Source organism: Catelliglobosispora koreensis DSM 44566, assembly GCF_000379685.1.
GTDB lineage: Bacteria > Actinomycetota > Actinomycetes > Mycobacteriales > Micromonosporaceae > Catelliglobosispora > Catelliglobosispora koreensis.
Genome location: NZ_KB903272.1, coordinates 230687 through 343157 on the forward strand (window position 1 = coordinate 230687; position 112471 = coordinate 343157).

General features: G+C 64.6%; 115 protein-coding genes, 2 tRNA genes, 1 other RNA gene, 1 pseudogene and 1 riboswitch (2 of these 120 cut by a window edge). Of the genes and pseudogenes, 78 read left to right on the forward strand and 41 right to left on the reverse strand.

Annotated features, from left to right (window positions below):
- Together A3E1_RS41755 and A3E1_RS0123715 are read right to left on the reverse strand one after the other, a co-directional pair.
- Positions 1-102, reverse strand: partial view of a metallophosphoesterase family protein gene (locus A3E1_RS41755; RefSeq protein WP_020523276.1) — the beginning only. 1335 nt of this gene lie to the left of the window's left edge; the window shows 102 of its 1437 coding nt (coding positions 1-102); it begins with the start codon at positions 100-102; the stop codon falls past the left edge of the window.
- Positions 102-1271 carry a PQQ-dependent sugar dehydrogenase gene (locus tag A3E1_RS0123715; RefSeq protein WP_026208763.1) on the reverse strand — a complete coding sequence of 390 codons (1170 nt, stop codon included), beginning with the start codon at positions 1269-1271 and terminating at the stop codon, positions 102-104. The genes A3E1_RS41755 and A3E1_RS0123715 overlap by 1 nt, the downstream gene beginning before the upstream one ends.
- Before the next feature lie 39 nt (positions 1272-1310).
- Between A3E1_RS0123715 and A3E1_RS45030 the strand changes: the two genes are divergently transcribed.
- The 4 genes and pseudogenes from A3E1_RS45030 to A3E1_RS41765 form a co-directional block, all read left to right on the forward strand.
- Positions 1311-3194 carry an ArnT family glycosyltransferase gene (locus A3E1_RS45030; protein ID WP_157631707.1) on the forward strand — a complete coding sequence of 628 codons (1884 nt, stop codon included), beginning with the start codon at positions 1311-1313 and terminating at the stop codon, positions 3192-3194.
- Positions 3172-4095 carry a 2-hydroxyacid dehydrogenase gene (locus A3E1_RS0123725; protein WP_026208764.1) on the forward strand — a complete coding sequence of 308 codons (924 nt, stop codon included), beginning with the start codon at positions 3172-3174 and terminating at the stop codon, positions 4093-4095. The genes A3E1_RS45030 and A3E1_RS0123725 overlap by 23 nt, the downstream gene beginning before the upstream one ends.
- A 30-nt stretch (positions 4096-4125) precedes the next feature.
- A complete protein-coding gene (locus tag A3E1_RS0123730) occupies positions 4126-4812 on the forward strand; it encodes an LppX_LprAFG lipoprotein (protein ID WP_020523280.1) in 687 nt (228 codons plus the stop codon).
- Positions 4802-6028, forward strand: a pseudogene (locus A3E1_RS41765) (MFS transporter); the annotation flags it as partial. The gene A3E1_RS0123730 and the pseudogene A3E1_RS41765, both read left to right, overlap by 11 nt.
- A 210-nt stretch (positions 6029-6238) precedes the next feature.
- Here A3E1_RS41765 and A3E1_RS49205 read toward each other — a convergent pair.
- Entirely contained in the window at positions 6239-6601 is a 363-nt protein-coding gene (locus A3E1_RS49205) for a PH domain-containing protein (protein ID WP_407637385.1), read from the reverse strand.
- Between the two features lie 58 nt (positions 6602-6659).
- Here A3E1_RS49205 and A3E1_RS0123740 point away from each other — a divergent pair, with 58 nt between their 5' ends.
- The 3 genes from A3E1_RS0123740 to A3E1_RS0123750 are packed head-to-tail and all read left to right on the forward strand — an operon-like array spanning position 6660 to position 8831.
- On the forward strand, positions 6660-7751 hold the full coding sequence (locus A3E1_RS0123740; protein ID WP_026208766.1) for a WD40/YVTN/BNR-like repeat-containing protein: 1092 nt from the start codon (positions 6660-6662) through the stop codon (positions 7749-7751).
- Positions 7748-8416: a hotdog domain-containing protein gene (locus tag A3E1_RS48510; RefSeq protein WP_020523283.1), complete on the forward strand. Its 669-nt coding sequence runs from the start codon at positions 7748-7750 to the stop codon at positions 8414-8416. Before A3E1_RS0123740 ends, A3E1_RS48510 begins: the two co-directional genes overlap by 4 nt.
- A 19-nt stretch (positions 8417-8435) precedes the next feature.
- Positions 8436-8831, forward strand: a complete 396-nt coding sequence (locus tag A3E1_RS0123750) for a hypothetical protein (RefSeq protein ID WP_020523284.1) — start codon at positions 8436-8438, stop codon at positions 8829-8831.
- On the opposite strand, the gene A3E1_RS0123755 is transcribed toward A3E1_RS0123750, so the two are convergent.
- From A3E1_RS0123755 to A3E1_RS0123765, 3 genes are all read right to left on the reverse strand, one after another.
- Positions 8808-9368: a hypothetical protein gene (locus A3E1_RS0123755; RefSeq protein WP_157631708.1), complete on the reverse strand. Its 561-nt coding sequence runs from the start codon at positions 9366-9368 to the stop codon at positions 8808-8810. The genes A3E1_RS0123750 and A3E1_RS0123755 overlap by 24 nt on opposite strands.
- A gap of 428 nt (positions 9369-9796) precedes the next feature.
- A complete protein-coding gene (locus A3E1_RS0123760) occupies positions 9797-10489 on the reverse strand; it encodes a DUF998 domain-containing protein (RefSeq protein ID WP_020523286.1) in 693 nt (230 codons plus the stop codon).
- 51 nt (positions 10490-10540) lie between these two features.
- Positions 10541-11389 (reverse strand): helix-turn-helix transcriptional regulator, encoded by an 849-nt coding sequence (locus tag A3E1_RS0123765; RefSeq protein ID WP_020523287.1) that lies wholly within the window; start codon positions 11387-11389, stop codon positions 10541-10543.
- Between the two features lie 101 nt (positions 11390-11490).
- On the opposite strand from A3E1_RS0123765, the gene A3E1_RS0123770 reads away from it, so the two are divergent.
- Positions 11491-12579 (forward strand): FAD-dependent oxidoreductase, encoded by a 1089-nt coding sequence (locus A3E1_RS0123770; protein ID WP_026208768.1) that lies wholly within the window; start codon positions 11491-11493, stop codon positions 12577-12579.
- A gap of 48 nt (positions 12580-12627) precedes the next feature.
- Here A3E1_RS0123770 and A3E1_RS0123775 read toward each other — a convergent pair whose 3' ends face one another.
- Positions 12628-13893: a serine hydroxymethyltransferase gene (locus A3E1_RS0123775; protein ID WP_085952256.1), complete on the reverse strand. Its 1266-nt coding sequence runs from the start codon at positions 13891-13893 to the stop codon at positions 12628-12630.
- Between the two features lie 33 nt (positions 13894-13926).
- Positions 13927-14009: riboswitch (ZMP/ZTP riboswitch) on the reverse strand.
- Positions 14010-14044: 35 nt separating this feature from the next.
- Between A3E1_RS0123775 and A3E1_RS0123780 the strand changes: the two genes are divergently transcribed.
- On the forward strand, positions 14045-14605 hold the full coding sequence (locus tag A3E1_RS0123780; RefSeq protein ID WP_020523290.1) for a thioredoxin family protein: 561 nt from the start codon (positions 14045-14047) through the stop codon (positions 14603-14605).
- Positions 14606-15124: 519 nt separating this feature from the next.
- On the opposite strand, the gene ilvD is transcribed toward A3E1_RS0123780, so the two are convergent.
- Positions 15125-16948: a dihydroxy-acid dehydratase gene (gene ilvD, locus A3E1_RS0123785; RefSeq protein WP_026208770.1), complete on the reverse strand. Its 1824-nt coding sequence runs from the start codon at positions 16946-16948 to the stop codon at positions 15125-15127.
- Positions 16949-17082: 134 nt separating this feature from the next.
- On the opposite strand from ilvD, the gene A3E1_RS41770 reads away from it, so the two are divergent.
- From A3E1_RS41770 to A3E1_RS0123830, 9 genes are all read left to right on the forward strand, one after another.
- Complete coding sequence (locus A3E1_RS41770; RefSeq protein ID WP_020523292.1) at positions 17083-19278, forward strand: putative bifunctional diguanylate cyclase/phosphodiesterase; 2196 nt, start codon at positions 17083-17085, stop codon at positions 19276-19278.
- A 165-nt stretch (positions 19279-19443) separates the two neighbouring features.
- Positions 19444-21267 carry an acetolactate synthase large subunit gene (locus tag A3E1_RS0123795; protein ID WP_020523293.1) on the forward strand — a complete coding sequence of 608 codons (1824 nt, stop codon included), beginning with the start codon at positions 19444-19446 and terminating at the stop codon, positions 21265-21267.
- Positions 21268-21269: 2 nt separating this feature from the next.
- Complete coding sequence (ilvN, locus tag A3E1_RS0123800; RefSeq protein ID WP_020523294.1) at positions 21270-21791, forward strand: acetolactate synthase small subunit; 522 nt, start codon at positions 21270-21272, stop codon at positions 21789-21791.
- 21 nt (positions 21792-21812) lie between these two features.
- The gene (ilvC, locus tag A3E1_RS0123805; RefSeq protein WP_020523295.1) at positions 21813-22823 is read left to right on the forward strand and encodes a ketol-acid reductoisomerase; all 1011 of its coding nucleotides are present in this window, start codon (positions 21813-21815) and stop codon (positions 22821-22823) included.
- A gap of 135 nt (positions 22824-22958) precedes the next feature.
- The gene (gene mpgS / locus A3E1_RS0123810; protein ID WP_020523296.1) at positions 22959-24173 is read left to right on the forward strand and encodes a mannosyl-3-phosphoglycerate synthase; all 1215 of its coding nucleotides are present in this window, start codon (positions 22959-22961) and stop codon (positions 24171-24173) included.
- A 78-nt stretch (positions 24174-24251) separates the two neighbouring features.
- Positions 24252-25850 (forward strand): phosphoglycerate dehydrogenase, encoded by a 1599-nt coding sequence (gene serA, locus A3E1_RS0123815; protein ID WP_020523297.1) that lies wholly within the window; start codon positions 24252-24254, stop codon positions 25848-25850.
- A gap of 84 nt (positions 25851-25934) precedes the next feature.
- The gene (locus A3E1_RS0123820; protein ID WP_020523298.1) at positions 25935-26468 is read left to right on the forward strand and encodes a GNAT family N-acetyltransferase; all 534 of its coding nucleotides are present in this window, start codon (positions 25935-25937) and stop codon (positions 26466-26468) included.
- A gap of 61 nt (positions 26469-26529) precedes the next feature.
- The gene (locus tag A3E1_RS0123825) at positions 26530-27558 is read left to right on the forward strand and encodes a 3-isopropylmalate dehydrogenase (RefSeq protein ID WP_020523299.1); all 1029 of its coding nucleotides are present in this window, start codon (positions 26530-26532) and stop codon (positions 27556-27558) included.
- 115 nt (positions 27559-27673) lie between these two features.
- Entirely contained in the window at positions 27674-28768 is a 1095-nt protein-coding gene (locus A3E1_RS0123830; RefSeq protein WP_020523300.1) for a branched-chain amino acid aminotransferase, read from the forward strand.
- A 214-nt stretch (positions 28769-28982) separates the two neighbouring features.
- Here the strand turns inward: A3E1_RS0123830 and A3E1_RS41775 are convergent, their stop codons facing one another.
- Positions 28983-29591 carry a bifunctional DNA primase/polymerase gene (locus A3E1_RS41775; RefSeq protein ID WP_157631709.1) on the reverse strand — a complete coding sequence of 203 codons (609 nt, stop codon included), beginning with the start codon at positions 29589-29591 and terminating at the stop codon, positions 28983-28985.
- A 191-nt stretch (positions 29592-29782) separates the two neighbouring features.
- Here A3E1_RS41775 and A3E1_RS0123840 point away from each other — a divergent pair, with 191 nt between their 5' ends.
- The 6 genes from A3E1_RS0123840 to A3E1_RS0123865 are packed head-to-tail and all read left to right on the forward strand — an operon-like array spanning position 29783 to position 34428.
- Entirely contained in the window at positions 29783-31012 is a 1230-nt protein-coding gene (locus A3E1_RS0123840) for a helix-turn-helix domain-containing protein (protein ID WP_020523302.1), read from the forward strand.
- Positions 31009-31548 (forward strand): flavoprotein, encoded by a 540-nt coding sequence (locus tag A3E1_RS41780; protein WP_083929612.1) that lies wholly within the window; start codon positions 31009-31011, stop codon positions 31546-31548. The genes A3E1_RS0123840 and A3E1_RS41780 overlap by 4 nt, the downstream gene beginning before the upstream one ends.
- A complete protein-coding gene (locus A3E1_RS0123850; protein WP_026208772.1) occupies positions 31545-32330 on the forward strand; it encodes a Nif3-like dinuclear metal center hexameric protein in 786 nt (261 codons plus the stop codon). The genes A3E1_RS41780 and A3E1_RS0123850 overlap by 4 nt, the downstream gene beginning before the upstream one ends.
- Positions 32331-32382: 52 nt before the next feature.
- Positions 32383-33123 (forward strand): zinc ribbon domain-containing protein, encoded by a 741-nt coding sequence (locus A3E1_RS0123855; protein ID WP_020523305.1) that lies wholly within the window; start codon positions 32383-32385, stop codon positions 33121-33123.
- Positions 33120-34172 (forward strand): bifunctional RNase H/acid phosphatase, encoded by a 1053-nt coding sequence (locus A3E1_RS0123860; RefSeq protein WP_020523306.1) that lies wholly within the window; start codon positions 33120-33122, stop codon positions 34170-34172. The genes A3E1_RS0123855 and A3E1_RS0123860 overlap by 4 nt, the downstream gene beginning before the upstream one ends.
- Positions 34150-34428, forward strand: coding sequence for a DUF5522 domain-containing protein (locus tag A3E1_RS0123865; RefSeq protein ID WP_026208773.1), 279 nt, complete (start codon positions 34150-34152; stop codon positions 34426-34428). Before A3E1_RS0123860 ends, A3E1_RS0123865 begins: the two co-directional genes overlap by 23 nt.
- Here the strand turns inward: A3E1_RS0123865 and A3E1_RS0123870 are convergent.
- Positions 34379-35395: a C39 family peptidase gene (locus tag A3E1_RS0123870; protein ID WP_020523307.1), complete on the reverse strand. Its 1017-nt coding sequence runs from the start codon at positions 35393-35395 to the stop codon at positions 34379-34381. The two genes, A3E1_RS0123865 and A3E1_RS0123870, sit on opposite strands and share 50 nt — an antisense overlap.
- 10 nt (positions 35396-35405) lie before the next feature.
- Positions 35406-36914, reverse strand: a complete 1509-nt coding sequence (locus tag A3E1_RS0123875; protein ID WP_026208774.1) for an ATP-dependent DNA ligase — start codon at positions 36912-36914, stop codon at positions 35406-35408.
- Positions 36915-37166: 252 nt separating this feature from the next.
- Between A3E1_RS0123875 and A3E1_RS46310 the strand changes: the two genes are divergently transcribed.
- The 6 genes from A3E1_RS46310 to A3E1_RS41790 are packed head-to-tail and all read left to right on the forward strand — an operon-like array spanning position 37167 to position 42396.
- Positions 37167-37736 (forward strand): histone H1-like repetitive region-containing protein, encoded by a 570-nt coding sequence (locus A3E1_RS46310; protein WP_083929613.1) that lies wholly within the window; start codon positions 37167-37169, stop codon positions 37734-37736.
- Positions 37737-37741: 5 nt separating this feature from the next.
- Positions 37742-39169 carry an RNB domain-containing ribonuclease gene (locus tag A3E1_RS0123885; protein WP_020523310.1) on the forward strand — a complete coding sequence of 476 codons (1428 nt, stop codon included), beginning with the start codon at positions 37742-37744 and terminating at the stop codon, positions 39167-39169.
- Positions 39170-39179: 10 nt separating this feature from the next.
- Positions 39180-40025, forward strand: a complete 846-nt coding sequence (locus A3E1_RS0123890) for an alpha/beta fold hydrolase (protein ID WP_020523311.1) — start codon at positions 39180-39182, stop codon at positions 40023-40025.
- 2 nt (positions 40026-40027) lie between these two features.
- A complete protein-coding gene (locus tag A3E1_RS0123895; protein WP_040391598.1) occupies positions 40028-40531 on the forward strand; it encodes an NUDIX domain-containing protein in 504 nt (167 codons plus the stop codon).
- A 16-nt stretch (positions 40532-40547) separates the two neighbouring features.
- Positions 40548-41021 (forward strand): peroxiredoxin, encoded by a 474-nt coding sequence (locus A3E1_RS0123900; RefSeq protein ID WP_020523313.1) that lies wholly within the window; start codon positions 40548-40550, stop codon positions 41019-41021.
- A 22-nt stretch (positions 41022-41043) separates the two neighbouring features.
- On the forward strand, positions 41044-42396 hold the full coding sequence (locus A3E1_RS41790) for an exonuclease domain-containing protein (protein ID WP_020523314.1): 1353 nt from the start codon (positions 41044-41046) through the stop codon (positions 42394-42396).
- On the opposite strand, the gene A3E1_RS47765 is transcribed toward A3E1_RS41790, so the two are convergent.
- A complete protein-coding gene (locus A3E1_RS47765) occupies positions 42384-42560 on the reverse strand; it encodes a hypothetical protein (protein WP_020523315.1) in 177 nt (58 codons plus the stop codon). The two genes, A3E1_RS41790 and A3E1_RS47765, sit on opposite strands and share 13 nt — an antisense overlap.
- Before the next feature lie 10 nt (positions 42561-42570).
- Positions 42571-42834, reverse strand: a complete 264-nt coding sequence (locus A3E1_RS41795) for a GNAT family N-acetyltransferase (RefSeq protein ID WP_020523316.1) — start codon at positions 42832-42834, stop codon at positions 42571-42573.
- 109 nt (positions 42835-42943) lie between these two features.
- Here A3E1_RS41795 and A3E1_RS0123920 point away from each other — a divergent pair, with 109 nt between their 5' ends.
- Positions 42944-43387, forward strand: coding sequence for an HNH endonuclease (locus tag A3E1_RS0123920; protein WP_020523317.1), 444 nt, complete (start codon positions 42944-42946; stop codon positions 43385-43387).
- 46 nt (positions 43388-43433) lie between these two features.
- Here A3E1_RS0123920 and A3E1_RS0123925 read toward each other — a convergent pair whose 3' ends face one another.
- Positions 43434-44747, reverse strand: a complete 1314-nt coding sequence (locus A3E1_RS0123925) for an FAD-binding oxidoreductase (protein ID WP_020523318.1) — start codon at positions 44745-44747, stop codon at positions 43434-43436.
- A 23-nt stretch (positions 44748-44770) separates the two neighbouring features.
- Positions 44771-45259 carry a protein-tyrosine phosphatase family protein gene (locus tag A3E1_RS0123930; protein WP_026208776.1) on the reverse strand — a complete coding sequence of 163 codons (489 nt, stop codon included), beginning with the start codon at positions 45257-45259 and terminating at the stop codon, positions 44771-44773.
- 35 nt (positions 45260-45294) lie between these two features.
- On the opposite strand from A3E1_RS0123930, the gene A3E1_RS0123935 reads away from it, so the two are divergent.
- Positions 45295-45744, forward strand: a complete 450-nt coding sequence (locus A3E1_RS0123935) for a VOC family protein (protein WP_020523320.1) — start codon at positions 45295-45297, stop codon at positions 45742-45744.
- 225 nt (positions 45745-45969) lie between these two features.
- Here A3E1_RS0123935 and rnpB read toward each other — a convergent pair.
- An RNA gene (gene rnpB / locus A3E1_RS45070) (RNase P RNA component class A) lies at positions 45970-46358 on the reverse strand.
- A 33-nt stretch (positions 46359-46391) separates the two neighbouring features.
- Here rnpB and A3E1_RS0123940 point away from each other — a divergent pair.
- The gene (locus A3E1_RS0123940; protein WP_020523321.1) at positions 46392-47138 is read left to right on the forward strand and encodes a sulfite exporter TauE/SafE family protein; all 747 of its coding nucleotides are present in this window, start codon (positions 46392-46394) and stop codon (positions 47136-47138) included.
- A 12-nt stretch (positions 47139-47150) separates the two neighbouring features.
- Positions 47151-47837: an NADPH-dependent F420 reductase gene (npdG, locus tag A3E1_RS0123945; protein WP_020523322.1), complete on the forward strand. Its 687-nt coding sequence runs from the start codon at positions 47151-47153 to the stop codon at positions 47835-47837.
- 221 nt (positions 47838-48058) lie between these two features.
- Here the strand turns inward: npdG and panB are convergent, their stop codons facing one another.
- The 3 genes from panB to A3E1_RS0123960 form a co-directional block, all read right to left on the reverse strand.
- Complete coding sequence (panB, locus tag A3E1_RS0123950) at positions 48059-48892, reverse strand: 3-methyl-2-oxobutanoate hydroxymethyltransferase (RefSeq protein ID WP_020523323.1); 834 nt, start codon at positions 48890-48892, stop codon at positions 48059-48061.
- Between the two features lie 88 nt (positions 48893-48980).
- Complete coding sequence (locus A3E1_RS0123955) at positions 48981-50729, reverse strand: NAD+ synthase (RefSeq protein ID WP_020523324.1); 1749 nt, start codon at positions 50727-50729, stop codon at positions 48981-48983.
- A 10-nt stretch (positions 50730-50739) separates the two neighbouring features.
- A complete protein-coding gene (locus tag A3E1_RS0123960; protein WP_157631710.1) occupies positions 50740-51441 on the reverse strand; it encodes a hypothetical protein in 702 nt (233 codons plus the stop codon).
- A gap of 72 nt (positions 51442-51513) precedes the next feature.
- Here A3E1_RS0123960 and glnA point away from each other — a divergent pair, with 72 nt between their 5' ends.
- Positions 51514-52866: a type I glutamate--ammonia ligase gene (glnA, locus tag A3E1_RS0123965; protein ID WP_020523326.1), complete on the forward strand. Its 1353-nt coding sequence runs from the start codon at positions 51514-51516 to the stop codon at positions 52864-52866.
- Between the two features lie 27 nt (positions 52867-52893).
- A complete protein-coding gene (locus A3E1_RS0123970; RefSeq protein WP_020523327.1) occupies positions 52894-53322 on the forward strand; it encodes a DUF350 domain-containing protein in 429 nt (142 codons plus the stop codon).
- 41 nt (positions 53323-53363) lie between these two features.
- Here the strand turns inward: A3E1_RS0123970 and A3E1_RS0123975 are convergent, their stop codons facing one another.
- Positions 53364-53606: a DUF6458 family protein gene (locus A3E1_RS0123975; RefSeq protein ID WP_020523328.1), complete on the reverse strand. Its 243-nt coding sequence runs from the start codon at positions 53604-53606 to the stop codon at positions 53364-53366.
- A 128-nt stretch (positions 53607-53734) separates the two neighbouring features.
- Here A3E1_RS0123975 and A3E1_RS0123980 point away from each other — a divergent pair, with 128 nt between their 5' ends.
- A complete protein-coding gene (locus tag A3E1_RS0123980) occupies positions 53735-54007 on the forward strand; it encodes a GlsB/YeaQ/YmgE family stress response membrane protein (RefSeq protein ID WP_020523329.1) in 273 nt (90 codons plus the stop codon).
- On the opposite strand, the gene A3E1_RS0123985 is transcribed toward A3E1_RS0123980, so the two are convergent.
- The gene (locus tag A3E1_RS0123985; protein WP_026208778.1) at positions 54008-55579 is read right to left on the reverse strand and encodes a RecQ family ATP-dependent DNA helicase; all 1572 of its coding nucleotides are present in this window, start codon (positions 55577-55579) and stop codon (positions 54008-54010) included.
- Positions 55580-55632: 53 nt separating this feature from the next.
- Here A3E1_RS0123985 and A3E1_RS0123990 point away from each other — a divergent pair, with 53 nt between their 5' ends.
- Positions 55633-56115, forward strand: coding sequence for a gluconokinase (locus tag A3E1_RS0123990; protein WP_020523331.1), 483 nt, complete (start codon positions 55633-55635; stop codon positions 56113-56115).
- Here A3E1_RS0123990 and A3E1_RS0123995 read toward each other — a convergent pair.
- A complete protein-coding gene (locus A3E1_RS0123995; RefSeq protein ID WP_020523332.1) occupies positions 56084-56461 on the reverse strand; it encodes a GntR family transcriptional regulator in 378 nt (125 codons plus the stop codon). The genes A3E1_RS0123990 and A3E1_RS0123995 overlap by 32 nt on opposite strands.
- A gap of 37 nt (positions 56462-56498) precedes the next feature.
- On the opposite strand from A3E1_RS0123995, the gene A3E1_RS0124000 reads away from it, so the two are divergent.
- Positions 56499-56756, forward strand: a complete 258-nt coding sequence (locus tag A3E1_RS0124000) for a hypothetical protein (RefSeq protein ID WP_020523333.1) — start codon at positions 56499-56501, stop codon at positions 56754-56756.
- A gap of 52 nt (positions 56757-56808) precedes the next feature.
- Complete coding sequence (locus tag A3E1_RS0124005) at positions 56809-57036, forward strand: hypothetical protein (RefSeq protein WP_020523334.1); 228 nt, start codon at positions 56809-56811, stop codon at positions 57034-57036.
- Here A3E1_RS0124005 and A3E1_RS0124010 read toward each other — a convergent pair.
- Positions 57000-57839, reverse strand: coding sequence for a hypothetical protein (locus A3E1_RS0124010; RefSeq protein WP_020523335.1), 840 nt, complete (start codon positions 57837-57839; stop codon positions 57000-57002). The genes A3E1_RS0124005 and A3E1_RS0124010 overlap by 37 nt on opposite strands.
- A gap of 67 nt (positions 57840-57906) precedes the next feature.
- On the opposite strand from A3E1_RS0124010, the gene A3E1_RS0124015 reads away from it, so the two are divergent.
- The 4 genes from A3E1_RS0124015 (at position 57907) to A3E1_RS0124030 (ending at position 59473) form a co-directional block, all read left to right on the forward strand.
- On the forward strand, positions 57907-58413 hold the full coding sequence (locus A3E1_RS0124015) for a hypothetical protein (RefSeq protein WP_020523336.1): 507 nt from the start codon (positions 57907-57909) through the stop codon (positions 58411-58413).
- Positions 58414-58431: 18 nt separating this feature from the next.
- Complete coding sequence (locus A3E1_RS0124020) at positions 58432-59193, forward strand: fumarylacetoacetate hydrolase family protein (protein ID WP_083929614.1); 762 nt, start codon at positions 58432-58434, stop codon at positions 59191-59193.
- 73 nt (positions 59194-59266) lie between these two features.
- Positions 59267-59338: transfer RNA gene (locus tag A3E1_RS0124025), tRNA-Gln, on the forward strand.
- 62 nt (positions 59339-59400) lie between these two features.
- A tRNA-Glu gene (locus A3E1_RS0124030) sits at positions 59401-59473 on the forward strand.
- Positions 59474-59529: 56 nt separating this feature from the next.
- Here the strand turns inward: A3E1_RS0124030 and A3E1_RS0124035 are convergent.
- Both A3E1_RS0124035 and A3E1_RS0124040 read right to left on the reverse strand, forming a co-directional pair.
- Entirely contained in the window at positions 59530-61143 is a 1614-nt protein-coding gene (locus tag A3E1_RS0124035; RefSeq protein WP_020523338.1) for a hypothetical protein, read from the reverse strand.
- Positions 61144-61182: 39 nt separating this feature from the next.
- On the reverse strand, positions 61183-61869 hold the full coding sequence (locus A3E1_RS0124040; protein WP_020523339.1) for an IclR family transcriptional regulator: 687 nt from the start codon (positions 61867-61869) through the stop codon (positions 61183-61185).
- 41 nt (positions 61870-61910) lie between these two features.
- On the opposite strand from A3E1_RS0124040, the gene leuC reads away from it, so the two are divergent.
- The 3 genes from leuC to A3E1_RS0124055 all read left to right on the forward strand — a co-directional run bounded on the left by leuC (position 61911) and on the right by A3E1_RS0124055 (position 64643).
- Positions 61911-63332: a 3-isopropylmalate dehydratase large subunit gene (leuC, locus tag A3E1_RS0124045; protein WP_040391599.1), complete on the forward strand. Its 1422-nt coding sequence runs from the start codon at positions 61911-61913 to the stop codon at positions 63330-63332.
- A gap of 11 nt (positions 63333-63343) precedes the next feature.
- Positions 63344-63931, forward strand: a complete 588-nt coding sequence (gene leuD, locus A3E1_RS0124050; protein ID WP_020523341.1) for a 3-isopropylmalate dehydratase small subunit — start codon at positions 63344-63346, stop codon at positions 63929-63931.
- Between the two features lie 121 nt (positions 63932-64052).
- Entirely contained in the window at positions 64053-64643 is a 591-nt protein-coding gene (locus A3E1_RS0124055) for an HU family DNA-binding protein (RefSeq protein ID WP_281167400.1), read from the forward strand.
- A 41-nt stretch (positions 64644-64684) separates the two neighbouring features.
- Here the strand turns inward: A3E1_RS0124055 and A3E1_RS41800 are convergent, their stop codons facing one another.
- Positions 64685-65302, reverse strand: coding sequence for a TetR/AcrR family transcriptional regulator (locus A3E1_RS41800; RefSeq protein WP_020523343.1), 618 nt, complete (start codon positions 65300-65302; stop codon positions 64685-64687).
- A gap of 105 nt (positions 65303-65407) precedes the next feature.
- Here A3E1_RS41800 and A3E1_RS0124065 point away from each other — a divergent pair, with 105 nt between their 5' ends.
- Positions 65408-65764, forward strand: coding sequence for a DoxX family protein (locus A3E1_RS0124065; RefSeq protein WP_020523344.1), 357 nt, complete (start codon positions 65408-65410; stop codon positions 65762-65764).
- Here the strand turns inward: A3E1_RS0124065 and A3E1_RS0124070 are convergent.
- From A3E1_RS0124070 to cofC, 4 genes are read right to left on the reverse strand one after another with little or no spacing between them, the layout of a single operon-like run.
- The gene (locus tag A3E1_RS0124070) at positions 65750-67159 is read right to left on the reverse strand and encodes a CYTH and CHAD domain-containing protein (protein WP_020523345.1); all 1410 of its coding nucleotides are present in this window, start codon (positions 67157-67159) and stop codon (positions 65750-65752) included. The two genes, A3E1_RS0124065 and A3E1_RS0124070, sit on opposite strands and share 15 nt — an antisense overlap.
- A 9-nt stretch (positions 67160-67168) precedes the next feature.
- Entirely contained in the window at positions 67169-69277 is a 2109-nt protein-coding gene (locus A3E1_RS0124075; RefSeq protein WP_020523346.1) for an RNA degradosome polyphosphate kinase, read from the reverse strand.
- Positions 69278-69317: 40 nt separating this feature from the next.
- Positions 69318-69512 (reverse strand): hypothetical protein, encoded by a 195-nt coding sequence (locus tag A3E1_RS48515; RefSeq protein WP_020523347.1) that lies wholly within the window; start codon positions 69510-69512, stop codon positions 69318-69320.
- Complete coding sequence (cofC, locus tag A3E1_RS0124085; RefSeq protein WP_020523348.1) at positions 69487-70062, reverse strand: 2-phospho-L-lactate guanylyltransferase; 576 nt, start codon at positions 70060-70062, stop codon at positions 69487-69489. The genes A3E1_RS48515 and cofC overlap by 26 nt, the downstream gene beginning before the upstream one ends.
- A 68-nt stretch (positions 70063-70130) precedes the next feature.
- On the opposite strand from cofC, the gene A3E1_RS0124090 reads away from it, so the two are divergent.
- From A3E1_RS0124090 to A3E1_RS41805, 4 genes are all read left to right on the forward strand, one after another.
- Positions 70131-70853 (forward strand): lysophospholipid acyltransferase family protein, encoded by a 723-nt coding sequence (locus A3E1_RS0124090; RefSeq protein ID WP_020523349.1) that lies wholly within the window; start codon positions 70131-70133, stop codon positions 70851-70853.
- Entirely contained in the window at positions 70850-71842 is a 993-nt protein-coding gene (locus A3E1_RS0124095; RefSeq protein ID WP_020523350.1) for an NAD(P)H-dependent glycerol-3-phosphate dehydrogenase, read from the forward strand. The genes A3E1_RS0124090 and A3E1_RS0124095 overlap by 4 nt, the downstream gene beginning before the upstream one ends.
- The gene (locus tag A3E1_RS0124100; RefSeq protein WP_020523351.1) at positions 71839-72909 is read left to right on the forward strand and encodes a cystathionine gamma-lyase; all 1071 of its coding nucleotides are present in this window, start codon (positions 71839-71841) and stop codon (positions 72907-72909) included. Before A3E1_RS0124095 ends, A3E1_RS0124100 begins: the two co-directional genes overlap by 4 nt.
- Positions 72910-72981: 72 nt before the next feature.
- The gene (locus A3E1_RS41805; RefSeq protein ID WP_040391601.1) at positions 72982-75465 is read left to right on the forward strand and encodes a glycoside hydrolase family 9 protein; all 2484 of its coding nucleotides are present in this window, start codon (positions 72982-72984) and stop codon (positions 75463-75465) included.
- Between the two features lie 103 nt (positions 75466-75568).
- On the opposite strand, the gene A3E1_RS41810 is transcribed toward A3E1_RS41805, so the two are convergent.
- Positions 75569-76090 (reverse strand): hypothetical protein, encoded by a 522-nt coding sequence (locus A3E1_RS41810; RefSeq protein WP_051105149.1) that lies wholly within the window; start codon positions 76088-76090, stop codon positions 75569-75571.
- Positions 76091-76172: 82 nt separating this feature from the next.
- On the opposite strand from A3E1_RS41810, the gene A3E1_RS0124115 reads away from it, so the two are divergent.
- Positions 76173-77270 (forward strand): D-alanine--D-alanine ligase family protein, encoded by a 1098-nt coding sequence (locus tag A3E1_RS0124115; RefSeq protein WP_020523354.1) that lies wholly within the window; start codon positions 76173-76175, stop codon positions 77268-77270.
- A 5-nt stretch (positions 77271-77275) separates the two neighbouring features.
- On the opposite strand, the gene A3E1_RS41815 is transcribed toward A3E1_RS0124115, so the two are convergent.
- Positions 77276-77818 (reverse strand): DUF3515 domain-containing protein, encoded by a 543-nt coding sequence (locus tag A3E1_RS41815; protein ID WP_020523355.1) that lies wholly within the window; start codon positions 77816-77818, stop codon positions 77276-77278.
- Positions 77815-78048, reverse strand: coding sequence for an Lrp/AsnC family transcriptional regulator (locus tag A3E1_RS0124125; RefSeq protein ID WP_020523356.1), 234 nt, complete (start codon positions 78046-78048; stop codon positions 77815-77817). The genes A3E1_RS41815 and A3E1_RS0124125 overlap by 4 nt, the downstream gene beginning before the upstream one ends.
- Before the next feature lie 35 nt (positions 78049-78083).
- On the opposite strand from A3E1_RS0124125, the gene A3E1_RS0124130 reads away from it, so the two are divergent.
- Both A3E1_RS0124130 and A3E1_RS0124135 read left to right on the forward strand, forming a co-directional pair.
- Complete coding sequence (locus A3E1_RS0124130) at positions 78084-79043, forward strand: thiamine-phosphate kinase (protein ID WP_020523357.1); 960 nt, start codon at positions 78084-78086, stop codon at positions 79041-79043.
- A 24-nt stretch (positions 79044-79067) separates the two neighbouring features.
- The gene (locus A3E1_RS0124135; RefSeq protein WP_020523358.1) at positions 79068-79529 is read left to right on the forward strand and encodes a GNAT family N-acetyltransferase; all 462 of its coding nucleotides are present in this window, start codon (positions 79068-79070) and stop codon (positions 79527-79529) included.
- A gap of 42 nt (positions 79530-79571) precedes the next feature.
- Here A3E1_RS0124135 and rpmB read toward each other — a convergent pair whose 3' ends face one another.
- Complete coding sequence (rpmB, locus tag A3E1_RS0124140; protein ID WP_020523359.1) at positions 79572-79760, reverse strand: 50S ribosomal protein L28; 189 nt, start codon at positions 79758-79760, stop codon at positions 79572-79574.
- A 120-nt stretch (positions 79761-79880) separates the two neighbouring features.
- On the opposite strand from rpmB, the gene A3E1_RS0124145 reads away from it, so the two are divergent.
- Positions 79881-81401, forward strand: coding sequence for a DAK2 domain-containing protein (locus A3E1_RS0124145; protein WP_026208780.1), 1521 nt, complete (start codon positions 79881-79883; stop codon positions 81399-81401).
- Positions 81402-81404: 3 nt separating this feature from the next.
- Positions 81405-83522, forward strand: a complete 2118-nt coding sequence (gene recG, locus A3E1_RS0124150; protein ID WP_020523361.1) for an ATP-dependent DNA helicase RecG — start codon at positions 81405-81407, stop codon at positions 83520-83522.
- A gap of 59 nt (positions 83523-83581) precedes the next feature.
- Here the strand turns inward: recG and A3E1_RS0124155 are convergent, their stop codons facing one another.
- Positions 83582-84655 (reverse strand): hypothetical protein, encoded by a 1074-nt coding sequence (locus A3E1_RS0124155; RefSeq protein WP_020523362.1) that lies wholly within the window; start codon positions 84653-84655, stop codon positions 83582-83584.
- 126 nt (positions 84656-84781) lie between these two features.
- On the opposite strand from A3E1_RS0124155, the gene rsmD reads away from it, so the two are divergent.
- From rsmD to mutM, 8 genes are all read left to right on the forward strand, one after another.
- Positions 84782-85372: a 16S rRNA (guanine(966)-N(2))-methyltransferase RsmD gene (gene rsmD, locus A3E1_RS0124160; protein WP_026208781.1), complete on the forward strand. Its 591-nt coding sequence runs from the start codon at positions 84782-84784 to the stop codon at positions 85370-85372.
- Entirely contained in the window at positions 85369-85857 is a 489-nt protein-coding gene (gene coaD / locus A3E1_RS0124165) for a pantetheine-phosphate adenylyltransferase (RefSeq protein WP_020523364.1), read from the forward strand. Before rsmD ends, coaD begins: the two co-directional genes overlap by 4 nt.
- A 123-nt stretch (positions 85858-85980) precedes the next feature.
- The gene (locus A3E1_RS0124170) at positions 85981-86478 is read left to right on the forward strand and encodes an ATP synthase subunit B family protein (RefSeq protein ID WP_020523365.1); all 498 of its coding nucleotides are present in this window, start codon (positions 85981-85983) and stop codon (positions 86476-86478) included.
- Positions 86479-86554: 76 nt separating this feature from the next.
- The gene (locus A3E1_RS0124175; protein ID WP_020523366.1) at positions 86555-87124 is read left to right on the forward strand and encodes a YceD family protein; all 570 of its coding nucleotides are present in this window, start codon (positions 86555-86557) and stop codon (positions 87122-87124) included.
- Between the two features lie 4 nt (positions 87125-87128).
- Positions 87129-87302 (forward strand): 50S ribosomal protein L32, encoded by a 174-nt coding sequence (gene rpmF / locus A3E1_RS0124180; protein WP_026208782.1) that lies wholly within the window; start codon positions 87129-87131, stop codon positions 87300-87302.
- A 60-nt stretch (positions 87303-87362) separates the two neighbouring features.
- Positions 87363-88088, forward strand: coding sequence for a ribonuclease III (rnc, locus tag A3E1_RS0124185; protein WP_020523368.1), 726 nt, complete (start codon positions 87363-87365; stop codon positions 88086-88088).
- Positions 88085-89311: a hypothetical protein gene (locus A3E1_RS0124190; RefSeq protein ID WP_051105134.1), complete on the forward strand. Its 1227-nt coding sequence runs from the start codon at positions 88085-88087 to the stop codon at positions 89309-89311. Before rnc ends, A3E1_RS0124190 begins: the two co-directional genes overlap by 4 nt.
- A 9-nt stretch (positions 89312-89320) precedes the next feature.
- Complete coding sequence (gene mutM, locus A3E1_RS0124195; RefSeq protein WP_020523370.1) at positions 89321-90163, forward strand: bifunctional DNA-formamidopyrimidine glycosylase/DNA-(apurinic or apyrimidinic site) lyase; 843 nt, start codon at positions 89321-89323, stop codon at positions 90161-90163.
- On the opposite strand, the gene A3E1_RS0124200 is transcribed toward mutM, so the two are convergent.
- Positions 90111-90455 (reverse strand): hypothetical protein, encoded by a 345-nt coding sequence (locus A3E1_RS0124200; RefSeq protein ID WP_020523371.1) that lies wholly within the window; start codon positions 90453-90455, stop codon positions 90111-90113. The two genes, mutM and A3E1_RS0124200, sit on opposite strands and share 53 nt — an antisense overlap.
- Positions 90452-91129: a spherulation-specific family 4 protein gene (locus tag A3E1_RS45035; RefSeq protein WP_020523372.1), complete on the reverse strand. Its 678-nt coding sequence runs from the start codon at positions 91127-91129 to the stop codon at positions 90452-90454. The genes A3E1_RS0124200 and A3E1_RS45035 overlap by 4 nt, the downstream gene beginning before the upstream one ends.
- Before the next feature lie 86 nt (positions 91130-91215).
- Between A3E1_RS45035 and A3E1_RS0124210 the strand changes: the two genes are divergently transcribed.
- Both A3E1_RS0124210 and A3E1_RS0124215 read left to right on the forward strand, forming a co-directional pair.
- Positions 91216-91995, forward strand: a complete 780-nt coding sequence (locus A3E1_RS0124210; RefSeq protein WP_020523373.1) for a hypothetical protein — start codon at positions 91216-91218, stop codon at positions 91993-91995.
- Positions 91992-92303 carry a winged helix-turn-helix domain-containing protein gene (locus tag A3E1_RS0124215; RefSeq protein ID WP_020523374.1) on the forward strand — a complete coding sequence of 104 codons (312 nt, stop codon included), beginning with the start codon at positions 91992-91994 and terminating at the stop codon, positions 92301-92303. The genes A3E1_RS0124210 and A3E1_RS0124215 overlap by 4 nt, the downstream gene beginning before the upstream one ends.
- On the opposite strand, the gene A3E1_RS0124220 is transcribed toward A3E1_RS0124215, so the two are convergent.
- Positions 92300-92677, reverse strand: a complete 378-nt coding sequence (locus tag A3E1_RS0124220) for a CAP domain-containing protein (RefSeq protein ID WP_020523375.1) — start codon at positions 92675-92677, stop codon at positions 92300-92302. The two genes, A3E1_RS0124215 and A3E1_RS0124220, sit on opposite strands and share 4 nt — an antisense overlap.
- Before the next feature lie 479 nt (positions 92678-93156).
- Between A3E1_RS0124220 and A3E1_RS0124225 the strand changes: the two genes are divergently transcribed.
- The 3 genes from A3E1_RS0124225 to A3E1_RS0124235 all read left to right on the forward strand — a co-directional run bounded on the left by A3E1_RS0124225 (position 93157) and on the right by A3E1_RS0124235 (position 97605).
- Complete coding sequence (locus A3E1_RS0124225; protein WP_020523376.1) at positions 93157-93351, forward strand: hypothetical protein; 195 nt, start codon at positions 93157-93159, stop codon at positions 93349-93351.
- 152 nt (positions 93352-93503) lie between these two features.
- On the forward strand, positions 93504-97037 hold the full coding sequence (gene smc / locus A3E1_RS0124230; protein WP_020523377.1) for a chromosome segregation protein SMC: 3534 nt from the start codon (positions 93504-93506) through the stop codon (positions 97035-97037).
- Positions 97027-97605, forward strand: a complete 579-nt coding sequence (locus A3E1_RS0124235) for an HAD-IA family hydrolase (RefSeq protein ID WP_020523378.1) — start codon at positions 97027-97029, stop codon at positions 97603-97605. The genes smc and A3E1_RS0124235 overlap by 11 nt, the downstream gene beginning before the upstream one ends.
- On the opposite strand, the gene A3E1_RS41825 is transcribed toward A3E1_RS0124235, so the two are convergent.
- Positions 97602-98969 carry an alkaline phosphatase D family protein gene (locus A3E1_RS41825; RefSeq protein ID WP_020523379.1) on the reverse strand — a complete coding sequence of 456 codons (1368 nt, stop codon included), beginning with the start codon at positions 98967-98969 and terminating at the stop codon, positions 97602-97604. The two genes, A3E1_RS0124235 and A3E1_RS41825, sit on opposite strands and share 4 nt — an antisense overlap.
- A gap of 65 nt (positions 98970-99034) precedes the next feature.
- Here A3E1_RS41825 and ftsY point away from each other — a divergent pair, with 65 nt between their 5' ends.
- Both ftsY and A3E1_RS0124250 read left to right on the forward strand, forming a co-directional pair.
- Positions 99035-100273 (forward strand): signal recognition particle-docking protein FtsY, encoded by a 1239-nt coding sequence (gene ftsY, locus A3E1_RS0124245; RefSeq protein ID WP_020523380.1) that lies wholly within the window; start codon positions 99035-99037, stop codon positions 100271-100273.
- Positions 100255-101061 (forward strand): aminoglycoside phosphotransferase family protein, encoded by an 807-nt coding sequence (locus A3E1_RS0124250; protein ID WP_051105136.1) that lies wholly within the window; start codon positions 100255-100257, stop codon positions 101059-101061. Before ftsY ends, A3E1_RS0124250 begins: the two co-directional genes overlap by 19 nt.
- 42 nt (positions 101062-101103) lie before the next feature.
- Here A3E1_RS0124250 and A3E1_RS0124255 read toward each other — a convergent pair whose 3' ends face one another.
- Positions 101104-102639, reverse strand: a complete 1536-nt coding sequence (locus tag A3E1_RS0124255; RefSeq protein WP_020523382.1) for a S8 family serine peptidase — start codon at positions 102637-102639, stop codon at positions 101104-101106.
- A gap of 219 nt (positions 102640-102858) precedes the next feature.
- On the opposite strand from A3E1_RS0124255, the gene A3E1_RS0124260 reads away from it, so the two are divergent.
- The 5 genes from A3E1_RS0124260 to A3E1_RS0124280 all read left to right on the forward strand — a co-directional run bounded on the left by A3E1_RS0124260 (position 102859) and on the right by A3E1_RS0124280 (position 110385).
- Complete coding sequence (locus A3E1_RS0124260) at positions 102859-104259, forward strand: ammonium transporter (RefSeq protein WP_026208786.1); 1401 nt, start codon at positions 102859-102861, stop codon at positions 104257-104259.
- A 25-nt stretch (positions 104260-104284) separates the two neighbouring features.
- Positions 104285-104623: a P-II family nitrogen regulator gene (locus A3E1_RS0124265; protein ID WP_063825157.1), complete on the forward strand. Its 339-nt coding sequence runs from the start codon at positions 104285-104287 to the stop codon at positions 104621-104623.
- A complete protein-coding gene (locus A3E1_RS0124270) occupies positions 104586-106778 on the forward strand; it encodes a [protein-PII] uridylyltransferase (RefSeq protein ID WP_020523385.1) in 2193 nt (730 codons plus the stop codon). The genes A3E1_RS0124265 and A3E1_RS0124270 overlap by 38 nt, the downstream gene beginning before the upstream one ends.
- A 972-nt stretch (positions 106779-107750) precedes the next feature.
- A complete protein-coding gene (gene ffh / locus A3E1_RS0124275; protein WP_020523386.1) occupies positions 107751-109274 on the forward strand; it encodes a signal recognition particle protein in 1524 nt (507 codons plus the stop codon).
- Between the two features lie 52 nt (positions 109275-109326).
- Positions 109327-110385, forward strand: coding sequence for an amidohydrolase family protein (locus tag A3E1_RS0124280; protein ID WP_020523387.1), 1059 nt, complete (start codon positions 109327-109329; stop codon positions 110383-110385).
- Here the strand turns inward: A3E1_RS0124280 and A3E1_RS48940 are convergent.
- Positions 110382-112241 carry a sigma-70 family RNA polymerase sigma factor gene (locus A3E1_RS48940; protein WP_020523388.1) on the reverse strand — a complete coding sequence of 620 codons (1860 nt, stop codon included), beginning with the start codon at positions 112239-112241 and terminating at the stop codon, positions 110382-110384. The two genes, A3E1_RS0124280 and A3E1_RS48940, sit on opposite strands and share 4 nt — an antisense overlap.
- Here A3E1_RS48940 and proS point away from each other — a divergent pair.
- Positions 112240-112471: the 5' portion of a proline--tRNA ligase gene (gene proS / locus A3E1_RS0124290; RefSeq protein ID WP_020523389.1), read on the forward strand. 1169 nt of this gene lie beyond the right edge of the window; 232 of the gene's 1401 nt are visible here — the first part of the coding sequence; it begins with the start codon at positions 112240-112242; its stop codon lies beyond the right edge, outside the window. The two genes, A3E1_RS48940 and proS, sit on opposite strands and share 2 nt — an antisense overlap.

The window sequence follows — 112471 nt, forward strand, 5'->3', positions numbered from 1 at the left end:
GGTGGGCCCTGCCAGCTGTAAGCCAAGCAGGGCCCCAGCCATGACGACAACGGCGAAGATCAGTGCCTTCCCCGCTTGCCGCCAGCCGAACGTGCGTGTCATTACCCGACAGAGATCCTTAGGATGCGGTCATCGTCGGGGTGGACCTTGCACTCGCCGCTGCAGCGGCCGTCTTGGTTGTGGGTCAGGACCCAGAGCGACTTGTCGGGCGCGGCGATGACGGCACGCAACCGGCCGTATTCCTTGACCAGTTGCGGGTTGGGCTGGGTCACCGGGCCATCCGGGCCCATCTGGATCATGAAGAGTCGCTGCCCGCGCAGGCAGGCGACGGCGAGCACGTCACCGGCTGAGACCGCTACCCCGGAACACGAGGATTCACTGGTCTTGAAGGCGAACACGGGATCGGTGAACCGCTTGTCGCCAGCCGCCCCCTCAACGTCGGGCCAGCCGTAGTTCTTGCCCTTCTCGATCAGGTTGATCTCGTCCCAGGTGTTCTGCCCGAACTCGCTGGCCCACAGGCGGCCTTTGGAATCCCAGGCGATGCCTTGCACGTTGCGGTGACCGAACGTCCAAACCAAAGTGTTGTAAGGGTTTCCGGGTGCGGGCTTGCCGTCGGTCGTCATGCGCAGGATCTTGCCGCCGAGGCTGTTGAGATCCTGGGACAGACCGCGGCTTCCGGCGTCGCCCGTGGTCGCATAGAGGAAGCCGTCAGGCCCAAAGGCGATGCGCCCTCCATTGTGGATGCCCGAAATCGGAATGCCGGTCACGATCGGCTGTGGCTTCTCGCCGACCTTGTAACGCGCGACCCGGTTGTCTGATTCCGTCGTGTAGTAGAGGTAGAGCGTCTGGTCCTGTGCGTAATTTGGCGACGCGGCGATGCCCATCAGGCCGCCCTCGCCATGCGAGTCAGCTTCTTCGATCACATCGACCTGGGTCGCGGTGTAGGGCGAGTCGTGCCCAGCGCCTTTGCTGATCTTCATGACCTTACGGCTGTCGCGTTCAGTCACCAGGGCGCTGCCGTCAGGCAGGAAGGTGATGCCCCATGGCGCTTCTAGCCCCTTGACCAAGACGTCCTTGGTCGCCGCGAACGGCGTCGAACTCGGGGCGACGGCAGGAGTGGGCACGGGCGGCGGCGCGGTGGCCGCCACGTTCGGCTGATTCCCGGCCGAGCACGCGGTCAGGCCGAGGGACACTATCGCAACAGCAACGGCAGCTCTCATGATCGTGCAGAGCCCTGATCGGGAGGCGTGGTTCCACGGCACCGCAGACATGCGCCCAAGCCTATCCCCACGCAGCGTCGTTACGTGTGAGTGGCAGCTTTTGTCGCGCTAGCGTTAGGCGCAGCGGGAATGGCCTTGCGGCTGTGGCTGCTCACACAGGGTTTCCCCGCGCCAAACACGGATGAGGCGACAGCGGGACTGGCCGCGTGGCATATCGCTCAGGGCAGCGCATTTCCGGTGTTCTTCTACGGTCAGTCTTACCTCGGCGCGATCTACTCGTATGTGGCGGCTCCGTTCTTCGTGCTCTTTGAGCCGTCCGTGTTCGTGTTGCGGCTGCCCGCGCTGATGCTTTACGCCGGGTTCCTCGTTGTCATGTATCACCTCGTCAAGCGCCTGTGCTCACCTTGGTTCGCCGTGTTCACCGTCGGGCTGCTCAGCCTCGGCGCCGACCGGGTCCTGCGCAACCAACTAATTGGCGGAGGTCAATACCCAGAATCGCTCTTCTGCGTGGCCCTGCTCTTTCTTTTAACCCTTTATGGGGGTACGCGTAGAGCACTCCACTTTGGAGCCTGGGGCCTGCTAGCCGGACTCATGTTGTGGAACTCCTGGAACACGTTGCCCTGTCTGGCGGTGGCCGGTCTGCTCCTGCTGGTGCGCTGCCGTTCCTATGGCTGGCGCTTTGCCGTGCTCGGCGTGGGCGTTGTCGTGGGCGCGTTGCCGTTGCTCTGGCACAACGTCGTGGCGTTACCAGAAGACCGTTCCCTGCACGTGCTGCAGATCCTCACGTCCGCTGGCACCGACGCCCCCTTAACGGACCGCTTCCACGGTGGCGCCGTGCTCGGTCTCCCGCTCGCGCTCGGCCTCTGCGAACCAGGCGTCTGCCACCCCTGGCAACTCACCCTCGTCCCCACTGTCCTGACCGCCGCCCTGCTCACCGTGCTGACCGCCCTCCTACTCGCCTTGTCCCGCTCCGCCTTGTCCCGCTTCCCCTTGCGTCCCGCCCGCGCCGATGCGTCCCGCTCCGCCTTGTCCCGCTCCGCCTTGTCCCGCTCCGCCTTGTCCCGCTCCGCCTTGTCCCGCTTCCCCTTGCGTCCCGCCCGCGCCGATGCGTCCCGCTCCGCCTTGTCCCGCTTCCCCTTGCGCCCCGCCCGCGCCGATGCGTCCCGCTCCCGCGGCCGCTTAGTCGTGATCCACATCCACAATGCTGATCCACATCCATTAGGACGTGATCAAACCGCCCGTGGATCACGTCTCAGGGGATGTGGATCGCATCAGCGGATGTGGATCACGATGGAGTCTTACGCGGTGGCAGTACGAAGAATTGCCACGGGCACAAAGGCCGTGATCGCGCGATATCGCAGCGGCCTGACGCGCTCGTGTTCTGGCGGCGATGGCTGGGTGCGGGGTGGGCTGGTGGCCGCGGGAGTCGTGACCACGGTGCTTTATGTGCGCAGTCCAGCGTCGGCTGACACGCCTATCGAGAGTGCGAGGTATTTGCACTTGCTGCTGGTGTCGTGGCCGTTCGTGCTGTGGCCACTGTGGCAACGGCGTGTCGCGGGACGCGCCGTGCTCGCGGGGCTGGCGGCCGGGATGTGCTGGGCCACGATCCACATCACTCCGGTCGACCGGGCGAAGACCCAAGCACAGCAACGGGTTCTGGCGGTGCTGGAGGAGCGGGGCATCACGGAGTATTACGGCGACTATTGGGCTTGTGGGTGGGGCTCACTGAGTACCAGCGAGAAAAGGGTTTGTGGGGTCTTGAATGACGAATTGCGGAAGGGATTCAACCGCTATGAGCCCCACTGGCAACGGGTCGCCAACGCGAACCCAAAGGTTTTCGTAGCGTCAGCGGATTCGTCTTTCGATAGGGCCGTCCGGGCGAAGCTGACCGGTTATGAAGTGATTGAGCTAGGTGCGTATCGGGTCTATGACGGCCGCTACGGTAGGGGACGTGAAGGTCTGGATAGCTCATGAAAGCGGCCTGAAGACGATGGGCGCGATCCCGGCGGGGTTCGAGATCGGCCTCCTGCCCCGAGGCGACGCGGCGTTGCCCGGTGATCCAGAGGCGGTTGAGTTCTGGGCGCCGCCGTTTCTGGGCCAGGGCGATGTCGTGGGACTGGCGGCGTCGATGCCGAATCTCAAGGTGGTCCAGCTTCTGTCGGCCGGAGCTGACGCGTGGATCGGCCAGCTCGCTGACGGCGTGACATTGTGCGACGCGCGCGGGGTGCATGATTCGTCCACAGCGGAGTGGACGGTCGGGGCGATCCTCGGATCGTTGCGGCGCTTTGACTTTTTCGCTCAGGCCCAGGCGGCTGGCCGGTGGGCTTACGCCGAAGCGGCGCCGACCGACGAATTAGCGGGCAAGAGCGTGCTCATCGTCGGGGCTGGCTCGATCGGTTCCGCGATCGCGCGCCGGCTGGAGCCGTTTGAGGTTGAGCTGACCTATGTGGCCCGCACGGCTCGTGACGGCGTGCATGGCATCGATGAGCTGCCCCGGCTTCTGCCGCAGGCCGACGTCGTCGTGATGATCGTTCCGTTGACGCCCGAGACCCGTGGGCTCGCCGACGCGGGGTTCTTCGCCTCGCTCAAGGACGGTGCGCTGTTCGTGAACGCGGCTCGCGGTCCAGTTGCCGACACGGCGGCGATGACCAAGGAACTCGCGACGGGGCGGATCTTCGCGGCGCTCGACGTCACCGATCCGGAACCGCTGCCGGCCGGGCATCCTTTGTGGACCATGTCTAACGTCCTGCTCACCCCGCATGTCGCCGGATCGGTGAAGGGCTTCATCCCCCGGTCCTACCGTCTCGTTGGCGACCAGTTGCGCCGGTTCGCCCAAGGTGAATCGTTACTGAACGTGGTCAGGGACGGCTATTGATCCGTGCACGGGCTAACTAGCATCGCCTGTATGTCACGAACCCTCCGCGCGCTAGCCGCGCTTTCGATATTCGCGGTCGCCCTGAGCGGTTGCACCAAGAAGAACGAATCTCCCGCGCCTAGTGAGCTGCCTGCGGGTGCGACGCTCATGGCCGAGGGCGACAAGGCGATGAGTGACGTCAAGAGTGCTCACTTCACGCTCACCGTTGACGGGACCATCGACGGACTAACGGTCAGCAAGGCTGAAGGCGACCTGACACGAGAAGGAAACGCTAAAGGTAAGGCCACCATCACGCAGAGTGGGGTCAAGGTCGAGGCCGAGTTCGTGATCGTCGGCCAGACCGCCTACATCAAGGGCGCGACGGGCGGCTTCACGCCGTTGCCACTGGCCTTCGCGGCGAGCGTCTACGACCCGTCAGCGATCCTCGACCCCCAGCGGGGTGCCGCCAAGCTGCTGCGCACAGCCAAGAACCCGCAGACAGCCGGGCTGGAAAAGGTTGACGGCAAGGACACGTACAAGGTGACCTTCGAGCCGGACACGACCGCGATGGCGGCCGTCATCCCGACCAAGGCCGCCGGAGTCACGGCGGAAGTCTGGCTCGACAAGGACACCAAGAAGATCGCCAAGGCCGCGTTCAAGATCCCTGGATCCCCGGGCGGCACGATCACGGTGACCTTCTCCAACTACGACGTCCCGGTGACCATCAGTGCGCCCTAGGCTCACCATCGGAGCGGGTGGGCTGGCTGTCCTCTTAGGAGCGCTCGACGCCTATGTGCTGGTCTCCCTGCTGATCGAAGTCATTACCGATCTCGATATTCCGGTCAACCACCTGGAGCGGGCTACCCCGATCATCACGGGGTACCTGCTCGGGTACATCGCTGGCATGCCCCTGCTCGGGCGGCTGTCTGACCGCTACGGCCGCCGTGCCGTCATCATCGCCTGCCTGGCCGGGTTCGCCGCGGGTTCGGTGATCACCGCGATGGCGACGGACCTTGGCGTGCTCGTGGGCGGCCGTGCGCTGCAAGGTCTCGCCGGCGGTGCGCTGCTTCCGGTCACCATGGCGCTCGTCGCCGACGTGTTCTCGGCCGAGCGCCGTGCTCCGGCCCTCGGCTGGGTCGGTGCGGCGCAGGAGCTCGGTGCCGTGCTCGGGCCGCTGTTCGGTGCCGCGGTCGCGGTGTGGATCGGGTGGCGGGGGATCTTCTGGCTCAACGTTCCGCTCGCGGCTGTCTGCGCGATCGCGGTCTGGGTCGCTCTGCCCCGTGCCTTGGTGGCCGAGCGGCGGGAAAAGGTTGATGTCATTGGTGGTCTGCTGCTGGCCATCGCGTTAGGACTGTTCGTTGGCGGGCTCTACAACCCCGATCCGGAGAATGCCGTCCTCCCGTCGTGGGGCCTGCCCCTGCTTGGCGGCGGAGCGTTTGCCCTGCTGCTGTTTGTGCTGTGGGAGTGGCGTGCCCGCACCAAGCTGATGGACACCTCCGGCGTCAGGATGGTTCCGTTCCTGGGTTCGCTGGCCGCGAGCCTCGCCACGGGAGCCGCCCTCATGGTGACGCTCGTGGACGTTCAGCTGCTCGCGCAGACCGTGCTCGGCATGACGCCCATCGACGCGACGTGGCTGCTCGTCCGGTTCCTTATCGCGCTGCCCATCGGCGCTGTCCTTGGTGGACTGTTGATTCGCTACCTAGGCGAGCGGTTGCTGACCGTCCTCGGGTTGCTTGTCAGCGCGGGGGCCTATCTCCTGATCGCGAACTGGCCGGCGGATCTGCTTGCGGCGCAATACTTTTCCGGCCTGCCGCGGATCGACACCGATCTCGTCATCGCCGGGCTAGGTCTCGGCTTGGTCATCGCCCCGCTTTCAGCGGTCGTGCTGCGGGTCGTCCCCTCGGCGCAGCACGGCATCGCGTCAGCGGCGGTGGTCGTCGCCCGCATGATGGGCATGCTCGTTGGCGTGGCCGCCTTGTCAGCGTGGGGATTCCACCGTTTCCGTGAGCTGACCGCCACCCTGAACACGCCGTTGCCGTTCGGCATCAGCGAGTCAGAGTTCGTCAAGCAGATGGCGATCTACGAGGCGGCGCTGAAAACCGCGCTGCGCACGGAATATCGCGAGATCTTCCTGGCGACCGCGGTCATCTGTGTGCTGGGTGCGTTAGCTGGGCTGTTGCTCGGCGGGCGTCATGCCGCTCGCGCTCATGAGCCGGGGGAGGTCCCGGGACCGCACGGCCAGCAGGGAAACCTTGCCGCCGTTGGTGAGAGCCGCGACGCCACGGCCCCGCTGATCGCTGGTAAGCGCGGCGACCTCCGGCCACAGCACAACGACCTTGCCAAACAGGGACTTGACCCGCAAACCGGCAGAGTTGACGTCCGTGCCGACGCGGAGCAAGAACAAGATCGCTAGCGCGGGGATCAGGGCCACGTACCAGTAGCCATCAGGACCGAAGGCGAAGATCGCCACGAAGAGGGCGAGAAAGGCGGTCAGCAGCAGCGGAGTGGGGTATCTGAACCTGGTCACGGCCCCTAGTCTGGCATGCTCGCTGGTGTGTGTCGTAGGTCACCGGCATACTGTGGCGGTGACCGTCCTTCTGCTGATTGGTACCGCTAAGGGCCTATTTCTGGCCCGCCGGGAACGTGTGGGAGACGCCTGGCAAGTCAGCGTCCCCCACTTCCCGATGACCGGGATTTACGCCGTGGGCATCGACAACCGCGGCGCTAAGCCACGTCTGCTCGCCAGTGTCGAAAGCTCCCACTTCGGCCCGAGCGTCGCCGTGAGCGATGACCTTGGGGCCTCGTGGCGTGAGCCGGAGGAGGCTCCCGTCTCCTTCCCGAAAGAAACGGAAACGTCTCTAGAGCGCGTCTGGGCATTCGCCCCTGGAGCCGCTAGCTCTCCTGAAGTCGTCTGGGCTGGCTCGCAGCCCTCGGCCCTGTTCAAGTCCGAAAACGGCGGCGTGAGCTATGAGCTGGTGCGCAGCCTGTGGGATCACCCGCACCGGCCCAACTGGGGTGCCGGGTTCGGCGGCCAGGCCATCCACTCGATCCTGCCGCACCCGGCCGACGCGCAGCGCGTCGTCGTGGCGATGTCGACCGGTGGCGTCTACCGCACTGTCGATGGCGGACAGACCTGGGCTCCGGGCAACGTTGGCATCCAGGCCACCTTCATGCCCGAGCCGGAGCGCTTCCCCGAATATGGCCAGTGTGTGCACAAGATCGCGCGCGACGCCGAGAACCCTGAGCGGCTCTACGCGCAAAACCACCACGGTGTCTACCGTTCCGATGACGATGGCCAAACGTGGGTGTCCATTGCCGACGGTCTGCCCAGCGATTTCGGCTTCCCGATCGTGGCGCACCCCAGCAAGGGCAACACTTTGTGGAATTTCCCGCTCGTGGCCGACGCGTCCCGGTTCCCGGTCGAGAACAAATGCCAGGTGTTCCGCTCGTCAGACGCGGGCGAGACCTGGCAGGCGCAATCTCACGGGCTGCCGCACGCGCCGTTCTACGCCACGGTTTTGCGTGACGCGATGTGCACCGATAACGGATCTCCGGCCGGCGTCTACTTCGGCGCCCGCACCGGGGAAGTCTTCGCCAGTGCCGACGAAGGGGAGAGCTGGTCCCTCGTCGCCTCGCACCTGCCTGACGTCCTGTGCGTCCGGGCGATCACGCTATGACAACGGTTCTCATCCCAGGAGCGCTCCGGTCCGAAGTGGACGGAGCCTCCCGGGTCACCGTTGACGCTCACGGCACTTTGCGTGCCGTGCTCGATGAGGTGGATTCCCGCTGGCCCCGGCTCGGCCGGCGGATCCGTGATGAGCAGGGCGAGCTGCGCCGTTACGTCAACGTTTATGTCGATGGAGAGGACTGCCGCGTGCTTTCTGGTCAGGAGACTGAGGTGGCGGCCAACGCCGAAGTGCAAGTCATCCCCTCGGTCGCGGGCGGTGCTGACTTCGACGGTGACGCGATCCTCGCCGCTAACTTCGCGCCCTGGGTGCAGGAACTTGGGCTGACCGTTGAGGAAGCCGGGCCCGACTTCGCGACCCTGCGGTTGCCTTGGTCGGACAAGCTCGCCCGCGAAGGCGGCGCGATGTCGGGGCAAGCGCTCATGGCGGCGGCTGACACGGCGACCGTGATCGCCATCAGCTCGGCCAAGGGTGGCTTCGGTCCGATGACGACAGTGCAACTGTCGACGACCTTTCAGCGGCCCGTTATCGGCAAGGATGTCCTGGTGACGTCCCGTCTGACGAAGCTTGGCCGCAGCCTGGCCTTCGCCGAGATCACGATGACGGCTGGCGATGCGTTGGTAGCACAAGCCACGACTGTGTACGCCATACTCTGACAATCTATGATCCATCACCATGACTACTCCTCAGAGCGGCCAGCTGCGCATCACCACCAAGTACCACTGGCTCGCGTTCACCCTGGCGATGTTCGCGCCTCGTGCGGTCATCAATGGCCACGAAGTCAGGCTCGCCTGGGGTGAGAACGTTCTTCCGGCACCCGCCGGGATTCACCAGATCACCATCTTCATTCAGTACCTGTGGAAGTTCGGCGAGGCGACGATCACCGTCGACAACACTCAAGTCGTGCCGACGGTTTACTACTCGGCGCCCGTCATCAACTTCATCAAGGGCGCCATCGGTTTTGAGCCGCAGAAGTTCCCGGGACTAGTGGCCTCGCTCATCATCTCGGGCGCGTTCCTGCTGATCGCCCTGTTCTGCTGCTGCGGATCAGTGCTCTTCAACGGCAACTAGATCGCTCCAGAACGGCACCCTGTCCGCAGGCGTGAGTTTGGCTTCCATGTCTTCGGAGCCAAACTCACGCCTTAGATATTCTTCGATCGTGCTGCCGTAGACGATCACATCCGTTTGCACCACCGAAAAAACCGGCAGGTTCGGCTGCGGCAACGCCGGGCTATATCTATGACCATATATGGGTACTAGCAACGGCGCGCTCTGCACCTTCGACTTAGCCAGGCGCAGCGCCTCTTTCAGTTCCGCGGGTCGGCGCCCCCACGAGCGGTGCCAGAATCCGTTCTCCTCAACGTCAAACAGCACACCTTCGACCGGTTCGGCTAGCCGTTGCTTGAGTTCTTCAGGCTCCGCGCCCCGCCAGTCAGGCCACCTCCCGCCGCGCGGAAGTCCACTGGCCAGCAGCACGCGATGGTCGGCGTTGAACGAGAACTTCAGCCCTCCCTCAATGCGGCGGAATTCCGTCTGCGACAGACCGTCATCGACCGCGATCCGCAGCTCCGACCACAGCTTTTTCGCCTGCCCCAGCGTCAGTCCCATGGCCGTCATTGTCCCCTGGCCTTCCCTGTCGCGCGGCGATTCCCTTGGCGTGTGCTTGCGTGCCGCTTTGCTCTGCACCGATAGGGGCAGTTTTATGCGTTCCGTGCGCCATCTTCGGGAGTTCCGTGTGCGCGGGTCGGGGTGTGTGCGCTGCGTTGCTTTGCTCTGCACCCATAGGGGCGGTTTTATGCGTTCCGTGCGCCATCTTCGGGAGTTCCGTGTGCGCAGGTCGGAGTGTGTGCGCCGCGTTGCTTTGCTCTGCACCGATAGGGGCAGTTTTATGCGTTCCATGCGTCGCCTTCGGGAGTTCCGTGTGCGCAGGTCGGGGTGTGTGCACCGCGTCGCTTTGCTCTGCACCGATAGGGGCAGTTTTATGCGCGGGATCTTCGCCTCTATAGGTGCAGAGCAAAGGCGCGGGAAAGGCGACGTCAGCGGCCAGCAAGGACAGGCTGGCGGACCTCGCGCACGCTGGCGCCGGCCGGAGGTTCGCGACGTAGCAGGAGTAGCGACACGGCTGTTATCCACGTGAAGCCGATCGTGACGGTGATTCGCTGGATAAGCCCGGCGACGTCCACGAGACCTTTGGCTTGGGTGAAGCCTACGCTGCACACGAAGAACAGGGTGAGGAACAGCGCTCCACTCAGGACGGAGTAAAGCGCCCAGCCCTTCTGCCCAGCCTTGGCGAACCGTCGCGTTAGCACCCAGCAAGCCAAAGGAACCGAGAGAAAGCCCAAGAGCGAGAACAGGTCGTGCAGGGTTCCTGCTGTGGTCATCGGATCGGGCATTGGCGGCGTGCCCGGGGGATAGCCGCTGACTGGATCGGCCTCGAACACGCCAGCCCCGATGAGCCCGATGCCCCAGAGGCCGACGAAGAGCGGCCCGAAGACGGAACCTCGTTTGCCGGGTTTCAGGGCGATCCGCCAGCCGAATGCGGCCATCGTCACAAGCACGCCCGTGACGAGGAAGTTGACCGTCTGGGTCCAGCCGAAGGGCCCGTTCGCCAGCGAGCTGACCGCATGCCGCATCGGGTTGTAGCTGTCGCGAGTCGCGCCCTCAATCAAAAACGCGAGGACGAACAGGGGTCCTGCGAGCGCGCCGCATATCAACAGGAGTCGCTTCATGTTTGTCAACTTTAGTTGACGATCTGTGGTGCGTCAACTAAAGTTGACGAATCAGCTCACTAAGCGCAGAGGTGCCCGCTGCCAATTCAAGTCATCGAGCGCTGCGGTGGTCGCGGCGTCAGCCGGCACATAGATGAGTAGACGCTGGTCGTCGTCGGCGGGAAGCTCCAGCGTTTCGTAAGCGAGCCGAAGTGGGCCCACGTCTGGGTGCTGAAACCGAATCACGCCACTGGGTTTGGGCAGTCCCGGCAGGCTAGCCACCCGCGCGGTGAACGCCTCGCCCGCGGTGACGGTCAGCTCATCGGCCAGCCCGGCCACGTGGCGGTCGATCCGGAACGGTCCCTGCTTCAGTGTCGCGACCTGATCGTCGGCCACGTGATCCCAGTCGGGAAAGACCTCCCGCGCCCTGGCGTCCGTAAACACGAACCGGGCGAAGTTGGGGCGCTCGCCGTCGAGCAGACCGGCCGGGCGAGCGAGACGGCCGAAACCGTCTGTGTACGCCACCATGTCGTTGAGACGGTTGAGAAGAACCGCAGGCGTTGGTTCGAGCCGGTCCAGAATCGCTTGCACCGCAGGGCGAATCGTCTCGGCCGGCGCTGACTCGCCACGGCAGTTGAAGCCCGGGCCGGGCGCCTTCGTCAACCGGTGCAAATGAATGCGCTCGTGCCCGGACAGTCGCAACGCGCCCGCGAGCGCCGACAACACTTGCGGCGACGGGTGGCGATCGCGACCCTGCTCCAGTCGCGTGACGTATTCGACGCTCACGCCGGCGAGCGTCGCGACTTCGGAGCGGCGCAAGCCGGTGGTGCGCCTGCGGCTCCCAGGCGGCAATCCGGCCTCGGCGGGCGTCAAGGCTTCCCGTCTTGTGCGCAGGAACAGACCCAGCTCGTTATCGCTCACCGTTTGAACCTAGCGCGCCTGTGGCCGACGATGGTGGCCCTGTCACTACCACCATAAGCACGGCCTTCCTAGTACCGGCTGGGCGAACGACAGTCGATCGCATGACTCAAACAGTTGTTGTGGTGGGCGGCGGATACGGTGGGATCGCGGTAGCGAAGGCGCTCGATGAGGTGGCCGACGTGATATTGGTCGAACCACGGGACTCCTTCGTGCACAATGTCGCCGCGTTGCGGGCTGTTGTTGATCCACAATGGACAGAGCGCATGTTCGTTCCGTATGACGGATTGCTCGCGCGCGGCCAGATTCGCCAGGACAAAGCGGTCCGGGTGAGTGCCTCAAGCGTTGAACTGGCGTCGGGTGAAGTCATCAACGCTGACTACATCGTGCTGGCTACCGGCTCGACCGTGCCGTTTCCGGCGAAGATGCACACCCTCGCAAGTGAAACAGCGGCGGCTCAATTGCACGCCCTGCGCGGTGAAATGACCAAGGCATCCCACGTGTTGCTGCTCGGCGCTGGCCCGGTCGGGCTGGAGTTCGCTGGGGAGATCAAAGCCGCGTGGCCAGACAAGGCGGTGACGATCGTCGACCCCATGCCAGAACTGATCTCGGGACGGTTCCCCGAGGCGTTTCGTGCCGAGCTCACGGAACAGTTGCGTGCACTGGACGTCTCGCTGGTGCTAGGGACGTCGCTAAAAACACTGCCGTCCTCAGAGCCGGGGCAGGCTCAAGCGTTCACGGTCACGACAGCGTCCGGAGTGGACATCGCGGCGGACATGTGGTTCCCGTGTTACGGCGCGGTTGTCGACTCCGGTTACCTCGACGCGGAGTTGGCGAAAGCCAGGCAGGCCAACGGTCAGCTCACGGTGACACCTTCGCTTCACGTTGACGGTCAGTCCACCGTGTTCGCCGTTGGCGACCTCACCGCGGTGCCGGAGATGAAGATGGCGCGCCATGCCGGGTACCATGCCGAAGTCGTCGCGGCGAACATCTGTGCCCTGATCGAGGGCACTGGTGACCTGAAGACCTATGAACCGCACGCGGACGAGATCGTGCTGCCCCTTGGCCCTAACGGTGGCGTGAGCTATGCCGAGGAGTTCGGTGTGCTCGGGGCGGAGACGACCGCCGGGATCAAGAGCACCTTCTTCATCGAGCAGTTTCGCGAGACCCTCGGCATACCTGTTGCGGCATAAGCGAAAGGCGGCACACCACGAGGGTGCGCCGCCTTAACACTGGTCGTCTTAGGACGTGTAACCCGGCATCGGGAAGCCCTGCAGCAACTCCTTGACCTCGCCAGAGACGCGGTCGAGAGCGGCGGTGTCCTCCTTGATGGCGGCGTTGATCGCCTGGTCCATCCACGCGGCGACCTGTGGCATGTGCTGCTCGGTCAGGCCGCGGGTGGTCAGCGCGGCCGTGCCGAGCCGGATGCCCGACGGGTCGAGCGGACGGCGGGTGTCGAACGGGACACCGTTGAAGTTCAGCTCGATGCCCGCGACGTCAAGCGCCTTAGCGGCCGGCTTGCCACCGATGCCCTTGCCGGTCAGATCAGCCAGGATCAGGTGGTTGTCCGTGCCACCGGACACGAGATCAAAGCCCAGCTCGTTCAACGCTGTGGCGAGCGCCTTGGCGTTGGCCACGATCTGGTGCGCGTAGTCCTTAAAGGACGCCTGCGAGGCCTCGTGCAGGGCGACGGCGATGCCGGCCGTGGTGTGGTTGTGCGGTCCGCCCTGAAGACCGGGGAAGACGGCCTTGTCCACAGCGGTCGCGTGCTCCGCCTTGGCCATGATCATGGCGCCACGCGGGCCACGAAGCGTCTTGTGCGTCGTGGTCGTGATCACGTCAGCGAAACCGACCGGCGATGGATGTGCGCCACCGGCGATCAGGCCGGCGATGTGCGCGATGTCAGCCATCAGGATCGCGCCCACCTCCTGGGCGATCTCAGCGAAGGCAGGGAAGTCAACGGTCCTCGGGATGGCCGTTCCACCACAGATGATGAGCTTGGGGCGTTCCGCCAGGGCGAGCTCGCGCACCTTGCTCATGTCCACCCGGCCGGTCTCGCGCTCCACTCCATAGTGGACAGGGCGGAACCACTTGCCGGTGATGCTCACGGGCGAACCGTGCGTCAGGTGACCGCCGTGCGCGAGGGACATCGTCATCACGGTGTCGCCCGGCTGCAGGAACGCCAGATAGATCGCGAGGTTGGCCGGCGAGCCCGAGTAGGTCTGAACGTTCGCGTGCTCCGTGCCGAAGAGCGCCTTCGCCCGGTCGATCGCCAGCGTTTCGATCTGATCAATGAACTGCTGGCCCTCGTAGTAACGCTTTCCGGCGTACCCCTCGGAATATTTGTTGTTGAGAACGGTGCCGGAGGCTTCCAAGACCGCGGTCGAAACGTAGTTTTCCGACGCGATCATCCGCAGCTTGTCGTGCTGGCGCTGAGTTTCGCCCTCGATCAGGGCAGCGAGCGCCGGGTCGGCTTGGGCGAGATGGGTGAGCTTGGGTTCGTGCATGATCATGCTCCTCGCTTATACGTAAATTCCAGCCCGGAGCACCCAGGCGCGCGGTGCTCTCTACTTCGCTCCCCGGTGGTTATCCCCACCTGTGTGCGCCAGTCGCGGTCACGGCGATCCTATCTTTCTTTGCGAAGGGCAGAATGTGGGCATGGCTGTTGACTCCAACATGGTTGAGCTGGGCACACCGGCACCCGATTTCGCCCTTCCCGCGGTGACCACGGGATCGACCGTGTCCCTTAAAGACTTCAGTGACGCGCCAGTGCTGCTTGTCGCGTTTCTGTCAAACCACTGCCCATACGTGAAACACGTCGAAACCAAGCTGGCGTCCGTGATCTCGGAACTGGGCATCGCCGCTGTGGGAATCAGCTCGAACGATGTGATCAACTACCCCGAGGATGCACCGGAGCGCCTGGTAGACCAGATCAAACGGGCCGGATTTAGCTTTCCCTACCTCTACGACGAGTCTCAGGCAGTCGCCCGCGCTTACGGAGCGGCGTGCACGCCCGACTTCTTCCTCTACGGCCCCGACCGCCTGCTCGCCTATCGCGGACAGTTCGACGACTCGCGTCCCAAATCCGACGTTCCGCTCACCGGCTCGTCCTTGATCGCGGCCGTATCCGCCCTGCGCGTCGGCCAACCCGTTTCCGAGCCGCAGTACCCCTCGATCGGATGCTCCATCAAGTGGCGCCCTGGCAACGAACCCTCCTGATCGCGCCGCACCACCACCCACCTCCGTGATCCACATCCCTTGGGGCGTGATCAAAAGCCGATTCGATCACGTCCCAACGGCTGTGGATCTCACCTCCGGCTGTGGATCAAAACCAAGTCAACTCTTTCCGCAGGCAACCGAAAGCCATAGCGAAGCCGGAGCCAAACGCGGAGGTGGGGGCCTAGGAAGCGCGGAGTGGTGCGCAGCACGAAGGCGGAACCGCGGCGAAGCGGGAGCCGCGGTGAAGGGCGGGCAAGCGCGGCGGTGGCGGGCTAGGGGAGCGCGGACCTGGAGGGCCTCGCGGGAGGGACGGTCTGGGCCACGACGGACATCGGACCCGCCCTGAAGGAAGCCCCGGCAAGGCCTGCCAGGCGCGCGCACGGACCGGGTCAAGCGACGGCATCGCGGAAATCAAGGCCAAGGATCGCGGCCGGTCAGGGTGCAGGCATAAACCAAAGCCGGCACCGCGACGAGAAAGAGTCGCAGTGCCGGACCAGAGCCACTCGCATGAAGGCGGAATCACGGCACCTTGCGGTAAGCGCCATCTGAAGCGGAAGTCGCCATGCTGGCGTAGGCGCGCAGGGCGGCGCTTACGGGACGCTGGCGGTTGATTGGCGTGTAGGGCTTTTCGCGCTTGTCCTGCGCGACGCGGCGTTCGTCCAATGTGGACTCTGGCACGTCGAGTGAGATGGTGCGCGACGGGATGTCGATGGTGATGATGTCGCCCGGTTCGACGAGGGCGATGAGGCCGCCGCCGGCTGCTTCGGGGGAGACGTGGCCGATGGACAGGCCGCTCGTGCCGCCGGAGAAGCGGCCGTCGGTGATCAGGGCACAGGCGCGGCCAAGGCCACGGCCTTTGAGGAAGGACGTGGGGTAGAGCATTTCCTGCATGCCGGGGCCGCCCTTGGGGCCTTCGTAGCGGATGACCACGACGTCGCCCTCGACGACTTCTTTGCCGAGGATGGCGGTGACGGCGTCGTCCTGTGATTCGTAGACCTTCGCCGGGCCACTGAACGTCAAGCATTCCTCAGGCACACCAGCGGTCTTGACGACACAGCCCTCGGGTGCCAGGTTGCCGAACAGGATCGCGAGACCACCGTCTTGGGAGTAGGCGTGCTCACGTGAGCGGATGCAGCCCTCTGCCGCGTCAGTGTCCAAAGTGGACCACGTCGACGACTGGCTGAACGCCTGAGTCGTCCTGACGCCACCGGGGGCCGCGCGCCACAGCTCTTGATCAACCGCACCGCCACGGATGTCCCACGTGGACAGCCAGTCATCGAGGTTCGGCGAGTGGATCGAGTGGACGTTGCGCTTGAGCAGGCCAGCGCGGTCGAGTTCACCGAGGATGGCCGGGATGCCGCCAGCGCGGTGGACGTCTTCCATGTGGTACTTCTGGCTGTTCGGGGCGACCTTGGCCAGGCACGGGACGCGGCGGGAGATGGCGTCGATGTCGGAGACGCCGAAGTCGAGCTCGGCTTCGCGCGCGGCGGCGAGCAGGTGCAGCACCGTGTTCGTCGAGCCGCCCATCGCGACGTCGAGGGCGACGGCGTTTTCGAAGGCGTCACGGGTCGCGATAGCGCGCGGCAGAACGGATTCGTCATCGCCGTCGTAGTAACGGCGGCACAGGTCGACGATCAGCGAACCGGCGCGGGTGAACAGGTCCTTGCGGTACGCATGCGTGGCGAGCGTAGAACCGTTGCCCGGCAGGGAAAGCCCGATCGCTTCGGTCAGGCAGTTCATCGAGTTGGCCGTGAACATGCCCGAGCACGAACCGCACGTCGGGCAGGCCGCCTTCTCGATCTCGCTCAGCTCTTCATCGGAGACGCTGTCGGTCGAGGCGGCGATCATGGCGTCGATGAGGTCAAGTTTGCGGTTGTCTCCAACGACCTTGCCTGATTCCATCGGCCCACCGGACACGAACACGGTCGGGATGTTCAGGCGCAGCGCGGCTAGCAGCATGCCGGGCGTGATCTTGTCGCAGTTGGAGATGCAGACCAGAGCGTCCGCGCAGTGGGCGTTGACCATGTACTCAACAGCGTCGGCGATCAGCTCACGAGACGGCAGGGAATAGAGCATCCCGCCGTGACCCATGGCGATCCCGTCGTCGACCGCGATCGTGTTGAACTCCCTGCCTACGCCGCCGGCTTCTTTGATCGCTCCGGAGACTAGGTCACCTAGGTCTTTAAGGTGCACGTGTCCGGGCACGAACTGCGTGTAGCTGTTAGCGATCGCGACGATGGGCTTGCCGAAATCGCTATCCGTCATCCCGGTGGCGCGCCACAGGGCACGGGCACCGGCCATGGTGCGGCCATGGGTCGAAGTGCGGGAGCGCAAGGCTGGCATGTTGGCAAGTGTGTCACTCTTCAGACGCTGATCCCAGCTCAGGCGCTTGAGGTCCATTAGATGAGACCGCTGGCGGAGGTGAAGTCGCACAATCAGTCTCGCTTTGTGTATTGACATACGCCACAGTTAGTGGCGTGGACCTCCAACTGGGGCTCGCTCTATCCGCGGTGATCGGTGGGATCACCGCTGTTCCGTCAGCGTGGACGCTCGCCGTCAGACGCCGATTCGCCCTATGCAGCGGCGTATTCGTGGTCTGGGGCATCGGCAGCATCGTCGGTTACTTCATCACGCGGACGTGGCCACTGCACGAAATGAATGCACGCATGAAGGCGGGCATGGTTTTCGGGCTTCCGGCCTCGATCGCCTCGCTGATGCTCGTCGCCGTGCTGCTGGATTTCTGCGACCGCGTCGTCGGGCCGGGAGCGCGACTGCGCCTCACCCTCGAATCGCTGACCGTCGCGTCCGGCATCTTCATCCCGTTGTGGGTGCTGATATTGCGCCCCGACAAGCCCGTGTTCTCGTGGATCCCGGGCAGCTGTGTGCCAGTGATGGTGGCTTCCGCCTTAGCCTCGATCGTGGTCGGGCTGGCCGCTGTCGTGACTGTACGGTCGCAAGTGGACCGCCGTCTCGTCGCGCGCCGCTGCACCGCCGCCGGGCTGGTCGCCGTGGGCACGACCCTGGTCGCCGCTGGCGCGTGCTATCACACGGTCGTCGTCGCGCTGCTCGGTTCCCTTCTGCTGCCCTTGGCCGGCTGGCTCTGGGCCTCTGGTGAAGCCGTGCCCGTGGCGGCCGCCGCCGCGCGCACGGACGGCTCACCGAGCTCCGGCCTGGCCACAGCGCTCGCTCCGGTTCTCGCCCTTTCCGTGGTCGCCATCTACGGCTTCACGTATGAGGACGGGATCGACGCGGTGACCGCGATCGTGGGTGTCGCCAACGGGTTCTTCCTCGTGGGGCGGCAGTACATCGCGTTCATCGACTTGCGCAAGGTGCACACCCGATTGGCTGACAGCGAGTCGCACTACCGGGAACTAGCGCACACCGATCCGCTGACAGGGCTGGCTAACCGGCGCGGTCTGCTCAGGTCGCTATACGTCGAGGCAACGAGCGGCGCCTCCTGTGTGCTGCTGACGCTGGACCTTGACGGGTTTAAGAACGTCAATGACCTGCGTGGGCATGACGCTGGTGACGCGGTGCTGATCGAAGTCGGCCAGCGCCTGCGGATGAACCTGCGTCCCGGTGACCTCGCCGCACGCCTGGGCGGGGACGAATTCGCCGTGCTCATGGCGGGACGTCCCGCTGATGCCGTCAAGGTGGCCGAGCGTCTCCTAGGCGTGCTGCGGCGGCCCTATCACGCCGCTGGCGGCCCGATCTACCTGTCCGCGAGCATGGGCCTGGCCGGCTGCGCCACAGCCGACAGCATCCACTCCTTGCTGCGCAACGCCGACCTTGCTCAGCGGGCCGCCAAGATGCACGGCAAGAACCGTGTCGAGCTTTACGACGAAACGTTCGACCGCACCCTGCGCCGCCGCAGCGCCATCGAGCACGAGATGCGCGACGCGATCGACAAACAGCAGCTGGTACTCGTCTTTCAGCCCGTGGTCGCCCTGCCTTCAGTGCGCCCGGTTGGCGCCGAAGCGCTGTTGCGCTGGAACCACCCCGAGCTAGGAGCGGTGTCGCCGCTGGAGTTCATCCCGATCGCCGAGGAGACCGGGCACATCGAAGTCCTGGGCGCGTGGGTGCTGCACGAGGCGTGCCGGCAACTGAGCCGCTGGCTCAGCGACGGGCACGACGTGTGGGTCTCGGTCAACGTCTCGCCACGGGAGCTGCACTCGGCGGAGTATCTGGATCGCGTCCGGGATGTGTTGCGGGCTCACCGCGTACCCCCCTCTAGGTTGGTTTTGGAGGTCACCGAACACGCCGTCGCTGTCGATGTGGATGAGTTCCGGCGGGTCTTGGCTTCTCTTCGCTCGCTTGGGGTGCGGATCGCGCTCGATGACTTCGGCGCGGGCTATTCCAACCTTGGGGCGCTGCGCGAGATCCCGGTGGATATCCTGAAGATCGACCAGGGTCTGGTCTCCGACGTCGATCTCGTCGACGTCGCGGTCCGCATCGGCCAGCGGCTCGGGCTTCAGGTCATCGCCGAGGGAATAGCGGATATGTCACATCACAAGCTCGTCGCCTCAACCAGCTGCCCCTACGGACAGGGCTTCCTGTTCGGCCGGGGCGTGCCTGGAGAGCACTTGGAGGCGATGCTCGTGTCGATGCCACCGCTGCCGGCTCCCGCGATGAGCAGGAAAGACACGACTGTCCCAACATCCGGGAGCAGTTGACTCATCCGCTGAGATGCGTCAAGCTGGGCAGCATGTCGAGGCGTCCAGCCCCACGAGTACTTATTTGAGCGCGCTCTCCCAGTAATGGAGAGCGCGCCAGCCCCGTGCCATTTGGCACGAGGGCTTTTTTGTTGGCTGGGATTCTCTTAGAGGGTGTGAAGACAGATGACAAAACCGAGTCCCGAGACACTCGCGCATGCCATTGAGAAAAACCGGGCGACCGCGGCGGCGGTCAAGCCCGCGGCAGCCGCCGCTCCAGTAACCGTCACCGGAGCCCAGAGCCTCGTCAAATCGCTCGAAGCACTCGACGTTGAAGTCATCTTCGGCATCCCAGGCGGGGCGATCCTCCCGGCCTATGACCCGCTGTTCGACTCGAAGGTGCGCCACATCCTGGTGCGCCACGAGCAAGGGGCCGGCCACGCCGCGACGGGCTATGCCCAGGCGAGCGGAAAGGTTGGCGTCTGTATGGCCACCTCCGGCCCGGGCGCGACCAACCTAGTGACCCCGATCGCCGACGCCTACATGGATTCGGTGCCGCTCGTCGCCATCACCGGGCAGGTTCCCAGCGCCTCGATCGGCTCGGATGCCTTCCAGGAAGCCGATATTCAGGGCATCACGTTGCCGATCACGAAGCACAACTTCTTGGTGCGCACGGGAGCCGACATCCCGCGCGTGCTAGCCGAAGCGTTCCACCTCGCCTCCACCGGCCGCCCCGGCCCGGTGCTCGTCGACATCCCCAAAGACGTGCTCGCCGGGCAGACCACGTTTAGCTGGCCGCCCGTGCTCGACCTGCCGGGCTACCGGCCGACGATGCACCCACACGGCAAGCAGATCCGCGAAGCGGCACGCTTGATTCAAGCCGCCAAGCGGCCCGTGCTCTACGTGGGCGGCGGTGTGCTGAAGGCTCAGGCGACCTCCGCTTTGCTGGAACTGGCTGAGCTGACCGGGATTCCCGTGGTGACAACCCTGATGGCCCGCGGCGCCTTCCCCGATTCACACCAGCAGCACCTGGGCATGCCAGGCATGCACGGGACGGTCCCCGCCGTGTATGCCTTGCAGCGCAGCGATTTGCTGATCGCCCTGGGCGCCCGGTTCGATGACCGCGTGACGGGCAAGCTCGACTCGTTCGCCCCTGACGCACAAGTCATCCACGCCGACATCGACCCGGCCGAGATCGGCAAGAACCGTCACGCCGACGTGCCGATCGTGGGCGACGCCAAGCACGTGATCGAAGAACTCATCACCGCTTTGAAAGCCGTGCCACAACTGTCCTATACGGAGTGGTGGGCCGCGCTAAACGATCTGCTGACGCGCTATCCGATGGGTTATGAGGAGCCGTCCGACGGCACCCTCGCCCCGCAATACGTCATCTCCAGGCTCGGCGCGATCGCCGGACCAGACGCGATCTACTGCGCCGGCGTGGGCCAGCATCAGATGTGGGCCAGCCAGTTCATCAAATACGAGAAGCCGGCCACCTGGCTTAACTCTGGGGGCCTAGGCACCATGGGGTACGCGGTGCCCGCCGCCATGGGCGCCAAAGTGGCCAAGCCCGACACGGTCGTGTGGGCCATCGATGGCGACGGCTGCTTCCAGATGACCAACCAGGAGCTCGCGACGTGTGCGCTGGAAGGCATTCCGATCAAGGTGGCCGTCATCAACAACGGCAATCTGGGCATGGTGCGCCAGTGGCAGACGCTGTTCTACAACGAGCGTTACTCCAACACCGACCTCGGCACGCACAAACACCGCATCCCTGACTTCGTCAAGCTCGCCGAAGCCTTGGGCTGCATAGGTTTGCGCTGCGAGTCAGCGTCCGATGTGGACGCCACCATCAAGGCGGCGATGGAAATCAATGACGCCCCGGTGGTTATCGATTTCGTTGTGGGCAAGGACGCGATGGTGTGGCCCATGGTCGCGGCCGGCACGAGCAACGATGAGATCATGTTCGCCCGGGGCGTGCGCCCCGTCTTCGACGAGGACGACCTGTAGCCATGGCTAAGCACACACTTTCTGTTCTGGTGGAAAACAAGCCCGGTGTGCTGGCCCGGGTGGCCGGGTTGTTCTCCCGGCGCGGGTTCAACATCGACTCGCTGGCGGTGGGGGAGACGGAGCACCCCGAGGTCTCCCGGATCACCGTCGTCGTCAACGCTGAGGACCAGCCGCTGGAGCAGGTCACCAAGCAGCTCAATAAGCTCGTCAACGTGCTGAAGATCGTTGAGCTGGAACCCGCCAGCTCAGTGCAGCGGGAACTGCTGCTGGTCAAGGTGCGGGCGGACCGTCCCGTGCGCTCGCAGGTCCTGGAGACGGTCCAGCTGTTCCGCGCCCGGGTGGTCGATGTCGCTCCCGACGCGCTGACGATCGAAGCCACGGGCACGGCTGAGAAACTCGACGCGCTTCTGCGCGATCTAGAACCGTATGGAATCAAGGAAATGGTGCAGTCCGGCCTGGTCGCTATCGGCCGGGGTTCGCGGGCCATCACCGCAAGTCCCGCTCTGCGTGTTGCAGCTGCTTAAAACACAAAGGAAGTAACCAAAGTGGTTGAGATCTTCTACGACGACGATGCCGACCTGTCGATAATCCAGGGCCGCAAGGTGGCGGTTATTGGCTATGGCAGCCAGGGTCACGCGCACGCGCTGTCGTTGCGGGATTCCGGGGTGGACGTCCGCGTTGGGCTGCGCGCCGGCTCTAAGAGCTGGGACAAGGCCGTCGAGGCCGGTCTTCGTGTCGTCACGCCTTTTGAGGCCGCGGCCGAGGCCGACGTCATCATGATCCTCGCGCCGGACACCGCGCAGCGGTTCATCTACGCCGAGTCGATCGCGCCGAACCTGACCGCCGGCAAGGCGCTGTTCTTCGGTCATGGGCTCAACATCCGCTTCGGCCTGATCACGCCTCCGTCCGATGTGGACGTCGCGATGGTCGCGCCGAAGGGACCGGGCCACCTCGTGCGCCGGCAATACGTTGACGGCAAGGGTGTGCCGTGTCTCATCGCGGTCGAGCAGGACGCGACCGGCGGCGCCCAGGCGCTCGCGCTGTCCTACGCCAAGGCGATCGGTGGTGCCCGCGCTGGCGTCATCAAGACCACGTTCAAGGAAGAGACCGAGACGGACCTCTTCGGCGAGCAGGCTGTCCTTTGTGGAGGCGCCGCGGCGCTGGTGCAGACCGGGTTCGAGGTGCTGACCGAAGCTGGCTACACGCCCGAGGTCGCCTATTTCGAGTGTCTGCACGAGCTCAAGCTGATCGTGGACCTCATGTACGAGGGTGGAATCGCCCGAATGCGTTACAGCGTCTCGGACACCGCCGAATACGGCGACGTGACGCGTGGCCCACGGGTCATCGACGCGCGCGTCAAGGATGAGATGCGCAAGATCCTGGCCGAGATCCAAAGTGGCGAGTTCGCCCGCGAATGGGTGGCTGAGGACGACGCTGGCCGCCCGAACTTCACCAAGCTGCAGGAACAGGGTGCCGAGCACCCGATCGAGGCGGTCGGGGCGAAGCTGCGCGGCATGATGAGCTGGGTCGATCGCCCGATCACAGAGACTGCCTAAAAACCGAATAGGTAGAAAGAAGAAGCCGTGTCTAAGGTGACCCCTTAGGCACGGCTTCACTACTTTGAGTAGTTAACAGAGATTTCTCAGCTTTAGGGGCGAACAGATACTCAACCTTTCGGGTACCTTCCAGCCATGCGTCTGGAGTATCCGTACCGCACCGAACGATTCGGCGCCGTTCGTATTCACGAACTACAGCGCGTAATCGAAATCGACTGTGGCACGCAGACCTACGATGATCAACTTGGCCCGTCGCGGATCATTTCCCGCGACACGATCCGGGATATCGAAAAGGATCTAGTCATCGTAGTGCCGTGCATGAACGAGCCACGCCGCGTCATCGAGGGCGTGCTCTCCGGAATTCCCCACGACTGCCTGATCGTCCTGGTGTCCAATAGCGACCGATCGCCCGTCGACCGCTATGACATGGAGATCGGTGCCCTGGAGCAGTTCTGCCGGTTAGCCGACCGCGCGGCGTTGGCCGTGCATCAACGCGACCCCGGCCTGGCGTCATCCCTCAAAGCGGCCGGAATGCCCGAGCTGCTTGACGAAGAGGGCCTGGTGCACAACGGCAAAGGTGAGGCGATGCTCGTCGGCATGGCTCTGGCGGCCATGACCGGGCGCAAGTACGTCGGCTACATAGACGCCGACAATTACATTCCCGGTGCCGTGCACGAATACTGCAAGGTGTACGCCGCCGGCCTGGCCATGGTGAACAGTCCATACCGGATGGTCCGGATCAGCTGGCACTCCAAGCCAAAGGTGCGCGACAGCAGACTGTTCTTCAGCCGACGGGGCCGCAGCTCCGAGATCACCAATGAATACCTCAACCGGCTGCTCGCCGAATACTCCGGTTTCGGCACCGAGGCTGTGGTCACCGGCAACGCGGGCGAACACGCTCTAAGCCTGGAGTTAGGCCTGAAAATGCGTATGGCCGGCGGCTTCGCCATCGAGCCATTCCAGTTTGTCGAGCTGTTCGAACAGTTCGGCGGGGTGCTGCCAGCGCCCGACACCGACGTCATGACTTCGGGGGTCGAAGTCCTGCAAGTTGAGAGCCGCAACCCGCATTTCCACGACAACAAGGGCGACGATCACGTCGTGTCGATGCGCACACAGGCGCTCAATGTGATCTACCACTCCAGTATTTGCCCGCCGTCGCTGCGCGAGGAGATTATGGAATTCCTGTCCGCCAAGGAGCCTCCGCGAGAGCGGGTCTACCCGGCGGTGGGAACGCTAGCCTTCGATCGGCTATATGACGGCATCACGTCCGAAGCGGAGACCTTCCGCCAGGTCGTGCAACGTTTGCCGGCTCGCGTGCGCACCGTCACACCGATGCATCGCGCGACTTGAGCAGCGCGTTCGCTACGATCCCCAGAATAGGGCGCGGCGCGGCGCTTTCATTCAGCACCTTCTACGTGAGGCAAGACTGTGACTCCCGTTGTGCTCATTACTGAAGAACTGGCCCCGGCAGCACTCGACGTGCTGGCAAACGACTTTGACGTGCGTCACGTCGACGGCACCGACCGGGTTGCGCTCTTGTCCGCCCTGTCCGAAGCCGACGCGGTGATCGTGCGCAGTGCCACCCAGATCGACGCTGAGGCGATCGCGGCCGCCCCGCGGCTCAAGGTCGTCGCCCGGGCCGGAGTCGGGCTCGACAACGTCGCGGTCCCCGCCGCGACCGCTCGTGGTGTCATGGTCGTGAACGCGCCCACCTCCAACATCGTTTCAGCTGCCGAGCAGGCCCTCGCCCTGCTGCTCGCCGTCGCCCGCAACACCGCTTCGGCCAGCAGCGCGCTCAAGAACGGCGAGTGGAAGCGGTCTAAGTACACCGGTGTCGAGATCCAGGGCAAAACCGTTGGTGTCATTGGCCTTGGCCGCATCGGCATCCTGTTCGCGCAGCGGATCGCCGCCTTTGGCACCCGCCTGATCGCTTACGACCCCTACATTCAGCCCGCTCGGGCGGCACAGCTCGGGGTGCGGCTCGTCGGCCTCGAAGAACTGCTCCGCGAGAGTGACTTCATCTCGATCCACCTGCCGAAGACGGCTGAGACCGCGGGCCTCATCGGCACCAAGGAACTTCAGCTCGTCAAGCCGGAAGTCCGGATCATCAACGCCGCACGGGGCGGTCTGATCGACGAGGCCGCACTGGCCGAGGCGCTAGCCGAAGGCCGGGTAGCAGGCGTAGGCGTCGACGTTTACGCCAAAGAACCCTGCGTCGACTCCCCGCTGTTCAAATTCGACAATGTCGTGGCCACGCCCCACCTCGGAGCGTCCACAAACGAGGCTCAGGACAAGGCCGGCCTCGCTGTCGCCAAGAGCGTGAAGCTCGCGCTGCAAGGCGAGTTCGTGCCCGACGCGGTCAACGTCCAGGCCGGTGGCGTTGTCGCCGAAGAGGTGCGGCCGCTGCTGCCGCTGGCCGAGAAGCTAGGCAAGGTCTTCACGGCCGTCGCGGGTGGCGTCGCCGCCAGCGTCACGGTCGACGTGCGCGGTGTGCCGCAGGACGTTTCCGTGCTGAAACTGGCTGCCACCAAGGGACTGTTCGCCTCGATCGTCGAGGAGCAGGTGACCTACGTCAACGCACCGCTGCTCGCCGCCGACCGTGGCGTTGAGGTTGACCTCGTCGTCACCAAGGAGGGCGAGGACAGCAAGACCAGCCTGGTGACGATCCGGGGCGCGCTGCCCGACGGCCGCACGGTTTCGGTCTCCGGTTCCGTGGTCACGCACGGCATCCGTGAGCAGCTCAAGCTCACCGAGATCGATGGTTTCGACCTCGAGCTCGACGCTGAGGGCGTGCTGCTGTTCTTCCGCTACACGGACCGTCCGGGTGTGGTTGGCGCGGTCGGAACGATCCTTGGTGAGGCTGGTGTCAACATCGGCGCCATGACCGTGGCTCGCCGGGAAGCCGGTGGTGAGGCTCTGATGACGCTCACCGTCGACTCGCCGGTGCAGGCCGACCTGCTGGCCGTCGCGGCCACGGGCATCGGCGCGACCGCGGCCACCACCGTGGACCTGACCGACGACATCTGATCCATTTGCTCCACAACGGCGCCCGGCTTGCTTAAGCCAGGGCGCCGTTTCCATGCGGCGCCGCTGTCCGCAGTGGACAATGACATGGTGAGCATCGAGATCACCCCGTTAGGGTTCGAGCACCTCAGGCAGGTGCTTGATCTCGGCTACCGGGTTTTTGACGTCACCGCCAAGCCGTACACGTCGTGGTCGCTGACGACGATCGCCGAACATCTGGACACACGCGACAGTTCTTGCTGGGTCGCGCTTTCCGAGGGCACGGTCGTCGGATTCGTGCTCGGCTCGATGGAGTTCGAGCTGCGCGACGACTGGGCCTATCTGGAGTGGATCGCGGTTGACCCGGATCATCAGGGCAAGGGGATCGCGCGCCGCCTCGTGGATGTCTGCTGCGATGGGCTTTTCAGCGCTGGGGCGAGCCGTGTCGTGACCGACGTTGAGGGTTCCAATACGGCCAGCGCGACATTGATGACGCGCAGCGGGTTCGCTCCCGCCGTGACGGTCACGCTTTTCGTACGCCCGAATCCCTCGCACGTCGACACCGTGAAGTCCATGGCGGCGCTGCCCAAACGCCCGTTAATCCGGTCAGGTCGCCTGGTCGGGGACAATCGCCAGCCGTAAGCGTGTCCACTATGTGGGCCAAACTTACCGCTTACTAAGACGGCCGCTTAAGGTTGTCCGCGTGACAAGTATCGCGGTGGTTGGCGGAGACGGAATCGGCACCGAAGTCGTGGCCGAGGGCTTGAAGGTCCTTAACGCGGTTTCCGAGGGTGTTGAGCTGACTCACTACGATCTTGGGGCGGCCCGCTACAACCGCACGGGTGAAATCCTTCCCGATTCTGTGCGCGATGAACTCGCGAGGCACGACGCGATTCTGCTCGGCGCGGTGGGCGACCCGAGCGTCCCGCCGGGCGTGCTCGAGCGCGGCCTCCTGCTGAAACTAAGATTCGACTTCGACCAATACGTCAACCTGCGCCCCTCGCGGCTGTGGCCCGGAACCAGTGGCCCGCTGGCCAACGTGAAGCCGGGCGAGATCGACTTCGTGGTCGTGCGTGAGGGCACTGAAGGGCTCTACACCGGCGCCGGCGGCAGCCTGCACAAGGGCACGGCCGCTGAGATCGCGACCGAGGAGAGCCTCAACACGCGTTATGGCGTGGAGCGGGTCATCCGCGACGCCTTCGCGCGAGCACGGCAAAGAGAGCGCCGCAAGGTCACGATGGTCCACAAGACCAACGTGCTGACGCACGCCGGTGGGCTCTGGGCACGCACCTTCACCGAGGTGGCCGCCGAGTTCGCCGATGTCGCGACCGAATACCAGCATGTCGACGCGGCGGCGATGTTCATGGTGACCAACCCGCAGCGCTACGACGTGATCGTGACGGACAACCTGTTCGGCGACATCCTGACCGACATCGCGGCCGCGGTGACCGGTGGCATTGGCCTGGCGGCCAGCGGATGCATCAACCCGAGCGGTGACTTCCCGTCGATGTTCGAGCCGGTGCACGGTTCCGCGCCGGACATCGCGGGCCAGGGCAAGGCTGACCCCATCGCGGCGATCCTGTCGGTCGCCCTGTGCCTTGACCACCTCAACCAGCCTGAAGCCGCTCACAAGGTGCGTGAGGCTGTCGCTACCGAGCTTTCCAGCCGGAACCCGGGTGACCCGGTTCGCACGGCTGAGGTAGGCGATCGCGTAGCCGTACTCGTCAGTTAGTCAACCCCGTGGACCCAGCCACGTGGGGTGGCTGGGCAATCATGCGCAGTACACCCTCGGCGGGTTTAGGGGTAAGTTTTTCCCAGCCAATGAGATACCCGGGAGGGCAGCGCGCATGAGCGGCGGTGGCATGATCGACTTTGAGATCCACAGGAGTGAGCAGCCGGTAACGGCCACGGAGCGCGAAGCGCTGCTGGCCAACCCAGGTTTTGGCCGGGTATTTACCGACCACATGGTGACGATCCGTTATGCCGAGGGCAAGGGCTGGTACGACGCCCGCGTCGAGGCACGTGCGCCGATCCCCATGGACCCGGCGACGGCGGTGCTGCACTATGGCCAGGAGATCTTCGAGGGCTTAAAGGCCTACCACCGGGCCGACGGCAAGACGGGCCTGTTCCGGGCCGACGCCAACGCGAGACGGTTCGCCGAGTCGGCCCGCCGCATGGCGATGGCTCCGCTGCCCGAAGACCTGTTCCTCAGCTCGATCGAGAAGCTTGTCGATGTGGATCGCGACTGGGTGCCGACGTCTGAGGGCGGCAGTCTTTACTTGCGCCCTTTCCAGTACGCCAATGAGGTGTTTCTGGGTGTCCGCCCTTCGCATGAATATCTCTATGTCCTGATCGCCTCGCCGGTGGGGTCCTACTTCTCCGGTGGGCTCAAGCCCGTGTCCATCTGGGTCTCGCAGGACTACACGCGCGCGGCGCCCGGGGGCACCGGCGCGGCCAAGTGCGGCGGAAACTACGCCGCTTCACTGATCGCTCAGGCTCAGGCCGCCGAGCACGGCTGCGATCAGGTCGTGTTCCTCGACGCGGTGCACCGCAGCTACATCGACGAGCTCGGTGGCATGAACATCTTCTTCGTCCGCAAGGACGGATCGCTGATCACGCCGGAACTCAACGGATCGATTCTTCCGGGCATCACGCGGGAGTCCGTGATCAAGCTGGCCCAGGCCGAGGGACGGACTGTCGAGCAGCGGCAAATTTCCCTACACGAGTGGCGCGAGGGAGCGAAGTCGGGCGAGATCGTGGAGACGTTCGCCTGCGGGACGGCGGCGGTGCTCACTCCGATTGGGACGGTCCGCGCCAATGACGGGGAGTTCCTCCTCGGGACGGGCGAGACCGGTCCGGTCACGTCAGCGCTGCGCCAGTCGCTTGTGGACATCCAGTACGGCCGCGCCGAAGATATCTATGGATGGACAACTATTATCTGATCGGACGTGTTCCAGCTGGGCGGGGTGAGCCGCCTGGCCGAGAACCTGTTGGGCGGGCTCCCGTTGGCCGGGTGCCCGCCCACTTGTATTCAGACGATCGTATGACCCCAAATTGGGACTCGACGCAGCGTGTGCGGAGTTCTACGTTGTCTATCATGTCGGAGCTCCCTTCACCCCGACTAACGAACCCCACTGGCGATGAGCAGCGGGTTAGTTACCCGGCACGACGTAAAGCGGCCTCCATTGTGGAGGGACGCGCGACAGTCGACGGCCGGCGGACCGTCAAAGGGAGATCGAGAAAGCTCGCATCGAGGTGCACCAAAGCGCTGAGGAGCGCCTTCTGTGCATACGGGGCTTCGGGCAGGTTCCACTTGACCTGTGCGGGCGTGAGATGCCAGCGCACTTGGCCCTCGGGCAACACCGTCGGCGGCGCTGGCACCCAGGAGCCAGCGGCATGCAGCACGATATCGGTGCGGTGGGCGAGTTCGGCCCGCAACGGGGAACCAGCTTGCACAAGGAACACCCAGCGGTCGGTTGGCAGAATTATCACCGGGCCGATGGACCCCCGGACGGCTGAACCGAGCAACCCCGGAACCTCGATCGCATCGAAGTTCTGGCCGGTTGGCAGCAGCACCGAGTGGGGACGTTCACGCCACCAGTCCGCCTCGTCCACTCCGGACGACAGGTCGGGCAGCAGAGGATGGCAACTGGACGCCCAGCAGGTCGGGCGGTCGCAAGCCATGCGGGAACCATTGAAATACGAGCCCGGGGTGACGGCCCATCCGTGGTTGGCGAAACGGCTAGCAGCCCGGCGCAGCCTCATCCTCAAGAGCATGAAATTCATCCCCTTTCATCGATGGGTCGCGCGTTACTTTCACCTTCATGTTTCGTTGACCGCTTCAACGATCCGTAAACGCAATCGCCCATATGCAATACCCAACTTGCAAGTTGCATTTGAAGGTACGCATCCTCACTGAAAAACAGCGCACAACCTGTGCGATCGGAGGGCGGGAGATGGACGAGCTGCCGATAGGCCGGCGGGTCGCCTACTGGCGCAACCGGCGAAAAATGTCCCAGCAGGTCTTCGCTGACCGGCTAGGCAAGTCCAAGAGCTGGGTAGACAAGGTTGAGCGCGGGGTGCGCCGGCTCGACAAGTTCTCCGTCACCTCAGAGATCGCTGAAGTGTTGCAAGTGGACGTTCAACTGCTCCTCGGCCGCGAACCGGAGCGACGTCCCGACAGCATGAACTGCATCGATCAGATTGAGGTCACCGAAATACGGTCCGCTTTAGAGCGATACGACCAGATCAGCGCCTTTTTCTACGCACCGCCTGAGCCGCCGCCCATCGCGGAAATGCAGAAGGCGACGGCGCACGCCTGGCAAACCCTCCTTCACGCGAAGTGGGGAGTGCTGACCCGGGCGTTGCCCAAGCTGCTGCGTGAGGCACAGGCGGCCGACGCCGCTTACGCCGGCACGGATCACGCGGTCGACGCGGCGCACCTGCTCGGTCAGGTTTACCAAATCACGTCCAGTGCCATGCGGCGCCTAGGTGAACTCGACTTGGGCTGGCTCGCGGCTGACAGAAGCATCGCCGTTAGTCAGCGCGCGGGCGATCAGCTGTTAGCTGGCGTCGCGACCATGCGCGTGGCGAACGCCCTTCGCGCACTAGGGCGTCACCGGTCCGCATTGGAAGTCAACGTCAACATCGCGAACAGGCTGAGCCCGAACGCGGTGGACCCGAGCAGTCCTGAGCGGATCTCCGTCTATGGCATCTTGCTGTTGCAAGGGGCGATGGCGGCATCGTGCATTGGCGACAGTGCCACGATGGAGGATCTGCTCGCCGCCGCCGATGACGCGGCACAAGGACTGGGCAAGGACCTCAACCACTACTGGACCAACTTCGGTCCCACGAATGTGTTGCTGCACCGGGCAGCAGCGGCGGTCGAGCTGGGCGACGGAGGGGTCGCTGTCGCCATTAACGACGCCATTAGCCCGGAGTCCTTCCGTGGGCTCATGCCCGAACGGCGGGCGCACCACTATATAGACATGTCACGCGCGTTCGCCCAGGTCGGTGATGTGGGCAAGGCGGGGGAGATGTTGCTCGAGTGTGATCAGCTCGCGCCAGCCGAGGTACGCTGCCGTCCCATAGCGCATGAAGTCATGGGAGACATCCTGCGCCGGACAAAGGGAAGCCCGCCAATCGCGATCGCGGATTTGGCCGAGCAGATGGGCGTCGGAGTTTGATCGTCTATTTGATTTGCTGTGGTTCTCCAGTCGCCCGCGATGTCGGGCGACTGGTTTCTTTAGTGCAGGAACGTGGGCACACCGCATGCGTGGTGCCCACTCCGGATGGCCGCAAGTTCCTCGACCTATACGCGCTCGCGGAGCAGTCAGGCTTCCCGGTGCGGTCTTTCTACAAGAATCCCGGCGAGCCCGATCTGCTGCCGCCGGCGGATGGGTTCATCGTCGCGCCCGCCACCGTGAACACCATCAATAAGTGGGCGGCCGGAATCACCGACACCCTCCCTTTAGGACTGCTCAATGAGGCCTACGGGCTGGGCAAGCCGATCGTGGCGATTCCTTACACCAACCACCTCATCGCGCGGCATCCGCTCTTCAATGACAACATCGCCAGACTCAGAAGCTGGGGGGTGAATGTGCTCTATGGTGACGAGGTAGTCAAGCTACAGCCGCCCGGCGAAGCGGAGAATGTCCGCGAGACGTTCCCGTGGCAGCTGAGCCTCGACGAACTGGAGCGGATGTGCAACTCCAGCAACTGATCGCTGGCCTGGAAGCGCGCTATCCCCTGGAGTGGGCCGAGCCGTGGGACCGGGTTGGCTTAGTGACCGGAAAGCCGGCCCAGGACATCCGCCGTGTTCTTTGTGTTGTGGACGTGACGCCCGAGACCGTGGCCGAGGCCATCGAGATGCGGGCTGACTTGATCCTGGCGCATCACCCGCTGCTGTTTGAGAAGGTCTCCTCGATCGCTGCCACCACGCCGCAGGGCCGGATGATTCACGACTTGATCGCGCACGGCATCGCCCTCTACACCGCGCACACCAACGCCGATGTGGCCAGTCCGGGCGTGAGTGACGCGCTTGCTGACGCTCTGGGCATCGTGGGGCGGATGCCGTTGCTGCCCACCGCCGACGGGCGGGGTCATGGCCGCGTCGGCCGGTTGCCCATGGTTTTGCCTCTGCGGGAATTCGCGCAACTCGCGGCCCGTGTCCTCAATGCAGGAGACGTGGGGGTACGCGTCGCGGGTGACCTCGCGAAAAGGATCACCCTGGTCGCCGTGTGCGGTGGTTCCGGAGGCGATTTCCTGCCCCAGGCGCGCGAGCTCAAAGTCGATGTCTACGTGACTGGTGATCTTAAGCACCACCAGGTCAGCGAACATCTCGCGTTGGGCGGCCCAGCCCTGGTCGACGCCGGTCACTGGGCCACCGAGCAGCCCTGGCTCACCGAAGTCGCGGGCTGGCTGGCTAAGGAAACCGGCCTCGAAGCGATCGTGTCGGGCCTGAGCACCGATCCCTGGACGGCTCAGTTGCGTGGCCGGCCGTAATGGCCTGCTCGCCGCGGAAGGCGTCACCGGGTTGCGGGCATAATCGTGGACTATGAGGGCAGACCCGAAAGACCAGCAGCGCTTGCTCGACGTGCAAGCGATCGACACGGCGCTGCAGCAGCTCGCACACCGCAAGAAGAACCTGCCCGAGTTTGCTGAGGTGGCGGGGCTCACCAAGGTGATCAGCGCCCTTGAAGACGAGCGCGCCCGCGCTGAGGTTGAGGTCGATGACCTCGATCGCGACATCAGCAAACTGGAAAAAGAGGTCGAATCAGTACGTCAGCGCGCCCAGCGTGATCAGGACCGGCTGACTGACGGCAGGCTCCCGGCGCGTGAGCTGACCGCCCTTGAGCACGAGATGGTCTCCCTGAAACGGCGTCAGGCAGAGCTTGAAGACGCCGAGCTGGAGTTGATGGAAAAGCGCGAGACGGCACAGGCCGCCCTCGACGCGGTAGACGAGAAGATCGCCTCGGCGCGCGAGCGGCGCGAGGGCACCGAGGCCAAGCGGGACGCCGCGCTTGGCGAACTGTCCAAAGAGGAGGAATGGAAGGCCAGCGCGCGCAAGCCGCTTGTTGCCGACCTCCCAGCGGACTTGGTGACGCTCTACGACAAAATCCGGGCCGACTCTGGCGGCCTCGGAGCGGCGTTGGTCCGGCATGGACAGTGCGGCGGTTGCCGTCTTGAGCTTTATGGTGCCGACCGGGCGCGGGTGAAAGCCGCACCGGCCGACGAGGTCCTGCGGTGCGAAGAGTGCCGTCGCATCATGGTGCGCACTTCGGAGTCTGGCTTGTGAGAGTCGTGATCGAGGCCGACGGCGGAGCCCGGGGAAACCCTGGCCCCGCCGGCTACGGTGCCGTGGTTCGCGATGCCGAGACCGGAGCCGTGCTCGCTGAGCGGGGCGAAGCGATCGGCATCGCCACGAACAACATCGCTGAATACTCAGGTCTCGTCGCCGGGCTGGAAGCCGCGGCCGAGCTAGGGGCCACGGCGGCCGATGTCTACATGGATTCCAAGCTCGTCATCGAGCAGATGTCGGGCCGCTGGCAGATCAAGCATCCCGGCTTGCGGCCGCTCGCGGCGAAAGCGGCCGCGCTGAGCAAGCAGATCGGAACCGTTGGCTACCACTGGATTCCGCGCGAGAAGAACCAGCACGCCGACGCGATCGCCAACCGCGCCATGGACGGGCTGCCCGCCGAGTCGGCGCCGCAACAAGCACCGCTGGGCACGTGGGAGCCGCGAACGATGGCGGCCACGCGGCTCATCTTGGTGCGCCATGGCTCCACCGCGATGACCGCCGAGAAGCGTTACTCGGGCCGGGGCGACGTGCCACTGTCCGAAGTGGGCAGAGTGCAGGCCGAAGCGGTCGCCCGGCGCGTGGCCGCGCTCGATCCCGCCGCGGTCTACTCCTCGCCGCTGAGCCGGTGCCTGGAAACGGCGGAGCTGACAGGACTTCCCGTCTATCCCGACGCCGACCTCATCGAGTGCGACTTCGGTGTGTGGGAAGGCTTGACCTTTACTCAGGTGCGCGCTGACTACGGCAAGGAACTCAACCGCTGGCTCGCCTCCGCGTCGGCGGCTCCTCCCGGTGGCGAATCGTTTCATCAAGTCGCCAAGCGAGTCAGTGAAGCCGTCGCCCGGATCAGGAAGGCGCACCCGGGGCAGACCGTCGCGATCGTGTCCCACGTTTCGCCCATCAAACTGATTCTGCGCGACGCGCTGGGCGCGACTGACGCGATCCTGCACCGGCTCTTCCTTGATCCGGCCGGGATGTCCATTGTGGACTATTACCCCGACGACGCTATCGCCGTACGGACCGTCAATGACATCGCACACCTTGGATGAGTCGCGCGGGCTGAACGATCCGCACGCGCAACGGCTTTCGCCAGACCACCCGCGACGGTCAGAGATTCTGGCCGCTCACGCGAAGGCGCTCGAGGGCGGCGACCTCGGCTATGCCGACCCGGACACGGGACTTTTCGTGCTCACGGCGGGCTACTTGGCCGAGCGTGGCTACTGCTGCACCAACGGGTGCCGGCACTGTCCCTATGTCACCAGTTCCCCGGCGACGGCGGAAGCGGGTGCGACGCCGGGTGAATGACGTAGACGACGCCGCCCGAGGTGTTCAGCCACGCTGATTCCCACTCGCGGCGGCCGACCGGTTTACACACCTCAGCGTTGCTGTCCGAGGCGGGGTCGTGCAGGATCGGATCGCCCTCGTCAGTGAAGCCGGAAAGCACCATCAGGTGGCCATTCGTCCCGTAGTTCAACCCGGGCACCTGTCCCGCTTGATACGTCGCTGACGCGATGAGTGGAATGCCCGCCTCGATGAACAGAGCGGCTTCGTTGAGGGAACGCAGCCGCGTGACGAAAGCTTCCAAGCCGAAGGTGCCGGCGTAAGCGGTGTTGAACGGCCAGTTGCCGCAACCACCGTAGGCGGTGTCGTAGGTGCTGCGGGCCGCGTGGATGACCCAAGGGTCCACATAGGACGGATCAACCCAGGCGTAATCGACAGGCTTGGGTCCCGTGCCCCAGTAGGCGAGGATCATCGACGTGGACGTGGGGCTGCACCACGATTGCCCGCCACCATCCCACTGCGGGTAAAGGCCACGATGCAACCGCTGAGCAAACGACGGTACTGATAAAGCCCGCCCCGAGCCCAACGGCTCGGATGCCGCGAGCCGCCCCGGCAGTGCCGAAGCCATGAGATGCGCCGAGTGCAGCACCGCCCCGCCCACGCACGTGATGCGCAATTGCCAGCTGGCCAGGGCATGCCCCGGCTGCGCGCGGAACGTGTCGGCGTTGACGGTGCCGTGCTCGTCGCCTTGCCCTGGCACCGACGTGCGCGTGAAGTGCTCATCGGTGGCGGCCCACTCGCCGAGGCTGAACCATTTCGTCAGGGCCCCGGACACGGTGGTGCCACGCACTTGCGCACGGATATAGCTGGCACCCGGAGTGGAGGCTGTCCACGACGCGATGAGTTCGGTAGCGGCGAAGTCAGCGCTCAGTTGCGGGCTCGTCCACTGGGGCGCGTCGAAGCCCTCTTTGAACCGGTGCAGCGCGATCACGACCGCAACGTTAGCCGAGCAGTGCCTGCACCGTCTCTATCGTGTCGGCTTCGTTCGCGCGCTTGTCTTCGCGATAGCGCAGCACGCGGGCGAATCGCAACGTGACCCCGCCGGGGTATCTCGTGCTGCGCTGGACGCCGTCAAAGGCAATCTCTACCACGAGTTCGGGCCGGACCTTGACGACCCAGTCTCCGCGCTCTGAGGCCAGCGAAAGCAGCTTTTCTGTTTGCCAGCTGAGCATTTTATCGGTGAGGCCCTTGAACGTCTTGCCCAGCATGACGAATCCGTCTTTGCCGCGAGCGCCTAAATGCAGGTTGGAAAGCCAGCCCTGACGGCGGCCGTGTCCCCATTCCGCCGCGAGGATGACGAGATCCAGTGTGTGGCGCGGCTTCACCTTGACCCACGCTGAGCCACGGCGCCCGACGTCGTAAGCGGCTGACGCGGCCTTGACCACCACGCCTTCCTGTCCTGCGGCCAGGGCGGCGTTATAGGCCTCGGCGGCGTCGGCACCGTCCTCGACCATCGTGCGCCGCACGCGCATTTCCGATGGCAAGTGCGCGTCCAGTGCGGCCCAGCGAGCCGATCCTGGTTCGTCAACGAGATCTGTCCCGTCAACGTGCAGCAGGTCGAAGAAGTACGGCCGCAGCGCACCCGCGGCACGCCTTGACGCTCTGCTCGCTGTCTCCTGAAACAACAGTGGGCGTCCCGTCGCGTCCAGCGCTAGTGCTTCGCCGTCGAGCACGAGTCGCCGGATCGGCAACTCCCGCACGGCGGTCACGATTTCCGGCATACGCGCGGTGAGGTCGTCGAGGCTGCGGCTGAACACGGCGATGTCGTCACCGTCGCGATGCACCTGTATGCGTACGCCATCGAGTTTGGCGTCAACCGCGGCGGGAACACCGGTCGCGTCGAGCGCGGCGGCAACGTCCGGTGCGGACTGCGCGAGCATTGGTGCGATGGGGCGGCCGATCGTCAGCGCGAATTCCCCAAGCGCCGCTTCGCCTCCCATCAGCGCGGCAGCCGCGACTTTTTTGAGGTCACCGCTGAGCAACAGCGCACGGCGCACCGCTGTGGACGGAACATGCGCGGCTTCGGCGATCGCGTCAGCGAGCAGTCCCGCTTGCGCGCCCTGCCGCAATTCGCCGCCGATGATGCCAATGAGGAACTGTTGTTCGGCAGCGGTCGCGCGGCCAAACAAGTCGTGCACGAGCGCTTTGCGTTTCGCTTGGGAGCCAACACCGGCTACCGCGCCGATGGCCGAAAAGGCCGTGTCCACTTCAGGAACGGCGAGCGTCGCGGTCGCGGCTGGTGCGGGCAAATCGCGCAGCCCCGCGTAACCTACGCCGATTTGGCGCTGTCTCATCTCTCCACTGAGGTACGCCGCGCCGGCTTGGATCTCGTTTGGGTCGCCTCGTTCCCCCAATTGGCGCAACGAACCGGCGAGCAGCGAAATTTTTGCCTTGCGCCCCGAGGTTGCGGTGACGGCGGCCGAAGTGGCGGCGAGGTCGGCGAACAGCACGTTTCCATCTTGGCAGAAGCCGTTGGCAGGCAATCCTTTTCCGCCAGAGTTGTCCATAGTGGACGTAAAAGATGTAGGTTCTTCGCGACAGTCCCTTGAGGACGACTCAGCCACAAATTTGGATTTTTTTGCCGAATAAGCTGCATTTAGGCTATTTAGCGTGCACAGTGATGTCTGGAGTATCTAAGTGGATGTTCCACGGTCCAGCCGGAAAAGGTGACCGGCCGGACGTATCCGAAGGAGGAACGTGCGATGGCCGTAGCCAAGGCCGCTGCCAAGAAGACCACAGCCAAGCGGGCTGTGAAGAAGACGGTTGCCGCGAAGAAGACGACCGCGAAGAAGACAACTGCGAAGAAGGCGGCAGCTAAGAAGACGGTCGCCAAGAAGGCTTCGACGCGTCCCGCAGCCAAGAAGACCACGGCGAAGAAGACCGCTCCCGCGAAGAAGACCACCGCCAAGCGGGTGACGGCGAAGAAGACGACCGCTGCCAAGAAGACGGCTGCGAAGAAGACGACGGCGAAGAAAGCCACCGCCAAGAAGACGACGGCGGCCAAGAAGACAACCGCGAAAAAGGCCGTCACTAAGGCCGTGAAGAAGACAGCCGCCAAGAAGGCGACGGCGAAGAAGACCACCGCTAAGAAGGCAGTGAAGAAAGCTTCGACGCGTCCGGCAGCCAAGAAGACCACGGCGAAAAAGACCGCTCCCGCAAAGAAAGCGACGGCCAAGCGGACCACCGCTAAGCGGACCACGGCGGCCAAGAAGACGACCGCAAGAAAGACGACAGCCAAGCGTGCCCCAGCCAAGAAGGCAATGGCCCGCTAGGTGGTATGAAGGGTGGCGTGGCTCAACGTCTTGCACACCGCGTCATCCATGCCAAGTCGATAGATTTCGCCGCCCTGCGCCGCGAGCTGGAGCTGCCTGAGCAGTTTCCGCTCGCGGCGCAGGCGCAAGCGGAGCAGGCCGCCAAGCAGGTCAAGCTGCCCGCCACCGATCTGACTGAGCTTGCCTTCGTCACGATCGACCCACCCACCTCCATGGATTTGGATCAGGCCGTCTGCCTGTTGCGCCGCGGCACCGGATATCGCGTGCACTACGCCATCGCCGACGTCGCCGCCTATGTCACGCCGGGCAGCCCCCTTGAGGCCGAGACCTGGGTGCGTGGTCAGACCATCTACCTGCCTGACGGCAAAGTGCCTTTGCATCCGCAGGTGCTCAGCGAAGGTGCGGCCAGCCTGCTCCCCGATACTGAGCGTGCCGCGATGGTGTGGACGATCGACCTCGCCGCTGACGGTTCCGTTGAGGCGACGCGGCTTGAGCGGGCGCGGGTGCGCAGCCGGGCGAAGCTCAATTACGCGGGCGTTCAGGCCGATGCTGACAAGGGCACGCTCGCCGAACCCATTAGCTTGCTGCCCGAGATTGGCAAACTGCTGATCGCACGCGGTCTCGACCGGGGTGCGGTGAATCTGCCGATGCCCGATCAGGAGATTGAGCGCGACGGCGACGGCTGGCGGCTCGTGCTCAAACCGCTGACACCGTCAGAAGACTGGAACGCGCAAATCTCGCTGCTCACCGGCTGCGCCGCGGCGCAAATCATGCTCGCGGGGCGCATCGGCATGCTGCGCACGATGCCCGCCGCGCCGCCGACCGCCGTCGACATGTTGCGCAAAGCCGCGACAGGGCTTGGTGTCCCGTGGCCCGCGGGCGCGACGATCGGGCAAGTGCTCGCGTCCATCGACCCAGGCGAGCCAAAGTCAGCCGCGTTCATTGACGAGTCAGCCGAGTTGATGCGCGGCGCCGGTTACACCGCGTTCAACGGTGAGATTCCCGCCGATCCAGAGCACAGCGCGGTCGCCGCGGCCTACGCGCACGTGACCGCACCGTTGCGGCGCTTGGCCGATCGCTACGTCACCGAGACTTGCCTGGCGCTTTTCGAAGGACGGTCCGTTCCCGAGTGGGCCGCCGAGGCGTTGCCGAAACTGCCTGACGTCATGTCGTCAACGGACCGGCTGGCTTCAGCCGCCGAACGCGGAGCGGTCGACCTCGTCGAATCCACCGTGCTCTCCGATCGCGTCGGCGAAGTGTTCCCGGCCGTCGTGATCGAGGCCGATGACAAAAAGCCGTTGGGCACCATCGCCATCACCGACCCCGTGGTCCGCGCGCGTTGCGATGGAAAACTCGTCGCTGGTACGCGGATAGACGCACGATTGACGACCGCCGACACCGTGAAACGCCAGGTCAGGTTCGAAGCGGTGTAGGCTGTCGCGCATGCCCTCCTTCCCCTCTTACGACTCCACCGTGCTCTCTTACCGTGTCGTGGGCTCGGGTCCGGTGCTGGTGTGTCTTCCCGGCGGCCCGGCCCGCGACAGTGTCTACCTTGGAGACTTGGGCGGGCTGTCGGCTCACCGCACTTTGGTGCTGCTGGACAACCGTGGCAGCGGGCGGTCCGCTGACGCGTCCGATGTGGACAGTTACCGCGTTGACCGGCTCGCTCTCGACGTCGAAGCCCTGCGTCAGCATCTTGGGCTGGAGCAGATGAACCTGCTCGGTCACTCCGGCGGAGCTCAGATCGCCGTGCTTTACGCGGCAACGCATCCGCAGCGGCTCTCTTCCCTTGTGCTGCTTAATGGTGGCCAGCGCGTCATGGGTTGCGTGATCGACAGCTTGATGGGAGAGGCCATCAAGTTGCGTAGCGACGAGCCGTGGTTCGAGGATGCCTTGGCTGCCATCAACGAACGCATCGCGGGCCAGGGCAGCGCTTCGCCAGAAGTGATGCGCCGCCAGGACATGTTCTTCTACGGCCGCCCGTGGACGCCGGAGAAAGCGGCGCACGCGGCCGCTGACGAAACCGAGAAGCGCACTCCTGAGGCCATCAAGAACTTCGCCTTCGAACCAGACCTCGACGCTGTTTACGCGGGTCTGGCACAGGTAACCGCGCCGGTGCTCATCTACACCGGCGAGGTCGACCCCGCGCCACGGCCAGCCGAAGCCGTCTTGATGGCAAAGCGTTTCCCCAACGCCACCGTCGTGACCCAGCCTGATGCCGGGCACATGCCGTGGCTGGACGACCCGGCGTTCTTCGTGTCCACGGTCACCGCACACCCAGCGCCGTAATGATGAACACGGGGCATGTCCGAACGTCAGCCAGGGTGATTCTGGCTGACGGCCAGCAGCGCGTGCTGCTGTTCAAGGCGCACAAGAACGTTCACGACCACGGTCAAGGATCGCTGTGGTTCACGCCCGGCGGTGGTGTCGAAGAGGGCGAGGAGCTGCACGTCGCTGCCGCCCGCGAGTTGTTCGAGGAGACGGGGGTCACGGTAGACCCGGCAGCGCTGGGGCCGATGGTCGCCTACAGCGAGGGTTTCGCCGAAGTTCCGGGGCTCGCCGCCGGGCATTACTTGGACACTTACTTCTTCCATCGGGTCGAACAGCATGAGATTGATCGCAGTGGACACACCGACTGGGAGCTTCAGCAGCTCTTTGACGCCCGGTGGTGGACGCTCACGGAACTAAGGGAAACGCGGGAAGAGATCGTTCCGCGCCCGCTAGCCGACCTGGCTGAGCGATTTTTCACAGGGCGCATTCCCAGCGAACCGATAGTGATTCCGTGGCATCTGTGAAGCTACTGTTGCCGCCATGGCATCAAAAATTGACGTCGGCGACGAGGCCCCTGACTTCGAGTTGCCGAACCAGAAGGGCGAGACGGTCCGGCTAGCCAAGTTCCGTGGGCAGAAGCCGGTCGTTCTGTTCTTCTACCCTCGCGACGATTCAGCGGGCTGCACGGCCGAGGTCTGCTCGTTTCGGGACAGCTATGAGGACTTCAGCGAGGCCGGTGCCGAAGTGATCGGCATCAGTTCCGATTCCGTCGAGTCGCACGAGAAGTTCGCCGGCAAGTACCGCCTGCCGTTCACGCTGGTCAGTGACCGGGGCGGGGCGGTCCGCACCGAATACGGCGTGCCGAGCACCATGGGCAAACTGCTTCCCGGCCGGGTCACTTACGTGATCGATGTCGAGGGCATCGTGCGGCACGTGTTCAATTCTCAGGTCAACGTCTTCGGTCACGTGAAGAGCGCGCTCAAGGTGTTGCGCGACCTCCAGAACGGACAGTGACCGCCGGGTTACCATCATTGCCATGAACGTGAGCGAGCTATTTGGATACGGGCAGCTCGCCTTCCCAGAAGGGCACGCCCTAGACGGTGTGCCCTTTGTGGTTATCGACCTGGAAACGACGGGCCTCGAGCCTGCCGAGGATCGCATCATCGAGATAGCGATGGGCCGCGTCGAGAATGGACAGCTCGTTGACGAATGGGCGACCCTGCTGTCCGCTGACCGCGATCCCGGTCCCGTGTTCCTGCATCACATCAGTGAGCGGATGCTCGACGGCGCACCAACGTTTCGCGACATGGCCGGAGAGATTCTGTCCCGTCTCGACGGTGCCGTCGTGGTGGCGCACCACGCCCCGTTTGAGGAAAGTTTTCTAGTCGCCGAGCTCAACCGGATAGGGGTCACCCCCGCGCCGCTGCCCGCGATCTGCACCCGGCAGCTGGCCAAAGCCGTGCTCGCGAGCCCGAACTACAAGCTGGCGACCTGTTGCGAGATCTGTGGCATCACCATCACCGACGCGCACACCGCGCTCGGCGATGTTCGTGCGACCGCCTTGCTGCTGACTAAACTGCTGCACCTAGCGCCGGACTTGAGATACCCCGTGCCGCTCACAGGACTGCCGCGCGTGGCGAAACGAGCGACGCCCCGCACCCGCGTGACCAATCTGCGCAAGGGAACCGACGGCTGGATGCGCTCGCTGCTCAGCAAACTCCCGTTCTCGATGGCCGATCACGACCCCGTGGGTGCGGCGCCTTACCTGGACGCGCTGACCGAAGCCCTTGCCGACGGGGCGACGTTGACGAAACAGAAGACCCGGCACTTGGGACGGCTCGCGGGGCGAGCGGGAATGGGCGCGCGGCAGGTGGCCGAACTGCATCGCCGGTTCCTTGACGGGCTAAGGGATGTCGCGCTCGCCGACGACGTCGTGACCCTCGACGAGCTCGCGCAAATGTCAAACGTGGCCATGCTTTTGGAGCACCCGGGCTACTTCGCCGACATCACTCCACATGAGACGGTCCGTTACAAGACGGGTCCTCGGGTCTGGTGCGGGCCAGCCGTGCCCGACGCGGTGAAGCGGCGGTTTGAGGGGGCGGGCTACCAAGTGGTCGCCAACATCAGCCGGGGGCTTACGGCGTGCGTTACCGAGTACCCAGATGATGGTTTGAAAGCTCGTAAGGCGCGCGAACTGGGAGTGAAGCTGCTAGATCTAGCCGACGTGGATGCCTTTCTGGCGTCGGCGAAGCTGCCTGCTCCGGTTGCCCCGGCCGGGTGGTATGCCGACCCGACCGGGCGCTATACGTACCGGTTCTGGACTGGGGAGCTGTGGACCGAGCACGCTAGCCCCGGCGACGGCTCCACGGTCGTTGACTACCTGCGGTAGCGGCGGCGAGTCCAGTTCGTGCCGATCCCACCGAGGTGCAGGGCTACGAAGATCAACCCGGCTAGCATCATCGTCGTTACCGTGATGACGTTTCCGGCGCTGAAACTAATGATCTGAAACAAAAGCGCTAGTCCAAACAGGACGGCGGCGATCCGGGCATACATGACCTCGGTATTACCCCTTTTCGCGCGTGGCAATCCAGTGCTGAGCGTAGGGGCAGACCGGGACGATGCGGATGCCTTCGGCCTCAAACGCCGTCACGGCGGTCTCGGTCAGGTGACCGGCGATGCCCCGCCCGCGGGCACCCGGGTCGACCTCCACGTGGTCGATCACCACGGCGTCAGGCTGCCGGTGATATTCGAGCACGCCGATGAGATGACCCGAGGAACGCACCTCGTAGCGGTTGAGCGAAGGCACGTTACTGATGGTGATATCCACCTGCCGACCCTATCTCGAAAACCGGTTGTCGCCAGATCCACGCTCCTCGTACGCTTTGCGGGCGCTAGGCGTTGTGCGACAACAGTTTTGCTGGAGATGAGGTGACCCGATGACCGGAGTACTGGTAATTAACGCCGACCTTGGCCCGCTGCACCGGGTCAGCCTCCGCCATGCCATCAGGATGCTCTGGCGGCAGGTAGCGGTGGTTCACGAGGCTGAGCCTGAGCAGCGAGTCGGTGTCTACCCGATGCCCCGGGTGGTGCGCCTGGTGTCCTATGTGGTCACTCGCTGGCGGCACACCAAAGGCCCCGCGTGGTCACGTTCGGGGGTGCTGGAGCGCGACGGGCGCCGGTGCGTCTACTGCGGTGGTGTTGCCAGCACGATCGACCACATCCTGCCCCGCTCACGCGGCGGCGCTAACACATGGCTTAACACGGCAGCTGCTTGTTACAGCTGCAACCAGCGCAAGGGGGACAACACCCCGGCCGAAGCAGGGATGGTGCTCCGGTTCAAGCCACTGGCCCCGTCTTGGGCCAGCTGGGGCAAGCGCTGAGTAAGTGGCCAGCGGGTTTTCGCTACACCCGCTGGCCGCTTGTCGTCTATTCCGGGCTGATGTTGTGGTTGAGGTGAAAGACGTTCCGCGGGTCGAATTCCCGTTTGACCGCCTTCAGCCGCTCGTAGTTCGCCGCGCCGAAGCCTGACTCCACGCGTGCTTGCCCTTCGTTTCCAATGAAGTTCAAATACACACTGCCCATCGACCACGGCTTGACGGCGGCACATGACTCGCGCACCCAGGCTTTGCCGCGCTCGTCATCGCTGGCCTTATCCCACAGCCCGAACGGATGCACCACCCAGGGTGCTGCCCGCCAGGGCACGGGGTAATCGGCTGTCTCACGGCCCGCGGCGCCTCCCGCTGGGAACAGCACGCCCTGTGACGCCGACGGGACGATCATCGTGTTCGTCGTGTCGCAGAAGGCACGCACCGCTTCGTCGGGCAGTGAGGCGAGATGCTCGGCCGACCAGTAATTGCGGTGTCCCGGTGGGTCGTCGACCATGCATTGCAAGTCAGCGTAAGGCAGCTCCATTTGCATGCCGCCCTCGTGCCCAAGCTGTGTCATGGGTTCGATCTCGGCCGGGTCACCGGCGCTCATCACCAACACAGCAAGCGTCTTCTTGCCTTGCATATGCGCTGGGACGAACTCCTCGGGCGGGCCGGTCATGTAAATCACGGCACCGTTGACATCGTCGGAGCCAGCCTCGATGAAATCGCGGAACTTAGCGACCATTTCCGGGCCGCGCTCAGGCTGAAACAACAGCATCGCCATCGCGACTGTCGAAAGTGGATGAAGGCGGAACGTCAATTCCGTTGCTACGCCGAAGTTTCCGCCACCACCGTGCAAAGCCCAAAACAGTTCAGGATTCTCCTTCGGACTCGCCTTGACGAACCGTCCATCGGCGGTCACGAGTTCGGCTTCGAGCAGGTTGTCACAAGCGAGCCCAAACTTTCGGTCCAGCCAGCCGGTTCCGCCACCGAGGGAGAATCCGCCCACGCCCGTCGTCGACACGCGGCCACCGGTCGTCGCGAGTCCGAACGGTTCCGTTGCCCGGTCAAGGTTGCTCATCGTGGCACCACCTTGAACCTTGGCCGTGCGTGCCTTGGGATCGACCTCGACGTGGTTCAGGTGGCGCAAATCAATGACCAGTCCACCTTCCGTGAGCGCCATCCCGGCCACACTGTGCCCGCCACCGCGAACGGCGATCTCCAGCCCGTGCTCACGCGCGTAGCGAATCGCTTCAGCCACCTCGTCTTTGGTCCGGCAAAGCGCGATAACGGACGGTTTCCGGTCGATCATCGCATTGAAGATCGTGCGGTTATCGTCATAACCCGGGTCGCCCACCTGAATCAGCTCCATGGGGCTCACCTCCCGGATTCAGGCTATGCCCGGCCCCCGAGCTTGCGGAGCAGATCGCGCTGAGCATCCGTCTCGGGAGCGCTAAAACCGCGTGCGGTGGTCATGATTTCCATCGCCTGATCGGCCGTCGCCCCGAGCTGAATCAGCGTGGCGCCCGCGATCGTGCCAGATCTGCCAATGCCACCAAAACAATGCGCAACGACGAATCGCCCTTCGCTGACTTCTTGCGCCAGCCGCCGGCTCAGCTCCAAAAGTTCTTCCCCATCTGGTACTCCGAAGTCCGCGACCGGAAACGACAGGAAACTAATTCCGGCCCGTTCCGCCTCCTCCTGCTCACGCAACAGTCCCAGCCGCTCCTGCTCGGGCCGGGTGAGCGCGCACACCAACGTGTCGACGCCTTTACCGCGCAGGGAAGCCATGCTGTCGGCCAGCCAGTCGAAGCCAGCCGGCCTGGGCATCATCGCTAGCCGTCCCGCGCCTGGCCAGTCGAGCACGAAGGGGGTTGTTTTCACTATGAGCCCCTAGAAATTCGCGTAGGAAGAGAGGTATGCAAAAGATTAGTACGTGGCTGTGGTTTGACACTCAAGCCGAAGAAGCGGCCCGTTTCTATGCCTCAGTGTTCCCCAACGGCAAAGTGCTTGGCACACAAGGACCCGTTACCTCGTTTGAACTTGAGGGCATCGAGTTTTACGCCCTCAACGGAGGCAAAGCGGATTTCGGTTTCACGCCTGCGGTTTCGCTCTACGTCGACTGCCGCGACCAATCCGAAGTGGATACGTTGTGGGACAAACTGACCGCTGACGGCGGCTCTCCCGGCCAGTGCGGCTGGCTGACCGACAAATACGGTGTCTCCTGGCAGATCATCCCCCGTGACCTGCCCGAGCTGCTCGCCGACCCCGATCCCGTCAAGGCTGAGCGCGTCATGACCGCCATGCTCGGCATGCAGAAGATCGACGTCGACGCCTTAAAACAAGCCGCGATCGTCGAGGGCGCTTAGCTTTTCGGGTGGCTCCGCACAGATCGCTGAGCCACCCTAATCTTTCCCCGGGCGCCCCGGCGGCGATCGGGTCCAGTCGCTCTCTGCTGTCAAACCCGGTGCTAATCGCCCTTGCCCGCGACTCGGCCGTAACGCACCCGCACCCCCAGTTTAGTTAGCCTCACCGGGCCGGGTGCCCACTTCGCCAATCGGCCGAGCTTTCGTTCGTCCAAGGTGGAGCGGTGACGGGTGAGACGACCTGTACGCCGGATTCTGTGACGCCTTGCGGCGCCGGCGGCCATCCATCTCGCATCTGCAGTCGCCTGCAGGCTTAAGCGGCCTACCCGCGAGCTCGGGCGGGCAGCCCTCGAACGCTCGCGCAGGTTCTGCCCGTGGGCGGAACCCTTCTTGGCCTTGCTCCGGGTGGGGTTTACCTAGCCGCGACGGTCACCCGCCGCGCTGGTGAGCTCTTACCTCACCGTTTCACCCTTACCCAGCCGAGGCTGGGCGGTCTGTTTTCTGTGGCACTATCCCGCAGGTCACCCTGGGTTGCCGTTAGCAACCACCCTGCCCTTTGGAGTCCGGACGTTCCTCGGCGGAAGCTCTGCCTCCGACGCGGCCGCCCGGTCGTCTCGCCCGTCGACTGTCCATGCTACAAACCCAGGGATATGGAACTGGGACAGGCGCTCCTCCTCGCGGGTGCGGGTGTCATCACAGGGACGGTGAACGCCGTCGCCGGGGGAGGGTCGCTCATGACCTTTCCCGCTCTGCTGTGGGCAGGGCTGCCTCCCGTTCAGGCCAGCGTGACCAACTCAGTCTCAGTGCCCTTCGGGTACATCGGGGGAGTTCTCGGCACACGGCGGGACATCAAGGGGCAGACCGTGCTGCGGCAGCTCGTGCCCGCCGCCGTCGCCGGGACGGTTCTCGGAGCGGTGCTTCTGCTCAGCACGCCGGAGAAGCTGTTCGACTGGATCGCGCCGATCCTCGTGCTGATCGCCGCGCTGGCGATGGCGTTTCAGGATCAGCTGGCAGCCCGGCTCAAGGATCCGCACAACCAGCCCACGTGGGTGAAGGCCGCCGCCATCTTCGGCATCGGGCTCTACGGCGGGTACTTCATCGCCGCCATCGGCGTCATCATCATGGCCGTGTTGGGGCTCGTGCTGAAGGACAACATCAGGCGGCTCGTGGGCACGAAGAACGTCATCCAGCTCGCCATCGGCACGACAGCCGCGGTGTCCTTCGCGCTCTTCGGTGATGTGGCGTGGTGGGCCGTGGCCGCCCTCGTCCCGGGAACGCTCGTGGGCGGGTTCATCGGCGGGCATTACGGCAGGCGTCTCAACGCGAAAGCCGTTAAGTGGATCGTGGTGGGATTCGGGTTTGTGGTGTCGGCCCTACTTTTCGCCAGGGCCATCTGACAGTATCGCCCAATGCGTTTCGACCAGAGCACTTTGCCGGACGTCAGCGGCCACGTCGTCGGCATCCTTGGCGGCACCGGTGACCAGGGCAGGGGCCTCGCGATCCGGCTGGCACAAGCGGGTCAGCGGGTGCTGATCGGCTCCCGTAATGCCGAGCGGGCCGAAGCTTCCGCTCAGGAGATCGCCGCTATCGCGGGCGGCGACGTGCGTGGCGCCGAAAACGCAAGTGTGGCAAGGGATTCCGACCTGATCATTATCGCGGTGCCATTCGACGGGCACGCGTCCACTTTGGAATCGCTCAAGGCCGACCTCGCGGGCAAAATCGTCATCGACTGTGTGAACCCGCTGGGCTTCGGCAAGCAGGGCCCGTTCGCGCTGAAGGTTGAGGAAGGCAGTGCCGCCGAGCAGGCTGCCGCGATCCTCACCGAGTCGACGGTCACCGCCGCGTTCCACCACGTGTCAGCCGAGCTGCTCGCTGATCTGACGGTCGAGGCGATGGAACTCGACGTGCTCGTCCTCGGCGACGACCGGGAAGCGGTCGCCCAGGTGCAGGCGCTAGCGGGCCGCATCAAGGGGATGCGCGGCGTGCACGCGGGGCGGCTGCGTAATGCGGGACAGGTGGAGGCACTGACCGCCAACTTGATCGCCATCAACAAGCGCTACAAGGCACACGCCGGCATCCGCGTCACGGACGTCTAGCGAGCGGGTGCATAAACCTGCGGCTGAATTTTGCGCGTTTCCGGGGGCGTGAGCATGTGTTTTTCACGCCTTTGCTCTGCACCCATAGAGGCAGAGGTGTCTGCATATTTGTGCCTGTATAGGTGCAGAGCAAAGGCGGTTCGCGCACTACAGTCCTGCCTGGTCGCGGCCCCGCGTGAGACGAAGCCGGCCGGGATTCTGATGCATAAACGGCGGCGAAGTTAGAACGAGTGGTCCTGGGTGGGGAAGACGCCATCGCGGACTTCGGCGGCGTAGGTTTTGGCCGCGTCGGACAAAGTCGTTGCCAGGTCGGCGTATTTCTTGACGAACCGGGGAACCGGGCCGCCGCCAACGCGCAGTCCGGCCATGTCCTGCCAGACGAGGACTTGAGCGTCACAGTCCGGTCCGGCGCCGATGCCGATGGTGGGGATGCCTAACTCTGAAGTGATCTGGGCGGCGACGGCGGCGGGGACCATCTCCAGCACGATCGCGAAGGCTCCGGCTTCTTGGCAGCTGTGCGCTGCCTCGATCAAGTGCTTGGCGTCTTCGCCGCGGCCCTGCACCCGGTACCCACCGATTTGGTGTTCTGATTGGGGGGTGAAGCCGATGTGCGCCATGACGGGGATGCCCGTGGACACGATGGCTTCGATGAGCAGCGGCCGGGCGCCTTCGAGCTTGACGGCGTGGACTTGGGCTTCCTTCATGAAGCGCACCGACGTGCGGATCGCCTGTGCCGGACCCTCCTCATAGGAGCCGAAGGCCAGGTCACCGACCACTAGCGCACGGGAAGTAGCGCGCACGACAGCGCGCGCCATGGGGATGAGTTCGTCGGTCGTGACCGGAAGCGTGGTCTCGTAACCGAAGACGTTGTTGGCGGCCGAGTCGCCGACGAGCAGCACCGGAATGCCCGCTTCGTCGAACAGGCGAGCCGTGTACTGGTCGTAGGAAGTGAGCATCGCCCACTTCTCGCCACGGTCCTTGAGCTGCTGCAAGTGCCGTGTGCGAATGCGCTGGCCTACCGGGGCGCCATAGAGGGAGCCCACTGCATCTGACATCGTCGTCTCCTCTCACCTCGAGGCCGCGCTTTACGGTCCCCGGGCTCTAAAGAGATGCTTGCACCCCGAGGGCGCCCGCCGTCAGCTTTCAGTGCGAAATTTCACGCCACCGGTTGGTGATCGGCATGCGGCGGTCGCGGCCGAAGGACTTGAACGAGATTTTGGTACCAGGCGCGGACTGGCGGCGCTTGTACTCAGCCGTGTCGACCATCCGCAGCACCTTGTCCACGAGCGCCGCGTCGTGTCCCGCCCCCACCAGGTCATCGCGGCCCATGTCGCCATCGATGTAGCCCACCAGGATCGCGTCGAGCACGTCGTAGTCGGGCAGGGAGTCGGTGTCGAGCTGACCCGGGCGAAGCTCCGCGCTGGGCGGTTTGGTGATGGAGTTCTCCGGGATGACTGGGCTGACCGTGTTGCGGTAGCGCGCGAGCCGCCACACCATCGTCTTCGGCACGTCCTTGAGCGGATTGAAGGCGCCGACCGAGTCGCCGTAAAGCGTCGAATAGCCCACGGCCAGCTCACTCTTGTTGCCCGTCGTGAGCACGAGGTGTCCCTCCTGATTGGACACTGCCATCAGGATGACGCCACGAACCCGGGCCTGAAGGTTTTCCACAGCGAGGCCACTCAAGTTCAGGTTCGACAGGAACGCGTCAACCATGTGCTGAATCGGTTCCGTGCGGTAGTCAATGCCAAGGTTGTGCGCCAGCGCTTCGGCGTCGTCGCGCGAGTGCTGCGAGGAGTGCCCGCTTGGCATTGAAATCCCGACGACGTTGGTTCCGCCCAGGGCATCGGCCGCGATAGCCGTGACCACGGCTGAGTCGATGCCGCCGGACACCGCGATGACCGCCGACTTGGCGCCGTTTTTGTGGATGTAGTCGCGCAGTCCTAGTACCAGTGCTGACCAAACCTCGGCCTCGTCGGCCAGGCGCTCGGCGACTCCAGCGTTGGCGATCCCGGTGGGAGGGACCGTCCAGGCGGTGGGGACGTCCACGCGGCGGATCGTCATCGGCAGGTCGTCGGGATAGGCCGTTGAAGCCGCGGTCGGCAGTTCCAAGTCGTGCACGAGCAACGCCTCGCTGAACTGCGGCCCGCGCGCGAGCAGGTCGCCAAAAGCCGAGACAATGAGCGAATCGCCGTCGAAGACCAGCTCATCCTGACCGCCGACCATATTGACGTAAGCGACTGTCGCCTTCGCCTCGGCGGCACGCCGCTGCACGAGCGGGAGCCGGACGTCGTCTTTGTTCAGCTCGTAAGGCGAGCCATTGATGTTGACGACGAGCCCGACGTTGGCGGCGGCCGCGACCGCGAACGGGCCACCCGCTTGCCAGATGTCCTCGCAGATCGTCAAAGCGACGTCGGCCGGACCGTCCGGAGTGGACAGCCGCAGCACCGTCAGCGCGTCGCCGGGCACGAAATAACGGTCCTCGTCGAAGACGCCGTAGTTAGGCAGATGGTGTTTGAAATACGTCGCGATCACCTGACCGCGGTGCAGCACGGCCATCGTGTTGCGTGGCCCATGGGTCGCTGTGGTGTCAGAGCCGAGCTTCGCCGGGCCGTCGGCGTCGAGGTAACCCACCAGCACCACGAGCTCGCCGAAACCGTCGGTCGCGAGTTCGGCGGCCAGCCGCCGCACCGCACGCTGCGAAGCCGCCACAAAGGACTCGCGAAAAACCAGATCCTCCACTGGGTACCCAGTGAGCATCATCTCTGGAAAGGCAATGAGCTCGGCGCCCTTGGCCGCTGCCCGTGCTGTCCATTCGCGAACGAGCAGGGTGTTGCCCGTGAGGTCGCCTACCGTGGGGTTTACCTGAGCTAATGCCAGCCGCAGCTTCGCCATATCCCCCAATTTACCGGGGCTGGGTGAGCCTGCTCAGGGTCAGGTCCACCAGCTTGACCGGATCGATGGCGGCCACGGCGTCTACCGAGCCGATTTCGCGGAGCACCGATAGCACCTGCCCGACCCGGCCCAGCGTGACGTAGCCCGAGGTGATGCGCCCGCCGCCGGTCAGTGTCAGTTTGATCGTGTATCCGTTCACGTCATCGCGCACAGGAGCCGCTGACACTTGAACGGGAGTCCCGTCGTCGAGCACCGCACCAAACTGCTTGCAGGTCTTGCCGACTTCGCGCAGCTCGCGCAAGGCGGCTTCGGCTCCGTTGCCGGCGAAAGTGGTGAGCAGCTGGGTCAGCTGGGCTGGTCCATCGAGGTGAGTCGACGCCTGATCGGTCGCTTCCACTTGTGGCATCTTCTGCGCGGCTTGCCGCACCAGCGATGTGGGATCAAGCAACGCGGCGCAACTTTCCGCTGGGGGAAGGCGGCGAATCGTGGCTTTGGAGGCCGACGCGAACGGCTTGGGCAAGTCAGCCGGCCGGATCAGGGCCTGCTCCAACTCGGCTTGAGTGGCCGCCATCGTGCCGTTGTCTTTGGCTGGCTTGACGGGTGTGGGCTGCCTTGGGCTGCTGACCGCGCCCATGATCCCCGCTATCGTCAAGGCCCCGAACAGGGTGACCCCCAGAACCGCTCCGCCGACCAGGGTCTTTCGCCTTATCACGTCCCGTCCAACGAACGTCTTCTTCTGAGGTGGCGTAACGTTCGCGTAACAGGAACTTGGAAGGATGTCCTCGTGGACCGTCAGCAAGAGTTTGTGCTTCGCACGCTTGAAGAGCGTGACATCCGTTTTGTCCGTCTCTGGTTCACTGATGTGCTGGGAACGCTCAAGTCGGTCAGTGTCGCTCCGGCGGAACTCGAAGCCGCGTTTGACGAGGGCATCGGCTTCGACGGCTCGGCCATCGAGGGCTTCGCTCGCATCTATGAATCCGACATGATCGCTATGCCGGATCCCACGACATTCCAAGTCTTCCCCTTTGAGGGCGGATCGTCTGGCGAGAGCGCCCGGATGTTCTGCGACATCCTGATGCCCGATGGCACCCCGTCTTGGGCCGATCCGCGGCACGTGCTGCGCCGCGCACTGTCCAAAGCGGCCGATAAGGGCTTCACCTTCTACACGCACCCCGAAATCGAGTTCTTCCTGCTGGAGAACGGGCCGGTCGACGGCTCAGTTCCGGTGCCGGTCGACGCCGGTGGCTACTTCGACCACACGACACATGCCGTCGCCCGCGACTTCCGCCGCCAGGCCGTGCTCGCCCTGGAACGCATCGGCATCTCCGTGGAATTCAGCCATCACGAGGTCGCGCCAGGCCAGCAAGAGATCGATTTGCGGTACGCCGATGCGCTGACCACGGCCGACAACATCATGACGTTCCGCCATGTCATGCGGGAGGTCGCGCTGACCCACGGGGTGCGCGCGACGTTCATGCCCAAGCCGTTCACCGATCAGCCCGGCAGCGGCATGCACACGCACCTGTCGCTGTTCGAAGGCGAGCGCAACGCCTTCCACGATCCAGCCGACCCGCACAAGCTGTCCAAGACGGCCAAGGCGTTCATCGCCGGCGTGCTTACGCATGCCCGCGAGTTCACAGCGGTCACGAACCAGTGGGTGAACTCCTACAAACGGCTTTTCCCGCAAGCGATCCCCGACCGCATCACGGAGGCTCCGGCTTATGTTTGCTGGGGGCACCTGAACAGGTCGGCACTCGTTCGGGTACCAGCGTATGGAAAGCCCAATTCGGCCCGGGTAGAAGTCCGCTCCCTGGATTCGGCCTGCAACCCCTACCTCGCCTTCGCGGTGCTGCTTGGCGCCGGTCTCAAGGGCATCGAGGAGGGCTACGAGCTGCCACCGGGAGCCGAAGACGACGTGTGGTCGCTGTCCAGCGCTGAGCGGCGTGCGATGGGCTACTCGGCGCTTCCGGAGAACCTGTCCGAGGCGATCGACGTGATGTCCGGGTCAGAGCTCGTCGCTGACGTGCTTGGGGAGCACGTGTTCGACTTCTTCCTGCGCAACAAGCGCGCGGAATGGGAAGAATACCGGCGCGAAGTGACCCCTTACGAGCGCATCAAATACCTGGGTGCTCTGTAGTTGACGCGATCAGTTAACCTGCCGGGCATGTTTGACCAGGACATTTTCAGCGGCGCGTGGCAGAGTCTTGTCTTCGGCCTCGTTGGCATCATGCTCATGGCCGTCGGCTTCGTCGTCGTTGACCTGCTCACCCCGGGGAAGCTGCGCGAGCTGATCTGGACTGACCGCAGTCACAACGCGGCACTGCTGCTCGCCGCCAATCAGCTCGGCATCGCGCTGATCGTCTTCACGGCGATCTTCACGAGCTACGGGGAGTTCAGCAAAGGGCTCGTCTCGACCATCCTCTTCGGACTGATCGGGATCGGCCTGATGGCACTGGCCTTCTACGTGCTCGACTGGCTGACGCCAGGCAAGCTCGGCGACCTCATCGCGGAAAAGACTCCGCACCCGGCAGCCAAAGTCGTTGCGGCATCCCATTTTGGGGCCGCACTGATCGTCTGCGCCTGTATCTCTTGAGAAAGCGCCGCGGGTGACTGCCGCGGCGCTTCCTATGTGTTCTAGAGCCGCGGGTCGGGTCCGTCGACGCGCTCATATTCGGTTGTAGTGGTGGGCGTCGTCGTGACTGATGCCGCCCTGCGGCGTGGACCCCAGATCACTGTGGTCATGAACAGGCCGATCGCACCGGCGGCCATCATGATCCAGCCGACCACATCGAGGTCGAGGAAACCAACCTGGACGTTGAGGGCGAAGGTCAAAATCGCGCCCACGGCCAGGAGGAGCAAGCTTGCGCCAATTCCCATGACTGTCTCCTTCACTGCTATTGGGGGGTCGCCTCATTCCTTACCCAATGCAGCGCGTTTGACTCGGCGCGTGGCGGGGCAATGTCGTCCTTGGAGGAACATCCCCCGTTTATTTCAAGGAGTGGACAATGACTGTGGCGGGCATCATCTCGGCCATCATCGTCGGGCTCATCATCGGTGCCCTCGGCCGCCTTGTGCTGCCGGGAAGGCAGAGCATTCCGGTCTGGCTCACCATCGTGGTAGGCATCGTCGCCGCCCTGCTGGGCACGGCCATCGCCCGCGGTGCCGGGCTAGCCGACACCGAAGGCGTGGACTGGATCGAAATCCTCATTCAGGTGGCCTTGGCTGCGCTTGGCGTCGCCTTGGTGGCCGGGTTCTCCGGCCGCCGCAGCATCACCTGATCAGACCACGGCTAGCAATTGATTAGCCTGCACCACCGACACGGAAAGGGTTTTGTACCCGACCCGTTCGAAAAGGACAGTCATCCGATCAGAGTCGTAAGACAGCACCGTTCCAGCACCCCACTCGGCGTGCTGGACGGTGCTGTGCACGGGGAAGGGCTGCGTGTCAGGAACTTCCGCGGCCGGGCTGGAAACGCAGTTGTCGCAATGGCCGCAGCCACCCGGCAACTGTTCGCCGAAATAACCCAACAGCATTCGCGTGCGGCAGCTCTGGGCTTCAGCGAAGCCGCGCATCATCTCGATGCGCGTTAGCTGAACGGCTTGCCGTTGCGCCGCTTCGGTGATCGCCGCCTGCGCCGCTTGCTGTGGTGTCAGCCGCGCGAGGTCGATGCCTTCCAGGAGCCAGGTCAAGCGAGTGAGCTTGCGTGACGTCGTTCCCGTGTGCCATTGGCTCTTCGGGATGTCCCGCAAGACCTCAGCGAGCTGAGCCAGCTCGCTCGCGTTCGGCTTGCCGCCGGCGAAGAACCGTTGCAGCCCAATGTCTTCAGCCGACCACAGCAGCAGCGCCCGGGAGGGCTTGCCGTCGCGGCCCGCCCGGCCGATTTCCTGAAGGTAGCTGTCAGGCGAGTCAGGCAGGGCCATGTGCGCGACCCAGCGGATGTCAGCCTTGTCGATCCCCATCCCAAACGCGGAAGTGGCGACCATGACCCGGATGTCGCCGGACATGAAACCGGTCTGGCACTTCTCCCTCGTGGAGGTCGTCATCCCACCGTGATAGAAGCTGCAATCAGCCCCGCTGGCGGTCAGTCTCTCGGCGAGTTCCTCGGCTGCCCGGCGGGTCGGGACGTAGACGATGCCCTGTCCCTTCTCGGCTTTCAGCAGGGCGAGAAGCTTGCGATAGCGAGCTTCTGTGGACGGGCTGTGCACGGTCTCGATGAAGATATTCGGACGGTCCAGTCCGGACAGTTGCAGCATCGGCTTGCGCAAACCGAGCCGTTGGGAGATGTCATCGCGCACCGGCGGGCTCGCCGTCGCCGTGAGGGCGACGATGGGCGGCCGTCCCAGTGCCTTGATGACCTCGCCGAGGGCAAGGTAGTCAGGCCGGAAGTCGTGGCCCCAGTGCGAAAGGCAGTGTGCCTCGTCCACCGCGACGAGGGCGGGCTTGAGCTTTTTCAGCGCCGCGACCCGCTCAGGTTTGCCCAGCTGCTCCGGGGTGATGAACAAGTATTTGGCCTTGCCCGAGGCAAGGTCTTTGAGTGCTTGCTCCTGTTGCTTGGGAGTTTCGGCGGAACTGATCCGCACAGCGTTTAGCCCGCGCTCGTTGAGTCGCGTCAGCTGATCCTGCTGCAGCGCCAAGAGCGGAGAAATGATGATGGCAGGGCCCTTTTTCAGCAAAACGGGCAGTTGGTAAATCGCTGACTTACCACCACCCGTCGGGAGCACCACGAGGGCGTCCTGGCCCTTATAAACAGCCTTCATCGCTGGAAGTTGCGTCTTGCGGACGCTCTCCCAGCCAAAATACTTCCGTGCTGTCCTATTTAGTCTGAAACGTAAGGGGATTAAGAATCGCATCAAGCCTGACGTTACCCAACGCCGCCTCACGGGTAACGGGCAGAATCAACCTCATGACAGTGGTGATAGTTCTCGGCGTGGCGGGTAGCGGAAAGACCACGATCGGCACCGAGCTGGCCAGGCACCTTGGCGTGCCGTTCGCCGACGGCGACGACTTTCACCCGTTGGAGAACCTGCAAAAGATGGCGCAGGGACATCCGCTGTCCGAAGCGGACCGCTGGCCCTGGCTGCAAGCCATCGCCGCGTGGTTAGACACGCACGACACCGCTGTGCTGGCTTGTTCTGCCCTGCATAAGTCCTATCGCGACTATCTCGCTCAGGGCCGCGCGGCCACATTTGTCTACCTGAAAATCAGCCGTGAAGCCGTGCTGGAGCGGCTCAAGCACCGGCAAGGTCATTTCTTTCCGCCAAGCCTGCTTGACTCACAGTTCGCGACCCTCGAGGAGCCCACGTCAGATGAGCACACCGTGGTCGTAGACGCGGAACAGCCGGTGTCCACTGTGGTCAGTGAGGCTTTGCGAGCTCTTCGCGGATGACCTCAGCCGCCTGCTCACTGGCGATGCCGAGCTGCCGGGCGAGCTTGGCGTAGGCCCGCGCGGCGGACCGCAGCTTCTCGCGGCCAGGAGCGCCTTCCTTGCGGGAGCGGCCCGGGCTGACAGTCGTGCCGTGGCGGGGCCTGGTTTGCACGAGACCGGCCGTTTCCAGCTCCCGGTAGGCATGGGCCACCGTGTTCACCGCTAGGCCCAGCTCGGCGGCGAGCGCGCGGATCGTGGGGAGCTTAGTTCCGGCGGACAGCTCCTCCGTTGCCACCTTGGCCGCGATCTGCGACCGGATCTGCTCGTAGACGGGCACGTCGCTGGTTTGATCCACCCGGACAATCACGGTTTCACCTTACGGTCCGCGGGGTACGCGGGCAGGTATGGCGACTTGTGAGGTATGCGGAAACGAATACGACCTGTCGTTCACGGTGCGGACTCCCAGCGGCGAGGAGCACGTCTTCGACTCGTTTGAGTGCGCTATCCACCGGCTGGCACCCGAGTGCTCGCACTGCGGCTGCAAGATCGTCGGTCACGGCGTCAATGTCGAGGGCGATTTCTACTGTTGTGCGCACTGTGCCCGCTCCGCCGACACAGCCGAAGGCTCAAAGATCCGCGACACGGTCGGGGCACACCGCTAATTGCCAGCTTCAGTTCAGTGGCCGTTGAGGTTCACCGGTCACGGTGGATCACATGATGAACCGGTTGCCCAAGAAGACCGCTCTCGTTCTCAGTGCTTCTGGCGTGCTCGCGCTCGGCATCGCGCCGCCAGCCGTCAGTCATATCGACAAGCTGAAGACCCGCCTCGCCGACGCTGTCGCCGAAGGACGGCTGTCCGCGGCGGAAGCCAACACGATTGTCAGCGCGGCCGAAGAAGGCATGCGCTATGCGACCGAGGGACTGCCGCCCACTGAGGCATAGGCCAGTACCAGATCGCACTGCTCGATAAGACGCCGCCGCAAGGGCTGGGCGCGTTCAGAGAATCCACGTTGGACAGTGGCGTACTCGGCCCGGCCCTCGGCAGTCTCGATCTTCACGGGCGAAAAGCCAAGTGGCTCAAGGTCGTAGGGGCTTGCCCGCATGTCCAGGGTGCGGATGTCCTTGGCCAGCTCGAAGCAGTCCGCGATCAGTTCCGCGCCAGCGATCGGGGCGAGCTTGTAAGACCACTTGTACAGATCCATGTTGGCGTGCAAGCAACCCGGCTGCTCGTTTAGGGCTTGGGTTTCCCGCGTCGGCTGCAGCACATTGAGCGGACGGGCCGGCGCGGTGAAGAAGCGGAACGCGTCAAAGTGCGAGCAGCGCACTCCGCGTTCTTCAACCACTTCGGCTGTACGCGACGGGGAAAGCCTTAGCGGCCAGGAATTGTGGCGCACCTCGTGCTGTGCCTGCCGGTAGACCATCGCCCACTCGTGCATGCCAAAGCACCCGAAGTTGGCTTGGCGCTGTTGCGTTGCCGCCAGGAGATCCCGGATCCAGCCGACCGAGCTGAGTCGTTTCGCGCTTAGGTCAACCTCTTCTGACGGCCCGTCCTCGAGTGTCACGCCGAAACCCGGGTGCCAGCGCCGAAGCTGAGCGGGGCGGTAGGAGTAGTAGGTGAACAGGAAGTCGTGCACCGGGTGCTTGACCCCGCTCTGGCGGCGAGTCAGGTGCTCACCGAGGAGACGGCTGACCCGCGCCTCGTGCTGGGCACGCCGCGCGGTCCACTCCTGTAGGGCCAGAAACACGGTTCAAGGGTAACCAGAGCGGTTATCTCGGTACGATTTCAAGGTCATCTCTTGGGGGGAGAGAGCTATGAAGCGCCTTTTGATCTCCGCCGTCTTCGCCGCGACTTTATTCGCGAGTGCGGGCACGGCGGTGGCGGCCCAACCGACTCCACTACCTACACCGGAGCCGCTGCCGTCAACGCTTCTCGAATCGCCAACCGCCACACCCACGATTTCGCTCGACCCGAACACCGCTGAGGTTTGTGACACGTCAAGGGAGACGGTCAACACCGGCATCCAGAAGTTCACCGATGAACTTGAGAAAGCCGGAACACTCGCCACCAACGGTGATCTCGTGGGAGCGGAACAATCCGTTAAGCAGTCTGGCACGATCCTGATCCAGCTGGCTGACGACCTGCGCGAAGACGCTACGACCGCACAAAAGGTCGAGCTCAAGACGGCGCTTGACAATGTCGCCAAAGAACTCGACACCCTGGGCGGCAGCCTCAACAGCTTGACGTCGCTGCAGAATTTCGACACCAGCCGACTGGAAACTCTTGCCAAGCGGGTGGCGGAGATCTGCGGTACCGCCTGATCTCCTAGATTGGGTCCCGTGCGCATTGCTCGTTTCGTTCACCCAGGCGGCATGTCCTTCGGCGTGGTCGAAGGGGAGACCATCGTCGCGATCGAAGGACATCCCTTTGCCGAGATCAAGAAAACGGATCAGCGCTGGGCGGTAGCCGATGTGCGGCTCCTCTCACCGATCCTGCCGAGCAAGGTGGTGTGCGTCGGCCGTAATTACGTCGACCACGCCGCTGAGCACGGCGCAGAGGTGCCAAAGGAGCCGTTGCTGTTCCTCAAGCCGTCCACCTCGGTGATCGGCCCCAACGATCCGATCAGGCTGCCTCCGCAGTCGAAGCAGGTTGAGCATGAGGCCGAGCTGGCGGTCGTGATTGGCGTCACCGGGGCCCGCCGGGTGGACCGCGCGGACGCTCAGAAAGCGGTCTTCGGCTACACCTGCGCCAACGACGTCACCGCTCGCGATCTGCAGCGCTCTGACGGCCAATGGACCCGGGCGAAGGGGTTTGACTCGTTCTGCCCGATCGGCCCGTGGATCGACACCGCCGTGGACGTGTCTGACGCTGAGGTCCGCTGCGAGGTCAACGAGGAGGTGCGTCAGCTCGGCCGGACCAGCCAGATGGTCTTCGACGTACCGACCTTGATCTCCTATGTGTCGCATGTCATGACGCTGTTGCCCGGCGACGTGATTTTGACCGGCACCCCGGCCGGAGTTTCGCCGCTTAAGGATGGAGACCTGGTCAGCGTGCAGATCGCCGGGCTCGGTGACCTGCGTAATCCGGTTCTGACACTCTGACCCGCATATGAATTTGGTCCGCTGCGGCCGGTCGGGTAAAGTTCACTCCCGGCACGGCTGCAGCCGGGCCAATTGGGGTATGGGGTAATTGGCAGCCCAACTGATTCTGGTTCAGTTAGTCTAGGTTCGAGTCCTGGTACCCCAGCGGGTTAGCCCGCTGGACTTTGGTATTGTCTGGCGAGCACAATCCAAACCAAAAGTTCCTATGGCCCCGTCGTCTAGCGGCCTAGGACGCCGCCCTCTCAAGGCGGTAGCGGGGGTTCGAATCCCCTCGGGGCTACAGCGCGAAAGGGCCCGCATCCAATGGATGCGGGCCCTTTCTTTGCGCTAAGTGGACTATCCAATGAGGACGCGCACGAGCCCTGAGCCGGTGCCCTGAGCGATGGCGATCGCCTTGACCGGTCCGAGCCGATCCCGTTCGCGGGCCGTCATCAGCTTGTCCAGATTGACGAAGACAGCCAGCTGCGCCTCACCGGGCATGCCGTCGAACGCGCGCTGGAACAGCTTGTCGTCCGCCAGTCTGCCGCCACCGGGCGTGTGGCCCTTGGTTACCGCCGTCACTGTCGTGCCCTTGGCCTCAATGGCCAGCTCGCCATCGGTCAGTTCGGTAAGCGACTTGAGATCCGCCTCGGTCGGCGATGAGAGCAGCTGAGCCACGATGTGGACGGCGGTGCTCTTCTGGGCCACCCCAGACAGCGCGAGCTGAATCGTCGCTCCCGACAGGAGCTTGAACACGCGCTCCATCTCAGCCTCCGACGGGCCGCCGCCTATGTCGCCCATAGACTTCGCGCTCAGTTCTTCGAACCGCTTCTCCTCGGCCGCAGTGAGCGTGCCGTCAAAAGCCTTTTCCAGCAACGCGTCGTACTCCGCCTCCTCCTGCGGAGTCAGATCGCCGACGACAGGCGTGACAGGGCTGTCGATAACCCGGACTGGTTCCACGCCGTCTGGTGGACCTGCGCCGAGCATTCCAAACGGAAGGAGCATCGAGCCGAATAGGCTGGCCGACGTCGTGAGTTCGGTGGGAAGGCCCGCCACGGCGGCGATGTCGGCGCTGGCCGGCATCTCGCCGAGTTTGGCCAACGCGTCCTTGAGCCCGCCACTGGCCGGTGCTCCACCGAAGGTCCGGAACCTGGCAACGATTCCGTCGTCCTCGGCGCGTACCCCCAAAATGATCTCGCCTTGAGAAGCCTTGGCCTGCTTGGACTGCACGGCCTCGGGGGCTAGCGCGGCCTCCATCATCTGGTTAACCCCACCCAGATCCAGGTAGAGAATCGCTATCTGATCGTCTTGAAGCCACGCCCTGGCGTCAGCGAACTTCACCGCTTTGGATAGCGGGGCGCGTTGCGCCTCCGCGGCCGCAGCGTCAGCGGCCGCCTGTGAGTCCTTCTCCCCGATCGCCAGCAGAGCGAATCCGTCTCGCACCACGAATCCCAAGTGGTGTTTGGTCTTTTCGCGGATGCGGCCAAGGCCCTGCGTCGCGGCGGCGTCATCGGTGCTCTGCACGGCGAGGATGGCATAAGGCTTGTCGTGGTGCAGCCAGGCGGCGGCTCCTACGCGCAAGCCGACCCAGCTGCCCAGATCCTGTTTCGGGTCAACGCCATCGAGTTTGAGATCGGTAAGGAATTCATCGAGAGCTTTTTTCGGATCGGCTGAGTTCCCTGTCTGCGGAAACTTCTCCGCCAGCTTCATCAGCTTGCGCGTTTGGTCCAATCCGGACTGAAGATCGATCGAGACATAGGCAAGCGCTGTCCCGGGTATGCGTTCTGCCGCGGCGTGGCCACCGAACAACATTTGGTACCCAACGAAGACGCCCGCGCCCACGGCGAGAGCGAGCGCCACGGCGCCAGACAGGATCAGCGGAGCCTTGCGGCGCTTGACGGCGACGATGGTCTCGCCGCCGTTAGCCGCCGGTGTGATGTCTATAGGTTGCGGTTCTGCGGGGTCAGTCACGCCAGCAGGGTAGGCGACAGTGACTAGATCGTGCGGTCCCTACAGCCCTGACAAGCGCTGTCCCGCCCGCACGACCGCCATGGCATGCCGGTCACCGGGACGCCGGCCGAGCCGCTCTATCGGGCCGGAAACACTGACGGCGGCGATGACTCGCCCCGTGCGGTCGCGAATCGGCGCGCTCACGGAAGCGACGCCGGCCTCGCGCTCGGCGACCGACTGAGCCCAGCCGCGCCGCCGGACTTCGGCGAGCGTGCGGCCGGTGAACCGGCACCGCGGCAGCAACGGCATGACCGCTTCCGGTGGCTCCCAAGCCAACAGGATCTGTGCCGCGGAGCCCGCCGTCATCGGAAGAATCGCACCTACTGGGACGGTGTCGCGAAGACCACTCGCGCGCTCGGCGGCAGCCACACAAACGCGCTCATCGGCCCGGCGAAGGTAGAGCTGGGCGCTTTCGCCTGTGGCGTCACGAAGTGCGGACAGCAATGGCTCGGCGGCGGTGAGAAGCACGTCTGGCGCCGCGTTCGCGAGCTCACCAAGACGTGGGCCGGGACGCCAGCGCCCTTGCGTGTCGCGAACCAGAATCCGGTGTATCTCAAGGGCCTGAGCCAGCCGGTGCGCCGTCGCCCGTGGCAGTTTCGTTCGCTCAACAAGTTCGGCAAGGCTTGCGCCATCAACACAGGCGGCAAGGATCACGACCGCCTTGTCAAGCACGCCAACGCCAGACATACTGTGTCCCACACACCGAAACATACCTCCCAAGTTGTGGGATGTCCAGATGGTGGGAGACACCAGTGAGCAGGACTCTTGCCCAGAAGGTCTGGGATGCACACGTCGTAAGCCAAACAGCCGGGGAACCCGACCTCCTCTATATCGACCTTCATCTGCTGCATGAAGTGACTAGCCCGCAAGCCTTCGACGGGCTGCGTTTGGCTGGCCGCTCGGTCCGCCGGCCGGACCTAACCATTGCCACCGAAGACCACAACACCCCAACTGACAATCTGCTGACGATTAGCGATCCTGTGTCGCGGACCCAGATTGAGACGCTGCGTAAGAACTGCGCGGAGTTCGGAGTAAGGCTGCACCCTCTGGGTGACCCGGTGCAGGGCGTGGTGCACGTGATGGGGCCACAGCAAGGGCTTACCCAGCCAGGCATGACCATCGTGTGTGGAGACTCGCACACGTCGACTCACGGCGCTTTTGGTGCGCTCGCTTTCGGCATTGGCACTTCTGAAGTCGAGCACGTGCTCGCCACACAGACCCTGCCGCAAGGAACGCCAAAGCAGATGGCCGTTACCGTCACCGGCGAACTGCCGTCTGGTGTCACCGCTAAAGACCTGATCCTCGCCCTCATCACAAAGGTTGGTACCGGCGGCGGCCGGGGATATGTCGTGGAATACCGCGGCCCCGCGATCGAAAAGCTAAGCATGGAGGGACGGATGACCGTCTCCAACATGTCCATCGAATGGGGCGCTAAGGCCGGCCTTATCGCGCCGGATGAGACAACGTTCGCCTGGCTTAAAGGCCGTCCCTTTGCCCCGCAAGGCGCGCAATGGGACGAAGCCGTCGCCTATTGGCGGACACTCAAGACTGATGACGACGCGGTGTTCGACGCCGAGGTTGTCATCGACGCGAGCACGCTGACGCCATTCGTCACGTGGGGCACCAATCCCGGCCAGGGCGCACCGCTGAGTGCCTCGGTGCCGGACCCGGAATCATTTGCCACCGAGGCGGACCGGGCGGCCGCCCGGCGGGCGGTGGAATACATGGGACTGACCCCGGGCACGGCGCTGAAAGACGTTGCCGTCGACGTGGTCTTCCTGGGCTCCTGCACCAACGGCAGGCTGGAGGATCTGCGTGCCGCGGCGGAAGTGTTGCGTGGGCGCAAAGTCGCCAGTGGCGTGCGGATGCTCGTCGTTCCCGGTTCGGCGCAAGTTAGGGCCGAGGCGGAAGAAGAAGGACTCAACGAGGTGTTCACCGCGGCTGGAGCCGAATGGCGTTTCGCCGGTTGTTCAATGTGTCTTGGCATGAACCCGGACACGCTAAAGCCAGGTGAGCGATCGGCCTCAACGTCGAATCGCAATTTCGAGGGACGGCAAGGCAAGGGCGGCCGGACCCATTTGGTATCCCCTGCGGTCGCCGCCGCAACCGCCGTAACCGGGCGGCTTTCCGCTCCGGCCGATCTGGTGTGAGGTAGCTAAAGATGGAGAAATTCACCACTCACGTTGGAACAGCTGTTCCATTGCGGCGGTCCAACGTGGACACCGACCAGATCATTCCTGCCGTATATCTCAAGCGCGTGACCCGCACTGGCTTTGAGGATGGGCTTTTCGCCGCCTGGCGCGAGGACGCCTCCTTTGTTCTCAACAACCCCGCTTACGCAGGGGCGACGATCCTTGTCGCTGGCGAGGATTTCGGCACCGGGTCATCCCGTGAGCACGCTGTGTGGGCGCTTAACGACTACGGCTTCCGGGTTGTCATCTCGCCGCGCTTCGGTGACATCTTCCGGGGCAACTCGCTGAAGCAAGGTCTGCTCACCGTTGAACTTTCTCAGGAGGCCGTTGAGACCCTCTGGGACGCGATCGAAAAAAATCCTGGCGCCCCAGTGGAAGTAAATTTACAGGCCCGGGAAGTCCGTTCCGGGGAACATGTCTGGCCCTTTGCGATGGACGATTTCAGCAGGTGGAGGCTACTGGAAGGCCTTGACGACATTGGTTTGACGCTTCGTCACGCGGAGGCGATTACGGCCTTTGAAGCCACCCGCCCATCCTTTGCGGTACTTGTGTCTTAGCCCGTTCTCGTAGTAAAACGGTCGCGTCCTCATAGGAACTTGAGGGCGCGACCGTCGTTATTTCTGCGACACAAGGATGCTTTTTTGCTTTGCTAATGGCATCTTGAAGATATAAGGCTTACTGTCCAACACAGATGGCTGGTTTTACGGGTCCAGAAGGACACTACCGGAGGAAACAATGAACAAGAGCGAACTCATCGACGCGATCGCCGCTCACCCCACCGTCGTCGACAAGAAGACGGCTGCGGCGGTGCTTGAGGCGACGCTCACCGAAATCCAGAACGCGGTCACCAAGGGAGACAAGGTTTCCCTCACGGGCTTCGGCGTCTTCGAGCGCCGCGCGCGTGCAGCCCGCATGGCCCGCAACCCGCGCACGGGTGAGGCCGTGAAGGTGAAGAAGACGACGGTGCCGGCATTCCGCCCGGGCGCCGGCTTCAAGGAGACTGTCGCGACTGGAAAAGCGTCGGCCGCCCCGGCCAAGAAGGCTGCTGCTGCCAAGAAGACGGCCGCCGCCAAGAAGACCGCTGCCGCCAAGACCGCCCCGGCCAAGAAGACCACGGCGAAGGCCGCACCGGCTAAGAAGGCCACCGTCAAGAAGACGGTTGCCAAGGCCGCTCCGGCCAAGAAGGTCGCCGCGACCAAGGCCACCAAGGCTGTTGCCAAGAAGGCTCCCGCCAAGAAGGCACCGGCCAAGAAGGCCGCCAAGCGCTAAATATTTACCTACCGCGAACAAAACGAAAGAACCCCGCCGTGCTAGCCGGCGGGGTTCTTTAGTGCTTTTTGGACTTGTGCGCCACTCATCGGCGGGGGAAGCGAATCGCGGTGGGACCGGCATTGGAAGGCCTGTAATAGGTATTCCACGAGGCGTTTCCAGGCCCTGGGCGCGGCACCCGCGGTGCCCCTGAGCACGCCAGCGTTGGCTAGCAACAGCATCGGTAAGTCTTCGGGGGAGTAGTCCGGGCGCAGGTCGCCGGCCTGTTGGGCGCGCTGCACCAACTCAAGGTAGCCCTCAAAAACGGCGGAGGACCGGGCCGGATCGGCGCCGTGGCAGGGAACCATCAGCATCTCCGCCAAACCGGGATGCTTGGCCTGGATTTCCGCCACAGCGCGCACGAAGCCACTAAAGCCTTGCCAGGGGTCCGGGTCGGACAGTCCCTTACGTAGCGCCTTCTCGTAGAACTCAACGTGCCGGGCGGCGACCGCCTCCAGCAGCTCTTCTCTTGTCGCGAACCGGCGGTAGAGGGTGGCGATGCCGACACCAGCTTCCGCGGCGACCTCTTCCAGCGGGACGCCCGGGCCCCGCCGGGCGAACGTTGCGGCGGCGGCATCGAGGATCAGCTCTCTGTTGCGCGCGGCGTCCGCTCTCACCATGATCCAAAGAATACCAGGGAATAAGTGGACTCTTGTCTCCACTTACTGCTAGCGTGGCGCCTCGATATATGGAGGCGATCCACCGTTTAGAAGGAGGCGAAGCCGGTGAACGTGGTGCTTTGGATCGTGCAAGGGTTGCTCGCGGTGGCCTTTGCCGGCGCCGGGGTGTTGAAGCTAACGAAGCCCAGAAGCGAGCTCCAGCCCCGCATGCCCTACGTCGAAGACTTCTCTGACGGGACCATCAAGCTCGTCGGGGCGATGGAGTTGCTTGCCGCCATTGGGCTCGTGCTGCCCTGGCTGACCGGCATCGCGACCGTGCTCACGCCCCTGGCGGCCAGTGGGCTCGTGCTCGTCATGGTGCTCGCGGCGCTGACGCACCTGCGGCGCAAGGAACACCCCGGGATCGGGTTCAACCTGCTGCTAGGCGGTCTGGCGCTGTTCGTGGCTCTAGGACGCTTCTGACAGCTCTTGCCAGGCGCGGGAGAAGCCCTCACGGGCCTGGCGCACCAGCGCACGCTCACGCTCGAAGAGACGGCCAGCGGTGACCGCCATGGCGGGATCGCGCCGGAATGACAGCCAGACTTCGGCGGCCACAGCGGCATCCTGGTGCTCGCCGAGCAGATCCTGAAGCCGGGCAAGTGACTTGAGATTGTCTCTGGAAGCACCGGCCGCTTCAGCCGTGTAACGGGCTCGTTTGACAAGGATGCGCACCTGGTGCCAGGTCTCGTCGGGAGCTTCAGCGGTCAGGCCCGCCACCGCACGAACGAGGTCGCCCGCCGCGTCCTTGGGGGACTTGCGTTTGGACGGCTTGGCGAACGGGACGCTTTGGGTGGCCTCCGTGAGCAGGGCGGTCAGCTGGACATAGCGCTCACTGCGCATCGCTTTGCTGGCAATGGACAGCGCCTTGGCCTGCCGTTTGGTCAATTCGGCGTCGATCGCCTCCACCGTGGCCTGATCCAAGGGAGCCAGCGGATCTAGCGCTGCCGTCGTTCTGAGCCGGGCGCGCAGCACCTCTGTATCGCGGGCGGCGCCAAGGACTCCGGCGAACCAGCTGAGCTCGTCGCGCAGTTGGCTAGTCCACGCCTTGGCCAGCAGCGGAGCGAAGGAGCGCAGCGCTGAGCGGAGCCGGCGCGCTCCGACGCGCAGCTGATGCACGGGAGTGTCGCCGTTAGGGAGCGTCTCGTTCAAGCGCAGCAACGGATCGTGAGCGAAGATCCGTCGCACATGTGTGCGGATCGCCCACGTGACAAGGGCTTCCGCAGGCGCGCTGGACCCCGGCTGCTCGCCCGGAGGCACGACGTCAGGCGGTTCAATGACGTTGAGGACGCGGGCGATTTTGGAGGACCAGTCGCTGGGCGTAGCACCAGCCTTCAGCAGCGCTCGCTCCACAGTGGACAGAATCTCCGGCGGACCGTCTTTCAGCTCGGCTTCCAGCTCACGGAACGTCTGGCCGCCGGAAGTAACGATGTCGTCAGCGATCTCGGCCACGACCCGGTGGCCATCGCTTATGTCCCAACGCTGCCGCTCGGTGCGCAGCAGAGCCACCTTATGTAACGGTGCACCACGAGTCAGGGTAGTTACCAGCCGCACCAATTCGGCCGGTGGCCGCCCACGCGAACCGGCTCGCGAAATCTCTTGCCGCACCCCGGGAAGGTCGGTCGCGAGCTTCACCGTCCACGGCAGCTCGTCACCCGTGCGGTAGCGCAGCGAGGCTCCGGCACGGGTTAGCCGCAGGTCTTCGGTGTCGTAGTAGGACGCTTCGAGCCGCTTGGCGGTCTTCGGGACGGCCTTGAACCCTTTGATGCGCGGGAGGCCGAAGGAGGACGGGACGCCGTATTTACGTTCCTCCTCCAGCATCCAGCCAGTTTAGCCCTGCACCATTTGCCGCAGCAGAGTTTCCTGAAGGTCAGTCAGCGGGTTGTCCGGGGTCGACACCCGGCGAATCCACGTGCCATCTGGGTTGAGGTCAAACGCTTCGCGCTCATCGCTCATCGCCTCGGCCAGCAGTTTGTGTAATTCTTTGCGGGCTGTGTCGTCGATGACCTGAATCAGCGCTTCGACTCGGGAATCCAGGTTGCGCTGCATCGGGTCGGCCGAGCCAATCCAGAATTCCGACTCCCCGTTGTTGCCGAACCGGAAGACGCGCGAGTGTTCCAGGAACCGGCCCAGGATCGAGCGCACCCGGATGTTTTCCGACAGCCCCGGCACGCCTGGCTTCAGCGTGCACATGCCGCGGATGATGAGGTCAATTTGCACGCCCGCTTGCGACGCCCTATAGAGGGCGTCGACAACGCGTTCATCCACAAGGGAGTTCGCCTTGATCTGAACCAGGGCGGGCATGCCCTGCCGGGCGTGAGCCGTCTCGCGCTCGACGCGCTCGATGATGCCGTTACGGATGCCGTGCGGTGCCACCAGAAGCCGCCTGTACGACGTCTGACGGCTGTATCCGGTCAGCGTATTGAATAGGTCAGTCAGGTCGGCGCCCACTTGCGGGTCGGCGGTCAGCAAACCGATGTCCTCGTAGAGCCGGGCCGTCTTCGGATGGTAATTGCCCGTGCCGATGTGGCAATACCTTCTGATCTGGCCGCCTTCCTCGCGTACCACTAAGGCGGTTTTGCAATGGGTCTTCAAGCCGACGAGTCCATAAACGACATGGCACCCGGCCCGCTCCAGCTTGCGGGCCCAGCCGATGTTGGCTTCTTCGTCGAAGCGGGCCTTGACCTCAACGAGCACCACGACCTGTTTGCCGGCTTCGGCCGCGGCGATCAAAGCGTCGACGACAGGGGAGTCACCCGAAGTGCGGTAGAGGGTTTGCTTGATCGCCAGCACCAGCGGATCGGCGGCGGCCTGCTCGATAAAGCGCTGCACGCTCGTGGAGAAGGAGTGGTACGGATGGTGCACGAGGATGTCCCCGTCGCGAAGGATGTTGAAGACGCTGCGGGTCTTTTCTCCTTCTAATAGGCGCGGGTGTGTCGCTGGGACGAAGGCGGGGTCCTTGAGGTCTGGGCGGTCCAGTGAGTGCAGCTGCCAGAGGCTCGACAGGTCAAGCAATCCCGGCACCCGCAGGATGTCGTGGCTGTCCATGTCGAGCTCTTCGACGAGTGTCTCCAGCACGTTGTCGGAGATGGACGCTGCGACCTCAAGGCGCACAGGCGGACCGAACCGGCGCTTGGCCAGTTCCCTTTCCATAGCTTCGATCAGATCTTCATCTCGATCTTCATCGATTTCTAGATCGGCGTTGCGGGTCACCCGGAACAGGTGGTGTTCCACCACGGTCATGCCGGAGAACAGCTGGCCGAGCTGATTGGCGATGAGTTCTTCGATCGGCAGGAAGCGCCCGGTGCGGCCGTCGCTAGTAACGGCGATGAAGCGGGGGACGTTGTCGGGCACCTTCACCCGGGCGAACTGCTCTTGGCCTGTCTCGGGATCGCGGACCACGGCGGCGAGGTTTAGCGACAGCCCCGATATATAGGGGAAGGGATGAGCCGGGTCGACGGCCAGCGGGGTCAGCACGGGGAAGATGCGGTCGTGGAAGTAACCACGCAGCCGGTCGCGCTCGGCACTCTCCACATCGGACCAAGTGATGATTTCGATCCGGTGCTCGCGCAACAGCGGGCGGATCTGACTGTCAAAGAGAGCGGCCTGCCGCGCGACAAGGTCAGAGGCACGCTCGGCGATGATTTCGAGCGCCTTGCGCGGCGGCATCTGGTCGGCACCGCGCGCGGGAAGCCCGGTTTGCAGCCGGCGGTGCAGCCCGGCGATGCGCACCATGAAGAACTCATCGAGGTTGCTCGCGAAGATCGCGACGAACTTCATGCGCTCTAGAAGGGGGACCCGCTCATCCTCAGCCAGCGCGAGGACGCGGGCGTTGAAGTCAAGCCAGGACAATTCGCGGTTGAGGTAACGGTCATCGGCCAACGGGGCCGGCTCCTTGCGGTTGCGGCGTGCGGGACGTCTGCCTGGCGTGCTGCTCACGCCTTATTTTCGCGCAGCCGGTGGTTAACGCGAGGTGAACTTAGAACGTGGGGATGGAGATCTTGTCAACAGTCCCATCGGGACCGGTCTCCAACTGAACCCGCTGGCCCAAACGCAGGAGGCGTAACCCGGATAGGTCAAAGGCGGAAGCGCCGAAAGCGACCGGGCTGCCATCATCGAGCAGCACCGACCCGGACCGCGTCGCGGCGTCAAACTCGGAGACCGTGCCCTGCATGCCGCCAGCCTAATGCCTCCACCGCCGCCAAGTCAGCGGCCGTATCGACGTCTCGCCGCAACGTCGGCCACGCGCCATGAAGGCGGACCGCCCCGGACTGCTCGTGCCTGAGCGCCGAGCCGGGGCCAAAGCGCGGATCGAGCAGTCCCTTCGGGCAGGCGAGCAAGACCGTGCCGGTGCCTTCGGTATCGGGCACGAAACTGCGCTGCTCGGCCAAGGCCAGCGCTTCGGTGAGCTCCTGAGGCCGCAGCGCGGGCAGGTCGGCGGGAATGACGGCGACGGGACCCGTGACGAGCCGGGCCGCTTCACGGATCGCCTCGTTGAGGTCGCCGTGCAGATCGGGGATGGTCTCAGCGTCGAGACCGGACTGATTGGTGATCACGGCGGTCCGCCGCACGAGCGGAGACTGCCGGGCAGCCGCGACAGTCGACCTGGCCAGCGCCAACACAAGATCGTCGTGCGGCACGCCGGGGAGCGCCCCACGCAATCTGGTTTTCGCGGCTTCCAGCCGTTTTAAGGGGATGAGAACCGTCCATAGCTGCACAGACATCTCCGCCAGTGTGCCAGGTCGCACGGAGGCGTGGCATGATGCGTCCTGACAGATAAGAGGAGGGCGCCTTGGCGCGTCGGAAACTGGGCTTCTGGGGCCGGTTTGCCGTGTCCCTGGTCAAACCGGCCACGGCACTGATGAACAAACCAGACTGGCGCGGGTTCGAACACTTGCAGCGCCCGGGCGGTGTGATCGTCGTGGTCAACCACATGTCCGATGCCGACCCGTTCGTGATCGCCCGCTATGTCTACGAATCCGGACGCTGGCCACAGTTTCTCGCAAAGGAAAGCCTCTTTCGTCTCCCTGTCGCGGGAAAGATCCTGGAGTGGTGCCGTCAGGTGCCGGTGCGCCGCGGGACCATCGAGGCCGCCCGCGCGCTCGATGACGCTGTCGAAGCCCTGCGCAACAATGGCACGGTGGTCATCTACCCGGAGGGAACGATCACCAGGGACCCCGACCTTTGGCCGATGAAAGGCAAGACTGGCGCTGCCAGGCTCGCCTTGCTGACCGGTGCCCCGGTGATCCCGGTGGCGATGTGGGGCGCCGAGGAGATCTACGACCGGCGTAAGCCTTCCAAGAAGTTGCGCCTTCGCCCGCGTACCCCCGTCTGGGTTTGGGCAGGACCACCGGTAGACCTGGATCAATGGCTTGGCGAGGAAGCTTCCGCGGCCGTTCTGAATGACATGACTGACGCGATGATGTTGCGTATCCGGGACATCCTCGCGGAGATCCGTGGCGTGGAGAATCCTCCTCCACTTTGGACACCCGAACGCAAGGAGGCTGGCGAGTGAAGACGGCAGTACTTGGCGCTGGTTCCTGGGGAACCGCGTTCGCCAAGATCCTTAGCGATGCGGGAAACGAGACTGTCGTCTGGGCCCGGCGCCCCGAAGTCGCCCAAGCCATCAACGAGACAGGGACAAACCCAGAATATTTTGGGGGTACTCCGTTAGGCCCGCACGTTTCCGCGACATCCGACGCGGCATTCGCCTTGGCGACCGCCGATTTGGTCGTGCTCGCGGTTCCGTCGCAGACCCTGCGGGCCAACCTCGCTGACTGGAAGCCGTTCCTCAAACCCGGTTCCACGCTGGTGTCACTGATGAAGGGCATCGAACTGGGCACCACCATGCGGATGAGCCAGGTCATTTGCCAAACCGCTGACGTGCCTGAAGACCGGGTCGCCGTGGTGAGCGGACCCAACCTGGCGTTCGAAATCGTGGCCGGTCACCCGGCCGCCACCGTCGTCGCGTGCACCGATGTCGCTCGCGCGACCCGCGTGCAGGATGCCATCACGACTCCCTACTTCCGGCCCTACACCCAAGACGATGTCATCGGGTGTGAGCTTGGCGGCGCCGTGAAGAACGTCATCGCTCTCGCCTTCGGCATCGCGCATTCGATGGGGCTTGGAGACAACACCAAAGCCACGCTGATCACGCGGGGGCTGGCCGAAACGGCGCGCCTGGGCATGGCGCTGGGAGCCGACCCGATGACGTTCGCGGGCCTGGCCGGTCTCGGTGACCTGGTCGGAACGTGCATGTCGCCCGGTTCGCGCAACCGCACGTTCGGTGAAGCTTTGGGCCGCGGGCAGACGCTTGAGGAAGCACAGCGCACGACGAGATTCACGGCCGAGGGAGTCAAGAGCTGCCTCGCGATCCGTGACCTCGCCCGGGCGCACGGCGTGGACATGCCGATCACAGAACAGGTCGAGCGGGTCTGCCACGAAGGCGTTGACCCTCGCCTGGCTGTTAAGACACTGATGTCCCGTGCTACAAAACCCGAATGACAACCTTCGGTGACAGCACCCGTTGCGTCCACAGTGGACTTCCCGCGCCCGTGCCCGGGGAGCCGCTGGTGCCAGGTCCCGTCTTCGCCGCGCCGTATCACCTCGCCGTAGAGGGTTTCGAGCCCGGAACCGACGGTTACGGCCGTCCCGACAACGCGACTCGCCGGATTCTCGAGACAGCCATCGGCGACCTCGAAGACGGCTCGTGCCTTGCCTTCTCCAGCGGACAGGCTGCCATCACGGCGCTTTTGATGACGGTGCTGCGCCCGGGAGACAAGGTTGTCATCCCGTCCGACGGCTACTACAACACCCGTGCCCTGGCCGCTTCGACGTTCGCGGATCTGTCTGTCACTGTCGTTGAGGTGCCGACGGCGGGGCCTTATCCGTCCTTTGATGGCGTGCGCCTCGTGCTGATTGAGTCGCCCGCCAACCCCGGTTTGGACGAGGCACCGATCGCGGCTCTGGCCGAAAGTGCTTTGGCTGCCGGTGCTTTGCTGGCCGTGGACAACACCGCCGCCACACCACTGCTGCAGAAGCCACTGATTCTCGGCGCTGACGTTGTCGTCGCGTCGGGCACAAAAGCCCTGACCGGCCACTCGGACCTGCTCATTGGGTACGTGGCGACGCGCGACCCGGAGCTGCTCGCCGGAATGCAGCGGTGGCGCAACTTGGGTGGGGCGATCCCTTCCGCCTTCGACTGCTGGCTCGCGCGGCGGTCACTGTCCACATTGGCACTGCGGCTGCGTCAGCAAGGTGCGACCGGCACGGCCTTGTCGACTTTGCTGCGATCGCACCCGCTGGTCTCTGACGTGCGGTGGGCGGCCACGGCACCGGGGCTCGTGTCGTTCTCCCTTCCGTCTGCCGCCCATGTCGCGGCCTTCCTGCGAGCGTCCACTTTGGTCGCCGCGGCGACATCGTTTGGCGGAACGCACACGTCGGCTGACCGCCGTCATCAGTGGGGCGACACCGTCCCTGCCGGGTTCGTTCGGCTGTCGTGCGGCATTGAGGACACCTCAGACATCTTGACCGACATCTCGTCTGCCCTGGACGCCGCCGCTCAGGTCTAGCCGCCCTGGTGGGCGATCCGAGGAGATCGATTTCTTGACGGCATGGAAACGCTCCCGCAATAATGCCTGGCTATGGAAGCGCTCCCACGCTCACTTATGGCTGTCGTGCTCGCGGGCACCCTGCTGTCCGTCGTCGCCGGTGTCCCGGCCAGCGCCGACCCGGTTGAGCAAATCGTCAACGGGACATTCGATTCTGGTCATGCCCCCTGGTGGGGCACTGGCAACATCACTTTGGACTCAAGCGGCGGTCAGCTCTGCGCCGACATCCCCGGCGGGACGGTCAACCCGTGGGATGTCATCATCGGCCAGAACGACCTGTCCCTCGTCGCGGGCGAGTCCTACGCGTTCTCCATGGACCTCGGCCCTGGTGCCTTCGGCAAAGCGATGGTGCAGCTGCCGGTTGATCCGTGGACGCAATACGTCTCGTTGCCTTTCCCGGCTTCCGAAGGCGGCTTCACGTCGCCGGTTTCCTTGGACAACGCACAGGTCGTGTTCCAAATCGGCGGTCGTGCCGAGCCCTGGCGGTTCTGTGTCGACAACGTGTCGCTCCTAGGCGGTGCGGCGCCACCGGTTTACACGCCGGACACCGGTCCACGGGTGCGGGTGAACCAGGTGGGTTACCTGGCTTCAGGACCCAAAAAGGCAACGCTGGTAACGGATTCCACGTCTGCTCTGTCGTGGGAGCTTCGTTCCGGAGGTTCGGCTGTCGCTAGTGGGCAGACCGTTCCGCGCGGTGTTGACGCGACGTCGGGGCAGAACGTGCACAGCATCGACTTCTCTTCGGTTACGGCTGCTGGTTCTTATGTCTTGGTCGCCGACGGGGAGACTTCGCATCCCTTCAACGTGGACGGTGGGGTCTACAGCCAGCTGCGTGATGACGCCCTGAAGTTCTACTACACGCAACGCTCCGGGATCGAGATCCTGCCTTCGCTGCGCCCCGGCTATGGCCGTCCGGCCGGTCACGTTGGCGTGGCACCGAACCTCGGCGACATCTCCGTGCCTTGCCAGCCCGGAGTTTGCGACTACTCGCTAGACGTACGCGGTGGCTGGTACGACGCGGGTGACCACGGCAAGTACGTTGTCAACGGCGGCATCTCGGTATACCAGCTGATGAACGCCTTTGAGCGCAACCGGTTCGCCTTCCCCGATGGGCAACTGGCGTTGCCGGAAAGCGGAAACGGCGTCCCCGACATCCTCGACGAGGCACGCTGGGAAATGGAGTTCCTGCTGAGCATGCAGGTGCCTGCGGATAAACCGCTCGCTGGCATGGCACACCACAAGATGCACGACAACGCGTGGACCGGGCTTCCGCTCCTGCCGCACCTCGACCCGCGTCAGCGTGAACTGCACGCACCGTCCACGGCCGCGACTCTCAACCTCGCGGCGACCGCCGCCGTGGCAGCGCGGGTGTTCGCGCCTTACGATGCCGCGTTCGCGGCCGGCAACCTGAGTGTGGCTAAGTCGGCGTTCTCCGCCGCGCTTGCTCACCCGGCCTTGTATGCCCCCGGTTCGGACAACATTGGTGGCGGCGCCTACGACGACACCAACGTCACCGACGAGTTCTACTGGGCGGCAGCCGCTTTGTATGTGACCACGGGCTCGGCCGTGTATCGCGATCATGTGCTGAACTCACCGTTGCACACGGCGAACGTGTTCACGCCAAGCGGGTTTAGCTGGCAGGCAGTGGGCGCGCTGGGGCGGCTCGAGCTCGCTGGAACGCCAAACCCGTTGCAGGCCAGCGTCAAGGGATCGGTGGTGGCCGCGGCTCAGACGTATCTGCAGGCACAGGCCGCGCACGCTTACGAGCTGACGTACACAGCGCCGAACGGGTTGTTTGACTGGGGCTCCAACAGCTCTGTCCTCAACAACCTCGTGGTGATCGGGGCCGCGTATGACCTTACGGGGGATGCCGCCTTCCGCGACGGCGTACTGTCCGGAATGGACTATCTGCTAGGACGCAACGCGCTCAACATGTCCTACATCACCGGCTACGGCGAGCAGAACGCGCACAACCAGCACAGCCGGTGGTACGCGCATCAGCTCAACCCGGATCTGCCTAACCCACCCCGGGGCACGCTGTCGGGCGGGCCGAACTCGTCGATTCAGGATCCGATCGCACAGCAGAAGCTTCAGGGCTGTGTCGGGCAATTCTGCTTCATCGACGACATCGAGTCGTGGGCGACCAATGAGTTGACGATCAACTGGAACGCCCCGCTGGCATGGGTTTCGGCGTTCCTGGCGTCGGGTTCGTCGGCGTCACCGTGCCAGGCTTCCTACACGACGCTGTCGGCATGGCCGGACGGATTCCTTGCCTCCGTTACGGTTCGCAACACATCGCCGTCCACTTTGGAGGGCTGGACCGCGCGGTTCTCGTTCCTCAGTGGGCAGAAGGTGACTGCGGGCTACCTGGCGACGGTGACGCAGTCGGGTGCCATGGTCACGGCCACTCCTGAGTTCTGGAACAAAAAGCTGAAGCCAGGAGAGTCGGCGACGTTCTTGTTCCTCGGCAACCCGGGCAGTGGGCCAAATCCCGCTCCCCGCGTTACCTGTTCCTAGACCGCAATCTCCTCCTCACGGGGCGGCCGTCGCACCAGGACGGCCGCCCCACCTTTGTTTTGATCCACATCCCTGATGCTGATCCACATCCGTTGAGACGTGATCAAATGGCGGTTTGATCACGTCCCACGGGATGTGGATCACGAAACGACGGCGGGGCAGGGGTGAGTGAGGCGGCGTAGAGGCGGATGTGGCGGTGGACGATCCACAGTGGCAGGAGACCGAAGATCCCGAACGAGATGTCGATCAGCTGCCACCAGAACGGGATGCCGCGGATCGGGCCGGCGATGAAGGCGAGCGGGATGACCGCCACACAGCAGAGCATGGCCCAGTGGATGATCCAGATATTGCGGACCGGGTCACGAAAAGGCCCGATGAAGGCTAGGCCGATGACGATGTGGGCGAAGGCGAGCCAGTCGGTGCCGTAGAAGAGCAGGGGATCGGTGTTCTCCAGTGCTGTCAGAACCCGGTCGAACCAGGGTTCGGCGAACGACGGCATAGGCAGGCTGGAAGCCAGCCGCACCTCGGCGAGCAGCGGGAACGCGGTAATCCCACTGATCATCAAGGCGATCACGAAGAAGACGATCCAGATCCGGATCCGTACCAGGCGTTGCTGAGGGGTCACGGTCAGGGATGTTAGGCCGGTGTTGCCGTCAAACGCGACCTGGCCTGCACGGAATCTGCACAGCACACGGTAGGGTCGGGCCGTGAGTGAAAAGATCCGCGTTGCCCTGGTCTTCGGTGGGCGCAGCACTGAGCATGCGATCTCGTGTGTGAGTGCGGGAAGCATCCTTGGCGCTCTGGACCCAGCCGAATTCGAGGTCGTGCCGGTCGGCATCACCCGCGAGGGCAGCTGGGTGCTCACCAGTGGGGATCCGCGGCAACTCATGATCCAGGGACGGTCGCTACCGGAGATCACCTCCGGATCCGGGCAGGCAATGGTGCTTCCCGCCGACCCGACTCGCCAGGAGATCGTGATTCTTGACGCAGCCCAAGGCGTTTCGGCGCTGGCTGGCGTCGACGTCGTCTTCCCGGTGCTGCACGGCGCCTACGGCGAGGACGGCACGATTCAAGGGCTGCTCGAAATGGCTGGCATTCCCTATGTGGGGGCCAATGTGTTCGCGTCGGCCGCCGCCATGGACAAGGAGTTCACCAAGAAGCTCGCCGCCGCCGAGGGCATCCCGACCGGGCCTTATGCCGTGTTGCGTAACGGGCAGGAACTGTCCGAAGCAGACAAAGAGCGGCTCGGCCTGCCGGTGTTCGTGAAGCCCTCTCGTGCCGGTTCTTCCTATGGCATCAGCAAGGTCAAGGACTGGTCTGAGCTTGATGCGGCGGTGTCCAAGGCCCGCGCCATCGACCCGAAGGTGCTGGTCGAGGCCGCCGTCATCGGCCGCGAGATCGAATGCGGCGTGATCGAGGGCGAAGCCGGCGGTGTGCCGGAGGCGAGTGTGCTGGCCGAGGTGCGGGTGGTCGCAGACGGCCACGAGTTCTATGACTTCGAAGCGAAGTATCTGGGCGACGACTGCGAATACGACATCCCCGCCGGGCTGCCCGCGCACGTGACGGCCAAGGTGCAGGAGCTGGCCGTGCGGACGTTCACGGCACTGGATTGTGCTGGGCTGGCCCGCGTTGACTTCTTCGTCACACCCGAGCTTGACGTCTACCTCAACGAGATCAACACGATGCCCGGCTTTACGTCCACGTCGATGTTCCCGCGCATGTGGGCGGCCAGCGGGCTGGACTATCCGAAGCTGTTGTCACGGCTGATCAAGACCGCGCTGCGGCGTGGGCCGGGGCTGCACTAATCCGGCTAGCCCGGCTTACATCCGGTCGGGATCTTGTCCAGGGGCGGGATGGCCTGGCCCACGGCAGCTGAGAACACTCCCGCCAGCTGGGCGCTGCCGTCGCCGTCGAGATCCTCGGGCAGGCTGATCTTCACGGCGACCCGGCGATCCACGGTGGTCCAGTGCTTGCCGCCTTCATCGGCGTGCCAGCAGATCCCGTTGACGTTGTAAACCAAGTCCTGCGGCGGAAACGCGGGTGTCTGCCCGCCACAGGTCACCGTCAGCGGAGGCTCGCCATAGGCGGCGTTTTGCTCCGGCCCGTTGACCACTGGGCGCCGGTTCAGCCCGCGGACCGTCTCGGGGAGCTTGGCGACCACGGCAGCGCACAGCGGAGCTTCCTCCGGGGCGAGCGCGGCCGCGTCAACTTTGACCGGCTCGGTGGAGTTCGTCCGCTCGAACGGCTTGAGGATTTGGAACGCCACGAATCCGGCCACGAGCGCGACCGGAACGGCGATCGCCGTCGCGACCCAGCCCGCAGACGCCCCTGACCCCGCTTTGTCGTTGGTCACAGGTGAATGATGGGGCAGGTGAGCGTGCGGGTGATGTGGGGTATCTGCTGAATCTGCGAGAGCAGCAGCTTCCCTAGATCATCCACGCTGCGCGCCTGAACCTGGGCGACAACGTCATAAGGGCCGGTGACCGCGTCGACGCGGTCCACGCCTTCGATGGCCGCGATCGCGCCGGCCACGTCGACGGCCCTGCCGACCGCTGTTTGAATCAAGATGTAGGCGTGCACCACGCGCTGAAGATACCTCACAGAACCGGGGAGCTACTTTGAGCATCGCGCAGACCGGAGAGTTTGGGCTGATCTCCCGCGTAGTCGCCCGGCTGGGGAAACCGGGGGCGGCCGTCGTGCTGGGTCCCGGTGACGACGCCGCGATCGTGGTCGCACCCGATGGACGGGTGGTCGCGTCAACGGATGTGCTCGTGGAAGGCAGGCATTTTCGCCGGGACTGGGCCGACGCTTTTGACATCGGGCGGCGTGCGGCGGCCGCCAACATGGCCGACATCGCGGCGATGGGCGCCACGGCGACCTCGCTACTTGTGGCCCTCTGTGCCCCGCCCGACCTCGACATCGGCTGGGCTGAGCAGCTCGCTGAAGGACTGGCTGAAGAGTCAGCTCTCGTCGGGGCGAGTGTCGTGGGTGGAGACATGACAGCGAGCCCGGTGCTGACCATCGCGGTGACCGCGCTCGGTGACCTGCATGGGCTGGCGCCCGTGCTGCGCAGTGGGGCCCGTCCCGGAGACATTGTCGCGCTGGCCGGGCGAACCGGGTTTGCCGCCGCGGGCTACACCGTCCTATCACGAGGGTTCAGAACGCCAAAGGTACTGGTAGACGCCTACCGCCGCCCCGAAGTCCCGTATGCGCACGGTCCCGCGGCCGGCCGTGCGGGGGCAACGTCGATGATCGATGTGTCCGACGGACTGCTCGCCGATCTGGGCCACATCGCCAGAGCGAGCCACGTACGGATAGATCTGCTCAAGGAGACGTTTGAGGTGCCGGAACAAATGCGTGACGCGGCGCTCGCTTTGGGAGTCGATCCCTATCAGTGGCTGCTGGCGGGTGGCGATGATCACGCCCTGGCCGCGACTTTCCCGCCGGACAGTCTGCTGCCTGAGGGATGGCGCGTCATCGGATCGGTCCATGAGGGCACCGGCGAAGTGACCGTCAACGGCACGGCCTGGCCCGGAGCGCCAGGCTGGGATCACTTCAAGCCCGCGAGCGGGTCGTGAGTTTTTCTCAGTAGAGTCAGTCGGGTGGAGATCGTGATCAAGCCGACGCGTTATGGGGCGCCATCGGCTCAGAAGCTCATCGCTGAGCTCTTTGACGACTTGACCGCACGCTATGGGTCAGGCGACGCGACGCCGGTGGACCCGATGCAGTTCGACCCGCCCGACGGCGGATTCTTCGTCGCCTATCTCGCCGGGGAGCCGGTCGGCTGTGGGGCGTGGCGCTCACACAACGGCTCTGAGAAGGTCGCCGAGGTCAAGCGGGTCTACGTGGCTGAAAAGACACGGGGACAGGGGCTGGCACGGCGGATCATGGCGACTCTTGAAGAGGACGCGCGTGCTCATGGGCGTACCCGCATGATTTTGGAAACAGGCGCGCCCCAGCACGAAGCTGTCGCCCTCTATGAATCTCTGGGATACGAGCGAATCGAGCCGTTCGGGTTTTACAAGAACGAGCCCGACGTGCGCTGCTTCGGACGCGACCTATAAAAACGGCCCGCTCAAAGAGCGGGCCGTTTTTGAAAGCCTGAATCAGGCGCGCGCTACCTTGCCAGCCTTGAGGCATGACGTGCAGACGTTCACCTTTTTGGTGTTGCTGCCGTCAGGGGTGCGCACGGTCTGGATGTTGGGGTTCCAGCGACGGCGAGTGGCCTTCTTCGACCACGGCCGGTTGTTGCCGAAGCCCGGCTTCTTGTCGCAGATGTCACAAACAGCAGCCACTGCAATCTCCTGGGTTCGTCATGATCATGCTGCCAAATGAAGGCAACCTCGACAGGTTACCCGAAGATTCGCTGCCCTGCCCAATCGGGGTTCTCAGCTCAAACCATTAGGCTAAGCACCGTGCTGGAGTCGTTGGACGCAACCGCGGTGAGGCGTTGGTGCTCCCTGAGTGTGGATCTGTTGCGGCAGCATGAGCAGGAACTCAACGACCTTAACGTTTATCCCGTGCCCGATGGCGACACCGGGACGAATCTTCTGCTGACCCTGCAGGCCGCTGGCCATGCGCTAGATCACGCTCCCGACGCGACGACCGCCGCTGAGGCGCTGCGGACCATGGCCCGGGGAGCGCTGTTGGGCGCCAGGGGCAACTCCGGTGTCATCACCGCGCAGTGGCTCAATGGGCTCGCCCAGGGCGTGAGTGGCACGAGGGCGCTGCAAGAGGCGGCCAGTGCGGCTTATGAGGCGGTCGCGAATCCGGTCGAGGGAACGATCCTCAGCGTGGCCAAAGCGGCCGATGGAGTCACGATCAAGGAGGCGGCGGACGCGGCGGCCGAGGCGCTGGACTTGACGCCCACGCAACTTCCCGTGCTCGCGGCGGCGGGGGTCGTCGACGCCGGTGGCCGGGGACTGGTCCTGCTGCTAGACGCCATGGTCGAGGCCCTTACCGGCGAGCGTTCCCTGCACGAGGTCGACCCACCCACGCCGCTGGTTCTGCCCGCGGTTTCTAGTTATCGCGGTCCCGCGTTCGAGGTGCAGTTCCTGATCGAAAGCACCCAGGAGAAGATCGCCGAACTGCGCAAGGCGCTCGATCCGCTCGGGGATTCGCTCGTGATCGTTGGCGGTCAGCCCGCCTGGCGTGTGCACGTGCACGTTGATGACGCGGGTGCCGCGATTGAGGCCGCCCTCCTGGCAGGCCGCCCCTATCAGCTGCAGATCACGCATCTGACCAGTTCCAAAGCCGATCACGGGCCGCGGCGGCCCGACCCGGCGGCTCGTGCAGTGGTGGTGACCGCGGCCGGCAATGGCATCGCTTCGCTGCTGCAAGACGAAGGTGCCGTTACGGTCAAGGCCAATCCGTCCACATCGGAGATTCTCGACGCGATCCTGACGACCGGTGCTGGCAGGGTCGCCGTGCTGCCCACCGATACCAATCTGCGGGCTGTCGCGCAGGCCGCCGCCGATGAGGCGTTCGGTGAGGGCGTGAAGGTGCGCGTCATCCCCACCCGGTCACCCGTGCAAGCCCTTGCGGCCCTTGCGGTTCGCGACCCTTCTCGCCGGTTCGAAGATGACGTCATCGCGATGGCCGAGGCCGCCGCGGCGTGCCGCTCCGCCGAGGTCACCATCGCCAGCCGGGAAGCGTTAACTGTCGCAGGCAGGTGCTATCCAGGTGATGTGATCGCTTTGGTGGAAGGCGAAGTCAACGTCATTGGCAGCGACCTGACTAACGTCTGCACGGAACTCATCGACCGCATGCTCGCGACCGGCCGCAACGAGCTCGTCACCCTCATCACGGGAGCGGCAGCCGATCCTGGGCTGGTGCCCGCGATCGAGGCTCATATCGCGCAAAAGTGGCCGCTCGTGGAGGTGCACGCATACGACGGGGGCCAGGCGCACTATCCGTTGCTGGTGGGAGTGGAATAGCCGGTGGATACGCCACTGTCCAAACTGGTGGGTGCCAAGACGGCGAAGGCGCTGGCGACCAGCCTGGATCTGTATACGGCCGGAGACCTGCTCTATCACGTGCCCCGGCGTTACGAGAAGCGCGGTGAGCACACCAACATCCGCTTCCTGGAGACCGGCGATGACGTGACGGTCATGGCACAGGTCATGAACACCAACGTTCGCCGCAACCGGGGCAAGGTGACACACCTGCTTGAGGTGATCGTCGGCGATGGACTGGGCGGGCAGTTGACGCTAACCTACTTCAACCAGCCGTGGCGTGAGCGCGATCTCAAGCCTGGGCAGTGGGGTTTGTTCGCGGGCAAGGTGACCGAGTTTCGCGGCAAGCGCCAGCTCAACGGGCCGGAATACATCTTGCTCGATGGGGCTGACTGGGACGCGGAGATGGAGTCGTTCGCCGGTGCTCTGATCCCGGTCTATCCGAGTGCGGCCAAGCTGCCAACCTGGGTTATCGCGCGCTGTGTGCGGGTCGTTTTGGACACGGTGCAGATGCCGCCCGATCCGATGCCCGCGTTCATCCGGGCCGAGCGCAAGCTAACCGACCTCGGCACGGCGCTAACGGAAATTCACCGGCCGACTTCGGCGGCCATGCTGGAGATGGCCCGTCGCCGCCTGAAGTGGGATGAAGCCTTCGCCATCCAGCTGACCCTGGTGCGCCGCAAGCAAGAAGCCGCCTCCTGGCCGGCCAAGCCGCGCCCCCGCATGGACAACGGGTTGCTGGCTGAGTTCGACGCCTCGTTGCCCTTCACCCTGACCGGGGGTCAGGTGGCGGTGGGGGAGGAAATCAGCGCGGATCTGTCGTCGCCGCACCCGATGCACCGTTTGCTGCAAGGCGAGGTCGGCGCCGGAAAAACGCTGGTGGCGTTGAGAGCCATGCTCCAAGTGGTCGACGCCGGCGGTCAGGCGGCGCTCCTTGCGCCGACAGAAGTGCTTGCGGCCCAACACTTCCGGGGCATCATGAAGCTGCTGGGCGTGCAGAACCAGCATCGCATCACGCTCGTGACCGGATCGCTTGGCGCGGCAGCGAAACGCCGGGCGCTGGGCGAAATCGCCAATGGCTCGGCCGAACTCGTCATCGGCACCCACGCCTTGCTTTACGAAGGCGTTGACTTCGCCGACCTCGGCCTGATCGTCGTCGACGAACAGCACCGCTTTGGCGTTGAGCAGCGAGATGCCCTGCGTGCCAAGGCCGATCAGCCGCCGCACGTGCTCGTCATGACGGCGACCCCGATCCCGCGGACCGTCGCGATGACGGTCTATGGCGACCTGGAAGTCTCGACGTTGTCTCAGCTTCCGGGCGGCCGCTCGCCCATCGCGACACACGTGGTGCCTGCCGCGGAGAAGCCCGCGTTCCTCGACCGGGCGTGGCAGCGCGTGCGCGAAGAAGTCGCCAAGGGACACCAGGCTTACATCGTCTGCCCCCGCATCGGTTCCGAAGACGACGACGGCCCCGACGCCGATGAGAAACGCCCGCCGCTCGCCGTCACCGAAGTCGCGCCACTGCTCGCCAGCGGTCCGCTCAAAGGACTTCGGCTGGGCATCCTGCACGGAAAGCTGCCAGCCGAGGAAAAAGACGCTGTCATGCAAGCGTTCTCGGCCGCCAAACTCGATGTCATCGTGGCGACGACCGTCATCGAAGTTGGCGTCGACGTGCCCAACGCGACCGTCATGGTCATCCTCGACGCCGAGCGCTTTGGGATTTCCCAACTTCACCAGCTTCGCGGGCGGGTCGGCCGTGGGTCAGCGCCAGGTCTGTGTCTGCTAGTGACAGAAGCCCTTGAGGGTACGCCGTCGCGAGTGCGCCTAGACAACGTCGCCTCCACGTTGGACGGTTTCGCCCTGGCCGAACTCGACTTGGAGCAGCGTCGTGAAGGCGACGTCCTCGGGGCCGCCCAGTCGGGACGGCGTTCACACCTGCGGTTGCTGTCGCTGCTGCGCGACCGTGACGTGATCGGCGAGGCACGAGCGTCCGCTGAGGCGCTTCTCGTGGCTGATCCGGGGCTCACTGAGTACCCATTGCTGGAAGAATCCGTGGGCCGTTTCGTGAGCGAAGAACGCGCCGAGTACCTGCAAAAGGGCTGAAGAAGGCGGGCCCGTTTAAACGGACCCGCCTCTTCTCTATGGGGTGGTGCTATTACGGACTACGCAGCGAGCCGGCGTAGGCGGGCCAGGCGGCGACGGCCGAAGTAGACGGCGAAGAAGCCGAGGATGGCGACGCCGATGCCGGTGCCGATGTAGGTCACCGTGTTGGGACCCGTCACTGGCAGGCCAGCGCAGTCGGCGGGTTTTTCGTATTTCACTGTTTGCGTGCTGCCCCAGCCCGAGAAGGTCACCGTGGCTTCGCCGGTGTTGCCCGCGGCCAAATCGACCACTTTGGACTCACCGGGAGCGAGGTCAACCGTCTTGGTCTGCGTGCCATAGGTGATGGTGGCGGTGGTCTTGAGACCGTCCTGCGGGTTGGTCACGGTCACCTTGAACGTGGTGCAGTCGGAGTCACCTTCAGCCTTGGGCGTCGGGCAGTTCTCCGGCCGGGTCCAGCCGAGGCTGTAGTTGATTTTTCCGCCGTTGAGCTTGACCACGATGGTGGTCTTCGCCTTGTCGGCTGGAACGACGACGTCACCTTCGGCACCGGCGGCCAGCTTCTTGGTTTGGAACCACTCGCCGGCCTCGACAGAGAAGGTCTGCTCAAGACGACTGCCGTTGACAATGTGGACCTTTACGGTCCCATCACAGAGCGACACGAACGAGGCGGTGGGCAGAGAATCCTTGACGCACTTGCCATCGAGGCCGTTGTCCTTGTCGAGCGTGACGGTCTCAACGTCGGTGATGTCAGTGCTGGATCCGTTGGTGTTGAACCACCGTGCCTTGACCACCAGCGTGGCCGAGGTCGTGCCACCCGGCACTGTTTGCGTGCCCTTGAGGGTGGTCAGCGGGGCGATCGTGGTGCCCACCGCGAAAGTAGCGGCGGGAGCGACGGGCGTGATCGTGCCGTTGGGCGACACGGTCAGCGTCTCAATCTTGGCGGTGCGGCCTTGCCAGTTTCCTGGGTGCTCCACCGACCACGTGATTTTGAACGTCCCGTCTGCTTGGCAGACAGCCGAGCCGCTGGCGTTGGTGTGGTGGGCGTGAGCGGGGGTGGCGATCGCGACCGCGGCGAAAACGCCGACGGTCGCGCTGCCCGCAAGCGCGAGCAGGCGTTTGACAGAACGGTTCACACGCTCTCCCGGGGGGATGTGAAAGCTGAGAATTGTTATGCGACGCCTGACCATATTTAGGGGTAAGCGTTTGTGTGAACTCAGGCGTCACTGCGATGCGCAATCGTTATGAAGTAACGTCGCAGCGTGACCAGGATCGTGTCAGGACGCTACGGAGGGCGACGGCTAAGCACTCCCGAGGGCCGGCATACGCGGCCGACTTCAGATCGCGTCCGGGAGGCTCTTTTCTCCACTTTGGACACGCTGATGGATATCGAAGGATCTCGCGTCCTCGATCTGTTCGCGGGGTCGGGCGCGGTTGGGCTGGAGGCGCTGTCGCGTGGAGCGGCTTATGCCCTGCTCGTGGAGTCAGAACCTCGTGCCGTCAAAGCGATCCGGGCCAACATCTCGCTGCTGAAGGCCTCCAGTGCGCACGTGTCGAGCGGCAAGGTCAGCGTGATCCTTGGCGCGGGCAACCCACAAACGCCATATGACCTGGTATTTGCCGATCCGCCGTATCCGCTGAGTGAGGAAGAACTCACCGCCGTGCTGACCGCCCTCGTGACGGGCAAATGGCTCGCCGAGGATGCCGTTGTGGTGCTGGAACGCTCCAGCCGCTCTCCTGAGCCGTCCTGGGTGGAGGGGGTCACGCTGGAGCGCGGCCGCCGTTACGGTGAGTCCGCGCTTTGGTACGGTCGGGCCACTGAAACATCTGGGCTGAAGGGCGAAACGCAGTGAGGCGTGCGGTCTGTCCCGGGTCCTTCGACCCGGTTACGCGTGGACACCTGGACATTTTTGGCCGGGCGGCCCAGCTGTTCGATGAGGTGATCGTTGGCGTCCTGGTCAACGAATCCAAAAAAGGGCTGTTCACGGTCGATGAGCGCATCGATATGATCCGAGAGGTGACCAAGGACTTCGATAACGTCCGGGTCGTCGCCTTCCAGGGCCTGCTTGTGGATTTCTGCCGGGAGCAAGGTGCCGAAATCGTCATCAAGGGCATCCGGGCCGTCAGCGACTTTGATTACGAGCTACAGATGGCGCAGATGAACATTGGGCTCTCGGGCGTGGAAACATTGTTCATGCCAACCAACCCGCTCTATTCGTTCGTCGCGTCGAGCCTGGTCAAAGAGGTGGCCAAGTGGGGCGGAGATGTTTCGACATATGTGCCAGAGCTGGTCGAACGCCGGCTTGCTGAGCGCTTGCGCGCCGTGCGAGCCAACTGACCGCCGACGGGGCATCATGTATGAGACAGCTACTCAGTTTCCTGTCGGCTCCGGCCGCACAGCGAGCCGAAGCCGACGCAGCGGCGGCACAGACCTGTGCGCCGCGCTTAATAGGAGTGACCGGTGGACCCGCTCGATCGCATAGATGAGCTTATTGCCATTGTCGAGTCTGCACGTAACGTGCCAATGTCACGTAACTGCATGATCGACCGTGGTGAGATGATTGCCGCCCTTGATCAGCTTCGGGCCGAGCTCCCCGGCGAACTCCGCCGGGCCGGTGCCCTGCTGGAAGAGCGCGACAAGATCCTTGACGCCGGCCGCCGGGAGGCGGAGCGCATCATCCGCGAAGGTGAGCAGGAGCACGCGCGCCTGGTGTCCGTGAACGAGATCACGGTTTCCTCGGAACACGAGGGAGCCCGGATCATCGGTGAGGCACGGGCCGAGGCGCAGCGCCTGCGCGACGAAGTTGACGAATACGTCGATACCGCGCTCGCGAACTTCGAGCAGTTCCTGACCCGTGCCCTCGCGTCGATCGAGCGCGGGCGGGACAAGATGCACGCCCTTCGGGAGATCGGTTCCTACGTTCCGGAGCAAGACGACCGGCCGCTGCCCTCGTTCTGAGCCACCTCGGTTCGACGAAGAGGCCGCCAGTCAGGTAATCTTCTTCGTCGGCCATTTCTCGCGCCGGAGTTTCGCCATGCCAGAACACTCGATGAAGCACCTCGACCCCAGGGCCCCGCTGGTTCTCGATACCCGAGACCTTCCGCGCCGCCCCGGTGCGATGCGTACGCTCGATCGGGTCGTCCCGGCACCGGCGAACCTCGGGGTAGAGATGATCGGAGTGCCAGCAGGCGCTGACGTCAGCCTCGATCTGCGGTTGGAGTCGGTGTCGGAAGGCGTGCTCGTCTCTGGCATTATCACGGTGCCACTGGAAGGCGAGTGCGGCCGCTGTCTGGTGCCGATCAGCGAAGACTTGACCGTACCGGTCCAGGAGCTGTTCGCTTACGCGAAAAGCACCACGGATGAGACCACCGATGAAGACGAAGTCGGGCGGATGCAGGGCGATTTGATCGACCTGGAGCCGGCCCTGCGGGACGCGGTGGTGCTGGCATTGCCGGTCAATCCGGTGTGCCGCGAGGATTGCCCAGGGTTGTGCCCCGAGTGTGGGGTGCGATGGGACGAACTGCCTGAGGGTCACACCCACGAGCAGAAAGATCCCCGTTGGGCGGCCCTGGGTAAATTGAACTTGAAGATCACTGAGGAGTAGGACCGTGCCAGTCCCGAAGCGCAAAATGTCGCGCAGCAACACCCGCCACCGCCGGGCGCAGTGGAAGGTCTCCGCTGTGCACACCGTGCCCTGCCCGCAGTGCAAGTCGGCCAAGCTGCCCCATGCTGCCTGTGGTGTGTGCGGCACCTACAAAGGCCGCCAGATTCTCGCCGTCTAATAGTTCGGTGGCGTATACGCCGTCTTCCCACCCCTCGCCGATAGTGAGGGGTGGTGCGGCATGTCTACATCCAGTGAGCTGACCAGTGCTCTGGGCGTCACGCTTGAGCCGGAGCTGTTGGAGCGGTCGCTGACGCACCGCTCCTACGCTTATGAACACGGCGGTCTGCCAACCAACGAGCGTCTTGAGTTCCTCGGCGATGCCGTGCTCGGCCTCGTGATTACGGCCACGCTCTATGACAACCACCCGGATCTGCCCGAGGGCAAGCTTGCCCGGCTGCGGGCCAGTGTGGTTAACGCCCGTGCCCTGGCCGGGGTCGCCCGGTCGCTGGGCACCGAGGGCCTGGGCCCGCATCTGCTGCTGGGCCGGGGCGAAGAGCTGACGGGCGGCCGTGACAAAGATTCGATTCTCGCCGATACGTTCGAGGCGCTGCTCGGGGCGATTTATCTCGAGCACGGGATCGAGCGCGCGACCGAGGTCATTCGCAAACTTTTCGATCCCCTGATGGCCGAGTCCGCCCGGCGTGGCGCTGGCCTGGACTGGAAGACCAGTCTTCAGGAGCTCACCGCGGCCCGTGGCTGGGGCGTTCCCGAATATCTGATCGAAGAGCGTGGTCCCGACCACGCCAAGAGTTTCACCGCCTGGGCCGTGGCCGGGGGCGAACGATTCGGTGGTTCGGCGGGACGGTCCAAAAAGGAAGCTGAGCAGCGGGCGGCCGAGGAAGCCTGGCGCGCGCTATCGGCTCGTGCCATGGACGAGGAGCACCCCGAGGCAACCGAGGCATGAGCGAGGGCTCGCCCGAGCGAATCGAAGGCGCAGTGCGAATAGTGAGTGCGCGTTTGCCCGAGCGCACAGGACTGGCCGGGCCCACGACATCGGCGTCCCTGTGGTCGCGGGCGGGTGGACTCGCGGGCATAGCTCTCGCCGTCTGCATCGCGGCTACCCTCCGCGTCGTCCAGTTGTTGTTCATCTACTGGCTCTCACCCGATGACCGGTCCGTGGACGAGCGATTGCTCATCTGGGATGGCGGGTGGTTCATCAATGTCGCCGAAGAGGGCTATCCCGATGGGTATACCTACAACGGCCAGGGCATCAGGGTTGGCAACGGGTTCGCGTTTTTCCCGCTTTTCCCGTTCCTGATCAGGACGGTCGCTCTCATTACCGGCGACTTCCGGGCCGCGTCGCTCATTGTCGCCGGGGCTTGCGGGATGGCCGCGGCCGTGCTCATCTACCTGCTCGGGGTCACTTTATGGTCCAGATTCAGCGGGTACGCCTTGATGGTGCTCGTCTGCGCTCAGCCGATGGCCGTCGTGTTGATCATGGGCTATACCGAGCCGCTCTTCCTGGCCCTCGTCGCGGCCACGTTGCTGGCCGCTCATCAGCGCGTCTGGTGGCTGGCCGGTCTGGTGGGCCTGGGCGCCGCGCTAACCCGCCCGACAGGGATGGCGGTAGGCCTGGCACTAGCCGTGTCCGTTTTGCTCAAGTGGCGGGATATGGCGGTCCGCGAACGGGTCTGGGCATCGTCGGCGGCAGCGATCACGCTCTTGGCCGGCCCGCTCTACCTGGCTTGGGTCGGCTGGCAGGTCGGTGAGTGGGACGCCTGGTTCAAGGTGCAGACCGCTGGCTGGGGCAGCACGTTCGACTTTGGCGACAGTGTCGTCACGTTCCTTAGCAACACCCTGTCCGGCGAGGCTGGCCTGATCGACAGCGTCACGACCTGGCTGATTATCGGCACGGTGGTGCTCTGCCTCGTGGCGGTCTTCGACCGGATCTGGGGAGCGCTGCTGGCCTTCGGCCTGTTAGCGCTCGTGCTCGTGATCGGGCAAGCTGGATATTGGCACTCCAAGCCACGTCTGCTGGTGCCGGTCCTGCTGCTGGCGGCCGCGCCGGTCGCCCGTGCCCTGGCCGAGGTGCCCAAGCGCGTTTCCGTTGCGCTGCTTGGTCTTTGGGCCGCGTTTGGGCTCTGGTTCGGTGCGCACATGATTACGATTTGGCCGTTCACGATTTAGAGGTGCTGGATGCCCGAGCTGCCAGAGGTCGAGACGGTCCGTCAAGGGCTCGACAAATGGATCGTGGGACGGACCATCTCCACGGTGGAAGTGAACCATCCGCGTTCCGTGCGGCGGCACGTCGCGGGCGCCAAGGACTTCGCCGCTTTGCTGCGCGGGCGCACTATCACGGCCACTCGCCGGCGCGGCAAGTATCTGTGGCTCCCGCTCGACTCGGGCGACGCGATCGTTGGTCACCTCGGCATGTCAGGTCAACTGCTCGTGCAGCCAACGTCGGCGCCGCGGGAAAAGCACCTGCACATTCGCTTTGACTTCACCGATAAGGGTCCGCAGCTTCGTTTCGTGGATCAGCGCACGTTTGGTGGACTCGCCGTCTCGCTAGGCGGTGCCGAGCTTCCGTCCGAGATCGCGCACATCGCCCTCGACCCGCTCGAGGAGTCCTTTGTGGACAAGGATTTCGTGACGGCACTGCGCCGCAAACGCACCGGGGTCAAGCGGGCGCTCCTCGACCAGACGCTGATCTCGGGCGTGGGCAACATCTATGCCGACGAAGCGCTGTGGCGGGCTCGTTTGCACGGAGCTGTCGCGGCCGACTCACTGTCGGCACGGGCGGGCTCGCGATTGCTGGCCGAGGTCAAAGCCGTGATGACAGAGGCGATCAAAGCGGGTGGCACTTCGTTTGACGCCTTGTATGTCAACGTCAACGGGGAGTCGGGGTACTTCGACCGTACCCTCAATGCCTATGGCCGGGAAGGCGAACCGTGCCCTCGCTGCGGCGCGGCGATCAAGCGGGCCTCGTTCATGAACCGTTCGTCGTTCTTTTGCCCTCGCTGCCAACGACCACCAGCCTGAGCCTTTTCGCCTGTTCCAGTAACTGCGGCGTCTCGGTCGCGAACGTCACGCCGTCGAAACCCTTGTCCCGGCACAGCTGCACGAGCTCCAAAGTGGACGCTAGGCACAGAGCTTTCTTCCCGGCCGTGTGCAGATCGTCGACCTCAGCCGCGTCAACGCTTTGCGGATCGAGCAGCAGGGTCTCAGGCTCGGCCGGAGTGTCGACGGGAACGCTGTCGGTGGGGCATTTGGCCGCGTTGGCTCCGGCGATGGCCGCGCAAACGGCCACCGCCACCAAGGCAAACAGCTTCACACCGGCACTGTCGCCGGGCGTTGCGTGGGCAAGCCAAACGGTGCCGCCTCAACGGATCCGCTGGCGTAGCTCGACGCGGCCGAAGGCGGGCCGCCCGGCGTCGCGAAGCCATAGCGGGCACCTCTGCCACGCATGAGCGCGTGCGCGGCGCCGATCTGTTCCACCGGAACGGAATGCACGAGGTGCGCGTCACCATGCCGGACGCCCTCTTCAGTGCCGGCTTGGTATTCCTGCCAGGTGCCTTCGAAAGTGCACAGCACCGCGCCCAGCCCGCGATAGATGGAATCGGCTGGGCGGCCGGGATTCACGAGCAACGTGTCGAAGCCGATCCGGCGAGCCGCGCGCACCGCTGTCGCGACCGGCCCGATCGAGTAAGGACTCGTCGGCGCTTGATCAAAGAAAATGCCTCTGATGGGGTACCCAGCCCAGCGCCCCAATTCCGCCCGAACCTGTTCCATGGCCCGGGCACCGAAGGCCAGGTCGATGTAGCCGATGACAGTGGCGCCAGCGCGCACGAGCCGCTGAGTCGCCGTCGTCCACGTCGGATCGAGCCCACTGCCTGGCCCTGCGGCGATGTTGAGCAGCACAAGAGTGCCGTTGGCAGCGGCTTCGGTCGTCGCCCATGCCTCGGGATGCGTGAGCGGATGCTGGTACAGCGAGAGCAACGGGGTCACGCTGGTATAACGATCGATGCGTTAAAGCAGCAAGTGTCGGATATCGTCTCTTTGCTTCGCCGTGAACTTTGCGATACAAAGTAAATATGAGTGACGCCCTTCAAACTCTCTCCGAAGTGGATCAGCTTCGGCAGCGCGTGCGTTCCCGCGTCCACAGTGGAGCTTGGTTCCCCGCCCTCGTCCTCGGGCTGTTCGTGCTCGTGACGATCACGCTCTATCGCACACCGTTTCGCGATGTGAACATCTACAACCCTGAGGCACCCGCCTGGGCTGGTCTGCCCGACATGCAGCACTCGCCCCTCGCGTCTTACCTCTACTGGTTTCTGGGCACGCCGCTGGTCTTGGGCTTGATCGCGCTCTGGTATCGCCGGCGCGAACGGCTGACCGGCTATCGCGTGCGCTGGCGGCTGTTCCTTGGTGTAGCGAGCGGCGCTCTTTTCCTCCTCGCGTTCCTTGCGGCCCTTCCCACCCGGCAGTTGTCCACTGAGGAGCTCACAACGATCACGGTTTCGGAGCCGGGCATCGGGGACATGGTCTATGGCTTTCTCACCCCGCTCATGGTGATCGCCGTCGGTGTAGTCCTGCTGGGCTGGGTGGAAAGATCTCGCTGGCTCATATTCTGCGGCTTCTGGATCGGCGTCATCACGTGGTGGCAGTTCGCTTTCGGCGGGATGGGCAACATCCCTGGCTGGCTGAGCTGGCTGCTCGGCGGGGGATCCGGCCCGGCCCTGGGCGGCCAGGTCACCTTGCTGCACGTGCACCGTCCGGGGCCGTTGCTAATCGTGATCGCCTTGCCGCTCTTGCTCTTCGCCCTCGGCCGGTGGCGCCGCTCGCGCACGGGCATGTCACGCACGGGTGCGTCATGAGCGACGTGCACCCCGCGCTGGATCTGGATGAGACGGTGCATCAACGGGTGCGCCTGGGAATCCTGGTGATCCTGAGCGAAACCAGCGAGTGTGCGTTCGGTGCGTTGCGCGACGAACTCCAGCTGACCGACGGCAACCTCAGCCGTCACCTGCAGGTGCTCGAGTCGGCTGGGCTGCTGGAAGTGCGCAAGGGTTATGAAGGCAAGCGGCCGATCACGTGGCTGCGCCTGACGGCAGAGGGCAAGACGGCCCTGCACAAGGAGCTAGATGCCTTGCAGCGGCTGGTGAGCCGGGTGCGCAAGGACTAGGCGCGGCCGAAGACCTGTGTCCAATAGGGAGTGCTGCCGCGGTAGGCCAGGCCCACTCCGGTCGCTTTGGCTGAACAATTCAGGATGTTCCGCCGGTGCCCGTCGCTGTTCATCCATCCTTTGACGACAGCGGCGGCGGTGCCGTAGCCGTAGGCGATGTTCTCGCCCGCGGCGGCACCCTTGGGGTAGCCAGCCCGTTCGGCCCGCACGACGAAGTTGGATCCGTCTTTGCCGGTGTGGCTGAAGTAGTTGTTCTGCGCCATATCAGTGCTGTGCGCACGAGCCGAAGTGCGCAGCCGCTCATCGGTGCGGACGGTGCCGCAATTGTTGTTGGTGCGCTCGATGTTGATGAGGCGCGTGACCTCATCCTCCATTGAGGTGATTTTGTCAGGTTTCGCAGATGACGGCGGGGCAGAAGGAATAGCCTGCGATGGCGGGGTCTCAGGACTCTGAGTAACGACCACTTGACTGGGTGAAGCGCTCAGTGCTGGCTGTGTGCTTCCCGACGGGGTGATATCCGTCACGCTGAGCGAAGGCCCGGATTCCCGGCCTGTTTCGATCGCCATCACTGCGGTCCCGAGAAGGCAGAACAGGGCCCCAGCAAGGCTGAAAAGGCTCGTTGACAGTTGCCACGGGCGCCGGTGACGACCACGCACGGAAGGGACGCTAACGACGTTCGTGCAGCCTGGCAACTTGACGTTATGCCCGGATGAGGGGGAGGATGAGTTAGTCGCCAGTCGCGCCCGACCACAGCTGTAGTGCCCACTAGACAGTTATGGGCCGTCAGAATCGGACGAGACTTAGATGGGCGCGCGTTTGCTGGAATCTCAGCTGCGCTTCAAAAGGAGAAGATATGGCGAAGGCCCTCTATGGCCACGTCGCGGCTGCGCCTGATCGGCGCATGCTGGACGAGGTCACTCGGTTGCGTGCCACGGTGCGGGCACTTGAGTTCGAGGTCACCCGCCTCAGGGCGGATAACGACCGGCTAGCGGCGGCAGCCGCCGAGGTGGACGAATTGCTCCACCTGCGTGAGCCGGCGTTGACCTAAGAGTCAGATACCTGACTCGTCGCACCCGACAAACTGCGCGCCCTCACTGCCGTGGCGGCGCGCTTCTCTTTGCCCTTCGTTTGGGCCAGGTACATTCCGGGGAGTGTTTGTTGGCTGACGATCACCCCTAGACCCCGGAGAACCGCGAACCCGTGTACTTAAAGAGCCTGACGGTAAAGGGATTCAAGTCCTTTGCCAGTGCGACGACCTTGAAGCTGGAGCCCGGTATCACCTGCGTGGTGGGACCGAACGGCTCCGGCAAATCCAACGTCGTCGACGCGATTTCCTGGGTCCTGGGTGAGCAGGGCGCCAAAGCCCTGCGTGGCGGCAAGATGGAAGACGTCATCTTCGCTGGAGGCGGCGGCCGCTCACCGCTAGGACGTGCCGAAGTCACTCTGACGATTGACAACACTGACGGTGCGTTGCCGATCGACTACACAGAAGTCTCGATCACGCGCCGCATGTTCCGTTCGGGCGAAAGCGAATACGAGATCAACGGCGACCACTGCCGTTTGCTCGACATCCAGGAACTGCTCAGCGACTCCGGCATCGGCCGGGAAATGCACGTCATCGTCGGGCAGGGTCAGCTCGACACCGTGCTGCACGCCAAGCCAGAAGACCGCCGCGCGTTCATCGAAGAGGCCGCCGGCGTGCTCAAACACCGTAAGCGCAAGGAAAAGGCGCTGCGGAAACTGGACGCGATGCAAGCGAATCTCAACCGCGTCACGGACCTCACCGCCGAACTGCGCCGTCAGCTCAAACCGCTCGGCAAGCAGGCAGAAGTCGCCCGCCGGGCCGCCACGATTCAGTCCACTTTGCGCGATGCGCGACTGCGGCTGCTGGCCGACGACCTCTACACGCTGCGCACCACTTTGGACAAAGAGGTCGCTGACGAGACCGCCGTGCGGGAGCGCCGCAAAGAGGTCGAGACCCACTTCGCTGTGGTCACGGAACGTCTCCAAGACCTAGAAGCCCAGCACGCCGAGGACGCGCCAGCCCTGCAGCAGGCACAGGACCTGTGGTACCAGCTGTCCGCGCTGCAAGAACGTTTCCGCTCCACGGCACAGCTCGCGGCGGAACGTCATCGGCACCTGTCGGCTCCCTCGGCGGACGAACGGCCCGGCCGCGATCCTGAGCAGCTCGAAGCCGAGTCCAAGCGGGTGCGAGCCGAAGAAGTCGCCTTGCGCGACGCGCTCGCGGCCGATGAGGGGCGCCTAGGCGAAGCCGTGGCGCACCGCCAAGAACTCGAGCGCCAGCTCGCCGCCGCCGAGAAGGCCCTCGTGCTGGCCGTCAAGGCGATCGCTGACCGCCGCGAGGGCCTGGCCAAACTGACCGGCCAGGTCGACGCCGCCCGCGCACGTGTCGCCAGCACGGCCGAGGAGATCGAGCGTCTGTCGATCGCTTTCGACGACGCGGCCGAACGTGCCACCTTCGCCCAGTCTCAAGTGGACGAGGTGTCCTCGCAGACCTCCGAGGCCGACCGGGACAACGCCGCGCTCGATGACGCCCACCAGGAGGCCGCTGAGGCCCTGGACGAAGCCAACAGCGAGCTACGCCGGCTGACCGCCGCGGAACGCGCCGCGGAAAAGGAAGCCGCGTCGTGGAAGGCGCGTGAAGACGCCCTCGCCATGGGACTGGAGCGCAAGGACGGTGCTGGGGCGCTGCTCGCCCGCGCCGGAGAGATCCCTGGCGTGCTGGGCAGCCTCGCCTCGCTGCTGACCGTGTCGAATGGCTACGAAGCCGCTCTGGCCGCCGCTCTTGGCGCGCTCGCCGACGCCGTCGCGGTGTCGGGAGTGGACGAAGCCGCAGAAGCCATGCGGATGCTCAAGATCCAGGACGCTGGCCGCGCCGCGCTCGTCGTGGGCGCCGGTGAGGCGCCGTCCAGACTGGACTTCGCGCTTCCCGACGGTGCTCGCTGGGCACTAGACGTGGTCCGCTGCCCCGAGCACATGCGCCCCGCGCTGACGCACATCCTGCGCGACGTGGTCGTCGTGCAGGACCTGCCCATGGCCGCCAGCCTGATCAACCGCCACCCCGCGGTGCGGGCGGTCACGCCCGAGGGCGATGTCCTCGGTGTGTTCACCGCCGCCGGCGGATCGGCCAAGGCGGCTAGCTTCATCGAGGTCAAAGCGGCTGTCGATGAGGCCGCACGTCAGCGGGAAGCGGCCGAAGAGATGGTCGCCTCGCTAGCCGAGGACCTTGAAGAGACTAGAACCCTTATCGCGCAACGCAAAGCGGTCGTCGACACCGCCGCCGCGGCCAAGCGTGCCGCCGAAGGCGAGCGCAACGCGGCCGCCCGCAAGCTCGCTGAGCTGGGCGCCGCGGCACGGTCGGCGCAAGCCGAAGCCCAGCGGTTGCTCGCCGCCCGGGACAAGGCCGTCGCTTCCCGCGAAGAGGACCTGGAGCGCTTGGCGGGGCTGGAAGAGCGCCTCGCCGCGGCCGAGGACACGCCTGTGGACGAAGAACCGTCCACAGTGGAGCGTGACCGCCTGGCCGCCCTGGTGCCGCAAGCCCGGCAGAACGAGGTCGAGGTCCGCCTGTCGGTGCGGACCGCCGAGGAACGGGTTTCCTCGATCTCGGGACGGGCCGACTCACTGCTGCGCCAGGCTCAAGCCGAGCGTGCCGCCGCCGAGAGGGCCGCTGCCCGCCGGCTCGCGCGCGAGCGCGGGGCCCAGGTGGCTAAAGCCGTCGAGGTCGGTACTCGGCTGATCCTGCAAAAGCTGACCGCCGCCCTGGAAAAGGCCGCGATCACCCGTGACGAGATCGCTGCCACCCGCACGGGCCGGGAAGCCGAGCTGACCGAAGTGCGTTCGGCGGCCAAGCGTCTCGGTGACGATCTGTCCCGCCTGACTTCCGAAGTGCACCGCGACGAAGTCGCGCGAGCGGAACAGCGCATGCGCTTGGAGCAGCTGGAAACCCGTGCTGGGGAAGAGTTCTCAATCGACGTTGAGACCCTGATCGGCGAATACGGCCCGATGGTCCCCGTGCCGGTCGAAGACGCTGACCCTGAGCCGTTTGACCGTGCCATCCAGGAAAAGCGTGCTGGCAAAGCAGAACGCGACCTGGCCCTGCTGGGCAAGGTCAACCCGCTGGCGCTGGAAGAGTTCGCCGCTCTGGAGGAGCGCTTCAAGTTCCTCTCCGATCAGCTTGAGGACCTCAAGGCGACCCGCCGGGATCTGCTCACGGTGGTCAAGGACGTCGATGACCGGATCCTTGAGGTGTTCACGAGCGCGTTTGAGGACACGGCTCGCGAGTTCGACGTGGTGTTCCCGATCCTGTTCCCGGGCGGTGAAGGCCGGCTCGTGCTGACCGACCCGGAGAACATGCTCACCACGGGCATCGAGGTCGAGGCCCGCCCACCGGGCAAGAAGATCAAGCGACTGTCGCTGTTGTCCGGTGGCGAGCGTTCGCTGACCGCGGTGGCGTTGCTGTGCGCCATCTTCCGCGCCCGCCCCAGTCCGTTCTACATCATGGACGAGGTGGAAGCCGCGCTCGACGACGTCAACCTGGGCCGGCTTATCACCCTGTTCGCCGAACTGCGTTCGCGCAGCCAGCTCATCATCATCACGCACCAAAAGCGCACGATGGAAGTCGCTGACGCGCTTTACGGCGTGACGATGCGCAATGGCGTCACCGAGGTCATCAGCCAGAAGCTCGGCCGCGGCGACGACGGCGATGAGGCGTAGGCACAAGGCGAACGCCCTGCTCATCGATTTTGACGGGGTGCTGCGCCAATGGGACCGTCCGGCTAACCCGCGTCACGATGAGTTTCTCGCCGCGGGACTGTCGTGGAAGCTTTACGTGCCAGCGGTTACCGGCGTGTGGACCCGGGCGCAGTGGATCGACGCCATCGCGGCGGAGACCGGCGCGACAGCCGGGGAACTGTCCGATTGGGAGAGTTACCGCGGCTTTATCGATGACAAGGTCCTAGCTCTGGTGCGCGAGGTCCGTGCCGCTGGCCGGCCCGTTGCCTTGTGCACCAACGCGACTGACGATCTGCGCGACGATCTGGCTCTGCTAGGCGTGTCCGACGCATTCGACGCGGTGGTTTCGTCGTCTGAGATCGGGGTGCACAAGCCGAGCCGGGAGTTCTTTGACGCGGCTTGCGGTGCTCTCGGAGTACCAGCGAAATGGTGTTTGTTTGTTGATGACACGCATCGCAACGTTGAAGGTGCCCGGGCTGCCGGGTTATCGGCGATGCGCTGGACTTCGGACGCCGACATCCCTTATGTGCGTGCGGCTTTGGACCTTTAGGTCAGCCGGTGCGCGGAGACCGGGGCAAGGCGCCCTTCGGCGGTCACGCCCTCGATCATGACCTCGGCGTGCCGCCCGCGATGGGTCAGCGTCGCGATGGCGTTGCCAAAGTAGGGCTTGGTTAGCCGCTTGCGCTTCACCTGCCCGTTGGGGAAGGGCAGGGCCCAGGCCGTCTTGAGCATCGTGCGCATGACCCAGCTGACGCTGTTGTTCAGCGGCGAACACGTCACCTGATGCACGTTGGGCCGGGCAGGCAAAAGTGCTTGCACCACATAGGAATGGTGGACGTCACCGCCCAGCACGCTCACGCTCGCTGGAGTCTTGGCGGCCGTGATGATGTCGCCAAGTTCGGTGAACGAATCGCCCACGGCACTCCAGTGTTCGAGATCGTATTTGCGGCGCAGCTTCTCCATGGCGCCACCGTGCTTGACGGACAACTGCTCCATCACGTGTTCGCCAAAGTCGATGACCGGAGCCAGCAGCCACGGCAAGGAGCACGCGATCAGCAGATGGTCACTTTCGTATTGCGTGTCGCGCGCCAGCCGGTCCCACTCGTCCTGCGGGAACATGCGGCGTTTTCCCTGCAGGACACGGCTTCCGCGGCAGTCGAGCATCACCAGCCGAGTGGCACCGATGTCGAGCGTGAAGCCCCAGCGCTGGGGAAGCTCGTCCCAGCTTTGGTTTTTGAGCTCGGCTGGCGTGAGGTTGCCGAGGTGCTGGAAGAGCAGATATGACTGCAGGCCGGCTTGGAGATGCTGTTCCCAAGCCGGGTCACTTTGCTGATCGGCCAGCCAGCTCGCCGAAGAATTCCAGTCATCCATGATCTCGTGATCATCGAAGACCATCACAGTGGGAACCGTCGATAGGAGCCAGCGCACCTCGGGCGGGGACCACGCTTGGTGGTAGCGCTGCACATATTCGGCGAAGGTGCTGATGCGATGGGGTTCGTCAGCGTAGATCTGGTCGCCAATAAGAGCCAAAAGATCCGGAAGATCTTCGGGGGTACTCAATGCGCGCTCGGCAAAGGCATGAAGGGCATCGTGCGCCTGATGTGACGCCTCACGGCAGGAGCCGAAGGTGATCGTGGCGTCGCGTTCAGCGGGCTTAATCGTCGACGGCGGAAATCCGGGCAGTGGCCAAACCAGCTCGCCATCGAGACGGATCTCGTAAGGCGTGCGGCCCTCGGGCAGATTTCCGATAACGGGCAGCGCGAGATGGATGCCGTTGATTCGCCTGGTCTCGACGGTTGTCTGGCTATCGCCGGCCGACACGGTCACTTCGGCTTTTGCGTCAGTTTGCAGCCAGATAACCGCTTCGTTGCCGGTCACCCGGCGCAGGAGCGGACCGAGGATGAGCTTCGCCACACGCTCATCCTCATGCATGGGTGCGACTCACGCCCCGCCGACTCCCGTCTGAGAGGATGCGGAGCATGGATCCGCTCAGCCTTATCGTGCTCGTGATCATCGGCGTTCTGGTGATCGGGGGCGCCGCTTTCGTTGGTATCAAGCGCAGCCGGCAGGCGTCGCTGCCCCCAGCTGAGGATTCAGCGGATTCGTCGGCTGTCACTGCCGCGCCGCAACGGCCGGGCGGCAAGACATCGACAGATGAAGTCACGGCGGCAACCGGCGGGACGCCTGCGGTGGCCGAGGAGGATGCCACGGCGGTTAAGCCGGCCGGGGCAGGGAAGGCTCCAAAGGCGCCTGAGCCGTCCGCGGGGACCGGACCCGGCCGGGAGGTGCCCGCGCCCACGGCAGGGCGTCTCGTGCGCCTGCGCGCCCGTCTGTCGCGTTCACAGAACGTCTTCGGCAAGGGCCTGCTCGGCCTGCTGTCTCGCGATCACCTCGACGATGACGCCTGGGACGAGGTCGAAGAGAGCCTGATCGGTGCCGACGTCGGTGTGAAGGCGACCCAGGAAATCGTGGGCAAGCTGCGCGAGCGCACCCGCGTGCTGGGCACCCGCTCATCTTCTGACCTGCGCAAATTGCTGACCGAGGAGCTAACCGCAGCCCTCGACCCGGCGATGGACCGGTCCCTGAACGCCTCGCCCAAAGACGGGAAACCGGCCGTCATCCTGGTCGTCGGGGTCAACGGGGCGGGCAAGACCACGACCTGCGGCAAGATCTCGCGTGTGCTCATCGCTGACGGTCACACCGTCGTGCTGGGCGCGGCCGACACGTTCCGTGCCGCGGCCGCCGAACAGCTCGCGACCTGGGCCGGCCGAGTGGGTGCCGAGGTGGTTCGTGGTCCCGAGGGCGGTGACCCGGCCGCCGTCGCATTCGACGCGGTGAAACAGGGTATAGAGCGCGGCGTGGATACCGTTCTCATCGACACCGCGGGCCGTCTGCAAAACAAGGTCGGCCTCATGGATGAGCTGGGCAAAATCAAGCGGGTCGTGGAAAAACACGGTCCTGTTTCGGAGACCCTCCTGGTGCTTGACGCCACCGCCGGGCAAAATGGGCTTACCCAGGCCAAGGTGTTTACCGAGGTCGCGAACGTTACCGGGGTCGTTCTGACCAAATTGGACGGGACGGCCAAAGGGGGTATTGTCATCGCGGTGCAGCGCACACTCGGCATTCCGGTGAAACTGGTCGGTTTGGGCGAAGGCCCTGACGACCTGGCACCATTCGACGTTGATGCTTTCGTGAGCGCATTGCTGGGCGACGAGTGACGCTGAATCAGGAGATCCCGCTTCGGGGTGGAAACGTCAGCACCGTCGTCCGGGTCGGCGACACGGTGCGGCGCAACGCTGGGCCCTGGACGCCCACGGTGCACGCGCTGCTAAACCACCTGGAATACAACGGTTTCACGGGATCACCACGCGCGCTGGGCATGGACGAACGCGGCCGTGAGGTGTTGTCCTACGTGCCGGGTGAGTGTGGCGAATACCCGCTCGCCCCGCATTGGGTCACCGACGAAGCCCTCGTGACTGTCGCGACCATGCTGCGGATGTATCACGACGCGCAGGCCGGATTCCGCCCGCCAACGGGTGCGGTCTGGCGATCGTTTGGCCCGCCACCGCCCGACGCTGAGATCATCTGCCATCACGACGCCGCGCCGCACAACGTGATCTGGAAACCAGACGGCACGCTGGCGATGATCGACTTTGACTTGGCTTCACCCGGATCGCGCATCTACGACGTGGCCTACGCGGCCTGGACCTGGGTGCCGATCTTCAGCGACCGTGACTCCATCACGCTTGGCTGGCACCGGCCCGACCGCCCACGGCGGCTGCGGCTATTCGCTGACGCCTACGGGCTCATCCCGCGTGACCGGCACCGTCTCGTCCGGACGATCCGCAAACGGATCGTCGACCACGTCGAGGGCATTCGGCGGCTGGCCAACGCGGGGGAGCCGGCTTTCGTGCGGATCGTCCAGAAAGGACATCTGCGCCGGCCCCTCCGCGATTTACGGCTCATTGACTATGAGCGGTACACGTTCGAGCACGCCTTGCGTTAGCGAGCGGCTCCGCGTTTTAGCGCGAAACCGCTCGCCGCAGTGCTAGACCGTCAAGGTCCAGCTGTCGAGTGTGCCGCCGATACCGTTGCCGCGCCGGTCGCGCACCCGCAGCGTCCACGTCCCGTTGGCCGTCTCGGAGCTCAGGTTGACGGTGTAGGTCGCGTGGATGTCGTCGCCCGTGTCGTTGGACCGCCGCTTGAGGCTGTAGACCGAACCATCCGGTGCGATCAGGTCGATCACGACGTCGCCACGGTTGGCGTGGAGGATGTGCACCTCAACCGTTGACGTCGGCTTGGCGCTTCCGGAGCAGCCGGTCACCGTGACCGTGCTGGTCACCGCGACGGAACCGTCTGGAATGGACACGTCGGTGCCGTTGGTGACCGGGCTGCACGTCGGCGGCGTTGCGCTGCCCACGAACAGAAGCAGGTTCGGCGAGCCGGTGCCGGGACTGGTTACCTTGCCCGGAGTGGCCGCCGCGACCATCGCGTCACGCACTTGCTGGGCGGTGAAGCCCGGGTTCGCTTGCAGGATCAGGGCTGCCGCGCCGGCCACGTGTGGTGAAGCCATCGAAGTGCCGCTGATTGTGTTGGTCGCCGTGTCGCTTCCGATCCACGCACTGGTGATCGAGCTGCCTGGAGCGAACAGGTCGAGGCAGGTGCCGAAGTTCGAGAAGCTCGACCGGGCGTCCGTGTTCGTGGTCGAGCCGACCGTGATCGCCGCCGGCGTACGGGCCGGGGTGAAGTTACAGGCGTCCGCGTTGCTGTTGCCCGCGGCCAGGGCATAGGTGACACCCGAGGAAATCGAGTTCGTCACCGCTGCTTCCAGTGTCGCGTTGGTGCCTGTCCCGCCGAGGCTCATGTTGGCCACAGCTGGCTTGATGGCATTCGCCGTCACCCAGTTGACGCCGCTGATGACCTGGTCGAACGTGCCACTGCCAGCGCAGTTGAGCACGCGGACCGCGACGAGAAGGGACTGCTTGGCCACGCCGTGAGCCGTGCCGCCGGTGGTGCCGGCGACGTGGGTGCCGTGCCCGTTGCAGTCGTCCGCGACCGCATCGTTGTCGATGAAGTCGAAGCCGTGGCTTGCCCGCCCACCGAAGTCGGTGTGCGTGATCCGGATGCCTGTGTCGATGATGTACGCGTGCACGGACGATGCCGTGTTCGGGTACGTGTACGAGTTGTTCAGCGGCAGATCACGCTGGTCGATGCGGTCGAGGCCCCAGCTGGGTACCGGGGTCTGCGTGTCCTGCACGGTGACCGTGTGGTTCTGCTCGACGTAGGCGACCGCCGGATCCGCGGCGATCTTGAGGGCCTGGGCCTCGGTGACGTTCATCGAGAAGCCGCGTACGGCGTGCTCCCAGACGGACTTGACCTTGCCGTTCGCCAGTCGTTCTGCGGTCTCCCGGACAGGTGCGCGGTTGTCCTTGAGCACGACGAGATAACTGTCCTTGACGGCGGTTACGCCGCCTTTGCCCAGGATCTCTGGCTCTGCCGCATTGGCGGGGCCGCTTGTGGCGACTGCGGCTGACGTCATAGCGAGCGCGATGATGACGCGCCCGAGCAAACGGGGGTATCTCATTCACGCATCGTAATTTGTCGATCACTGAATGGGTCATATTGATCTGTAAAGATTTTTAGCCTGTGAAGTTTTCTTCACACGTACGAAACAGATCGTGACGAGTCGGAAACCGCGCAGAGCCCTTGCGCGAAACAGGGGGGCGCAATTATTCCGGCTCAACCAGCAGCGGTGCTGGTCACCCTTAGCCAGTTTAAGAATGAGGGAGGCAGCGTGCTGCTCCTGGAGGACCCGCCGACGATCGACGGTGCCAATACCACTTGGCTCCTCGTCTCGTCCGCGCTCGTGCTGCTAATGACGCCTGGTCTCGCCTTCTTCTACGGCGGGCTCAACCGGGCCAAGAGCGTGCTCAACATGATGATGATGAGCTTCGTGACCATTGGGCTCATCTCGGTCCTGTGGTTGCTTTACGGCTTCTCACTTGCCTTCGGCGCCAACGAGAACGCCGCCCTGCAGGACTTCATCGGCAGCTTCAGCCAGTTCACCGGGGACAAGTTCTTCCCGGGTGACTTCTGGTTCGCCGGTGGCGCCTCAACCGGTATCCCGATCTACGTGTTCATGGCGTTCCAGATGATGTTCGCCATCATCACGGTGGCCCTGATCAGTGGCGCGGTGTCCGACCGGGCGAAGTTCGCGGGCTGGCTCGTGTTCGCGGCTGGCTGGTTCACCCTGGTTTACGTCCCGGTCGCGCACTGGGTCTGGGGCTCCGGGTTCATCGGCATGGACATCCGTGCCCTGGACTTCGCCGGTGGTACAGCCGTGCACATCAACGCTGGTGCCGCGGCTCTGGCGCTGGCCATCGTGCTCGGCAAGCGCATCGGCTGGCCGAAGGACAAGCTCAAGCCGCACAACGTGCCGTTCGTGGCGCTTGGCGCTGGCCTGCTGTGGTTCGGCTGGTTCGGGTTCAACGCCGGCTCGGAGCTGACCGTTGACTCCACGGCCGCGGTCGCGTTCATCAACACCCAGGTCGCCACCGCTGCCGCCGTGCTCGGCTGGATCCTCATCGAGTGGATCCGTGACGGCAAGCCGACCCTGGTCGGTGCCTCGTCGGGTGCCGTGGCCGGTCTGGTCGCGATCACCCCGGCCTGTGGCTTCGTGCAGCCGCTGCCAGCCGTGATCATCGGTCTGGTCGCTGGTGCCATCTGCGCCCTGGCGGTCAGCCTCAAGTACAAGCTCGGTTATGACGACTCGCTCGACGTCGTGGGTGTCCACTTCGTCGGTGGCTGGATCGGCTCGCTCGCCATCGGCCTGTTCGCGACGGACACGGTCAACAGCTGGATCACCGATGACGCGATCCTCAACGCCGACAACGGTTTGTTCTACGGTGGCGGCGTGGCACAGCTGGGCCGCCAGGCGATCGCCAGCGGCATCGTGTCGGTCTACTCCTTCGCCATCGCCCTGATCCTCGGGTACCTGATCAAGTTCACGATCGGCTTCCGGGTCAAGGAGCAGGCTGAGGTCGAAGGCATCGACATCTCCGAGCACGCTGAGAGTGCCTACGACTACTCGGCGGGTAACGCCGGAAGTGGTAGCACGGGGGCATTCGCCCTGGCCGGAATCGCACCGAAGGCGACCGCCGCACCCGAAGAAGAGCCGGCTGAATCCGTGAAGGTCAGCGGTTAGAGTCCACCAGATGGAAGGGCTTTCGATGAAGCTGGTAACCGCAGTAATCAAGCCGTATCAACTCGACGCGGTGAAAGAAGCCCTGCACGCTATGGGCGTCGCCGGGATGACGGTAAGCGAAGTTCAGGGCTACGGCCGGCAGAAGGGGCACACCGAGGTCTACCGCGGCGCGGAGTACACGGTGGAATTCCTTCCGAAGATCCGCATCGAAGTCGTCACCGACGAACTCGACGTGGAAAAGGTCGTGGACTCCATCGTGACCGCCGCCCGGACCGGCAAGATTGGTGATGGCAAGGTGTGGGTCACCGAGGTGTCTGAGGTGGTACGTGTTCGCACCGGCGAGCGCGGGCTCGACGCGCTCTGACAATGCGATAGGAGCGGCGGCGCGGCAAGCACGCGCCGCCGCCTTCGACATCTGGCTGGCGGGATTGCTGCCAGCCACAGCGGGCGTCGCCCTGGTCGCCGTCGGCGGGCTGGGACGGCGGGAATGCTCGCCTCACGGGGATCTCGACCTCATCTTGCTCCACAGCGGAGTGCCGGGCATCGACGAGCTCGCTGCTTCGCTCTGGTACCCGATATGGGACGCCAAGCTGGGACTGGACCACTCCACCCGGACAGTCGCCGAATCACTTGACGCGGCACACGATGACGTCAAAGTCGCCTTAGGACTCCTCGACGCCCGGCACATCGCCGGCGATCCCGTGCTCACGGCACAGCTGGCCTACTCGGCGTCAGACATGTGGCGGCGGACCGCCTCGCGCCAGCTGCCGCGGTTGCGCGAGCTTTGCGAAGAACGGCACCGGGCCCACGGCGAGCTGGCCTATCTGCTCGAAGGTGACCTGAAGGAGGCCTCTGGCGGGCTGCGTGACGTCGCCGTGTTGCGGGGCATCGGCATCGCCGGTGTCGCCGACGCCTTGCCGCCCGCGGTCAGGGCGGCCGCTTCCCGCCTCCTCGACGTGCGGGACGCGTTGCACTTGAGTGTTGGCCGACGCTCAGACCGCATGCGCGCACAAGACCGCGACGCTGTCGCCGAGATGCTCGGACTGTCCGATGGGGACACTCTGTTGCGCCGCATCGGGCTCGACGCGCGGACCGTCGCGTGGACACTGACCGACTCTTGGCGCTCCGTCCAGCGGTGGCGCTCGACCCTGCGGTCGGGAACGCTTGCCACACAACGGCATCCGGTCGCGCGGGACGTCATCGCCGTCGATGGTGAAATCGTCCTGGCCCGTGACGCGATCGGACCCAAACCCGATGCCACGCTGTCGTTGCGGGTGGCCGCGGCTGCCGCTCAGGCGCAGATGCCGATCGCGCGAGCGACGCTGGAGTGGCTTGTGCGCTTTGAGCCGCCGTTGCCGTCGCCATGGCCGTCGGCCGCACGTAACGCTTTCTTGGCACTCCTGGGCTCCGGGCCGGGACTGGTCGCCGCTTGGGAAGCGTGTGACCGGTTCGGCCTGACGGGACGCTGGCTGTCGCAATGGACGCGGGTGCGGGGGACACCGCAGCACCATCCGGTGCATCAGTACACCTTGGACCGTCACCTGGTACAGGCCGCGGCCAACGCCGCCCGCTGGGCGCGCGAAGTCTCACGGCCCGATCTGCTTGTGCTGTCAGCACTTGTGCACGACGTGGGCAAGGGTTTGCCGGGCGACCACAGCATCGTCGGCGCGCCGATCGCCTATGACATCGCGACGGAGATCGGGCTGCGGCCAAGCGACGCGCGACTGGTGAGCAATGTCGTGCTGCACCATCTGCTCCTGCCCGACATCGCGACCCGGCGCGACCTCGACGATCCTTCCGTCATCGCCGACGTGGCCGCGAAGGTGGGAGACCTGCCCACTCTTGAGATCCTGCACATGCTCGCGCGAGCGGACGCCATGGCCACGGGTCCGGCGGCGTGGTCGACGTGGAAGGGCCGGCTCATCGACACCCTCGTGGCGCGAGTGCGCGGAGTCCTCTCCGGCGAACCGTCCGCCCCCGCTTGGGAACCGGCTGCCGTGCTCGCGCGCGGAGAACTGCCCGTGGTCCAGGTCGCCGAGGACTGGGTCGCGCTGGCCGCACCAGACCGGACCGGACTCCTGGCCGCCGTCGCCGGCTGCCTCGCCAGTCACCGTCTGGAGATCGCTGTCGTCAACAGCGTCAGCGTCGACGGCCGGGCGATCTTCGAGTGCGCGATTTCGTCCCGGTTCGGCGCGACACTCGACCGTGACCGGCTCGCTGCCGACTTACGGCGGGTCGCGTTAGGACAGTTCACGGCACCGCCGCGCCTCGGCATCGCCCGCCGCACCAGCGCCGCGCCACCACGCGTGATCTGGCCAGCCTCCGACTTGCTGGAAGTCAGGGCGGCGGATGCGCCGGGTCTGCTGTACCGCATCACGACCGCATTGGCATCGCTCAACATCGACGTCCGGGCCGCTCGCGTGTCCACTTTGGGTGCCGATGCCGTGGACGTGTTCTACCTCGTCGGCTCCTTCGACCGCGCCGCCGCCGAATCCGCCGTCCTCGCCGCCGCCGCCTAAACCCGGGTTTACTCACCCCTTCCCTCGCCCCGTCTCTCCCGCCCCTGCGTCCCGCTCCTGCTTCCCGCTCCTTTCGGCCCTGCTTTCCGTCCGGCCCTGCTTTCCGTCCGGCCCCGGGTCCCGTCCGGCCCCGGGTCCCGCCCGGCCTCTCATCCGTCCGCCCCGCGTCCCGCCCGGCCCCGGGTCCCGTCCGGCCCGCTTTCCGCCTGTCCTGGCCCGCCTCTATCGGCCCTGCTTCCCGCCCCGGCGCGCTGCCCTTCCGCGCCGTTTCCCGCCACTGCAACTCCTTGCCCTCCCTCCTCATGCGTGATCCACATCCCTTGAGACGTGATCAAAAGGCGGTTTGATCACGTCTCAAGGGATGTGGATCTCACCTTTGGCTGTGGATCAAGATGAAGTCCCTACCGCAACCCCTCGGACGGCGCGGGTCCAGGTCCCAGCGACCGGCGGGCGTGGCAAGCCGGGCGGAAAGCGCGGACCCGCCACCAGTCGAGGCCGGGACGCGCGGACATGGAGGGCCTCGCGGGAGGGACGGTCGCAACCACGGCGGACATCGGAAAAGGAAGCCGCAGCGAGCCACGGACCTGATGCACAGGGGGCCGGCAGCTGCTGGGCAGCCCGGACCCGGAAGAGCGGGGGCGTGAAGGTCTCACGGGATCGGGATGCGAGCGGCAAGGAAGCGCAGGTCGGCGGGACGCGTGGGCGGGGAAAGCGGGATCGGAGGCGGCAGGGCAAACAGGCGATGCAAGCGGGCAGGGCAAACAGGCGGGCAAGGCAAGTGGGCGAGGCAAGTGGGCGAGGCAACGGGCAAGGCAAGCGGACAGGGCAGGCGGATCGGGGAGCGGATGGCCGGAGGTGGGGACTGGGCGCGCGGGGAGGGAAAAACGGCAGGAAGTGGGCATGAAGGCAGGGCAGGCGTGGAGCGGCTAACCTAGCGGGGGCGATTGGCTACCGACGAGCGGATGTTTTGCTGTGTTTGACACCTTGAGTGACCGGCTGTCCGGGATCTTCACGAAACTGCGGGGCAAGGGGCGGCTGAGTGATGCCGACATTGACGCGACCGCGCGGGAGATCCGGCTGGCGCTGCTGGAGGCAGACGTCGCGCTGCCGGTGGTCAAGAGTTTCATTCACCGGCTTAAGGAGCGGGCGCGCGGCTCTGAGGTGTCGCAGGCGCTGAACCCAGCTCAGCAGGTCATCAAGATTGTGCACGAGGAACTGATCGGGGTCCTCGGTGGCGAGGCGCGGCGGCTGAATTACGCGAAGAATCCGCCGACGGTCATTATGCTGGCCGGTCTGCAAGGGTCCGGTAAGACGACGCTGGCCGGAAAGCTAGCGAAATGGCTTAAGGCGCAAGGCAATCAGCCGCTTCTGGTCGCGGCTGACTTGCAGCGGCCCAATGCTGTCAACCAGTTGCAGGTGCTCGGGCAGCGCGCCGGGGTTGAGGTTTACGCACCCGAGCCGGGCAATGGCGTGGGCAATCCGGTTGCGGTCGCTAAGGAATCGATTGAGTACGCGCGGCGGCACATGCGCGACATCGTCATCGTCGACACCGCCGGCCGGCTGGGTATCGACTCGGAGATGATGCAGCAGGCTGCCGACATCCGCGACGCCGTGGAGCCCGACGAGATCATCTTCGTCATTGACGCGATGGTCGGTCAGGACGCGGTTACTACCGCTGAGGCGTTCCGGGATGGGGTCGGGATCACCGGTGTCGTGCTGTCCAAACTGGACGGTGACGCTCGCGGTGGTGCGGCGCTTTCCGTGCGGGAGGTGACCGGGCAGCCGATCCTGTTCGCGAGCACCGGCGAAAAGCTTGAGGACTTTGACGTTTTCCACCCCGACCGGATGGCTAGCCGCATCCTGGGCATGGGTGACGTGCTGACCCTGATCGAGCAGGCTGAGGCCGCCTTCGATGAGGATCAGAAGGAGAAGATGGCGTCGAAGCTGCTCGGTGGTGAGCAGTTCACGCTGGAGGACTTCCTGGACCAGCTGATCGCGGTCCGTAAAATGGGCCCGATCGCCAACGTGCTGGGCATGATGCCCGGCATGGGCCAGATGAAGAATCAGCTGGCGGATCTGGACGACAGCCACTTCGACCGGGTGACGGCGATTATCCGCTCGATGACGCCGGCGGAGCGTACGACGCCGAAGATTATCAATGGTTCCCGTCGTGCCCGCATCGCACGCGGTTCCGGTGTCACGGTGATGGATGTCAATCAACTGCTCAACCGCTTTGAGCAAGCGCAGAAGATGATGAAGCAAATGGGCGGCATGATGGGCCTGCCCGGCTCGCGCCGCAAAGCCACGAAGTCGCCGAAGAACAAGCGCAAAGGCACCAAGGGCGGCGGCGGTGGCCCGCGCAATCCCGGCGGTTTCCCCGGTGGCGGTTTCCCCGGCGGCATGCCGCAGCTTCCGCCAGGCATGGGCGGCGACGGCTTCAACGCCCCCAAGCTGGACTTCGGCAAGTTCCTCAAGCGTGACAAAGACGAGGAATAACGCGTTCGGCGTGGTGGAGTAGCGGGCGGGCGCGGGCGATAGATTGGGGCGCATGGTGTTGCATGTGCGCGGGATAAACGTGGCGTCAGATTCGGCTGAAGAGTTTTGGATCGATGGCGACCGGGTGTTTCGGGACAAGCAGCCAGGTGCGGAAACTGTCGTGGATGGAGGGTTCATCCTTCCCGGGTTGGTGGACGCGCACTGTCACATTGGGATCGCGCCAGGAGGCGCACCCGTGTCGTCTGTGGAGCAGGCGCGCACGCTCGCGATGATCGACCGTGATGCGGGAGTTTTGGCGATCCGGGATGCCGGGTCGCCTTTTCCGTACCCGGAACTAGACGTCGACGAGGAGTTGCCCAGACTCGTGCGCGCGGGACGGCATGTCGCTCCGCAGCGCCGGTATCTGCCTGAGATTGGCGTGGAGGTTCCCGCCGAGGAGGTCGCTGCCGAGGTCACGAGGCAGGCCGAACGGGGCAACGGCTGGGTGAAGCTCGTCGGGGACTGGATCGACCGGTCTACAGGCGACTTGGCTCCCGCGTGGGACGAGGAAACGCTCACCCAGGCGGTGAAGGCGGCACATCAGGCGGGAGCGCGGATCACGGCGCACTGCTTCGAGGAGTCCAGTGTCGCGACCCTTGTAAGTGCCGGGATCGACTGTGTCGAGCACGGGACAGGGCTTAGCCACGATGTCATCAACGAGATGGCCAAACGGGGCACTGTCCTAGTACCCACAATGATAAATATTGAGACTTTTGATCGCATCGCTGACCGGGCGGAAGAGAAGTTCCCGCTTTATGCCGCGCACATGCGCGCGCTGAAGCAGGGCTTTCCGCAACTGGTGTCGGCCGCTTATGAAGCTGGCGTAAGGATTTTCGTCGGCTCCGACGCCGGTGGCGGGATCGACCACGGGCTCGCGGCGCAGGAGATGCTTAGGCTGCATGCGGCTGGTATGTCCACTTTGGACGTCCTGCGCGCTGGATCGTGGCGGGCACGGGAATGGCTGGGCGTGGAGGGTGCCGACTTCACGGTCTACCACGAAGATCCGCGCCTGGATCTGCGTGTGCTGCAGTCCCCGGCGCGGATCATCTTGCGTGGCAAGGTTATTCGCTAAAACTCCTGCGCGACGATCCCGTTCGCGGCGGGGCAGACCATGACGTTGCGCGCCCACGAGCAGTACGGAATCTGCGTCTGAATGGGCAGGGTCGTGACCTTTCCGCTGGGCAGCGCGATCGCCACCATGCGGCCGGCGGGCCCGGCATCTGGCGGCTGGTTAGGGTCGCCCTCGCGCGGCATCATTGTGACCGTTGGCGCTTCGTAGGCGATGAGCGTGCGGGCGTCGAGCCACATCGCTGCCCGGCTGGCGAGCACATCGGTCAGCAAAGGCTTGCCATCAAAGGAGAATAGCTGCGCTCCCTCAAATCCGGTGACGAGAATCCCCGCTTCGGTGGCGCTCACCGCCCTCGCGTTGGGCGTCGCCACTTCGAAGGCGACCTGGCCCGTCTTGACGTTCAGCACGGTCAGCATGTCCTTTGTGGACACACACAGCAGCGTCGTCGTGCACATGACCGGGTCAATCGTGAGCTCGCCCAGCGCGACGGGAATCGTGCGTGTCGGCGCCGAATCGTCAAGCGGATGCACCGTGACGCCGGTTTTGCTGACGCCATAAAGCATCCCATCGGCGATAAGCGTGGTGCCCGAGAACTTCCCCGCTGCCAGTTGGTGCACGATCGCCCCCGTGCCAGCGTCGCGGACCTGAACCCGGCCGTCGGTGAGGAACATCGCGACTTGGCGCGAAGCCGGCGGCGGTGGCCCGGACCAGCCATTGATCGACTGGTACTCCGCGGTTGTCCGCACCGGCATGAGGCTGGTCACCGGATCGGCGACCGTCCACCTCGGCGCACCTGTCTTGAGATCGAGCGCCTCGGCCCGCAAAGGCTGTTGCAGACCAAGCACAAGGGTGTCGTCAAAGAGCAACCGGTGCGTTTCGTTGAAGCTGTAAGGCCGGTGCCACATGACTTTGCCGGTCTCGGGACTGACCGCGATCAGTGTGTCGCCCTGGTAGTCCCGTCCTTGCTCGGTCAACATGACGATCGCGTCGCGGGCGACCTCCATCCCGTTGGTGTCGCCGAAGACTCCGAGATCCAGTGGCTTCCAGGCCGGGGTACGGGTCGTCAGATCGATGGCGGCGATCCACTCGTGGGAGTCACGGTCCAACCACATCACGTAGGCCCGGTCACCTCGCGCCGTTGCCATGCCAAAGGCAGCGGGCGCGTCAAACCGGACGATCAGATCAGGGTCGGCTGGTGGCACGGCCGGCGCGGGAACGAAGAAGGCATAAGCGGCTGTCGCGGTGGCCGCTGTCGCGAAGAAGGCCAGTGCCTGACGGATCGTTCGGCGTTGTTTTCCTTTGCTGGCAATGGTTTTGGCGGGCGGCAACGGAGGCGTCTCGGTCAGCTGCACGGCGAGGTTGGCCCGGCCGCGGGCTAGCCACGACTTCACGGTGTTGATGTTCGCGCCGGTCTCGGCCGCGATGTCGGCCACGGACCGATCCAGGAAATAGTGCAAAACCAAAGCCTTGCGCTGGTCCATCGGCAGCCGTTTCAGTTCCGCTACGAGGTGCACCAGGTCTTCATTAGGCGGGGGTACGACGTGAGCCCGCTCCTGGGTAGCCGGGTTGCGCCGCACACCCAGCCAGCGCCACCTGTCCGTGGCGAGCCGGGTGACCACGAGACGCAGCCAGGACTCCGGGTTGTCGTAGCTTTGCAGACGTTTCCAGCGCTGCCAGGCCCGCACGTAGGCCTCTTGGGTGAAATCCTGTGCTTCGCCGAGATCGCCGGTCAGGCCGTAGGCGAAGCGCAGGAGCCGCGTCGACGTGCCTTCATAGAAAGACTCAAAACTTGGGGTCACACCAGTGGACACGGGGTGCTCTGCGGCTTGGTTGCCGGCCGACGTAACATTTGTGCCCATGGCTCGTGTGCTCACTCCCCGTGCGGAAGACTTTCCCCGCTGGTACCAGGATCTGATCGCCAAAGCGGAACTGGCCGACAACGGCCCGGTGCGCGGCACCATGGTGATCCGGCCGACAGCGTATGCCATCTGGGAGCGGATGCAGGCCGACATGGACTCCCGGATCAAGGCGACTGGCGCGCAGAACGCCTACTTCCCGCTGTTCATCCCGGAGAGCTACCTCAAGCGTG

Coding starts and splice junctions, on each gene's coding strand:
- A3E1_RS0123920 (WP_020523317.1), top strand. CDS start 42,944: ATGACCGGAGTACTGGTAATTAACGCCGACCTTGGCCCGCTGCACCGG.
- A3E1_RS0123975 (WP_020523328.1), bottom strand. CDS start 53,606: ATGGGAATTGGCGCAAGCTTGCTCCTCCTGGCCGTGGGCGCGATTTTG.
- A3E1_RS0123775 (WP_085952256.1), bottom strand. CDS start 13,893: ATGCACGAACCCAAGCTCACCCATCTCGCCCAAGCCGACCCGGCGCTC.
- leuC (WP_040391599.1), top strand. CDS start 61,911: ATGTCCAGATGGTGGGAGACACCAGTGAGCAGGACTCTTGCCCAGAAG.
- A3E1_RS0124000 (WP_020523333.1), top strand. CDS start 56,499: ATGGCGACTTGTGAGGTATGCGGAAACGAATACGACCTGTCGTTCACG.
- A3E1_RS0124190 (WP_051105134.1), top strand. CDS start 88,085: ATGAGCGAGGGCTCGCCCGAGCGAATCGAAGGCGCAGTGCGAATAGTG.
- A3E1_RS0123890 (WP_020523311.1), top strand. CDS start 39,180: ATGCCCTCCTTCCCCTCTTACGACTCCACCGTGCTCTCTTACCGTGTC.
- A3E1_RS0123795 (WP_020523293.1), top strand. CDS start 19,444: ATGACAAAACCGAGTCCCGAGACACTCGCGCATGCCATTGAGAAAAAC.
- A3E1_RS47765 (WP_020523315.1), bottom strand. CDS start 42,560: ATGTATGCCCGGATCGCCGCCGTCCTGTTTGGACTAGCGCTTTTGTTT.
- A3E1_RS0123895 (WP_040391598.1), top strand. CDS start 40,028: ATGAACACGGGGCATGTCCGAACGTCAGCCAGGGTGATTCTGGCTGAC.
- A3E1_RS0124005 (WP_020523334.1), top strand. CDS start 56,809: ATGATGAACCGGTTGCCCAAGAAGACCGCTCTCGTTCTCAGTGCTTCT.
- A3E1_RS0123820 (WP_020523298.1), top strand. CDS start 25,935: ATGGTGAGCATCGAGATCACCCCGTTAGGGTTCGAGCACCTCAGGCAG.
- A3E1_RS0124225 (WP_020523376.1), top strand. CDS start 93,157: ATGGCGAAGGCCCTCTATGGCCACGTCGCGGCTGCGCCTGATCGGCGC.
- A3E1_RS0123935 (WP_020523320.1), top strand. CDS start 45,295: ATGCAAAAGATTAGTACGTGGCTGTGGTTTGACACTCAAGCCGAAGAA.
- A3E1_RS0123970 (WP_020523327.1), top strand. CDS start 52,894: ATGTTTGACCAGGACATTTTCAGCGGCGCGTGGCAGAGTCTTGTCTTC.
- A3E1_RS0123925 (WP_020523318.1), bottom strand. CDS start 44,747: ATGGAGCTGATTCAGGTGGGCGACCCGGGTTATGACGATAACCGCACG.
- A3E1_RS0123830 (WP_020523300.1), top strand. CDS start 27,674: ATGAGCGGCGGTGGCATGATCGACTTTGAGATCCACAGGAGTGAGCAG.
- leuD (WP_020523341.1), top strand. CDS start 63,344: ATGGAGAAATTCACCACTCACGTTGGAACAGCTGTTCCATTGCGGCGG.
- A3E1_RS0123865 (WP_026208773.1), top strand. CDS start 34,150: ATGACATCGCACACCTTGGATGAGTCGCGCGGGCTGAACGATCCGCAC.
- A3E1_RS0123885 (WP_020523310.1), top strand. CDS start 37,742: ATGAAGGGTGGCGTGGCTCAACGTCTTGCACACCGCGTCATCCATGCC.
- A3E1_RS0123770 (WP_026208768.1), top strand. CDS start 11,491: ATGACTCAAACAGTTGTTGTGGTGGGCGGCGGATACGGTGGGATCGCG.
- A3E1_RS0124210 (WP_020523373.1), top strand. CDS start 91,216: ATGAGTGACGCCCTTCAAACTCTCTCCGAAGTGGATCAGCTTCGGCAG.
- A3E1_RS0124235 (WP_020523378.1), top strand. CDS start 97,027: ATGAGGCGTAGGCACAAGGCGAACGCCCTGCTCATCGATTTTGACGGG.
- A3E1_RS0123955 (WP_020523324.1), bottom strand. CDS start 50,729: ATGGCGAAGCTGCGGCTGGCATTAGCTCAGGTAAACCCCACGGTAGGC.
- A3E1_RS0124215 (WP_020523374.1), top strand. CDS start 91,992: ATGAGCGACGTGCACCCCGCGCTGGATCTGGATGAGACGGTGCATCAA.
- A3E1_RS41790 (WP_020523314.1), top strand. CDS start 41,044: ATGAACGTGAGCGAGCTATTTGGATACGGGCAGCTCGCCTTCCCAGAA.
- A3E1_RS41805 (WP_040391601.1), top strand. CDS start 72,982: ATGGAAGCGCTCCCACGCTCACTTATGGCTGTCGTGCTCGCGGGCACC.
- A3E1_RS0124100 (WP_020523351.1), top strand. CDS start 71,839: ATGACAACCTTCGGTGACAGCACCCGTTGCGTCCACAGTGGACTTCCC.
- A3E1_RS0123980 (WP_020523329.1), top strand. CDS start 53,735: ATGACTGTGGCGGGCATCATCTCGGCCATCATCGTCGGGCTCATCATC.
- A3E1_RS0124070 (WP_020523345.1), bottom strand. CDS start 67,159: ATGCTGGAGGAGGAACGTAAATACGGCGTCCCGTCCTCCTTCGGCCTC.
- A3E1_RS0123715 (WP_026208763.1), bottom strand. CDS start 1,271: ATGTCTGCGGTGCCGTGGAACCACGCCTCCCGATCAGGGCTCTGCACG.
- A3E1_RS41800 (WP_020523343.1), bottom strand. CDS start 65,302: ATGGTGAGAGCGGACGCCGCGCGCAACAGAGAGCTGATCCTCGATGCC.
- A3E1_RS48940 (WP_020523388.1), bottom strand. CDS start 112,241: ATGGGCACAAATGTTACGTCGGCCGGCAACCAAGCCGCAGAGCACCCC.
- rnc (WP_020523368.1), top strand. CDS start 87,363: ATGTCTACATCCAGTGAGCTGACCAGTGCTCTGGGCGTCACGCTTGAG.
- A3E1_RS41775 (WP_157631709.1), bottom strand. CDS start 29,591: ATGAGGCTGCGCCGGGCTGCTAGCCGTTTCGCCAACCACGGATGGGCC.
- A3E1_RS0124280 (WP_020523387.1), top strand. CDS start 109,327: ATGGTGTTGCATGTGCGCGGGATAAACGTGGCGTCAGATTCGGCTGAA.
- ilvD (WP_026208770.1), bottom strand. CDS start 16,948: ATGCCAGCCTTGCGCTCCCGCACTTCGACCCATGGCCGCACCATGGCC.
- A3E1_RS0124175 (WP_020523366.1), top strand. CDS start 86,555: ATGCCAGAACACTCGATGAAGCACCTCGACCCCAGGGCCCCGCTGGTT.
- A3E1_RS0123755 (WP_157631708.1), bottom strand. CDS start 9,368: ATGGGACTGACGCTGGGGCAGGCGAAAAAGCTGTGGTCGGAGCTGCGG.
- A3E1_RS0124265 (WP_063825157.1), top strand. CDS start 104,285: ATGAAGCTGGTAACCGCAGTAATCAAGCCGTATCAACTCGACGCGGTG.
- ilvN (WP_020523294.1), top strand. CDS start 21,270: ATGGCTAAGCACACACTTTCTGTTCTGGTGGAAAACAAGCCCGGTGTG.
- A3E1_RS48515 (WP_020523347.1), bottom strand. CDS start 69,512: ATGCAGGGCACGGTCTCCGAGTTTGACGCCGCGACGCGGTCCGGGTCG.
- mpgS (WP_020523296.1), top strand. CDS start 22,959: ATGCGTCTGGAGTATCCGTACCGCACCGAACGATTCGGCGCCGTTCGT.
- A3E1_RS0123990 (WP_020523331.1), top strand. CDS start 55,633: ATGACAGTGGTGATAGTTCTCGGCGTGGCGGGTAGCGGAAAGACCACG.
- A3E1_RS0124220 (WP_020523375.1), bottom strand. CDS start 92,677: ATGGAGGATGAGGTCACGCGCCTCATCAACATCGAGCGCACCAACAAC.
- cofC (WP_020523348.1), bottom strand. CDS start 70,062: ATGTCTGTGCAGCTATGGACGGTTCTCATCCCCTTAAAACGGCTGGAA.
- A3E1_RS0124255 (WP_020523382.1), bottom strand. CDS start 102,639: ATGAGATACCCCCGTTTGCTCGGGCGCGTCATCATCGCGCTCGCTATG.
- A3E1_RS0123900 (WP_020523313.1), top strand. CDS start 40,548: ATGGCATCAAAAATTGACGTCGGCGACGAGGCCCCTGACTTCGAGTTG.
- npdG (WP_020523322.1), top strand. CDS start 47,151: ATGCGTTTCGACCAGAGCACTTTGCCGGACGTCAGCGGCCACGTCGTC.
- mutM (WP_020523370.1), top strand. CDS start 89,321: ATGCCCGAGCTGCCAGAGGTCGAGACGGTCCGTCAAGGGCTCGACAAA.
- panB (WP_020523323.1), bottom strand. CDS start 48,892: ATGTCAGATGCAGTGGGCTCCCTCTATGGCGCCCCGGTAGGCCAGCGC.
- A3E1_RS0123840 (WP_020523302.1), top strand. CDS start 29,783: ATGGACGAGCTGCCGATAGGCCGGCGGGTCGCCTACTGGCGCAACCGG.
- ftsY (WP_020523380.1), top strand. CDS start 99,035: ATGGATCCGCTCAGCCTTATCGTGCTCGTGATCATCGGCGTTCTGGTG.
- A3E1_RS46310 (WP_083929613.1), top strand. CDS start 37,167: ATGGCCGTAGCCAAGGCCGCTGCCAAGAAGACCACAGCCAAGCGGGCT.
- A3E1_RS0123750 (WP_020523284.1), top strand. CDS start 8,436: ATGACTACTCCTCAGAGCGGCCAGCTGCGCATCACCACCAAGTACCAC.
- A3E1_RS0123855 (WP_020523305.1), top strand. CDS start 32,383: ATGAGGGCAGACCCGAAAGACCAGCAGCGCTTGCTCGACGTGCAAGCG.
- A3E1_RS0124015 (WP_020523336.1), top strand. CDS start 57,907: ATGAAGCGCCTTTTGATCTCCGCCGTCTTCGCCGCGACTTTATTCGCG.
- A3E1_RS0123760 (WP_020523286.1), bottom strand. CDS start 10,489: ATGAAGCGACTCCTGTTGATATGCGGCGCGCTCGCAGGACCCCTGTTC.
- A3E1_RS48510 (WP_020523283.1), top strand. CDS start 7,748: ATGACAACGGTTCTCATCCCAGGAGCGCTCCGGTCCGAAGTGGACGGA.
- A3E1_RS0124040 (WP_020523339.1), bottom strand. CDS start 61,869: ATGTCTGGCGTTGGCGTGCTTGACAAGGCGGTCGTGATCCTTGCCGCC.
- A3E1_RS0123985 (WP_026208778.1), bottom strand. CDS start 55,579: ATGCGATTCTTAATCCCCTTACGTTTCAGACTAAATAGGACAGCACGG.
- A3E1_RS0123940 (WP_020523321.1), top strand. CDS start 46,392: ATGGAACTGGGACAGGCGCTCCTCCTCGCGGGTGCGGGTGTCATCACA.
- A3E1_RS0123780 (WP_020523290.1), top strand. CDS start 14,045: ATGGCTGTTGACTCCAACATGGTTGAGCTGGGCACACCGGCACCCGAT.
- A3E1_RS0123730 (WP_020523280.1), top strand. CDS start 4,126: ATGTCACGAACCCTCCGCGCGCTAGCCGCGCTTTCGATATTCGCGGTC.